The organism is Bradyrhizobium campsiandrae (assembly GCF_014529705.1).
Lineage (GTDB): Bacteria > Pseudomonadota > Alphaproteobacteria > Rhizobiales > Xanthobacteraceae > Bradyrhizobium > Bradyrhizobium campsiandrae.
Window position 1 is genome coordinate 113572 of record NZ_JAANIH010000003.1, and the last position, 111586, is coordinate 225157.

The following is a 111586-nucleotide window of genomic DNA, read 5'->3' on the forward strand; positions in this document are numbered from 1 at the left end:
AAACGTGCCGCTTGCACCCGACGCAGCCCCGTTATTGTAGACTGCAACGGTATAAGTGCCCGCGGGAGCGTTCACGCCAATCTGGGCAGTGACTGTTTTTGCGGATGCAGAACCCCACAGGAGATCGGCGCAGCGGTAGCCCTCGATACGCTGAGCGACGATCAAATAGCTCGACGCAATGGAGGCCTGAGCTGCGGTGACCGTGACGCGCAGCCGATTCGGCGAGCCGCCTGGGGTCGCCTTTGCCACCTGGGCTATCGAAGCTGTGCCAGTGAGCGCGCTGGCGTAAAAGAACCACTGATCGAGCACATAAGTGGTGGCTGTGCCGGTGGCCGAGATGGCCGTCGACCCATTCTCCTGCGACACCATCATGCCCCCATTGATGATGTAGTTCTTCTTGGTCACGCCGAGATTGGCGCGCGCTTGCGCCATCTGCGCAGCCGTGAAGGCGCTCGGCTCCTCGATCGAAATCAGGTCTTCCTTGACGGCGACGATCGCCACGTTCGGTGCCGCCGCAAAGTTGATCCTGGTGCCGGCGCCGCTCTGGCCTGAGGACACGCCTGAGCCCGACGAATTGTAGAGCACGATGGCGCGGATGAATGTGCCGCTCGCGGCAGTATAAGTGCCCTCGGCGATCTCCCATTGGGTGAGATCGCTGCTGATTGCGATGAATTTATACTTGCGACCGTCGATCGCACCGGCCAGCGTCGGAGACTGGCAGCCGCCGACGGCCGACGCATAGACCCAATCCGTCGTTCCGCCGGCCGAGGGAACGAACCGGCAGTTGTTGAGAAATGCTGCCATGTCAGGTGATCGTCAGGATGCCGTTGGTCTGGTCGAGGTCGATGGTGAACGTATTGCCGTTCGTCAGCGTGATGGCCGTGCCATAATCCCACCAGCCGATCAGCGGCTTGGTCGGCGATGTCGCGTTGTAGAGCACCGCATATTGAAACGGCCCGATCGAGCCGCCCGAGGCGGTCCAGGCCGGATCGGTGCCGCCGACGAACTTGAACGTGCCTGATGTCTGCGCGCCCGTGATGGTGCCGACACTGTTGCCCCCCGAGGCATAGCCGTTACCGGCCGCGAGGTCCGCGGGCGTGTTGTATACCGTGTTGGTCGCCACCGGCGCCGTATTGGTGAGATAGATCTTGTAGACCTGCACTGCCTGTCTTCATGTCGTGAAGCGCGTTGGCGACGTCCTGCACGAAGCAATAGAACTTGTTGAAGCTTGCCATTGTCGTCTCCTAGATGACCTGTCCGGAAACGCGCACCGTCATCGGCCCCGCGTTGAAGGTCGATGTCAGTCCGAGATTGTTCAAATCCGTGAGCGCCGACGTGAAACCGAGACCCCAGGTCTGGATGCGCGCGTCTTCCTTGATGTACGGCGCGGATTCGAGCAGAGCGCCGTATAGATAGAGATCGGGCGCCATTGCGAGCAGCCAATTGACGGCATTCGAGGCGAGTGCCGGCACGTTCTGCCGGTACACCATCTCGATCGTGTAGGCGGCGTCCGGGGTCGGCGCGAGCTCAAGCTCACTGCCGAACACCGTGAAGTAACGCGGCTGCGCGGCGATATCCGACGTCGCGAAGCGATATTCGTCCATCTGCGTCCCCGACTTGAACTCGAGGCACGGCTTGCCCGTCACGCTCGACAGCCGAACCCTGCGCATGGACTGGAAATCGGACGGCAGCGAGATGAACTCGGGCTCGTTCGAGCCGAGGTTGACGAGCGCCGTCGCCCGCTGCTCCATCTGGCGCACAAACAGCTGGCGGTTGAACTTGGCCTCCGCGAGCTGGACGAAGGTTGGAATCCGCGCGATCAGCGTCGTGTCCTGATCGCGCGCGAGATATTCGGTCACTGCTGATTGCAGCGAGATGTAATCGGTGATCTGGGTCACGAGAGCTCCGCTGACCAGCCTGCTTGCAATTTCGGCCTGTCGGTTCGCAAATACGCCCATTCGGGATCATCGAGCTTTCTCTGCACGATCGCGTCGAATTCGGGCGTGAACAGGCGCAACGAGGCATTGCCCCTGGCATGCTCCTCGTTGAGCCATTTGACATAGATGACGTTGGGAATGCGGGCGACGTGTCGCCCCCATTCGCTGCGCTGCTCGTCGACGCGTGCCTGCCTGTTCCATTCCAGGATTGGCGCCACGTCCTGAACATGCTCGATCGCAAGGTCTTGGCCGTTGCTGTCGAGATGAGGCCGGATCAGGACACCCTCCATCACGACATCTCCGTGATCCACAGCGTGCCCGCCGTCGCCGTAACAAGGCCGTTGGTGGCGGCCTTCAACGCGGCGATGCGCTGGCCTGGGCTGACGGTGACAAATTCGACCACGTTGGCGGGAAGATACGGATCCGCGGTGGTCGCGGTCTGCGCGCCGTCGCCGATGCGGTAGCTGCAGCCGGAATTGGCGACCAGGCGAACCTGGTAGGTCTCGCTCCCGAACGCGTTGGTGGCGCCGACACTGCCGTCATAGGCAATCGTCTGGGTCGTGCCGATGCGCGAGGAGTTTTGCTTGGAGAAGAATGGCATATCAGGCGGTCCTCACAGCGATGGAGAAATGCATTGGAATGGCAGCGCCTGACGCTCCCGAGGGCGTCAGCACGATCACGTCGTCCTCGTTGAGATAGGTCGGCGACGGCGGCACGACCGAGAACAACTGGCCGGCAGCCGAGCCCGCCTGCGGAACGGCAAACGTCGCAAGCGTCACCGAATTGGCCGACACGGTGATCGTGCCGTCGGTGGTGGTGAGAGCGCCGCCGAGAATGCCCGTGACTTTCACGACGCGGCAACGGAAGGGAGCGCGGACATAGGCGGCGACCGGGCTGGCGCCGCAGGAGGGTGTATAGGCCGTGAGATCGGCGGTATTGAGCGGACGATTGCCGGGAAGCGGCATCTTGGATCTCCAAAAAATGAGGGGCGACCCGAAGGCCGCCCCGAGGTAAAATGAACGATCCTGATCGCTCAGGACGTGGTGTTGTCGAACACGCCGCCTGATGCTTTCTCGTTGCGGGCAACCAGCGCATATTCCGCCAGGATCTGGCGGCGATCGGAGTCGCCGGTCTTGGCCAGCGGGATCGAGATCATGTTGCGGCCGTTGAGATAGGCCACCGCCCATTTGTCGAGCTCGAGCACCAGTACGTCGCGTGGCCGCTGGAAGCGGTTGGCCACCACCTTGAGCTTGCCGAAATCGGACTCATAGGCGTCGACCGATGCGACGATCTTCTTCGACTTCGACTCCTCGATCGCAGTGGAGCGACCGGTGAAGGTCGAGAACACCTGCTTGTTGAAGGCGCCGGTCATGATGGTGCCGGGCTTGCCGCCATTGCCCCAGATCGCGGACAGCACGGTCTTCAGGCGCACCTCGGTGAAGGCGATCTGGCTCGACGCATCGGTACGGCTTCCCGTACCGTCAGCCGCCGCAGGATTGGCGGGAGATCCGGCGGTTCCCATGGACGTATTCGAAAAGATCCAGGAGAGGACGGATGCAGTCTTGCGCGGCGTCGTCGTGTTTCCCGCAACCTTGGCCTGGTTGGTGCCGCACAGGATGGTCTCGAGATCGCGCTTGAGCTCGAGACCTTTCAGCATCTCCTGATAGGCGAGCTCGTTATCGCGGCCGGCGTGATCGACCGCCTGCTGCGTGCCCGAGACCCGCGCGACCTTGTAGGAGATCTGGCAGAGATTGCCGAGCCGGACTGTCGGCGTGGTCGTGTTGGTGTTGGGATCGTCGCCCTCGAGCTGGGCGTTGGTTGCGTCGGCCGGCGCGAGCGCCTGCGTCTGCCATTCGTGGTTGACGGCAGACGCCTTCTCCTTGTCGACGCCGCTCATGAACGGCGTGTCGACGGGATCGATGCGATAGATCATGTCGCTGAGATCTTCGCGGTTGCCGACCGCGGAGTAGGTCACGAAAGTTGAAGTCGGTAGAGTCATTTGGTTTTCCCGATAAAGGCCCATGGCTTGGCGTGACACGCAGGCGTGGCACGGCCGCGCGAGGGCACAAGTGTTTCTGGTTGCAACGCTGCAATCTCGCTGGCTCGATGGCGCGGAAGCGAATTCCGGTTCGGCGGGGCAAGACTCGTTCGCCGGGAGCCTGCGTTATCGACGCAGGGGCGGCATCGACGCGTGGAAGCGTCCCGCAATCTATCTGGAACTGGCAGTCAATATGGCGCGCGGTACGAACTCAAGTAACGTATCGGCGCGTCCGTCTTCGGCGGCCAGGCGGCCGGCGACGGCTCGTCCGGATTCACGCCCGCCAATGAGGCTGGGAACGACAGAACGCCCTTGCCGTCACCGCCTGTGTTTGCCGGGTCTTGTGAGGGTGTGGGATATCCGTAATCATTGTAAGCTGTCGGGCTTCGTCTCGCGGCAGCACCAGCGGCATAGCCCTGAGCAATGTTGGCCTCGTTGCTCTTGGTCAGGAAATATTTGCCGCTGACGTCGATCTTTCTATTGTTCAGCCAGCTGTACAGGTTGTGAATCCCGCCGCCGGCCTCGGCAAGCTCGCGCGGCAAGCCTGCCGCACCCAATACATATCCAAACTGATCCGATGCCGGGCCTACGTATGCCTTGACAAACGAGTCAGGCGGAATTCCCCAGCGCGGGTGGCGTTGCAGATCTTCCGGGCCATCAGGCTCGAACGAATGCGCGATCGGCGCCAAAGCCGGCAATGCGCCGACTTTCTGCACGCCAGCGATCGTGTCCGCAACGCGCCTGGCGCTCGCCTCGTCGTGGAGCCTTGGAACGACGAGGTAGTTGTTGGGATTGGCGATTGCACCGGGTGTACGGTTGCTTCCGGATGCATCAGAATAGAGATCCTCGGTCTGCGCCTCGCCGGAGATCGGGGCAACGACATACGAGCCGTTGCGCATGAGGAAGGTCGAGGGGACATAACCGGTGATTGTCCCTGGTACCACGCTTGGTCGAGGCAACGTAGAAAGTCGGGTCGTTCACTGGGTCTTCTCCAAATGACTTGTGGCCGGCTCACCGGCATTTTCAAGGGCGGCCGGGCTGATCGAGGCATGAGCCCTCAAGGCGCGGAACAACGCCATGATGTCTAGTCAGACTAGTTCTTGCGGTCCCATCTCAGTTGGCTCGTCGATGGATACCGAGTCCAATCGACCGGACGCCATGGGCATGCAGCCTTAGTTGGCGAACAAGACCAGATAGAAATCACCGAAGCGGCGGCGGACCTCTGGGGGCCCCCATGCCCCGCTGTACTCTTTGAACCGATCAAGCGCTTGTTTCCATTCGGGCGATCGTTGAGCCTCGGGCTTAAGAAATCCTCCCGTGGGATCATAGATGATCGAGAGCGAGGCCGGCGTAGAAGGAAATCCCATCTCGAACACCGTGGTCTCACAGAAGCCAATGGCGTGTTTTTCGCCGTTATCGACAAAATCGAACATGTGGCATTTCGCAATGTATTGCTCGATCGGGGAGGCGTGAATGCGGAATCCAACTCCGATGAGACCTCCATCCAACTGTGCATCGATCATTCGAACGGTCTGAATGATGACCAGAGTTGCAAGCAGCAGCGGTGCGCTGCGAGGCTTTGGCAAGAAAGCACAAACGACTAACCAGGGCATCGCGATGATCGCACCGATCCAACCGATCAGCCCCAGCCAGTTGGCAGCTTCCGGTAAAGGATACGTCAGGAGGTCTCCACCGATCCATCCCACCACGGTAACTGCCGCAAAGATGCAGGTGAACCGGGGCAAACGCTTGATTGTCGAACCTCGTTCGCTCGCCGGAGCGATTTTCTCGCCATCAGAACTCAACGGAAGACCTCTCGCAAAACCTTCCGTGCACTCCCTGTTGTCAGAGCTCGAAGTGCACCATGAGACATTTCGCAATCTGCGTGGTGGGATGACAAAGGTGAGCGACGGATCGATATCGGCCATCCATTGAACAAATCAAGAACTATGTCAACTCTCGCTGTAGTTGTGCAGAAATCGTGCAGATCAGATGATGCCAAACCGCTTCCGCCGCTCCGCCGTTTCCGCGAGCTCCTTCAGCTCGGCCCGCGCCAGCTTGCCGTTGGCGACGACGCCGGCGAGATGATCCCGCACCTTGCCGACGATGTTGATGGCGAGAAACAGCTTCTCCCTCCCCGTCGCATCGTCGACTGTGGTCGCGCGCCAGGCCGCGATGTAGCTCTTCTCGAGCGTGTCGAAGGACTCGCTCAAGAGCTCGTCATCAAGCAACGCCTCGGCGCGGACCGCTCGCGCGGCCGCCCTCTCCAGTGCGCTCTCGTCAGACATTTGTTTCCTCTTCGTTGTTCGGCCGTCGCGTCTTGATGTCGTGGCGCGGCGGATGCGGCGAGATCGAGCGCCGGGCGGTAGCAACCACCCCGTACTGCTTGTGCTTGTCGGCGTGCGCGTGCTGGAGCTTCTGCTTCCACCGGATCGCGTTCAAATGCGCCTCGAACAGCGTGATCGTCTTATCGAGCGTGGCGTCGTTTCGCAGCCTCGATCCGCGCCTGCATCTTCACTCAGCGCGAAGTCGTTCACGCTTCCTCCGCCTGCACCGTCGGGCAGACATCAGCTTAGCGGAGCGGCGAACAGCATTCCCGATCACATTTTCGTCTTTCCTCAAGCGCCTCGCCTGAAAGAATTCGGCTTTCCGTGTACTTTTTCTCAGAGAGGAATCGTAAGCAAAGCGCGGGATTTTCCACGCTTGCGTCCGCAATCTTCTCGAAGCCCTCCATGCCGATATAGCCGTCCGCTGATACTGGCGAAATCGCCTGGTAACTTCGTTCGAAGGCAATCACATTGTCTGCATACGCAATCTTGCCGGCAGATCCGTAGATCTGCTTAGCTTCGCTGCCACTACAACCCTTCGGGCAGGTCGGTGAGAGAATTGATAAATTCTTTCAATGTCGGGGCGAGAAACACAACGTATCGATCAGGGTCTTCATAATCTTCATGTGAAATGAACATGATATTCCCGAAAGACTCCGGCCTCACACTATAAAGAAACATGTCGCCCCCAGAATCTTCCGCGAACGGTATATACCCTCGAGGAAATTCCGGCGTCTGATCCACCATCATGGTATAGGTTCGTTCGAAGCTCTCCCCCTTCGCGCCGGTATTCATGGAATAGAAGCAGTAAACATCATATGCGTCTCCATCCTTGGGGAAAAATTGTGGATGAGGCGTTCCGCCGTTGTGCAGAAGGTAATGTTCCTTCAGATCCTGCGGCAAACGAAGACCGAGGCGGTTCTCCACGCGCTTGATGTCCAACTCGGAAAGCGGTGGGGCAGTGTCTTCGAATACAACCACTACTCGTCTCCTGATCAGCGCTTATACTTCACACCGTGATGCTTCTCGTACTGTGCAACCGAACCGGCGTGAGGCAATGCTGCACGATGTGCCTCTCTGGGTATAAGCTCGAGGGTGGCCTCTCCACTCGTCGGATCGAAGTCGTCAACGTGGTGCCACATATATCCCTTCGGTATTCCGGGGAACTTACCGTCCTCGTTCGCTAGATTGAAGTCATCTCTTCGGCTGCCAGTAGGCTTTATTTTCACAACGTCTCGTTGCCCTTGTGCCACAAGACAGAGATGCCCGGTTTCTACAAGACTCGGCCCGCCATTCACGGTGGTTCCGACACCGGCGTATCCTTTCTTAGACGCCTAGGACGCCGGAGAGAGCCGAACCTTGCTTGTTAGCGCTCGTAATTCAGCGGTAGCGACGCGCCCGGCGCCCTTCGCGCCTGGTATCAGTCCGATCGCGGCCTCAATGCCTGCGCGGAGATCATCGCGGCGTTTCGCATCGATGAGATCGGCTCATTCTGTGCTTGTTGGCCCGGCGCCTGCTGCGTGACGCCGTCGGCACTGAACGGATCGTGGTCGACTGGGACAAGAGAGACATTCTCGAAGTCCGGCTGGTGCTCGACCGGCACCAGAGAATAATCAACCATGAGGAACGACCAGCAGATATTTGCCGGGCCGGTTGTCATCAGGCAGATAGTGGTGTCCGTCTTTCGCCTGCCGCGCGCCAGGCGGATACGAACGCTGCGCCTTCCCTACATCGATCGCCGCCTTCAGATGCGTCTCCAGTACCGACATCTTGGCCTCGAGCGCGGCTTTGATCTTGGCAAGCTCGATCTCTCCTTGCGTCTTGACCTGGAGATGGATCGCGTCGTTCTGAGCCTTTTGTTGCTGGAGCTGGGCTTGATGTGCGGCGAGCGCGGCGTCGACCTAGGCTCGCGCCTGCACGGCCAGTAGCTTCGGGTCGGGCGGCGGCTGCAGTGGCAGAGAGCTGCTTCAGCAAACGTCCGGTCCGCGTGCCTTCAGCCTAGATGCATCCGCCACACAATCACGATCTTGGCTTCGATTGGGCCATGCAAGCCGGCGCAGAATCGGCCAGCAGATCCATGGACAGCTGGGCTCTGCTGTCACTCCATCCCGACAGGTAATTCGGTTAGAGAATCGATAAATTCTCTCAAGCTTGACGCAAGAAAGAAAGTAAATCGATCTTCGTCGCCGTAAGCTGCTTGTGAATTGAACATTATATTCCCGAAGGACTTGGGCGTGACGCTATACAGAAAATAATCACCTGCTGAGTCGTACGCGAACGGTATATATCCCCGAGGAAACTCGGGTGTCTGATCCACCAGCACTACGTAAGATCTTTCGAAGGTTAATCCTTCGCGGCGTGTGTTCATAGGCAAGAATTCCCTTACGTCATATGCCTCTCCATCTTTGATGAAGAATTGAGGCCGAGGTGTTCCGCCGTTATGCTGGAGGTAATGCTCCTTGAGATCTTGCGGCAAACGTGTGCCCAAGAAGTGCTCGACGCGCTTAATATCCAGCTCAGAAAGCGGCAAGGCCGTGTCTTCGAAAACAACCATCACACGTCTCCTGATTAACGTCTATATTCGACACCGTGGTGGTTCTCATACTGTGCAACCGAACCAGTGTGAGGGTAAGCCGATTCATGCGCTTCCAGTTTAACTAGCTCGAGAGAGGCCTCTCCGCTCTTCGGATCGAAGTCGTCGACATGGTGCCACGAATATCCCTTCGGCGTCTCGGTAAACTTACCTTCCTTGTTCGCAAGACGAAAGTCGCCTCTTCGGCTACCGGTAAGTCTTATTTTCACAATGTTTCGCTGCCCCTGTGCGGCAGGATAGAGGTGCTCAGTCCCTACAAAAGTAGGCCCGCCGTTCGCGGTCGTTCCGACACCGGCGTATCCTTTTTTAGCGGCCCAGGCTGCCGGAGAGAGCCGAACCTTGCTTGTTAGCGCCCGCAATTCAGTGCTAGCGACGCGCCCGGCGCCCTTCGCGCCTGGTATCAGTCCGATCGCTGCCTCAATGCCTGCGGGGAGATCATCGCGGCGTTTTGCATCGATGAGATTGAGGAACGATCCGGCAACTCCGAGCGGGGTCAAGCTCAACAAGTTGCCGATGCGCGTCGCCAGCTCCTGGGCATTGTGCAGTGGCACGCCGAGATCAGTCAGGGCGTTGATCGCGCGATTCCCGATCTGCTGTGTCGGCGTGAAGGTCGCCGGCTTCAGCTCGCCAAGCGGGATAAAGTGCGACAAATCAGGAGGGGGCTTGTTCTGGGGAGGTATCGTTGCAGCCGGCCGAGCCGCTGCAGACGTATCGTTAACTTCGCTTTCCGGATCCCAGGATTCGCCCTCCTCTGGCGTCTGCGTGATCTTCGCTGCCGGACCGACATAGAGTCGCTGAACCCCCAGCGCTGGCTGGGGCGGCGGAGGCTGCGTTGGTTGACTCAGTGCTTGTTGGCCCGGCGCCTGCTGCGTGACGCCGTCGGCACTGAATGGATCGTGGTCGACTGGGACAAGAGAGACATTCTCGAAGTCCGGCTGGTGCTCGACCGGCACCAGAGAATAATCAGCCATGAGGAACGACCAGCAGATATTTGCCGGGCCGGTTGTCATCAGGCAGATAATGGTGTCCGTCTTTCGCCTGCCGCGCGCCAGGCGGATAGGAACGCTGCGCTTTCCCTGCTTCGATCGCCGCCTTCAGATGCGTCTCCAGCACCGACATCTTGGCCTCGAGCGCGGCCTTGATCTTGGCAAGCTCGATCTCTCCTTGCGTCTTGACCTGGAGATGGATCGCGTCGTTCTGAGCCTTTTGTTGCTGGAGCTGGGCCTGATGTGCGGCGAGCGCGGCGTCGACCTGCGCCCGTGCCTGCACGGCCAGCAGCTTCGGGTCGGGCGGCGGCTGCGGCGGCGCCGGCGGCGGATGCAGAAGCTGCCCGGTCTGCGGATTGACGGCCGTGGGATCGTTGAAGAACTGATCGGGATTCCTGTGCCCCATGATCCGGGTCAGCTCTGCGGCGGTGTTGTAGAGCTGCTGGTCGCCGACGAGGTTGATCTTGCCGCCGGCGAGCAGCTCCTTCTGGACGTTGGCGATCGCCATGGTCTGCGCGAACTGCTGCACCTTGCCGCCCGAGCCGAGGCCGACATTGATGGTCATGTCGTCGCGCGTCTTCCAGTTGCGCGGATTGACGTCGACCCAGGCGTTGCGGAGCCGCACGACCTCCTGGCGCTGACCGTGCTTGTGGATCGTTCCGTGCAGCAGGGCAAAGATGTCGCGGACGCCTTCGGCCATGATGCGCGCGATCAGCTTGATCCGCATCTGCGAGGCCGAGAACACCTGCGCAACCGCGGTGGCCGACTGGTTCTGCAAAGCGTTGGCGTCGATGCCCTGCGCCTGCTTGCCGAGACCGGTGCGGCTCTCGACCTCGGCATCGACATATTGCAGCATCGGATAGATCGACGTGGTGATATCAGGCACCACCTGCCAATTGAGCCCGCCCGCCGTCTTGGTGCGGACCACGCCGCCCGGCCGCGACACCAGGAGATCATCCAGCGTGTTCGGCCCGGCGTTCTGCTCGGCGACCTCTACGCGCGGATTGTTGTGCAAATAGAGATTGTCGAGCGCGCCGCGCTTCAGCGCAGTCTTCTCCCGCTGCAACGGCATCACGAGGTCGGCGATCGAGCGGCCGAAGAAGCGATGCGTCACCGGCACCGGCGTCGTGGCGGCGAACGGCATCTGGTCGAACGGCGTGATGCACTCCTTGCCGTCCTTGCGCAGGATCTCGGCCTGGTCGCCGCCGGTGATGACTTGATAGAGGCAGGGGCGGTCCGAGCCCTCGTAGTCCATCCGCACGTAATGCTCAGTGATGCGCACCAGCCGCGCCGCCGCATTGGCGCTGCCGCCTCCGGCAGTTGCGGACAGATGCTCTTCCACGGTGTCGCGCGCCAGCGTCTCGATCTCGGTCGTGCCGGTCTGCGGCCGCAACGCCCTGATCTGGCCCGCGTCAAATCCTTCCGCGATGAGCTCCGCCTCGGTCTTGGTGACGACCTCGTGGAAGCAATAATTGCAATCGCGGATGCTGCGCGCACCGCGTTCGATGCCGAATTCTTCCGGCGGCACCCCCATGACCCGCGCCTGCGCAAGCTTACGCGTGGTGACGATGGTGACGTCATGCGTGACAAGAGAGCCCATCGGCGCAGGCGGCGCCGGGACAAGCAAAGGAATAGGCATGTGTGATTGAACTCTTGGTTCTGCGCAAGGGCCCGCCGCGCGATGCGGCGGGTCGGGTTAGTAACCGTTATTGCGCATGTAATCCTGAATCAGGCCGAGCAGTCCGCCGGTGGACTCTGGCGCCGTCGTACCCGGATCGTTGGCCGCATTTTGCCGCGAGAGAGGTGCTGTGCTGCTGCGCGAAGATGAAGCCCATTCGGTCAATCCGCGGCTGCGATCAGCCGCAAGCAGCGCCTCGAGCGGAAACCGCACGGGCGGCAACGCAGCGCTGCCGCCACCGCTCGCGCCTGAACTCACCGGACCAGATGCGCCGCCGAGAGAACTCCACTTGCCGAAGCGATCGGCGGCATCCCGCTGTCTTGCCCCGAAGGAAAGGGTTGGCCTGAATGGCGTCGTCGTTGAGGATCGATTCCACCGGCGCATTCGGATCCGCCTTCATCAATCTGACGCCGCCGCCCGGGCCGGCAAAGTGCATGAGATAGGTCGAGGCCGGTGTGACGGGGACGCCGGCCTGACCAAGCCTCGTTTCGTTTTCGGCTGCGTATCTGGCCGTCATCTCCTTCGAAAGGTCGGGGTTTTTCCGAAGCTCGAGAATCTCCGCGTCGGATTTGCCGTCTGCCAGATCGTGCCGGTAGCGCCTGATCACGTCGAGCCGGGTCGCGTTGATGAACTGCCCGAGCCCGAGTGCGCTCGCCGTCTTGTTCGGCTCGTTCGCCTTTTTCACATTGCCGCTGCTCTCGGCAGAAATGATCTTGTCGAGAATATTCATTTGGCCTCCGCAAAAGAGAACGGCGGCCACGAGGACCGCCGTTCAACTCCAAAATCAACGTTTGATCAACGCGCCATCGATGCGCTACTTGCCATCAGCGCGTCCCCACTTGCGCTCACTGGGATCGAGCGCCTCTCTCATCGCCGCGGCCTGCGCATCGTTTGGTGCACCGAGGTAGGACATCACCCCCTCATGGACCACCACACCCCACGCCTTTGCGCCCTCAGGCGCAAACAGGACGGCCAGGTGGGTGTCGGCGCAACTGAATTCAACGGCACAGACGGTGAATACCTCGTATGTGACTCCCTGGATGTCCACCGGCTCGGCGTCGGTCGTCGTGTAAGCTACCTTATTCCGGGCGAGAACATCCCGCGCCCAGTCCGGCAGCTGGCCGGCCTGCTCGATCAGATTCTTCGAGGCTTGCGCGTAGGCCGGCTTCTTGAGCGCGTCGAACAGATATGACGTCGTCATCTTCGGCACAGGCTCGGGAACATAGAGCGCCCGCTTCAGCACCGCCTGCTGCGCCTCGCTTGGAGCTCCGACGTAGGACACAACCCCTTTCTCGCGCAGTCCGGCCCAGGCCTGCGTGCCATCAGGCGCAAACATCAGGACGATCGAAGTATCGATGCATTTTGTCACCCGCACGCAAATGTCGAACAGCTCGTATTTGGTCCCGTCGATCTCGTGAGTGAAGCGCGGGCTGCTCACATAAGCGCCGTTCCTCTTGAGGACTTCACGGGTCCAGCTCGGCGCCTTGTCGAGCAGCACAGTCAAGGCCTGAACGTAGGCCGGCTTTTGCAGGACACCGGAGAGATAACCGATCGCCACCGCGGACGGGCTCGCGGCCAACATGGCCACCAAGCCCGCTGCCATCATCATCCAACGAAACTGCCGTCGCATGCCTGCTCCCTCGATCGCCTTCACTCGAGGTTCCTCACTACCACAGGTGGCGACCGCTGTTCCAGACCATTGGCCTTCGATGATGAGGCGATCCGCGATTCATCCGGCTGACCCATCCCATCATGCACCGTGTGCGCGACGATCTTCATCGCCCCGTTCGATTCCGCGACATCCTGGGCAAGCAGCGCGAACTGGTCGTCGGTGAGATCGTAATAGGTCTCGCGGCTCTCTTCTTCCCGCTCCTCCCACCAGACCTTGACGATGCCGACCTTCGAGAGCAGCGCGTCCTTGATGAAGCCGTAGAGCACCATGAAGCCCGGGTTCTGCTGCATGAAGACGTGATTGACGTAGTCCGTCTCCTGCTGCGCGGCGAGGACGTCGTCCGGGCCGACCGGCTCGAACCGCACCACCTCGTCGGCGCCAGCAAAGATGTCCATCAACTGCGGCATCAGGCCTTCGATGGCGTCGGCGACGTCGGTCGACACGGCGCGGGAGCGGCCGTCCTGCGCCGGCATGTCCTTGCGCATGTCGCCGAGATAATAGTCCATCGCATCGGCCCGCTCTTCGGCGAGCCGCGCGGCCGACATCGCGGCAAGCGCGTTGGCTTTTTCGCTGGCGAGCATCGCCTTCACTTCGGAGATCGACATTTTGGGCATTGCTGACCTTTTGGTTGGCAGCGCGGCGGACATCACGCCGCAAAGCATAACGGGACATCATCGGCCGCAGGCGTCATCGCGCGCGGCGCATCTCTCACACCCACCCCTGCTCCGCATAGCGGATCGGCCGGTTGAACGCGGCCACCCGGCCCGGCTGCTCATAGCAGATCGCCATCAGCCCGAGCGCATCCGCCGCGTGGCTCGACCAGTCGTGCTCGGGTCCGAGCCCGATGTTGCGCGTCTCGTCCTTGCGCTCGTGATAGAAGCCGAGCGCCTCGCGCCCCGGCTCGGTCGTCTCCGCGTTGAACCAGAGCTGCGGCGCGAGCCGCCGCAGCGCCTCGATCCGCATCATCGCCGCGCCCGGCCCCTGGTTCTTCACCGGCGGCTCGACCGCAAAGCCGGCCTCGCGCAAATGATCCTCATAGCGCTTGCCGGTGATGGCGTTCGTGGCGACGCCGTCATGCGGCAGATAGAGGATCGCCTTGTCGTAGCCGCGCGCGCGCAGCCAGCCGACGTGAAACGCCAGCACCTGGCCGACGCTCTCGTAGTAATCCAGCACGCGGATTTCGTGACCCACCCATTGCACGATCCAGATCGTGAACGCATCCGCCGCAGCCCCGGCACCGCCGATATCGATGAAGGCACGCAGCGGCAGCAGCGGATCGGCGGCAACCTTTCCGATCCGCCCCTCAGCTCGCGCCTGCGACAGCAGCGCGGCAAAATACGCGCCCTCGAAGGCGCGCGCATAGTCGCCTTCCCAGATGTGATCGTAGCGCTCCGGATAGAGTTTTTGGTCGAGCAGCCGCTCCTCCTCCAGCACATCGGGAAACCAGGGATTGTCGCGCCAATTGGCCTTCACCACCAGCGCGCCGTCGGGCTGACGGGTACGCAGAAAATCGTCGATCGCATCGCTCTTGCGGCACGGATTCCAGCTCGCCCACAACTCGGAATCCTTGGCGCGGATGGTCGGCCGCAGCAGCGCGAGGCTGCGCGCGCTCAAGCCTTGCGCCTCGTCGATCCAGGCGATGCGGAATCCCTCCAGGGACTTGATCGTATCCGCCGTGTGGTCTTGAAGCCCGCGGAAGATGATCAGCCCGTCGCCCGGCGTCTCGATCTTGTCGCTGAAGACTTTAAAGCCGTGCCCGAGCCCGAGGCTCGCGATCTTGCCCTCGATCAACCGCTTGGACGATTGCGCCAGCGAATGCTGCGCCTCGCGGATGCAGACCGCCAGCGTGCCGCGCTCGGCCTGGCAGGTCTCGACCAGCAGCTCGCCGAAGAAATGCGACTTGCCCGAGCCGCGCCCGCCGTAAACGCCCTTGTAGCGCGCCGGCTTCAGCAGCGGCGCGAAGATTTTTGCGGTTGGAATTTTCAGGGTCGACAATGGATGTGCTCGCTCGACTTACGGCAGGCCGATGCGCGGATTCTGTCCTATTGCAGCGATCGGGTGCAGCGGGTTTTTACTGCGCAGCGCAAGACCAGCAAGCAGACAAGGAACCAGCTGCTTGAAATGTCTGGAAGCTCTTCGAATTGAAAACCCGCGACCGATTGTCCGGCGCGGGTTGAGCTACATATTTCGATGATTCCACTCTGCCAGTGTTTTGCCCGACGTGTCAAACGATCAGTCGCGCAGAGTTCAATTTCAGATTTCTGACGCCTCAAACGTCGGCGCCGCTCTCACTCACGCCGGACTTTTCCGGATGCACGATGATGCGCTCGATCCGGTGGACCAATTCCAGCAGGCCGTCTTCGCCATTCTCGATCGGTTGCGCCACCTTGCCCCAGCCTCGATCGAGGATCGCGTTGGCGGCCGACACGCGGGCCGCGGGCGTCGCATCGTTGCTGCGCATGATGCCGACGAGCACGTTGATCGCAGTCCTGGTGTGGCTGCGCGCCAGCGAGCGAATCTCGGTCAGCGTTCGCGCCTTCGCCGTTCTCCTCGCCACGGGCCGGTAGACATCCGCGACCTTGGGTTCGTATTCAAGATCGTCGCTCATGCAAAACTCTCCCACGCGACAATCGCGACCAGACCCGCAAGCGCGAGCGATATCAGATAGACCGTCATCGTTCCTCCAACAAAAACAACATTGCGGCAGATCGCGGCACGATGCGCGATCGTTTCGGCGCGAACCTTATCCCCGTCTCGCGGAGACCGCGGCGGCGCAAGCAAAGGCTCGCGCCGCGGGCCGGCACTTTCGCGCGTGCACGGCCAATAGATGGTTCGGACGGCGGCGCGCTGATCGGCGCTCCATGAACGCGTTTCAACGAGGGCGAGGCCGCGATGCGCGGGACGCCGTCCGATTTCTGAAATCGAAACGAAAAAGCCCGCAGCGGATGCTTCCGCGCGGGCCACACAAACTCATTTCGATGATGCCACTATGCCAGTGTTTTGCCCGACGTGTCAAACGCGCCGAGACGCGCTGGGAAATCCGTAGCAGACCTTCAATCCTGGCGGAGCAGCGGTTGTATCCAACGGGAGAACCATTCTTCTGCATCGTTACCTGGGCTGGGTGAGGCTCCCAATCCCCAGATCGGCGGTGGAATAACAAAGCTCGGCCCATCAGCGAATGTGCCAACCGGGCTGCTGACCTGCTGTGGCCGCTTTCCTTGCTCTTGCCAATTGCCAAATCGATTGTCGAATTCGGGAGAGGCCAGATACGGCACCGGCGCGCTGCCTGATTCAAACACGCTGCCGGCATTCGAGGCGTTTACGCGGGTGAGACGGCGGACCTCGTCGGGCGCGGTTGCTCCGGCAGGAGCAGCTAGGGCTTGCGGATTGCTAGACGGCTGAGATGATGCAGCGACAGCTGGAATGCCTGGCCAATTGCCGAAGCGATCATTGAATGTGCCAGGGCGCGCCGGATCTTGATCGGCAGCGTTGTCCGTCAGCGACCGCGCACTCGATTGAGCTCCGAGTATCCCCCCACCCTTGCTGTTAGCGTTCGATGAAACAGCAGTGCCGAACGGATCGTAGGGAGGCGCACCGGTGGCAAATACCCCGCCGCTGGCGTCATTGCCCGGCCGTGCTTTAGCAGGCGAGGTCGCAGCTATACCTGCTCCACCCAGAAGGCCCAAGCCCCACGCCCACGCCGGTAACGTGGGTAACGCGGGTATAACGAACGGCGCTGCCAGGCCGAGTGCTGCTCCGCCGAACAACCAGGGAAGCGCATCCTGCGCGACAGATGACTTGCTGTCGGAGTCACGCATCAGAGGATTCTCATGATATGGAAGTGGCGCCCCGGTCATCGGATCGAATTCGAGGACAAGCGGATCTGACGGCGTTGCGGCACTTGGCGGCAGCTGTCCGAATCGTTGCCAATCTGAACTGGCCGCGGGGAAGCCAGACAATCCATAGGTCCAACGCGGGTCACTCCGGGCGAAGCCTTCCGGAGTGAACTGTGGAGGAACGGATGGAATGAAGCCCGGCAACTGCGGAACATGGTTCGGATTGATGGCCTCTGAGCCAGGCAAACGAAAATCGTCATCAGCAACCACGAACTTCTTTCGCCACGGCGTTCCAACCAAATCCTTGTTTCTCGGAGTGATGTTAAGTCCGGGATTATCCTTGATTGCTTTGCTTAGCAGCTTTTCCCTCGTGGCATTTCCCAGGATTGCTGCAAATTTCCCCAGATGGTCGTATCCTGCCTCCGCATTCGTCTGATCAGATTTCCCGAGCGCATCAACTTGCTTCCGGTTGTTCTTCCGATATTCTCCATTGCGTTCGACAACCTTCTTAGCTCCTCGAGCCACTTCTTTACCGGTCCCTCCATTTGGCACATTTGTGTAGAGATCGCCGTTGACAAGACCGACGCGCATTGCATCGATCAAGTTGCGTATCTGCTTTTTACGTAGTCTTGGATTCTTTTCTTTTGCGATCTGTTCAAGAGTCCGTCGAACCGCCTCGTAATAAAGAGGATCATGCCCGCCGGGGTGCGGCGATACGCCCATCTTTCTGGCCAACCCATAATTTGCTGGCAGATAAATCAGGTTGCGCAGAGCCTCCACGCCAAACTCCCGCTTATCCAAGCCTCGAAACGCCGGGTGACCTTTAAATTTTCTCGGTATGATATGATGTTCCCACAGAATTGCCATGGCGTCCCCAATGGCGCAGACTTTGCGCGTGTTGAATGTCGTCGGCTGTTCGGCGGGCTTTGCCAGGCGGCGAAAAAGTGCATCGCGCAACACCGCGCCTATGCATCGCCGGCTGCGCGTTCTCGGCGCACGCCAGTCGGTCCAAGAAACCTGATGATTTCAGTGGCGGTCGCTGAGAAGCTTGATCACGCAGTCTCGCGTTTTGGTTCTGAGAACCGACGAGCCCGCGCAAGTGCCACCGTCGGGCCGAGATGCGACGGCAGCCGACAGAAACGAAGAGATGGATCTATGATGAACTAGAGATCGGTCGCCGCATCGGAGATGCCGGATCGAAAATTTTCGGCGTATTGCCCTGGAAAAGACTGCTGTGAGGCAGCGCTGAAGACGGCTTTGTCTCACCGGTCATTCAGAACATCAGTAAAGTATATCTTCAAGCCTGCCGACTTGCAGGCATTCTTCAGATCGTCGTCGCAAATTTCGCAGGAATCGTCATGGGCCATACGAAAGATATGAGCATCGCCGATCAAGTCTTCCCGAAACACCAGTTCACGTCGCCCGAAAAACTCATGGTACTTTCGACCGAAGGTCAGCTTACGTCGATCGTCGTCGATACCAATGTTCGAACGTGACCGGCCCTCATCCAGCGCGTCGAGAACACGAACGACCTGACAGAGCCAATATGGCGGCCCATCCCAGGTTCCCTTCCGGACCCGCACCGTGCATGGCGCAAACACAAACCCGTTCGGGTCGACAGACTCGAACACAGCCTTTGTCCGATCGGAAATCAGCCATGCATACCAAAGAGGTGCAAGATCCCGCGGGCGACGTGCAGCGGACGGGCTAAAAAGGATGCGTGGGGTTTCTGCCAGGCCAGAGATGCGTTCTAAACCGGACGGGAGTTCCTTCTCATTCTCCAGTTCGAAGCTGAATCCGTCGCCGCCCGATCGATAGGGGTCGACTCGATAAAACTTTCTTTTGCGCGCGACTGCCTCCGGGCGCCGCGGACGCTTTTTGCCTGGGGACACAGTCATGATTGCGTCTTCTCAGGGTGTCTCATTCTCGGCTTTTCACGCGAGATCCCGCCAAGCATTGCCAGTTTGCTTCTCGTGCTCAACTATGACGAGCCGTCAGTACAGAAGAACACAGGCATGCCGAATTGATCGGAATTCTTGTAACGAACGGCGATGCGCTCGTTCGCGTCGCCGCCAAAGGTATCGCCGTCTTTGAGCACGCGCCCGTGCTCGATGAGATAGACGACGAGTCCTTCCACCCTTTCGAGCAGCGCGTCGAGCGGCAGCCTCGACGTCTCGAACTGGATCTCGCGGTCGACAAAAGCAGTCAACCCCATGGTTACAGCCCCGATGCCTGTTCGCGTGCGGAAAGGCAGGACATCGACCCAGAGCGGGAAAGGATAGTCTGGAAACGGGGCGAAGGATTGCCTGGACAGGTCCAGCCAAAGATCTGCTGGACGCGCGACCTTGGTGTCCCACACGACAGCCCGGCATTCCGCCACGGTCGCGATCAAAGCGCCGATAACAGCTGTCATCAGACGAGCCTCGGACAATAGTGTCTGGTTTTGCCCGACCACAGAGACGAGCAAATGACCGCGGTGTCGCGCTGCGACGGTGTTCGCCTCGGGCCAGGCCGTAGTCGCGCGCGACCATAACCCTGGATCCTGCGGAATGGGCGCCGGCATTGACATGACCACGATCAGTTGATCACCGCAGCGAAGAACCGACCCACCGTCAGACCCCTGGCCGACGTCCGAAGCGCCGACATCTATCTCCGTTGCCAATTCCGGGTGCCGCCTGCGAACCGCCTCGGCAAGCGCGACCATGTCAGGGGTAACTGGTCTCTCCAGCAAGACAAGCGCAAGAAACGACGTACTCATCACCGCCTCAATTTGGATCGAACGTAACGTATGGTCATGATCGTTTCGACCAGAGGTTGGTTTGGAACATAAAGGGAACAAAGTCAATTCTTTTTTACGGCAGGATCGCGACCGGATGCCGGACGAGAGCAGCGCGCTACGCCAGTCAGGACGGTGGCATCGAAAAGCCCGCGGCGAATGTTTTCCGCCGCGGGCTGAACCAAATTCTTCGATGATGCCATTCTGCCAGTGTTTTGCCCGACGGGTCAAGGCTAATTTTGATAAACCGAAATGGCTCCAAGCCCTGGGCGAGGGCTCCTTGCGGCGAGGTGGCATTCCGAACACGACCAATCGATCCGCCAGCGCCGACCTCTTCCACGTGGTCCCTGGCGCAACCTTGTCGGCCGCCCCGCCCGCACCAGCGTCTCATCCGGATCGGACAGCTCAAACTGGTACATCCCCCACGGCTTGTCCTCGGGTGTTTGCTGAAACTCTCGCGCCGCGGCGTTCGGAGATGGGAGCGCGAGGTCCGCACGGCAACGCCGTCCCGAGCGCGACGGCCGCGCTGTCAGCCGGCGCCGCCGATCAGTCTGTCGAAACCGACCAGGGCGCCGAACACGGCGCCGGTGACGATGATGAAGGCGGCAACATACCAGATGCTTTTCATGCCGGGTTAATTCGCAGCGGCCCGGATGGTTCTGCGCGCGGCGATCTCGCCTCATCTGACGCGAGGCCCGCGACGACGCGGCGGATGCTCCGCCTTGCGGGCCGCACGCGATTTTCGATGATGCCAGTGTGCCAGTGTTTTGCCCGACGGGTCAAGCGATTTTATGATAAACCGAAACGGCTCCGGCGCGCGACGGGGCTTCTGCGCCGGAGCCGCCATTCCAGCCGGCCAATCGGCGGTTATGCCGGCGCGAAACAAAAGCCGCTGGGAACCGAAGGTTCCTAAGGTGGCGCGCGAGCGCCCTCACGCCTCGTTCAGTCCGGCGCCGCGATCGACCACGGCCGCTTCGCCCTTGGGCGTGAGCTCGTAGGTGTCGCCGTCCTTCTGCACATAGCCGTCGGCGATGAGCCGGAACAGCGCCTCGTGCCGGTCATCGCTGAAGGCGATGGACTGGCCGATGTCGCAGAGCATGGCGATGTCGGCGTCTGTGAGCATGAGCTTCCTCCGGACTTACAATCATCCGGAGCCGCTGCCGGTTCCTGCGCGACAGAAGGCGCGATGCCGCCGCGGCATCAAGGCAGCAAAAAGCCCGCTGCGGATCGTCTCCGCGCGGGCCGAGCGTCGCTTCTGCAATGATGGGATGATGCCAGTGTTTTGCCCGACATGTCAAAGCTCAAAACGCGGGACGAGATGCGTCGGTCCTCCCAGCTCAATATGTGGTGCGCAAGGGGCTTGCTTCAAGCCTCTCACCTCGGTGTAGACCCCCCGCCTCATCACCAAGCCGAGGGGCCGCCACATGCCGATGATGCATCCAACGCCACGCGCGCACGCCAGCACCGCGCAACCGCGCGGCCTGGCGCCGGACCATCACATCGTGATCGCCGGCGGCGGGCCGACCGGATTGATGCTGGCGGCGGAGCTGGCGCTCGCCGGTTGCGACGTTGCCATCCTCGAGCGGCGCGACAGCCAGAATCTCATGGGCATGCGGGCCGGCGGCCTGCACGCGCGCAGCATCGAGATGCTCGATCAGCGCGGCGTCGCCGAGCGCTTCCTGCGCGAGGGGACGATCACCCAGCTCGCGGGCTTTGCCTGGACGCGGCTCGACATCGGCGACCTGCCGACCCGCCATGCTTACGGCCTCGCGCTGCGGCAGAGCCACATCGAGCGCATCCTGGCCGATTGGGTCACCGAGCTCGGCGTGCCGATCTATCGCGGCTGCGAGGTGAGCGATGTGGTGCAGGACGAGGCTCATGTCGAGGTGACGCTCGCCGGCGGGAAACGCCTGCGCGCGGATTACCTGGTCGGCTGCGACGGCGGCCGCAGCCTGGTGCGCAAGCAAGCCGGCATCGAATTCGCCGGGACGGATGCGACGCTCAGCAACCTCATGGCCGAGGTCGCCATGCGGCAGGCGCCCGCGTGGGGCCTGCGTCACGACGCGCTCGGCTTTCACGGTCTCAGCCGGACCGAGAACGGCCGCGTGCTGGTGGTGATGACGGAGGCGATGATCGATCGCCGCGGCGAGCCCACTTTAAGCGATCTCAGCGCGGCGCTCATCGCCGTCTACGGCACCGATTTCGGCGTCCACAGCCCGTCCTGGATCTCGCGTTTCACCGATGCGGCACGGCAGGCCGTCGCGTATCGACGCGGACGCGTGCTGCTGGCCGGCGATGCCGCTCATATCCATCACTCGGTCGGCGGACAGGGCCTCAACACCGGCCTGCAGGACGCCTTCAATCTCGGCTGGAAGCTGGCGCTGGTGGCGAAGGGCCTGGCGCCTGACAGCCTGCTCGACAGCTACCATGCCGAGCGCCATCCCGTGGCCGCGCGCGTGCTGCGCAACACCAGGGCGCAGATCGCCCTGCTCCGCCGCGATGACGACGGCCGCAGGGCCGCGCGCGAGATCGTTGCCGAATTGCTCGCGATGGACGAGCCGCGCCAGCGCTTCGGCGCGATGATGAGCGGGCTCGATATCCGCTATGATCTCGGCGACGGGCATCCCCTGCTCGGCCGTCGCGTGCCCGATCTGGCGTTGACGGCCGAGGGCCGCTCGGTGCGGCTGTTCACGCTGCTGCACGATGCCCGCGGCGCGTTGCTGAATTTCGGCGGGCTTGATCCGCGCGACATCTCGCCCGACATTTCGCTTTGGGCCGCTCGCGTCATGCGCATCAACGCCTCGTGCGATGACGCATGGGAGCTTCCCTGCATCGGAGCGATCACAGCGCCCAAGGCCGTGCTGGTGCGACCCGACGGGCACGTGGCCTGGGTCGGCGATGATGGCACAAGTGGACTCGTGGAGACGCTGACGAGCTGGTTCGGCGCCGCGTGACATCGGCGGAGACGCCACACAGGAGCAAGCTCTTCAAGGCTTGCTCCTGTGTTCAAAAGTGTACTTTGGAAGCCGTTCGCGCAAAATGAGTAAGTGGCTCAAAAGGCTGAAATGACACGTCAAAAACAGCGCGCAGATTTCTTGGACGAGCTATCAAATGATGAAGACTCTGATCGAAACGAGGCGTAGAGTTAATCATCACCGCAAGGTCCTCCGGCAGATATCGGTGATGAGAACGCCCGATCGCGCTCCCGCCTTTCTCGAACATGGGAGCAATGCCATGTTGAAGCGGCGTCGTTTCAAGCAGACCAGGACACTCCACGAGCGGCTCACAGACGAAGCCGCGCAGCTTCGCGAGCAGGCGCGCGCGCTGAGCCCCGGACATCGCCGCGAGCTGCTGCTGCGCCGTGCGCGGCAGGACGAGATGGCGATCCAGATCGAGGCCTGGCTGCATTCGCCCGGCCTGAGGGCGCCGACATGAACCAGCAGCAATATCGCGCCTACCTGGTCGGCGAGGACGGCGTCTTCCGCTCCGCGGAGGCTTTCGAGGCGACGTCCGACAGCTCCGCTCTCGCGCACGCGCGGCAATTCGCCCGTCGCGGCAATGTCGAGGTCTGGCAGCTCGGTCGGAAGATCGGCCTGCTGAAAGGCGCCTGGCCGCCCGAGGCCTGACCAGGGCCTCCACGCTCCGCGGCGAGATCGCGGCAACGCCCGCCAGTCCCTGCGCAACGATGATCGTCACGCGACACGCCTCCTGCGATCGAAGGAGGCTGTGTGCGCGTCATCACGGAGGCACGCGTCACCATCGTCTATCAGTCATTCCACGACGACATTCTGCTTCAAACCAAACAGAACAGGTGGACCATGACGAAGACGGCGATGATCACGAAGATGGCGGCCGCGATTGCTTTGGCGGGCGTGGCGGCAGCTCTTGCAAACAACCCGGCGCAGGCCGGCTGGGGTCCGAACGGACAATATGGCAACGCCCAGGTCCAGCCCGGCCCCGGCGGCTATGGCGGCAACGGCGGCAATCACCCCGTCGTGGTCGTGCCCGGCCCGCGCCCGCTTCCGCCGCAGGTGGTGGTCTATCCGCGGCCGGTGCCGCCCCCGGTCATCGTGCGGCCGGTCCCGGTGCCTGTCGTCGTCAACAGGCCGGTCTATGTCCCCTCGCCGCCGGTGGTGGAGAAGACGGTGGTCGTGCAGCGGCCCGTGGTGGCGGCTGCGCCCGCGCCGGTCGTGGCGCCGGCTCCCGTCGTCAACAACAATTGCAACTGCCTCGTGAAGGAATATCCGCAGGCCGGCGTCGTCGTGTTCAGGGATATCTGCACCAAGGAGAGCGCGACCTACAGCAATCTGCCGCAGCAGACCACGCAGGCCGTGCTGCCCCCGACGCAGTAATCGCGCAGGACCCGAAACGAGATATGAACGCGGCAGGATCTCCCGCCGCGTTCATGTCTTTCCGGTGCGCGGTTAGGCCGCTTGCCGCAGCTCCGCGGCAGGGGCGAGGCGCGTTTCCAAAAGCGCAATCGAGGTGCGCAAATTGTCCCGGCGCGCGCGCAGCGCGTGGGCCAGCATCGAATAGGTGGCGCTGCCGGGGTCGGCATTGCCGGAATTGCGCTCCTCCTCGGCAATGTCTCTCTCCAGCATCTCGACCCGCCAGTGCAGGTCGGAGATCAGCGCGTGGAGCTGCAAGGACGCGGTCGCTTCGAAACGGGACGTTGACTGCATGTGATCGCCTCAATGTGGGACGGCCCGACTGGCCGGGCCGTCATTGAGACGACATTCAGCAAGAGCGATGCCAGCCCTGCCGGGACACCGGAGCCAGGCGCACCTCACTCCTCCGCCAGCTTCCGTTCGATATAGGCATCCACCGTCTCGGCGAACGAGCGCTGCACGCCAACCGAGCTGACATGCAGCTCGAGCGCATCCTGCTGGAGCTCGCGCAGCCCGCGCCTGCGGGCGCTGACCGGCGCCATCGCCAGATAGTCGTCAATGGCGCTGATCGCCAGCGGGATGCCTTTCGGATCTCCCCGCGCAATCAGCAAACGCAGGAAACTCAGGCAATCGGCCAAACCCGGCATGGGTTAATATCTCAGCCTTGCTGCGACTTGGGCTTTGACTCGGGCCTGGGCTTCCTGACGGGCTCGGCATGGGTCCCGAACAACGCCAGCAGCAACGCGACTTCTTCCTTAGAACCAACCTGGATCATGGCTTTCTCCTTTTCGCTCCGTTGGTCGGTTCCACCAGCGAGGGAGTTCAGGACGATCTGGTTTCAGGACTGTTTCAAGGCTGTTTCGTCGCAACGGCCGGCCGGATCGCGCGCGACCGACGTCGGAAGGCCGATCCATCAGCCAGCGGGAGCGCATTAAGGGCGCGGCGACACGCGGCGCAGAACCCGGACCGGAGCGGGATCCCTGCGGACCGGCGCCTCGGCTCCCGCGATCTTCTTTGCGCCCTCCGGTTCGGCTCGATAGGCCAGCGCTTCCGCCATCCAGCGGGCCCAGCCCGGCGAGCGCGGCATTGGCTCTGACTGCGAGGACACAGGCACGGAGAGAACGCCTGGCATTTTCCGGCTCATCGCAGCTTCTCCTCGCCACTCGTATCAAGGTGAGGCATCTCCGCTGTGCCCGATGTCTCGATCCGGTTGGCGGCAGGCGACGGATTATCCGGATGCACGATCACGCGTTCGATCCGCGTCAGCAGCTCCAACGGGCCTTGACTGTTCGCCAATGGTTGGGCCGGCTTGCCCCAGCCGCGATCGAGCAGCTCCTTTGCGGCCGCCACACGCGCGAACGCGTTTGCGGTCTCTCTCACCATGATGGAGGACAGCACGTGAACGGCCGTCTCGGTCCTGCTCCTCGCCAAGGCCTGAATGTCGGCCAAGGTGGGGGCCATGTAGTCTTCGCTCGTCATTGGCTGCGCGACATGCTGGTAGACGGGTATCCGTCTCCTGATCCTGGTCATTTCAAATCTCCTCAAATGGGCAATTGCGTCTCCGGCAACAAAAAGCCCGCGGCGGATGTTTCCGGCGCGGGTGAACCAAACTCGTTTCGATGATGGCATTCTGCCAGTGTTTTTGCCCGACGTGTCAAACGAAGGGATTGGTCGACGCCTGAAGTCAGCCTCGAGGCCGGTGTCAGACGGGCGTTGCCCCATCACCGGCTTGACCGCTATGGGCCAAGTTCGGAAATTCAAACGAGCCAATGAAAAAGCCGCCCTTAGGCGGCTCCATGTTTTTGATACGGTTGATAAAGATCAGGCGGTTGCCAATGCAGGCCTTGCCTTTCGACGCACCGAGAGCCAACCAAGACCGCAGAAGCCGAGCAACATCATGGCCCAGGTGGAGGGTTCGGGGACGGCAGAGGCGATAGGTTGATTTCCGCTCATCGGCAAGAACGGATCAGGTGCTCCCGCAACTAGGATAGTAATTCCAGCGCCTCCTGCTCCGCACAAGCCAGCCGACGCGGTTTGAAAACACAAAGTGTCTCCAGCGCCAGTGTAAAATTTGAGAGCGTCGGCTTCCGGGCTGGAAAAATCGAAGAAAACCTGAGTGTTCGTGACCGAGATCGTATGTCCCGAAGGGTTGCCTACAGCCACATATGCATTGTTGCCCGTCGAGGAGCCGATCAACGTCGCGCTATACGCTCCCTCGGTAAGCACGAAGCGAAATGGAGCGCCGACGTCGCTGTTGTAATTCGAATTGGTGAAAGCGCTAAAGAAGCCGGTCGCTGTCGCGCCCGGAATCTTAATATCAACGTAGAAAGGAATGTATTCAGACAAGGCCACGCTTGCTGATGCGCCTGCAGTGAAAGATGTCAGCGCAATGAACGTCGAGGCGATTGCAGTTACTATTTTCATTTGAAACTCCCCCAATTAAATATGCTGAATTCTGTCCTATATTGGAACTCATGGGCAAGGGGAAATTGCCTCGTTTTGTCACTTTTTCCCGAACCGCCTCTTGATGAGCCAAAACTTAGATTAGTCGTTCTTACTCGCGCAACTATAGGTTACCCGCGGCTAAGAAGGCTGTTAACGAGCAAACAAAAGCCCGCTTCGGGCTGCTCCGCGCGGGCTACCCGAACTTTTCGATGATGCCATTCTGCCGGTGTTTTGCCCGACGTGTCAAACGAAGGGATGGATCAACGTATGAAGTCAGCATGCATCGGCAAATGCCGGACATAGGTTAAAGACGATCAATGCGACGGCGTCGCCAACTTCGCCTTGGGCAGGAGGGCCGCTCATGAGAAAGCCGACGCAAGTTTTGTTCGGGAAGCGCAAGCTCAAATCGATCGACGACATCGAGCACAGGCTCGCAGCGGTCAATGAGATGCAACGGTTGCTGGAGCTCGAATCCTCGCCTCCCTTGGCAAACTCCGCCTATCGAAAGCCACCGGCAAAGAGGGCCAGCGCGAGATCCAACGAAGCTAGAGGCGATTAAACATTTGTTGTATTCGGCGCGCGTGGCTTTGCATCGTTCCACGGTAGGAACAACGCCGACCCTGACGAATTGTTGCGCAGGAGGGCGCAATGAAGCTTTTGGTGGAGTATTTGGAGCGAGCTGTTCAGCTCGAACGATTGGCAGCGAGCGAGGCCGACGCTGCCTTCAAACAACAATTGCAGACACAAGCGCAAGCCTATCGAAAGCTCGCTGCCAAACGAGCGAAAGATTACGGGTTGCCTGCGCCGAGCCCGTCTGAAGCGGCGCGTCTATCTTCAACCACCTGACCGAGTCGAAATTCGCAGCGCCGACCAATCCATTGCATCGTCAGAGTCGTTCAATACACCTGAGACAGCCATTTATTTTTCAACGTTGTTCAGATGAGCGAGCATCAGAAATCGAATTCCGGGCGGAGTGCCGGCGCCGACTCTCAAAAATGCACCGCCTGCGGAAATGCGGTCAAAGTGTTGACGATGCTGGACTCTCGCTCCGGCCGTGCCGTGCATGTTTTTAGGTGTGACTGCGGGAAAAGCAGTTGGCGGGATTGAACGGGAGATCTTGAGGCTCGCGTCAAATCCATGATGTCAATATGCAGGTGTTTTACCCGACGGTTCGACCTCATTCTAATGAAAAACCGAATCGGCTGTGTACGATGCCGTCGCTGAGACGGCTCTCCACGAGGCCCCGCGGTCTGCATTTCCGCCAAGGCACGCTCCAGCTCGCCGGCTCAGCTCGCATCTGTTCCCAACACCAGATGCCCCGAGAAGGCCCTGGTCGCCCCAACACGACCGGGGCCTTTTTGCGCATTGCCAATGGGGACGGCGACCCAACAAATGTTAAGCGACCGCGGCACTCGCGACAGGCACCTTGACGCTATGTGGCGCCGGTTCCAAAGTACCGATCTTCCCGACATCGGAGCCGGAGAACGTTGATGACCCTGTCGGATCGCGTGCGATCGAATATGGACGTGGTGCTGGAGGAAATCTGCCGAGGCTTGCCCAACGGCGGGGACCATGGAAGCCGCAAGCTTATCGCCGAGCAGCTCCTGGAAGCTGCCGAAGCCGGCCAGATCAGCTTGGCTGATCTTCGGATCGTTGCGCTTCACGCATTCAAAGCGATCATCAAACCTCACTAACTCTCGAGGGCTGGGAGGGGGGCCATGGCATTGGTGCTTTTGGTGGAAGACGAAGTGCTTATCCGAATGATGGTCGCGGATATGCTGGAGGACCTTGGTCACACCGTTGCAGGGGAAGCTGGCGATCTGGCTTCCGCACTAAGTCTTGCAACCAGCGGTACGTTTGATGTCGCAATCCTTGACGTGAGTCTTGGCAGCCACAACAGCAAGCCTGTTGCTGATGCTCTGCAGGCCCGCGGCATTCCATTCGCCTTTGCGAGTGGCTACGCAAGCGACGGTGTGCCTGAAGAATATCGCGGGCGACCTCTGCTTAAAAAGCCATTTCAGCCGAATGAGCTTGAAAGCTGCCTTGGCCAATTGCTGGCCTAGATCAAGACCGGACAAGCACGAACCTGACGTGTCCTATTTCCCCTTCCGCCCGAGCTTGCGCTCCACATCGTTCGTTCTCAACGTCCTACCGACGGAAGCGAAAGCCCGCCACGGAGTGCACCGTGCGGGCTCACGCAAACTTTTCGATGATGCCATTCTGCCAGTGTTTTGCCCGACGGGTCAACCTCTTTCTGATGAAAAACCGAAGTTATTTCGGGCATCTGCATGGTGAGCCGATGGAAGAGCCGGCGCACATCGAGGCTTCACGGAATGTCATTCTTGCTCCGGCTAGGCCCGATGCTGTGCGGCTTGTTGAGGAAGAACTCCCGATTGCCAAAAGCCGCTTCCGCGTATTGATCAATCGAGACCTGGATGGCCTCGATGTGCGCGCGGCACCAACCTTCTCGCGTTGAAAGGCGCCGGGCTTGGTCGAGTGCCTTGAGAAACTCCGGCGGGCTCTCCATGTCGGAGAAATACTTTGGCCGCTCAGCTACCACTTCCGTCCTCCCAGCACTCTCTTCTTAGCCCCTTGCGGTTCTGCCTTCTTCATCTCGTCTCTGAGGGAAACGAGGTCGTCCACCTTCGCCTGCATGCGGGACAGGAGGGCTTCAGCCGACGCTGTCCCTATCCCCGCCCGTTGCAGTTGGAGGATTTCTTTGCGCTGACGACTTATCTGCGTGCGCATGTGCTCGATCTCCGAGCGGATGTATTCGAGTGTAGGCATTGACCAAATCTGCGATTTGGCTAAAAAGAACAAATAGAGAACACAGAGTCAAGAGCCGGCTTGGGTATTGGGAGTGTTCAAAAAAACGGCCCCGACGCACGCGAGTAGACGCCGGGGCCGGACGGCCGCTAGCGGTGTTGCATCGGGTCGCGGCCGTCAGGGTAAAATACGAGCACGAATAGGAATAGTTTCACTGTCCTAATCTGTCCTGATTAGGACAGTACCCGGCTTGGCCTCCGATCCATGCCGCCTCGTAACCGTTGTCCCCCTGGTTAAAACGCGTCGTCAGCAGAAGGTCAGGCGAACTGATGTGCAATCTCTATTCGATCACCACGAACCAAGCCGCCATCGCCGATCTCTTCCGCGTCGTCAGGCGCTACGAAGGCAACCTCGCGCCGATGCCCGGCGTGTTTCCGGATTATCCGGCGCCGGTCATCCGCGATCCCGGCAATTGCGAACGCGAGATGGTGATGATGCGTTGGGGCATGCCGCCGCCACCGCGCACTGGCGGCCCGCCCGTCACGAACATTCGCAACACCTCCTCGCCGCACTGGCGCGCCTGGCTCAAGCCGGAGCACCGCTGCCTCGTGCCCGCCAACAGCTTCGCCGAATACGCGCCGGAGCCGAACCCGGAGACGAAGAAGAAAGACGTCGTGTGGTTCGCGCTCGCGGAGGCGCGACCACTGTTTGCGTTCGCCGGCATCTGGACCACCTTCAACGGCGATCGCGGAACGAAGTCAAAGCCCGTGCCGGGGCCGCATCAGGTTTATGGATTTCTCACGACGGCGCCCAATGCGGTGGTCGAGCCGATTCATCCAAAGGCGATGCCGGTGATCCTGACGACGGCCGAAGAGTGGGACATTTGGATGCGGGCGTCGTGGGATGAGGCCAAAGCGCTGCAGCGCCCTCTTCCAGAGGAGAAGCTCAAGGTTGTCGCGCGAGGAAGTGAAAAGGAAGACGTGATGTCTGCATCAGCTCCGTCGACCTAGCCACCCCCGACGCGACTGTTATCTTGAACCTGAACAAGGATGCCGAAAATATAGGCTACCCTAGCGAATGATAGGAAAGCCCAAACAAACAATGAGAACCAAACGACTATCATTAGGTAGAGGTATTTGTCGTCTGGTGCTATCGCAAATTTCCAAACGAGCAGCGGCATAGAAGAAACCGTGAGCAGAAACCCGCTCACGATGGCCCGCATAATGTAAGTGTTAAATCTTCTCATTGAACGTGTTCGTCGGACCTCTCCAATGAAGCCATCATTCTTTCCCGCCACAAATCCATAGATCGCAAACACACAACCGGTTTGAATAGACGCCCATCCAAAAACCGCTGAAAATAGATTACCTATCGAGATTTTGTCCGCCGCGATTAGCGGGATGATTGACCATCGGAACAACCAAAGCAAAGCAAGCACTGCAGAGGCGCAACAGATCGGTCCGAAGGCCTCTAATAACCACCCAACAGATTTGTTAGAGCCACGCATGCATTTGGTCTCTGAGGGCACTCAATTTCACTCGATAGTTTGCCTCTGGATCATTGACGCTAAGCTCGAGCCTGTCCCTTACAGAAAGAATATCTTCCAACAAATCCAGGTCTTCTGTCCCCTCGCCCTCTTGCCGAACTCTCGCTTTCATACTCGAAATTTCGACTTGATCTTGTACTGCTTGAGCCCTGAAGTGGCGGACCATGGCCTTGATCCTTTCAGAGAGTCCGCCGGACTGGTGTCCCATCGAAAGATCAATCGTTATAGTAGGCGCCTCATATGCTTCGCCCATATCGCGAAATGACCTGACAATTGATTGTGCGCCACCGCGGTCCATCGCGGTAAGATTCGTCGGACCTGCCACGCTGATCGATATCTTTCGAACGATTCCTTGATTGAATTTCTCCCACATGTCTTGGCGCACGATGGGCTGAAACTCGAACCGGGCTCCGTCAACCATTTCTCGCAGATACTCTGCAATCCGTCCTGGCGAAATGACGCGCGGATCATATTGCAGACCAAGATGGTCCGTAGTCGGCAGATATCGAAAGACTATACCGTGCCCTAGCGGATTCCTGATCCGTAAGGGTCGACGACCTGTTTCACTTACCTCAGATGGATAATTGGTTTTCTGTATGCGCGTGAACTCCCCGTGAATTGAACCACGAGCACTCTCCACGACCTCAGCTCTCACGTAATAATCTTCACCTAGTTGTTGCTCACGATCAGCTGGCCGAGCGATAGCGCCAATTTGTATAACAGCGTCGCTAAAATTGAGCCGGCCGCCCGGCGCTCTGACCACGCGATAAAATCTAAAAGTAATACGTCTATCCACTTAATCCCCCCTGGCCTACGTGTTGTGTCACCAGAATGACACAACTATCGCGACGTATCCAAGAGGCGCTCAAGTGGAGGGCTGCCTGTGAATATGCTTATTAGAACAAAACGGGAACATTGTCAAACGCCCAGCGAGGCTAGTTGGGCATAGTTGCCGTACCCATTCCGGGCCGAGTAGCATGACGTGCCCGGACCTGATCAGGGCGGTAGAACTTTTATTAGAACGTGGCCCCCGGAGGCCCGATTGGGCGCGCTCATCTCGGCCAATTTCGATGATAGCCGATCTGGCGACGACGTTTGGGTAGTCGCAGGCTATGCCGGATATGCGAACCAGTGGGATTATTTCGAAGAGCTTTGGGATGTGGCCCTTAAGAAGCACGACGTCCCGTATTTCCACATGCGAGAAATGGCCGACGAAACCGGCCCATTTGCAAAATGGCTGCCGGCGAAAGACCATCAGAAAGAGGTAATAGCTTTCTATACGGACTTGGCGCAGGCGACACGCAAGAGCCATCTTCGCATGGTGGCCTCTGGAGTATGGATGCCGGACCTAGAGAAATTCAACGCCATGCATGGATTGAGCCTAGAGGCCTATCCGCTGGCTGCGTATGCCTGTCTGGTGCAGATATCGCAGGAATATCATGACGCCCCCGCAACAGCCGTCTTTGATCGGGTGGAAAAGGTGGACGACAAGCTGAGCAAGGCTAGGGTGTACGCAAAGTCCGATCCTCGCTTCTATCCCGCTGGACCGTGTGATTCAGTCGCCAGCAGACCAATCCCGAAAGGGATCACGTTCCGCAACGTTCCCGCACTTCAGGCAGCAGACTTTATCTGTTGGGAAGTCAGGAAAGCATTATTCGGAATGAAAGATTGGCAGCTATTGCCAGATAAGCCTCAAGGAGACCGCGCGCTTCAATGGCAGCACTACCTGGAACATAAACGCAACGTCACTGGCAAAAGCGAAGTAATACGCAGGTCGCTTGGCGCCCTAATCCGGGACATGCCTGTTCATTCTGTCGTTTGGGATTGGGATCAACTGGACAGTATGCATGCTTCTAGGCGTGGGGTTTGGACTTTGGAGGAGGCGGCTTCTGCCGTGCAACGCGGTTAAATGCCTCCTCGAATCTTTCCCCGCGCTTATCAACACCAAGCTCACGAGCGGTTTCTATGAACCGCTCGGATTGCTCTATGTCACTCAATCTCGATTTTGGCTTTTGCTTCTTTGGAGGACCGTCGGCTGTTGCCATACGGTGCGGCTCCAGCATGTCCTCGGGTATTTGGCCAAATTCCCTCGCCGCGGAGTCGGCCTTATCGAGGTCGAGACAGAACCCCAACGGATTTCGGCCCGGAACAGCCATCGCCCTGCTGCATAAGAAAAAGGCCCCGCAGCGCGGGGCCTTCGTCTTATCGGGTCTGATCAAAGCCTATCGCCGCGTCCCTGCGCCGTAGATCTCGCGCTCGCGGCCGATGTCCTCCGGAGACAGAGGCGGGCTCGCCGCGTCGAAGTCGTTCCAGCCTGACTTCTGCCAGGCGGAGCTGCGCTCCTGAAGATTGACGGAGCGATCATGCAGCAGCGCATCGAGCCGGGCGCGATCGTTGTCGGGCACGCGCGCGGTGACGAGCGTGCCGCCGCGGCGAACGCCTTCCGCATAGCGCGAGGCGTCTTCCTTCGACACGCCGGCTTCGGTGAGCGCGCCAACGATGCCGCCGGTGGCCGCACCGGCCGCCGCGCCGACGGCGGTCGAGGCGAGCCATCCGGCTGCCACGACCGGGCCGAGACCGGGAATGGCGAGCAGGCCGAGGCCGGCGAGCAGGCCTGCCGCGCCGCCGACGCCGGCGCCGATGCCGGCACCCGTGCCGGCGCCTTCGGCGCGATCGTCGACGCCGTCGCGGTCACGGTCGACCTTGCCGCCGCGCGAGCCGAACCAATTGTCGGAATTGTTGGCGACGATGCTGATGTCGGAGTGCGGCACGCCGGCGCTCTCGAGCCGGCTCACGGCCTGCTCGGCATCGGCATAGCTGTCGTAGAGGCGGGAGATGGTGGTCGTCATGCTATCTGCTCCTTATTTCGCGGGATTGACGTTGCCCTGGAAGTCGACGCTGACGTCGGTCTTGGTGCCGGCCTTGTCGGCCTTGCCGCGCCAGACGCCGTTGTCGTCCTTCTGCAGGCCGGAGACGTTGGAATATCCCGCCCCCTCGATGCGCGATTTCGCCTGGCCCTCGGTAAAGCTGTTGCGGCCAGAGACCGGCGCGTTCGAGTTGTTCTGGTCGGAGCTGTTGACGGCGTTGTTGCCCGGCCCGCTCTGCGCGGGCTGAGACTGGGCGCCCGCGGGCGCAGATGCGAGCAGCAACAAGGTTGCCGCCAGCAAGGTTAGACGTGACATTTTTTTGTCTCCTGCAAGTGATTGTGCCGGCGACAACAAGCGAGATTCCAATTGGTTGCTATGGCGCGACGATGCGAAGCGCTGAAGCACGCTGTCGCTCTTGATCGGAAATACCCACCGCACTTCGGACAGATAAATGCCCGCGACGGATTTCTCCGCGCGGGCTGAACCGAACTTTTTCGATCATGCCACTATGCCAGTGTTTTGCCCGACGGATCAAATGTGAATCGAATGCGCCGAATCGGATTCGGCGGAATGAAATCTCTCCGCTCCATGCTGGCACAGGTCCATTCTCATGCGAGGGAGCCATGTACTACGTTGCCGCCGCATTGCTCGGCCTGTCGGGATTGTTCTATTCGGCGGGCCGCCATGAGCTCGGCTCGTTCGGTGCCGATGTGTGCAGCTACGGGGGAGCCTTCTGCGACAGCCCGGTCATCGTCTTCACCGGTGCGGCGCTTGCCGCCGCCTGGGGCATGTTCGTCAGCATCAGATAGACGACGCCCGGCGCTCACGGAGAGGGCCGGGCCGGTTGCCTGCACACGCGGCCTACTGACGCGCCGAGCCGGGCGCGCCCGGATTATTGCCGCCATATTTCGACGATCCGGTGCCGCTGAGCGTGGTCGGCCCGCTCGCGGTCCCGTTCGGATCCGTTCGCGCCGCGGTGCGGCCGGGGCCATGCATCATGTTCATTGAACCGAACCAGCCATGATGGCGGACGTGCCGGCTGCCATGCGCCGAGGCATAGCCGGCAGGGACCGCCAAGAGAATGACCAAAGTCAGAGCTGCTGTTTTCATCGGGCTTTCCTCCTCTGGGGAAAACCGCGCGCTGCCTTGCCCGTTCCCGCCGACGACGCCGGCACGCCGAAATAATACGAACCGCCCGCCGGCGAAGGACCGAAGCTCACACCGACAGCTCCTTGCGAACCGCGGCGGCCGAATTGCCGACCTTGTCGACGGCCTGTTGCAGCTTTTCCCTGGAGACGCCGAGCGCATGGGTCCAGTGCTTGACCTCCCAGGCTTCGTGCATGTTGATCTTGCTGCGGTCCGGCTGTTCGCGTTTCGTCAAGCGGTCCATTGCGACGTCCTCCTCGCGACAGAAGAACGCCACCACACCCCCGCCGTTCCGAAGTCGACGCGGTGCGGGCTCTTGCGGGTGAAAGCGCCTCTGGTGGTGAAAGCCGGCACCGGCATCGAGATGGATTCGCATTCGATGCAGAAGCAGCTCTCGACGCGAAAGACGCCGAATCCAGGCTTTCACCACATGTGCTTTCCTAACATTTGTTGTATTCCAGCATTTCGCTAACCCATCGTCCACAATGTTGAGACGCCGCGGCGGGCTCGCTTAACCTTTGTTGTCAACAGCACGCCGGGGTCTGTGCTTTTTGGCCGTCACACGCTCAGGCGTGTGGGGGACGAGTGAACGTGACAAGCGAACTGATCTGGGCGCCGCTGTTTCAGCGCTTGAAGACGACGACCGGCGCCGATGACCTTGACCTGCAAGCGCTCGCGGCGCTGCCGTTCACACTCCGCAACTTTCGCGAAAACCAGACCGTGCTGCGCGACGGCGAGCAGCCGAGCGAATGCTGCCTGATCGCCGACGGCTTCTGCGTCCGCTCCAAGACCATCGCGGACGGCAGGCGCCAGATCCTGTCGATCCACATTCCCGGCGACCTGCCCAATCTGCAGAACCTGCACTTTGCGACCGTCGATCATGACCTGATCGCGCTGTCAGATTGCACGCTGGCCTTCATCGCCCGCAAGGCGCTGAACGAGCTCATTCGCGAACGCCCTGGTGTCGGCGACATGTTCTGGCGCGACACGCTGGTGGACGCCGCCGTGTCCCGCGAATGGATCGTCAATGTCGGCCAGCGCTCGACCTACAACCGCCTGGCGCATCTGATCGTCGAACTGCGCGAGCGGCTGCGCCTGATCGGACGGGTTATCGACGACACCTTCGCCATCCCGCTGACTCAGGAGCAGTTCGGCGAAGCCATGGGCGTGACGAGCGTCCATACCAACCGCATCCTGCGCGAGCTGCGCGTCGACGGCGTATTGGAGCTTCAGCGCGGCACCGTGAGGATTCTCAACGAGCACAAGCTGCAGGAGCTGGCCCAGTTCGACGGCCGCTACCTGCATCTGTCGCCCACAACCTAGGCGAGCTTCCCTTTCACGTGGACGAGGACCGTGCGCAAACCACGGGTCGCACCCTTGTTGTGAAGCGAGGCTAGACCCGCGCAACAGGGGCTTTGCACGCGATGATGGCGCCGGCCACGGCCCATCACTGGCCAGCCGTGGAACTTTCCGGCTATGGTCGCGCTTAAGCCTTGAATTCGCAATTTCCGGAAGGTGAGCCCTGTCGAACCGATCCAAACATCAAGCCCGTCCTGACAAGGTCGTTGCGCCGGCCAAGCCGGCACGAACGTTGCTGCAACGGCTCGGGCCGGGCCTGATCACGGGAGCGGCTGACGATGATCCTTCGGGCATCGCCACCTATTCCCAGGCGGGAGCGCAGTTCGGTTATGGGCTGCTCTGGACGGTGTTCCTGACAACGCCGTTCATGATCGCGATTCAGCTCGTGAGTGCGCAGATCGGCCGGGTCACCGGCAAGGGGTTGGCTGCCAACGTGATGGAGCTCGCACCGCGCTGGCTGGTGCTGGGGTTGGTCGCGCTGCTGGTGATCGCCAACACCTTCAACATCGCCGCCGACATTGCCGCGATGGCGGAGGCCCTGTCGCTCGTCATCGGCGGGCTCAACCACGAACACGCGCTGATCTTCGCCGCCGGCTCGACCCTGCTCCAGGTTTTCCTGCCCTATCGGCGCTACGCGCCGGTGCTGAAATTCCTGACATTGACGCTGTTCGCCTATGTCGCAACCGCCTTCACCGTGAAGATCCCGTGGAGCACTGCGCTACTCGCCGCGGTGTGGCCGAAGGCTGACATCAGCGCCGACTATTTCATGATGGTGGTCGCGGTGCTCGGCACCACGATCAGCCCTTATCTGTTCTTCTGGCAGGCCTCCCAGGAGGTCGAGGAAATGAACCTCGGCAAGCGCGACCGGCCGCTGCGGGAGGAGACGCATCAGGTCGGCCATCCCGAACTCACGCGCATCAAGCTCGACACGACCTTCGGCATGCTGCTCTCCAACGGCATCGCCTTCTTCATCATCCTGACCACGGCCTCGGTGCTGAACGCCAACGGCGTCACCAACATCAATTCGGCGACGCAAGCCGCCGAAGCGCTGCGGCCGCTCGCGGGCGACTTTACGTTCGCACTCTTCGCACTCGGCATCATCGGCACGGGCCTTCTGGCAATCCCGGTGCTGGCGGGCTCGGCGGCCTATGGCGTCGCCGAGATCTTTGGCTGGCGGGCGACACTGGAGGCGAGGCCCGAGAAGGCGGTCGGCTTCTACACCATCATCGCTGCCGCAACCATCATCGGCTTCGGACTTGGCTTCACCGGGATCGGCGCGATCCACATGCTGGTGTGGAGCGCCGTGCTCAACGGCATCGTCGCCGTCCCCATCATGGCGATGATGATGATGATCGTCTCGAACCGGACGATCATGGGCCGCTTCAGGGCCCGATCGCAGCTGATCGCGCTGGGATGGCTCGGCACCGCGCTGATGGCGCTCGCCGTCCTCGCGCTTCTCGGCTCGTCGTTGATGGGCTAGAGCATGATCCTGAAAAGTGCGAAGCGTTTTCAGAGAAGATCATGCTCAAACAATAACCTAAAGCGCGACTATTCATCCTAATCTCATCGCGCTTTAGAGCGGTGACAGCGCCGCCGAGATCTGCGAGGCGATGATGAAGGCCGCGAACACGGCCGGCACGCTGATGAACCGCAAGAACTGATCGATCGAAAGCATTGTTGTCTCCCCAAAGACAAAGCGCCCTCGCCTGCCGCGCTACTCCACCCCTTGCGCGACGTGCTGATCGGCTGTGAGCAACCGGTCGGAAATGGCGGCCCCGCTCATCGTGAGGAGCGCCAGAACCGAGATCATGGCCAGAAACTGCATGCCTCCGTGATCGACCCCGATTGTGGCCAAATCGGTCAGGGTTTGAGACGATCCCAAGAAACATCAAGACCCCCCGGATTCTACGGGCTTTCCGCCAGCGCCGCCAAAAATCGATGGCTGGGCAAGCGTTTGCGAGCTTCACGGCACTGGGTCGTTAGCCTAACAATTGTGGCTGGGCCGGAGCTTGCGACCGGGACCATAAAACCAATAACGCCCGGCCGGGCGACAGGGAGCGATATGCCAAACTCATCAAAAGCAACGAGTCTCGAGATCCTTGCCTGCGATGCCGGCTGGAGAAACTATCACTTTGTCAAGGTGACGACGGAAGACGGCGTCGTCGGCTGGAGCGAGTTCGACGAGGGCTTTGGCTCGCCAGGCGTCGGTGCCACGATCCAGCGGCTGTCCACCCGCGTGATCGGCCAGAACGTCTTCCAGCACGAGCGCATCCATGCCGAGTTGTTCGCCGCCACGCGCCCCGCCGCCGGCGGCGTGGTCGCGCAGGCGCTCGGCGCGATCGAGAACGCGTTGCTGGACGCCAAGGCAAAATGCCTCGGCGTGCCTTGCTACGAGCTTCTTGGCGGCAAGATCCGCGACCGTGTCAGGGTCTATTGGTCCCACTGCGCGACGTGGCGAATCAATCATCCCACCTGGTACAAGCCGCCGATCGAAAATCTCGACGGCGTCAAGGCCATGGGCCGTGAGGTCCGCGAGAAGAAATTCACCGCGCTCAAGACCAACATCTTTTCCTACGATGACGGCAAGCCCACCGGCTGGCGGCCCGGCTTCGGCTCGCCCTTCGCGCCCGAGATCAACGTCGACCGCAAGATCCTGCGCGACCTGCACATGCATCTCGAAGCGATCCGCGACGGCGCGGGCCCTGATGTCGACATCCTGCTCGACTGCAATTTCAACGCCAAGACCGAAGGCTATTTGAAGATCCTTCGCATGATCACCGACCTCGACATGTTCTGGATCGAGATCGACAGCTTCAATCCGCAGGCTCTTGGCTATATCCGCAGGCAGAGTCCGCATCCGATCTCGTCCTGCGAGACACTGCTCGGCCTGCGCGAATTCCTGCCCTATTTTCAGGAGCAGGCCATGGACGTCGCGATCATCGACACGCCCTGGAACGGTGTGTGGCAGTCGATGAAGATCGCTTCAGCGGCGGAAGCCTTCGAGGTCAACGTTGCGCCGCATAATTTCTACGGTCATCTCTGCTCGATGATGAACGCGCATTTCTGCGCGGCCGTCCCGAATCTGCGCATCATGGAGATCGACATCGATCGCCTCGCCTGGGACAAGGAGCTGTTCACGCACGAGCCCGACATCCAGAACGGCCACCTGATCATTCCAGACCGTCCCGGCTGGGGCACCGAGCCAAACGAGGAAGCCCTTCGCGCGCACCCGCCAAAGACGACCGGCGGACTCCTCAACTACGGCCGCAAAGGCTGAGCAAGGCTGAACTAGGGCGAAGCTCAAGGCGTCACCGGATTGACGGTCGGGGAGGTCTTGGGCCCCAGCCGTTCCGGCTCGATCGGCGATTTTGGCTCGGTCGGAAGCACCTTGGCGCCGGCCGCGTGTGCGGCTTCGCCCGTGGTCGCGTACATCGCGACATGAGCCGGCTGGGTCTTGGCGCGGCTCCACGGCCCGTGGTCGACGATCAGCATCGCGGCAATCGTCACGGCGGCCACGATCATCGCGATCACGCCGGGGTGGCGCAGCGCGATAGAGACTGAGTTTGCGAAACGACCTGTTGCCATCGAAGCATCCGCACCATTGTCCTCTCGCGGGTTAACGCAATCACGGCCCCGCGAGTTCCGGCGCTGACTTAAGCAAGTTCCGAGCCAATACCCTGGAACCAAGGCCTTTCTCTTCGTTCACTTGACGTCTGGCCGTGCGTCACCGACGAACTTGTCACGGTTCGGCATCTTGATCGCTGCAAGCGATGTGGCATCGAGCGTCGCATCCGCTCCGATTAACCCGTTCAGGTTCAAGATATAGGCAGACACCGCGTAGACGTCGTCATCGCTCAGTGACTGCGGCGCATTCTGTGGCATGGCACGACGGATATAGTCGAACAGGGTTGGCGCATAGGGCCAGTAGCTTCCGACCGTGCGGACTGGCTTGGCGGTTCCGATCGTCCCCTGCCCGCCGACAAGGCGATCGCCGACGCCGCCCTCGCCATTGTCGCCGTGGCATGACGCACATTGCTGCGCGAATACTTCGCGACCATGGCTGACCGAGCCGCTTCCCTTCGGCAGATTGCTGCCATCGCGCCCAACATCGATATTCCAGCCTGCAATCTCGGCGGCTGTCGCCGGCCGGCCGATGCCATAAGGACTTTGCGCCCGCGCTTCGCTGACCCCGACGCTGCAAGAAATCGCCAGGGCAAAACCGCAGATCTCATGCCAGCGCATTGGTCACCTCCCCGTCGGCTGCGACACGCCAGGGCCAGATCGCATTGTTATGGTAGAAATAATTCTCACCGCGTACCTTGAGCAGTTCGGCGAGCGTCGGCTGCACATAGCCGGTCTCGTCGATGGCGCGGCTCTGGATCACCGCAGGCTTGCCGTCCCATTGCCAGGGAAAGCGAAACCGTGTCAGCGCACGTGTCAGTACCGGCTCCTGCAGTCGCGCCTCCTGCCAGCTCTTGCCGTCATCGACGGATACCTCGACCCGTTTGACCTTGCCATGGCCGCTCCAGGCGATGCCGGTGATTTCGTGAAAGCCAGGTGCGCCGAGACGTTGGCCGCCCGAGGGGCGCGTGATGATCGATTTCGCTTCCATGTAAAAGGAGAACTCACGCGCCGTGCCATCAGGCAGAAGATCGGTGTATTTCGAGGTCTCCTCACGCGAATAGGCAGGCCCCGCCGTCACGTGCAATCGCCGCAGCCACTTCACGTTCATATTGCCTTCGAAGCCCGGCAAAAGCAGCCGCAACGGATAGCCCTGCTGTGGGCGAAGCCGCTCGCCATTCTGGCTGTAGACGAGCATGGCATCCTCGAGGCATTTCTCGATCGGGACGCTGCGGGTCAGCGCCGCTGCGTCGGCGCCCTCTGCTATAACCCATTTGGCCTCGGGCTTCAGTCCCGCCTCCTGGAGCACCAGTTTCAGGCTGACGCCGGTCCACTCGGCGCAGCTCAGAAGACCGACGAGGTCCGATGCCGTCTTGCCATAAGGCTTGCTGTAACCGGGATTGCCGGAGCATTCGAGGAAGTGGATGCGCGATTCCGACGGAAAGCGCCTGAGATCGTCGACGGTGAAGATCAGCGGCCGCTCGACGAGGCCGTGGAGCATCAACCGGTGCTGCGCCGGGTCGATGGTCGGAACGCCGCCGTGATGGCGCTCATAGAACAGGCCGTTCGGCGTGATGATGCCGTCGAGTTCCTGCAATGGCGTTCGGCCGGACGCGGAAATGTATTGCTTGAGGTTGTTCGAGATGTTCTTGATGACGCCTTTTTCGAATGGCGACGGCGCGCCGTAGGGCTGGCTTCCCATGGGATCGCCGGGTGACTTCATCCAGTCGGGGACGTTGGGCGGAAGGTTCTCCGTCTCCGCAGCGGCGGATGCACCGGCTCCGAGGACGGCCGCACCCGCCACCGCACTGCCACCTTGCAGGAAGCGGCGGCGTGTGCTCCTCGCGAATTTTCCGCTTGTATCGATCGTGTTGCTCATGGCGGACCTCGGCTGAACGTCGGCCCGCATAAAAGCTTTCGCGACGCATCTTTGCAATTCGCGCGCATTTCAAAAGCAGGCGATTTCGATCAGGACTGATCTAAATCCACCCGCGCCGACAGCAGTTCCATTCTTTGCGGCGCACAAATGACCCAGCGTCACTCTCCTGGCGCGATCGCGTTGCTTGGCGTCGGTCGATCGGTGATCTGCTGGCCGAACAGGCTGCCAATCAGCTCGACTGCGGTGCGCGCGGTGCGGCCACGCTCATCCAGGAACGGATTGAGCTCGACGATGTCGACCGATCCCACCACGCCGGAATCGTGCAGCAATTCCATGATCAGATGCGCCTCGCGATAGGTCGCGCCGCCTGGCACCGTGGTCCCCACGCCCGGTGCGACACAAGGATCGAGAAAATCGACATCGAAGCTGACATGGAGCACGCCGTTGTTCGCCTTGACGCGCTCGATGACGCGCCGGATCAGCACCGCGACGCCGAACTCGTCGATCTGGCGCATGTCGACCACCCTGATCCGCCGTGCGCGCATCAGCTCTCGCTCGAGCTTGTCGATCGAGCGCGCGCCGAACAGGTCGAGCCTGTCAGGATCGATCGGGGCGCGCGGATCATCACCGAGGAGGCCATCGAGGCCCGCTTCACCGCACAGGAAGGCTGCGGACATGCCGTGCATGTTGGCTGTGATCGTCGTCGCCGGCGTGTTGTAGTCGGCATGCGCGTCGAGCCAGAGCACGAACAGATCACGTCCGCGCCCCCGCCAATGGCGCGCCATCGCATTGACCGAGCCCATCGACAGGGTGTGATCGCCCCCGAGGAAGATCGGCAAGGCACCAGTTTGCGCGATCTCGTAGCCGCGGGCGCTGAGAATTCGCGTCCAGCGCTGAATTTCGCGGTAGTGATTGGCGTTCTCGGGCGGCCTGTCGGCAAGGTCCCTGATCTCGGCCACGGAGAGATCGCCGTAATCGACGACTTCGAAATCCAGGCTTTCGAGCAGCATTGCAAGGCCGGCGGTGCGCAGCGCCGCAGGGCCCATCAAGGTGCCGCGCTGCGAGGCGCCCATGTCGATCGGTGCGCCCAATAGCGCGATGCGCCGGGCTCGATCCAAGGTGGTTCGATCGGTCACGGCAATCTCCTGAGGTCAGTGAGGCTGCACCAGCGTAACAGAGATTCGCACCCGTCGTTTCACGGGGAAGCCGGAACCATTTCCCGTGCGCCGCATTTTCCCAGCAAGGCCGGCACCCGCCGTTCAAGACGGCGCCTGTCGCGGATAGCCAAAGGTCACTTGACCCGCTGTTCACAACGAGCGCACGCGCGGATAGCCAAAGGTGCCGGCCTCAGTTGCGTCGTCTGGTCTGGAGATGGCAAGCTTGAGCATGGACATACCGCAGCCCAATTCCCAGCCCGGCATGGCCGAGCGCGCCATCGACGCGGCGACCGACGTGTCCCATACCATCGGCGAGGTTGCGGGAGGGTTGCGGGCCGCAGTCGATCGCCTCACCTATGCGATCGATGAAGCGCGAAAACCCGGACGCCCGCTCGCGACAGTGGCGGCGATCACGCGCGAGGCCCCCCTCACCAGCCTGTTCGTGGCTTTTCTCTTTGGCATTGCGATCGCGCGTCGGCGTTAGGATACTCGAACGATCAGTGGAAAGCCCTGACTCTTGTTGAAGCGAGTTGCCCGCGGAAGAAACGCGTGCAGCTGGCTCGTTGTCAGACATCGCCCGATTCTCGTGCCATCCGATCGAGGAAGGCCGCACCATCCGGAGCGAGGCCGATGATCTGGAGCGATAAGCTCACCAGTAACTGAAGTTCCGCTCCGGCTGCGGCGGCTTCAGTCATTTCCCTACAGCCGCAATCCGCTGTCTCCCGAAGCAAAGGCAACTCCCGCCATTGCCGAATCTTCCCGAATCGGAACCGCGCAGCGCGGCGAGGGTTGATCGGTATCTGCATTAAGGAGGTTTCAAATGAACAAGCGTCTATTCCTGGCTACTTCAGCCGCTGTGGCGATCGCGACTTCGGCGCTCGCGCAGACTTCTCCGAGCACATCGAGCTCCAACCCGCCGGCTGCACAGCGTCAACAGGACTCCACATCGACGACGGCGCCGTCATCTTCGACGTCCACCCCGTCATCCAGCTCGTCTTCGGGGTCTGCGCAGACGAATTCTTCGACGAATTCGGCTCAGACGCAGTCTTCGCCATCTACTGGTCAGACCGCTGCTGGACAGACGTCAAACTCAAATTCGGGCACCAACACGACGCAGGCCCCGACTTCCGGCACTTCGAACAACCAGGCACAAACCAGCCAGCCCTCCAATCAGAGCACGACGCCTTCGAGCCAGGCGCAGACCAATCCCCCCTCTCCTTCGACCACCCAGAGCGCCAACCCGCCGGCATCGGGCGCCACCCAGGCACAGTCGCCGACCGCGAGCGGCTCGACCAATACGGCCCAGCAGCCGAACAATCAGCAAAACACAACCGACCGTTCGTCGAATACCAATGTGAATGCGTCGGTCAACATCGACGATCAGCAGCGGACCCGCATCAGTTCGTCGATTTCGCACTTGAACGTGCAACCGCTGACCAACGTGAACTTCGCGCTGTCCGTCGGTACGGTCGTGCCCCGCGATGTCCGTCTGCAGCCGCTGCCGGCCGACGTCGTCCAGATCGTGCCGCAATATCGTGGCTACAACTTCGTCCTGGTGAAGGACGAGATCGTGATCGTAGAGCCGTCCAGCGAGAAGATCGTGGCGGTGCTGCCCTACTCCGGCCGCTCGACCGCATCAGCCCCGGCACCCGTGGAAAAGCGCAAGACGACGTTTAGCGAAAGCGACCGAGAGGTGATCCGCAAGCACGCGAAGGCACGCCCGGTCGAGCGCGAGCGCCGAACGACCGGCAGCACGGTTCGCACCGAGATCCGGACTGGCGAGCGCGTGCCTGATAGTGTGGAGATCGAGGCGTTTCCGGAAGACGTGTATCGGGATGCTCCGACCCTTCGCGAGTACCGGTACATCAACCGGGACAGCCGCACCTACATCGTCGAGCCGCATGAACGCCGCGTGATCGAAGAGATCGATTGATCCCTTCTGAAGAAACTGAGCGACAGATCAAGAAGGGCCACTTGTAGCGGCCCTTCACCTGTCACATCGGCATATCCAAAGGCGGCACCGGTTCAGGCTGCACTGACAGTTTCGAGTTCGATAGCCCAAAACTGCCTCTCGAACGCGTCGGCGGGCATCGGACGGCCGAAGAAATAACCCTGCCCTTCGGCGCACCCCATGCTGACCAGGAAGTCGGCCGTAGCGCGATTCTCAATGCCTTCGGCAACGACTGTCAGGCCAAGCTGCTTGCTCAGCCCGATGGTCGAGCCGACGATCGCGGCGTCGTCGGAATCGGTGAGCAGATCGAGCACGAACGAGCGGTCGATCTTGAGCCCGTCGAGCGGAAACTTCTTCAAATAGCTCAGACTCGCATAACCCGTGCCGAAATCGTCGAACAGGATGCGGACGCCGAGCTGCTGAATGCGCTTGAACATGTCGAGCACGCGGACCTCGTCGTGCAGCAGGATGTCCTCGGTGACCTCGATTTCAAGCAGCGAAGGGGTCAAACCCGTGCTCTTCAACAGGTCCGAGACCGAATGGGCGAGATCGCCGGAGTGGAGTTGCGACGGCGACAGGTTGATCGCAACCCGCACGGCATTGCCGGACAATTCCCATGCACGCGCCTGCCGAGCAGCGGTCTCCATCACCCAGCCCGCGATCCGATCGGACAGCGCCGAAGTGTTGACAACAGGCATGAACTCTCCAGGCGAGACGTAACCGCGAACCGGGTGCCGCCAGCGGATCAGCGCCTCGGCTCCGACCAGACTGCCGTCAAGCAGACGAACCTGGGGCTGGTAGAACAGCTCGAACTCGCCGCGATCGGCGGCGAGCGCCAGTTCGCTCTCCAGGGTCAGTCGATTCTCCAACTCCTGCCGGATCGCGCTCTCGAAAATCACATGGCTGCCGCGCCGCGTCAGCTTCGCCTTTGTCAGCGCAAGATGGCCGTTGCCCAAGAGATCGTCCGCGTTCTGGCCACCGTCGGGATAGACGGCAACACCCATGCTGATCCGAACCCGGTGCTGGCGTGTCCCCGTAGCAAGCGGCGCCTCGAACGCGCGCGCGATCCGCTCGGCGAACGCGGGGATCGGCTCGTCGAGGCCTGTGCAATCCAGCGCGATCGCAAACTCGTCTCCGCTGAGCCGGGCGATGACCGCCTTGCCGTCGGCCTCGGTCCGCAGGCGCTCGGCGACAGCCCGCAGCACCAGGTCGCCGGCCGCATGTCCCAGCATATCGTTGATCTGCTGAAAGCCATCGAGCCCCAGCACGAGCAGCGCGACCTCGGAAGAGCCTCGCTCCGAGGCAGCGATCAGATCGGCGAGCCTGGCATGCAGGGTGTTGCGATTGGCAAGTCCCGTCAGCGCATCGTATTCGGCGAGATACCTCACCCGTTCCGCCTCGCGCTTGCGCACGGAAATGTCGCGCAGGATCGCGCCATATTGGAAGCCGTCCGTTCCCTGCCAACCCGAGAAGCTCGCCTCGACTGCAAAAGTTTCGCCATTCTTGCGCCGCCCCTCGAACTCGACGACGACGGCACCCCCGGGCACCAGCAGCGCCTGGCGCGCGGCGTCGCGAATGGCGAAGGTCCTCGTGCCGGCGTCCGCCGGAATGGCACAAAGCATGTCGAACGGACGACCGATCACCTCTGTCGGCATGTAGCCGAAGATCGCGCTCGCGCCGGGATTCCAGACCGTGATGCGGTGATCTTCGTCGGTGCAGACCAGACCATCGCCGAGCGACATCGCGATACGGTGAAAACGACTTTCGGCGATGCGTCCCAGCAGGCTGCGGAAATCGATCTCGTCCAGCGCAATCGCCGTCAGATAGGCGACGATCGCGATGTGGAACAGCGACGTATCGATCACGAACGGCCATCGCTGCTGCACGAAGACCGCGGTCAGCTCGATTGCGGCCCCCGCTGCAATCAGGATCGCGACGCGGACGCCCGGCGCGACACGGCGCCATGAAGACATCATCAGCAGGCAGATCAGGCCGAGGCCTGCGATCATGCCGACATCGGACGTCCAGCGCAGCATGCGGTTCTGCAGGACCGATTCCGTCGCCAGGGCCTGGAGGAGGGGTCCGGCAACGATGCGGCCATTCGGGACACTGAACCGGTCGCCCAGCTCGAGCGCCGTGGCCCCGACGATGACCTTCTTGTCCCTCAGCCTGTCCAGCGCCGCGGCATCACCCCGCAGCACATCGACATAGGAAATGACGGGAATCGATGTGGCCCGGATGCTGAAGTCGATCAGGAAGGGCGGCCGCCAATTGGCGTCCTGCCCGGCCAGCACGACGGCCATCGAGGGCATCTGGTCATCGCCGAGCCTCTCGCCGACCGGGTAGCGGCGAACCAGCCCATCGGACTCGATCGCGACATTGACGAGGGCTGGCCACGACTGGTTGCCGAAAGGCTTCAGCGGACGATTGATGTGAGCCGCGCCACCCTTGGGCGTCGGTTGCCTGAAGGACGGCAGAATGGTCGAGCCGCCAACCTCCCGGAGCGCGGTGAGGAAGGCCTCGTCGGAGGCCGCATCCGACGGCGTGCTGAAATCGATATCGAAGGCCACGTCCTGCGCACCGGCCGCCTCGAGCCTGCGCAGGAGGTCGGCGTGCAAGCGGCGCGGCCAGGGCCATACGCCGATCTGATCGATCGAGGGGGCATCGATCGCCACCACGACGACGTTGCCGGTGGGGGAACGCGAATCCCAGGCGAAGCGGAGGTCCGTCAACGCATTGCGAAGCGCGCTGTGCCACCCCGTGGACAGCACGACCGCCAGCGCGATCACGACAAGGATATGTGGCCGATAGCGTTTCACCTTGCTCCCCGCACCGACGGCGCTCACCGTCCAGTGCTCCCCCTCATGACGTCAGCGCGATCCTAATGATGCTTGTACCAACCGTAATGATTGCCGTTGTTGCCGCCATTACCGTTGTTGCCGCCGTTACCGTTGTTTCCGTTTCCGTTGTTTCCGTTGCCGCTACCGGTGGCGCCGCTGTTGCCGTCGCCGTTATTGCCATTCCCGTTGTTGCCGTTATTGCCGTTGTTGCCACTGCCACTGCCACTGTTATTGTTGTTTGCGGCGGGCGCGTCCCTGGTCGAGCCGGCGGCGACCGCAGCTGCGGTCGTCGGGCTCGATGACGTACTGCCGCTCACCGTGGCAGCCGTGACGGTCGAGCTATTGGCCGCACTGGTGGTCGCGCTTGACTTGCTATCGCTCCACACCGTGTTGCTGTTGGCATTCGCGTTGCGCACCTGCCCCGGGACGACGGCGTTGTGGGCGAGCCCGTGCGTGACCTTGTGGAAGTTCAGCTTGACCTCGCCGAGCGAGCTGGAGATGCGCACGACGCCGGCCCTGGGCGCGTGAGCGCCGGTGAGCTGACGCGAGGGCGTCGGTGCGCCCGCCAGCTTCGTGCCCTTGTCGATCGGGCCCAGCGCGTGGATCGCATGGCCGCCTGCCGCATCGCGCGGCGCCGACAGGCCCGACTTGGGCACGGGGACGCGCTCGATGGTCGAGGCGCGCGGCTTGCCCTGTTCGATCGGATTGAGGGTGCCGGAGCCGCTGAGGTTGAGACCGGCCTTGCCGTGTTCGAAGGCGGTGGCCACTTGTCCCGGCATCACCTGGGCGATCTGGCCGGTCCTGAAATCGGAGACCTCGACCTGGCCGCGCAGCACGCCAACCTTGGTGCTTCCGTCGCCCACCGTGACGCTGAAATGCGTCCCCTTGACCACGGCGGCGAGATACGGCGTCTCGACCTCGAAATGCTTGACGTTGCGCTTCTCGACCTCGAGCAGGATCGAGCCCGCCTGCTGGATGATGGTGGTCGAAAGCCCCTCCTTCTTCTCGGCCGGCACGCCGACCACCGAATTGGGAGAGATCAGGATCGTCTCCTCGCCGCGAACGAGCAGCACGCGCCCATTGCGTCCGGTGCGGATGGTATCGCCCGCCTTCAACGTCTCCTGCTGGTTCAACGACACCGGCTGAGCGCCGCTCGTGGCGAGCCAGACCTCGCCCGACGACTTGCTGACCGACCAGACGCCGTCATCCGCAGCGGATGCACCTGATACCGTTCCCAGGATCAGCGCCGCCATCAAGGCGCACCGCATTCCAATTCGAACCAGCATGATGAACCCCTCAGCGCGAGTGACTGTGAGGCTGATGCGTATCCGAAATCACTCAAGATTGACTTAGCAGGAGCCCGGCAGTTCAGCGGGCGCATTAACCGATCATTGACCATAAAAAACTATGAAAAATCATGCGCCTACCTGCCGCTCTTCATCATGTCGGGAATTCTCCGTTAAACTACGGGGAACGATCTGTGCGTGGCGCGGTCGGACGGTATTTTGCCGCCTTGCTCCTGTCACTCGGGCCGACGTTTGCGGGAATTCCGCTGGCGCTCGCGCAACAGGCGAACCAGCCGGGGTTCGATCCTCGCCAGCCAGAGAAATATTTTGAAAACCAAACCGAGCAGGAATCTCTAAGCCGGCCGCCTGTGAAGCTGCCCTCGGTCGGCCAACCCAACATGGGCGCGGATGCCAGGCCGCAGTTCATCCTGCGTGGCATCAACGTCAACGGCGCACGCGCTATCCCGCGTGATCGCATCGCCATGATTTACCAGCCGTATCTCGGCAAGAAGGTTTCTCAGGCCGACCTCGCCACGATCGCCGGTGCGATCAGCGATCTCTACCGCATACGGGGCTTCCATCTGAGCCGGGCGATCGTGCCTCCACAGGACATCGCTGACGGCCGTGTCCGCATCCAGGTGATTGAAGGCGCCATCGTCGAGACCGATCTGAAAGGCGATGGTGCCGAGCAGTTCGGCGTGAGGCCAATGCTCGGGCCGGTCCTGGCCGAGCAGCCGTCGCGCCTGCCGACCCTCGAACGCCAGCTCTTCCTCATCAACGGCAGACCGGGTGTTCGGATCATCGACACCGCGCTGGAGGAAATCGGCACTGCGACCGGTCGTTTCCGTCTGACCGTCTATCTCAAGACGTGGCACGTCTTCACCTCGTTCGGCCTGGACAATCTCGGCTCATCGTCGGTCGGTCCGTGGCAAACTTACGCGACGGGGGCCTTCAACTCCTACCTCACGCCCGGCGACACGCTCGCGGTCAATCTGTCGACAATTGCCAACGACCCGCGCGAACTCGGCTTCGGGCGGCTGTCCTATGATGCGCCGGTCGGCGTCGACGGCGTACGCCTCGGTGCATCCGTCCTCTACAGTGCGGTACGGCCCGGCGATGTCCGCAGGTTCGCCAGCGACATTACTACGACCGAAGCATTTGAGCTGCGTGCCAGCATCGTTCCTCTTCAGTCGCAATCTTCCTCACTCATCCTGACTGCAGCGACGAACTTCAGCAACGTGTCGGAGCACGATCGTTACGGTCCCTGGTACAACGACCACATCCGGACTGCGAGCCTCACCGCCGATTACCGCCTTCAGGATCCCTTCGGCGGCACCAACTACGCGACAATGACCTTGCGCCAGGGCCTGGACGTGTTCGGCGCCTCGCAGTTCAACGACGATCTGTTGTCGCGCGACGGCGCATCCCCGAATTTCTCGGTGCTGAACTTCTGGTTCACGCGATACCAGACTCTCAACGATGCGTGGTCGCTCAAGCTGTCTGCGGCGAGCCAGACCGCGTCGCGACCACTGTTCACCTCGCAGCAGTTCTATCTCGGCGGCGCAGCCTTCGGCCGCGGCTACGGTGCGGCCGAGATCAGCGGCGACAACGGTCTTGCCGGCTCGCTCGAACTGCGTTTCGACCAGAAGCTCAATTTCCGCTACTGGAGCGGCTACCAGCTCTACGCCTTCGGCGACGCCGGCGCAGTCTGGAACGATGGCTACCGGCTGAGCGATGGCCTTTCGCTGACGTCAGCCGGCGCCGGCGTGCGGTTCTTCCTGCCGGAGGATCTTCAGGCGGATTTCGGCGTGGCCGTCCCCCTGAGCTACCGGGCACCGGACAATGAGCGCCGCAGCCCGCGCTTCCTCTTCACACTGTCGAGCGCATTCAGGCTCTGCCCCGAGCGCGGCCGGGGCGGCTGCCTCTAGTTGCACGGCGTTCGCCCTGGGACGGCCCCTTTGCGGCCGTCCTCACAGACTTGCCTAAATTTAATCCCGTAACGTGCTCACGATCGCTCGATCCCCGGGTTTTCTATAGCCATGTTCAGCCAAAAGTGATTGAGACGGAACCATGAAGAGGGTGTTTGCAATTCTGGCTTTTTTCTGGGTCCTCGCAGCGGGCCAGTACATCATCGTCAGCAAGTTCGCGATTCATCACGAGATGCTGTCCTTGTTCGACGCGTCGCGTCAGCGGCCGATCTCGGTCGAGATCGCCGTGCGGCGCGATTACGAGACCAAGGCCAATCTCGGCCTATGGAGGCTTCCAGTCGCCATCATCAGCAACGGCAACACCGTCAAGGCCACCGAGTATTCCTTCCTCGCCAACGTGCTTGCAGCGCGGGGCTATCTCGTCGCCAGCATCCAGCAGGATCTGCCGAGCGATCCGCCTCTGATGACCCATGTCGGCCAGCAATATGTCGGCCGGCGTGACGTCTATATGCGATGCGAGGCCAACATCCTCTTCGTGCTGAGCACGTTGAAGGGACGGCAGGAAAATGCCGATTACGACCACATCACGCTGGTCGGCCATTCCAACGGCGGCGATGTCTCCATGTATGTCGCCAGGCAGCATCCCGAGCTCGTATCGAAGGTGATTACGCTGGACAATCTCAGAGTGCCGTTCGTACTCAACGACCACATGAAGATCCTGTCGTTCCGCTCGAAGGACCCGCATTTCGTAACCGACCCTGGCGTGCTCCCCACGCCGGAAGAGGCCAAGGCGCGCGGCATCGACATCATCCATACCGGCGCGCAGCACACCGAGATGAGCGACCGCGGTCCCGACGCGGTCAAGGAGAAGATCCAGGCGACCCTCGACCGCTTCCTGCGGGACAGCGCCAGCAGCGCGCTGGCGCCGGCCGATACGACCACCCCGATGATCATGAACCCGGGCGACTACTAGTCTGGGCGCTTTGCGTCAGATCAACGCAGCCGCCCGCCGGCCACGGTAGAAGGTCTGCAGCACAAGCGTCGGAGAGGCAGGTGTCGCACCATTCTCAAAGGCTGGATACCGAGAGCCTTGGCCTGCCCCCGGCGAGAGTGCCGGGATTCGCCAGGCATCTTTATCGCTCAGTCCGCAGGCTGCTGCGGTCGATCATTGCCCGCATCGACCTCTCGCAGTTTCCGGGATCATGTTGCGGCTGAGCATCCGGCCCACAATCGAATCCAGTCAGAGGATCAGATGCGCAGACACGTAAGACGAATTTGGCTTCTGCTTGCGACAGTCTCGGGCCTCACTGCGTCGCCTGTTTTCGCGGCCGATCCTGATCACGGCGCCGATCTCGCCCGGCGTTGGTGCGCGAGCTGCCACGTCGTGACGAGCGGCCAGACCCAAGCCAGCGCCGACGTGCCCTCCTTCGCATCGGTCGCACGCAGGCCTGATTTCAGCGCAGAGAGACTTGCCTTCTTCCTGCTCGATCCGCACCCGAAAATGCCGAACTTTCCATTGAGCCGGATCGAAGCCGCCGACCTTGCCGCCTATATCGGATCGCTGCGCCAATAGGCGGCGCCAAGCCCTCAAGCCAAGCCCTCAAGCCGAGTCCTCAAAATGCAAATCCCTGCCGGGGGAACCGACAGGGATCAGCAGAAAGGATGATGGACGGCGGATGACGCACATCCGGTGGCCCATCATGGACCTGCAGCGGAATTGAAATACGTATCGTGCCGCTCCGCAAGATCAATTTGTGAGCAGGCGGCGGCGCGCCGGATCAGGACCAACCTTGTCAGGATTTGCCCTTTCCCGACTGCATGAAGTTGCCGGTCATCTGGCGCATGTGATCGCCGGCATTGGTGAACTGACTGCGCAGGAATTCGGACTGGATACGCATCGCTTCCTGGAGATCGGTTGCGTGAACCAGCTTGCGGGCGTGTTCAAACGCGGCCTTCATGTTCTGCTCGGTGAAGGCGAGCGCCTGCTTGGACACGTCCGCGCCCGCTCCGGGAACGGATGACATGGATTTGGTGGCGGCATCGAAAAACATGCCGAATGCCTTCTCCGCCTGGTCGATCGTCTTCTCGGCCAGGTCGCGCAGTTCCGCCGGCACTTCGAGCTTCGGTTCGATCATGGTCGCGCTCCTCCCCTTTTTCCTGACTGATTATCACATTTGCCGCACCGCCTTCCAGCGGCCAAGCCGTAGCGGCGGCCGCCATCTGGCGGTCGAGGTCAGGCCAAAAGATGGACAAAAGTGTAACGTCGGCGCGGTCAGGTTCAAGACAAGGGATGTTCGGGGATGGTTTCTTCGGTGACGAGGTCCTCGACCAGCTTGATGACCTCGAAGCGCTGGCGGGGAGCGAGCTTGAGAAAGGCACGCAGCAGGCGAAGGCTCTCGACAGTACTGTTCGCAGGTGCGCCAAGCTTAAGGTGCAGTTCAGCCGCGAAATTGAGGTTCTTCATCTCCCACCTATGACAGGATTCGGCCCTTTCGGGGGCGGACGTCGGAGGCCCGATCGAGGACCGGATACCGTAACCGAAGGCAATGGCGACGACGAACTCTTGGTCGGGGCACCCCACCGTCTGGCACCTTGGAGCTAGACATCCGCACGGACTCGGCCCGACCCGAGAGGTTGCAAGTATGGCAAGGAACAACCCTTCGGGCAAGCCAAACTGTAAGCCCTAGCGATGCTTCGTCGGCATCGTGCCACGGCAATTCCGGATAACAGGAATAAGCGCCGCCGTCACTCACCTGCGTCAAGAAGCAGCATCAGTCACCACACGGCCCCGATTGTTGTCAATTCGACCAATGTTTCGCGTTGTTTCCGAGGCAATCGGAATTCGGCAACCACGGACTAACGTTTCTTCAGCGTATACACGTAATTGTTGAGTCCAATCTCAGCGGTTGCATCATCAACGAAATGGACGCCGATCTCGCAGCCGGTCTCCAGCGTCCTGATGCGAGCACCGTTGAAGCCGAGCGAAGCGGCAAGCGCCTGCGGATCGGCCTTCTTGTCGGCGCGCTGCATCTCCTCGAACGCCCCCTGGAAGATCATGTCGGGACCGTAGTCCGTCATCTTGTATTGCGGGCTCGCGCAGGCAAATGGACGCGGACCGGAGATTTCCCGGGTCTTCAGCACCAGCATCTTGCCAATCAGCCGCGTGCGCTCGGCATCATCGGGCTTGCGGTGCCGATCAGCCCACGGCGCCACCACCGCCCCGGTCAAGGTCCAACTTCCGATATAGAAGGGCTCAGCCGCCGTCGCGGAGCCAACCGCACCGAGTGACGCGAGCAGACAAGCGATGGCGGTGAACTTCATTCGACGAGTCCCTTTTATCTCTCCGTTTGGACTCACCGTTCCGCACCACGGTTCATCATCGCCCAATATTTCTGGTGGATGAACCGTCGTTCAGGAGGCCGCGACCAAGCGGTTGCGAAACAGCCACGCAGATCGCGGGCGCCAAGGCTGATGGACTGTTCTATGCGGGCGCGCGTCAGCACCAAAGGACCATTGCATGCTTTCTCGCTGCGATCTCATCAAGGGCGCTGCGGTTGCGCTTCTCACACTCTCGACACAGGGCGCATGGGCGCAGGAGACCAAAATGAACCTGTTCAAGATCGTCACCATCAAGGATGAGATCATCATCGGACTGTCGCCCGAAGAGCTCCAGGCGCTCGGCGGTAACGACGCAAGCGCGGTCGCGCACGCACTGGCGCAGAAAGGCGACCTCACGGTCTGGCAGTACAATGTGCACCGCGGACAGAACGGCGAAATGCAGCAGGCGCCGACTGCCAAGATCGGGCTGCTGGCCAACGCCTCGCTCCGCGTCGAGCCCTACACCACGCCCTACCAGATCGTGCCGCATCCATGAGATGCGAAGGAGGTGTGCCGGCGGCGCAAGCCGCCGGCCCCTCGGTCAGCCACGCCGCGCTGACGCATCCGTCGCAAAGCCGTAGACCAGCGCCAGCCGATCGAGGCATTCGCGAAAGCGCCGGGCGAAATAATCGTTCCAGCGCTGGGTACGGACGGCGCGGCGCTGTCCAATCTGGTCCATGGTCAAACCAAGCACCAGCACGTCATGCACCAGCGCGGCACCGTCGGTGCCGAGTTCACGTTCGACCCGGTTGAGGCGCAACACAGCCTGGCGCTGGCTCTCGGTCACCGGTTCACGGAAGCCGGTGCCGTCGACATATTCGCGGGTCGGATCCACGGCCTGAGGGCCCCGCTCTGCCCTTTCCCAGTCGTTCTGGTAGGCGCGTCCACCCCGATATTGCGCCTCGTCGATCTGACGGTGCGAGTGCAGCCGGCCGAGCGGATCGCTACGGATCGACCGCATGGCCGTGATCTTCTCGCCGGAATCGAGCGCGAGAGGGTTGTCGATGTCGACCTCCGTGACCTCGGCATTGAACGGCAGGTCGCGCGAGCGCCGGTCGTGAAGTTCGGTCAATCTGTAGGACTTGTTGCGTCTGGCACGAGCCACTCGGAAGCTCCTTGCGAATTGACTTGAAAAGGGACAGTCAGGCGGCGGAGACCAGCCTCAGCACGACAGCAGCAGCCGCACGGGCCGCGCCCGGACCGCGCGTGAGGCGCGCATGCGGCGCGCAATAGCTTGAGCCTGGTTGGCGAGGGTGGCCGCAGAAGCTGATCTCCTCCCCCTCCTCGTCGCCGCCATAGGGGTAGCGGCAATCGTCTCGTTCGAGTTCGTCCAGCGTGACCAGGCGCGGTTGAAGGCCGACGCAGCGCAGTTTGACCGGATTGGCCGGTTTCAGGGCCGATGGCGGCGGCAGGTTCAGGCCGAGTGGCGCGGCACGAGGCGGTTTGAGTGGAGCAGACTCGCCCGGCAAGGACGGCACGATCGACGGACTTATCATTCGTTCCGGCGTACTGAACCCAAGCCCGAGCCGCTTGGCGCGACCGACCACCGCATTGCGCGTGTAAGCCGTTCCAAACCTTGCGTTAATCTGTCTTCCAATCTCCGCATATGACAGTCCTTTGAAGAAATAGTCGCGAAGCGCGTCGGATTGCTCCGACGACCAATGGCCCGGTTCCATGCTGCTGTCCTGTGATGCGCCCCCAATCCGATGGTCCGGAGGCGAAACACACATTCCGTTATTCCGAATATGAAGTCAAGCCATAATTCTGATATTCATAATTGCATGAATTCCGAATTTCGGATTATAAGGGACTGAGCCATGGGCAATCGAGGGAATCACCATGTTGGACGTCGCGATGATCGAGCGGGGCCTGGAGAAGACAGGCAAGAGTAAGGGCGGCTTGGCCGCGGCGATGGGCGTGCGTCCAGGCGCGGTATCGGAAATCCTCGGTGGCGAGCGTCTGGTGAAGGCCTCGGAAATCATTCCAATCATGGAATATCTCGAGCTCAATCTCGCACCGATCATGGGCCGCGTCGGGGCCGGCGCCGTGATCGAGCCCGACGTCGAGCAGGTTCCGCCGGAGGGGCTTGGCGACATCGCGCTGCCCTTCCCGATCATGGAGGAGACCGTCGCGTTCGAGATCGTCGGCGATTCGATGCTGCCCAAATATGAAAGCGGCGACGTGATCGTGGTCTACAAGGACCAGCGTCATCCGCTGTCCAGCTTCTATGGCGAAGAGGCCGTGGTGCGACTCAAGACCGGCGAGCGTTACTTGAAGACCATCGAACGGGGCAAATCCCCCTCGGTCGTCAACCTCACCAGCTTCAACGCCAAGCCGATCATCGGGGTCAAGCTCGACTGGGTCGGCGAGATCTGCCTCTCGATGCCCAAGGGCCAACTCGAGCGGCTGCGCGCCAAGTCGGCTCGCCCGCGCAAGAAAGGCCGGTAAGGTGCGGATTTCCGTTTTTCGGAAATCCAACTTGACAAAATTCTTTTTTTCGTAAATAATCCGCCGCGCACCGATACTCGGGGCGCGGCAGGATCGCTTGATGCAGTATTTCGTCGTGATGATCGATTACGGGCGACGTGGTCGCGAGGCGATCGTCGACCCTGAAATCACCAGGCGCGAAGTCATCTCCCGCATCAGCTCCGGCGAATACCAGAACATCTCGTTCATCCACGAAATCGCGGGGAATTCCGTCGAAGACGTCACCGAGGCCATTTTGACCGAGGCCGCCCTCCCCGAAATTCCACCCGAAGATGTCGATCTCCAGGCGATCCGCCTCGATCACATCAGAGACCTGCGCAAGCACGAGCAGACGTGACGCAGGCTTGACAAGCGGCCTGCGCCAACCTCCGGCAAATGATCACACCGTGAGGACGGTCGATCCGGTGGTCTTGCGCGCGGCGAGATCGGCATGCGCCTTCGCGGCGTCCTTCAGCGCGTAGGTCTGGTGCACCTCGATCTTGACCGCGCCGGATTTGACGACGTCGAACAGCTCGTTCGCCATGGCGACCAGGTTTTCGCGTTTCGCGGCGTAAGTGAACAGCGTCGGCCGGGTGACGTAGAGCGAGCCCTTCTGCGCGAGCAGACCGAGATTGAGCGGCTCGACCGCACCGGAGGACGCGCCGAACAGCGCAGCGACGCCGAGCGGCGCAAGGCAGTCCAACGATTTCAGGAACGTGTCCTTGCCGACGGAATCATAGACCACCGGCACCTTCTTGCCGCCGGTAATCTCGTCGACGCGCTTCACGAAATCCTCGCGCGTGTAGATGATGACGTGGTCGCAGCCGTGGGCCTTGGCGAGTTTCGCCTTTTCATCGCTGCTGACAGTGCCGATCACGGTTGCCCCGAGATGCTTGGCCCATTGGCTCAGGATCAGACCGACGCCGCCGGCCGCCGCGTGCAGCAGAATGGTGTCACCGGCCTTCACGCGGTAGGTTTGCCGGATCAGATATTGCGTGGTCAGCCCCTTTAGCATCATCGCGGCCGCGGTCCTGTCATCCACGCCGTCGGGCAGCTTCAGCAGCCGGTCGGCCGGGATCAGCCGCGCTTCCGAATAGGCGCCGAGCGGTGATGCGCCGTAGGCGACGCGATCGCCTGGCTTCAGGTCGCTGACAGCAGGACCAACCTCTTCGACGATGCCCGCAGCCTCGCTGCCGAGCCCGCTCGGCAATTGTACCGGATACACGCCGGAGCGGTTGTAGATGTCGACGAAGTTGAGACCAACGGCCGTATGGCGGATACGCGCCTCGCCCGGCCCCGGCTTGCCGACACTGACCTCCTCCCAAACCAGGACTTCCGGACCGCCGGTCTTGTGAAAACGAATGGCATGGGTCATGGGCGTCGCTCCCTTATCGTTGCGTTGATGGTCCGAGAAAATGGCGGATCGGTCGGAGAAATAGGCATTTGGTCCGCCCGTTACAGTATAGAAGACGTAACAAGAATGTCACAGCGAACGACAAACCCCTGCCGTTCCACCTCTGTTCGAAAGAGTTGATGACGGCATCTGCGGCGTCCGGCAGTAGCCTTTTCGCGGGGTTTGGTGGTCGCCTGCGAAGGAGAGCCGAGATGCCAGCTTATGTACAGCATCATCAGGACATCGAAATCGCGCCTGTGATTTGCCCGACATGCATGGGGTTCCTGCCGATGTATGTGCGCGAGGTCGAGCCCCACTGGAGCCTTGCCAAGATCGACTTCGTCTATGAATGCGCCGATTGCGGTGCCGAGCTCCGGCAGACCATCCGCAAGGGCCAGCTGCTGCGGCACTGATCGCGCGATCAGCCACGCTTTCAGTATTTGCGCTGAACGGAAAAAGCGCCCTATTGCGCGGATCAGGCCCGTCCCAGACGAGGCTTGTTCTTTGCAGGGAACGCGGGCAGAACAAGCCTCAAGCAAGACCTTGGGAGCGCCCTTTCGTGGCTGAACAGAAGGCCTCGACCTTGATCGAGGCAGTGGAGAGCGGCCTCGCCGCGCAGGGCTATATCGCGAGCCGGCAGATCGCAACTGCGGTCTATTTGTCGCAACAGATCGAAAAGCCGATCCTGGTCGAGGGACCTGCGGGCGTCGGCAAGACCGAGCTTGCCAAGGCGATCGCCGCCTGGCGCGGCAAGAAGATGATCCGCCTGCAATGCTACGAAGGCCTCGACGAGGCCAAGGCGCTGTATGAGTGGAAATACGCCAAGCAGCTGCTCTACACCCAGATCCTCAAGGACAAGCTCGGCGAGGTCCTCGGCGGCGCGCAAACGCTGCACGCAGCCCTCGATCAGCTCCACGATTTCGGCGATGTCTTCTTCTCCAAGGAGTTCGTCGAGCCGCGACCGCTGCTCCAGGCCCTGGAACAACCGGGCGGCTGCGTGCTGCTGATCGACGAGATCGACAAGTCGGACGCCGAATTCGAATCGCTGCTGCTGGAGATCCTCTCCGACTTCCAGGTCACGATTCCCGAGCTCGGCACCGTCTCGGCGATCACGCCACCGACCGTGATCCTCACCTCCAACAGCGAGCGCGATCTTGGCGACGCCCTGAAACGGCGCTGCCTGCATCTGCATATCGGCTTCCCCGAGCAGCGGCTCGAGGAGCGCATCGTCGAGAGCCGCGTGCCCGGCATCTCGCAGACGCTGCGCCGGCAGATGGTCGGCTTCATCCACGAGATCCGATCGCTCGATTTGAAGAAGCTTCCCTCGGTCAGCGAGACCATCGACTGGGCGCGCGTGCTGGTGCTGCTCCAGGCCACGGAGCTCAACACCGAAATGGTCAAGGACACGCTCAACGTGCTCCTGAAATATGAGGCTGACATCGAGGCAGCGTCGCCGCAAGTGACGACCTTCATCGCCAAGGCGGCACGGTCCAACGTCTTCGGTTGACGCCGATGCGCGAGAACCTCCATCGTTTCTTTCGGGCTGCGCGGGGCGCCGGCGTTCATGTCTCGCCCGCCGAAAGCATCGATGCGATGCGTGCGGTGGCGCAAGTCGGCCTCACCGACCGTGCCATCCTGCGCGACGCCCTCCTCCTGACCCTCGCCAAGTCGCAGGACGAAAAGCTCGCGCTCGGCGACTGCTTTGATCTGTTCTTCAGCCAGCCCGAGCCGCCGCAGCAGCAGTCCGAGGCCAACGACAACGATGGCCCGTCGCCGAACTCCGATCAATCGCCCTCGTCAGGCTCGGCCAGCGAAGCGGACGGAAGTCAGCCTCAGGACGGATTGGGCCCGCTCGCACAGATGCTGCTGTCACAGGATCGCAACGCGATCCAGGCCGCCATCGCCAGCGCTTCCGGTGCAGCCTCGCTCTCGGACATCCGCTATTCGACCCAGCGCGGCATCTTCTCCAGCCGCATCCTCGACGCCATGGGTCTGCAGCGCCTGCGCGACGATCTCGACGAGCTGACCGCGACGAACCCGGCATTGGCCGAGCGCCTGCGCGCCGCACTCGATGGCTTGCGCGAAGCAGTGCGCGATACCGTCTCGCAGGGACTTGCGCTCTATGCCCGCGAAGAAGCCGAAAACCTCCGCAACGAGATCCTGCGCAATGCGCCGCTGGCGCGTATCGACCGGCGTCAGGTGGCGGAAATGCGGGCTCTCATCCGGCAGATCGCGCGCCGCCTGCGCGAGCGCTATTCGAAGCCGCGCAAGCGCCAACGCCGCGGCCATCTCGACGTCCGCCGCACGCTTCGCCGCAACGCGGCCTGGGGCGGCGTGCCGTTCCTCACCGCATGGAAGCGCAAGCACCGCGACCGGCCGAAGATCGTGGCACTGTGCGACGTCTCCGGCTCGGTCGCTCAGGTCTCGGACTTCTTCCTGCTGCTGATCCACTCGCTCCATGAGGTCGTCGACGACGTCCGCTCATTCGCATTCTCGTCACATCTGATCGAGGTCAGCGAGATCCTGGAGAAGAAATCGCCCGAGGAGGCGATGGCCGAGATCATGTCCAAGGTCGGTTTCGGCTCGTCCGATTACGGTTCCTCTCTGGTCGACTTCGAAAAGGATTTCATGAGCGCGCTGACGCCCCAGACCACGGTGATCGTGCTCGGCGATGCCCGCAGCAACAATCTCGATCCGCGCGCCGACATCCTGCGCCGCGTTTCCGAACGCTCGAAGCGGCTGGTCTGGCTCAATCCCGAGGGACGCCTTGCCTGGGGCTTTGGCGATTCCGAGATGCCACGCTACGCGACCTTCTGCAGCGTGGTGCGACAGTGCGCCACCGCGCAGCAGCTCGAGCGCGCGGTTTCCGATATCGTTGCGACCTACCAGTAAGTCTCGGGCTCGCGGCCGAATTCAGTTTCGCGCAAGCTCTACATGCGCGACATTGCACTCGCGAAAGTGATAGGCGATTTCATCGAGCGCACGCTGCTCCCATTCCTGGGCTTGCGCCAGCCAGAAAACCCGACGCTCAAGATCAAGCGCGGCGCGCTCACGGCAGAGGGATTCCTGACTGCGAATTTCGACCAGCCTGTTCATGCACTCACACTCCTTGTCGTGTGAAGCCATTCCCCGCAAATCAGCCTAACAGAATGACCGGGCCAGCGTCTCACCCTTTCTGTGCGTATCGCGACGCAGAATGAGACAGTAGCGCTTCCCGTGCGCTGCGGTCGTCGCAGCGCAACATCAAATAGAGATCATCAATTAGTGATCGGTGATCGGGACGATGAGTGTATCCGCACGATCTTAACTATTGTGGCGCAACAGACTGCGGCAATTCGTGAAGAGAGATTCTAAACAGCTCACCGAATTCCCGACTCATTGTCGTCGCACGGTCTTCATGCAGCGCCGCTAACAGGGGCGCGCGAACCTGACTATCGCTTGAGGCAACATGAGCAACGACGTCGACTTCGATCTCACACCGGACCAGTGGGAGGCGCTGCGCGCGCTTCGCAACCCGGTGCCGCACGGTCGTCTCTCGAAGGCCTATCTCCTTGAAGGCCTCGTCAAGCTTGGGCTCGTCGTTGTCCATGACGGCGTACCCGCGATGACCGCAACCGGCCGCAAGGTGCTGGTGCGGGGATCGTGCCGCCTGCTTGATCTCGTCGCATGATATCAGCCGGGAAAAGAATACAGCGACCTGAAGCAGGTCGCTTCCGGCGTGGACATCGATGATCGGCAAGCTGTGATCGCGACGACGCGATCGGCCCGCACCGCGACATTCTGGCACGGTTGTTGCTCCTTTTTGACCTCCAAGACGCGTCAAACGGGGGAATCCAGCATGTCGACCGTCACCGCGGCGCCCGCCGCCGAGCCAAAGCCGCTTTATGCCTCGCTGTTCGTTCAAGTCCTGGCCGCGCTGGTCCTGGGGATTGTCCTCGGCGTGGCCGTTCCGGACTTTGCCGTCGGTCTCAAGATCCTCAGCGACGCCTTCCTCAAGCTGATCTCGATGATCGTGGCGCCGATCGTGTTCTGCGTCGTCGTGCACGGCATCGCCGGCGCCGGCGATCTCAAGAAGGTGGGCCGGGTCGGCGTCAAGGCACTGCTTTACTTCGAAGTCATGACGACGGTTGCGCTCGTCGTCGGGCTGCTGCTCGCCTACATCTTCGGTCCCGGCCACGGCATGAACATCGATCCCTCGACGCTCGACGCCAAGGCTCTCAACACTTATGCCGACAATGCCCACAAATTGTCCGGCGGCGGCATCGGCGCCTTCCTGATGAACGTGATCCCGACCACCTCGTTCGATGCACTGTCGCGCAACGACGTGCTCCAGGTGCTGTTCTTTGCCGTGCTGTTCGGCGTTGGCCTTGCGCTCGTCGGCGGCGAGAAGGGCGCGCTTGTCACCTCCGTCATCGATGCAGCTTCCACCGTGCTGTTCCGCGTGATGGGCCTGATCGTTCGGGTCGCTCCGCTGGGCGTACTCGGCGCGGTCGCCTACACCGTGGGAAAGTATGGAGTGGGCTCGCTGAAGCAGCTCGTCTCGCTGGTCATGCTGTTCTATGTTTCGGTCGGAATCTTCGTGCTCGGCGTGCTCGGCACCGTGATGGCTCTCGCCGGAATCAACATCCTCAAATTCCTCGCCTATCTGCGCGAAGAATTGACCATCGTGCTCGCAACCGCCTCCTCCGACGCAGTGCTGCCCCAGATCATGAAGAAGCTGGAGCGCATGGGCGTGAAGGATTCCGTGGTCGGCCTGGTCATTCCGACCGGCTATTCCTTCAATCTCGACGCCTTCTCGATCTACCTCACGCTCGCCGTCGTCTTCATCGCGCAGGCCACCAACACGCCGCTATCATTCGGCGATCTCCTGCTGGTGCTTGGCGTATCCCTGATCACCTCGAAGGGCGCGCACGGCGTGCCGGGCTCGGCCATCGTGATCCTGGCCGCGACGCTGAACGCGGTGCCGAGCATTCCGGCAATCGGCCTCGTGCTGGTGCTGTCGGTCGACTGGTTCATCGGGATGGCTCGTGCAGCCGGCAACCTCATCGGCAACTGCGTGGCCACCGTGGTGGTCGCCGCCTGGGAAGGCGATCTCGACCGCGCCAAGGCGGCCAAAGTGCTCGAAGGCGGCGAGATGGTGGATGTGACCGCGGGGTAGCTGGCGGATCAGTCGTTCCACTGGAGGAGCGGCGTTCCATACGCCCTCCTCCAGACCGACAGGAAGCGCGGGAACCAGGAATGGGCGACGGCGCCCTTGTACGCCCAAGTGCGATATTTCAGCCCCTGCTCGGAGATCAATTCCTGATACCCGCCATGGACCTCGGTCGCGGTGCGGATGTCCTTCAAGATCGCTTGCGCACAGGCCCGGTAGGTTTCTCTCCCCGCAAACTCGTCGAAGTCCAGCATGCGATCGGCGAACTCGACGTTGAACGTCGGCCAGGAGGAGCGCCCCTGGTAGGCCGGCGCCGCGATCTTGTGGATCATCTTGTTGCGCGGATTGTCCGCCGAGACGAAGAAGTGAAATGTGCTCGGGATGCGGAAGCGCGGCTCGGCGACGATCATATCCGTCGTGGCCGCAAACAGTGCACGCTCGCCCACATCGTTCAGATCCCAGAAGCCGCGATGCACGCTGACGAAATCCAGCGCGACCTGGGATGCCGGCGTGCCCGCCGGGCTCTCCAGCGAATGCCTGATATAGCCGTCCTTGCCGAACAGGCGGAAAAGGTCCCTTTTGTACTGCGCAAGGTCTCGCCCAAGCAATCGCTTCAATTCGCTCGCCTCGACGATGCCAAGCTCCACGCCCCACACGAACGTCGTGTAGACGCAGGCATTGGTGACGAAACGCCGGCGCTCGGCGCGGGTGTCCGTCGCTGCGGAACGAGGCCTGCTGGCGTCGCAGAGCAAATATCTGGTGCCGTCGGCCTCGAACGGCTCGAGCTCGCTTGCGAGCTTCACGATCGCCCGCTTCAGATCTCCACCATATTCGGCCAGCAACAAACGACCGGCATGGGCGCATTGCGACATCGCCAGATGGGGCGACTTTCGCTCCTCGGCGGAGAGCATCTGCTGCAGACCGGCCAAAACGCCGAGCAGCGTATCCGATGGCCGCGAGAAATAATTCACGCCGAGATACCGGCCGCGCCCCGCCGGGACGATGGTCGTGGTGACGACGTCGGCGCTGACTGCCTCCAGTAACAGACGCACACTCTTTTCGAGCAGGCGCACGCGGCGTACCGCGTCCTGCGCATCCATGATGGTCTCGGGATCGAGGACGTCAGGATAGAACCAGGCGAAGTCGCGTGGATAATAGGCGGAAGCGTGCGGCGCGCCCGTCACGAGGAAAGCCTCGGTCACCGAGAAGGCGCTGTCCATCGAGTGCCGGTACAGGTCCTCGATGGCCGACAACGAATGGGGCGACTGTCTCAGGAATCGATCACCGAGAAAATTGACCGCCTGAAGAGCATTCGCGACAAAGGTCGCAGCCATGCCCTGGTAGAACCGGTTCTCCCGATGCGCTGGAAATGAGATATCGCTGTTCATCTGCGTCGGTCGGCCGGCCTCTGGTGATCGCGGTAGTGGCAGTCTCTATTCTAGCCCTGCCTGATTCGCATCTCTACCCGGTGACTTGCGGGCCTATCCCACGCGCGGCCTGAAATTCTCGATCACCCGCAAGAGCACCCGCGCGCCGGCGTCGGCGTCCGCCAGCTCCACATGCTCGTCCGGGTGATGGCTGATGCCACCGCGGCAGCGGACGAAGATCATGCCGACATCGGCGATGTCGATCATCGCCATGCCGTCGTGCCCCGCTCCGCTCGGCAGCTCGAAGACGGAAAAGCCTTCCGCTGCGATCGCCTGCGCGATCTGGTCCCGCAACCAGGCCGCGCAAGGCGCGGTGCGGTTTTCATGGGTGACGTCGAGCTGAAGCGCCAGGTGCCGCCGCTTTGCGATCGCCTCGATCTGCCTGACGACGTCGGCCACCGAGCGCTTGCGATGCATGTCGGTCGGCGCGCGCATGTCGATAGTGAACGAGACCTCGCCCGGAATGACATTGGTCGCGCCGGGTCTTGCCTGGATGTAGCCGACGGTCCCGACCAGACCGCTCTCGTCGGTGCGGCAGAATTGTTCGATCGCGCCGATGCATTCGGCCGCCCCCGCGAGCGCATCGCGGCGCAGCGCCATCGGCACGGTGCCGGCGTGGCCGGCCATGCCGGTCAGCCGCGCCGCCAACCGCGTCGCGCCCGCAATCGCTGTGACGACGCCGACAGGCAGGTTCTGGGCTTCCAGCACCGGTCCCTGCTCGATGTGCAATTCGAGATAGGCCAGCAGCTCGCGCCGTGCCCGCGCCGCCGCGCCGATATGCTCGGGATCGAGGCCAAACGTGACGAGCGCATCGCGCATCGAGACGCCATCGCGGTCGCGCGCGTTGAAGACACTCTCGTCGAACGTGCCGGCCACCGCACGGCTGCCGAGCAGGGTCGAGGCAAAGCGCACGCCCTCCTCATCGGCAAAGCCGACAATCTCGATCGCAAATGGCAGCCGCTTGCCGCGGCGGTGGAGATCGGCAACGCAGGCAATCGCCGTGATCACGCCGAGCGGTCCATCCCATTTGCCGGCGTCGCGCACCGTGTCGTAATGGGAGCCAAGCATCAGGCAAGGCGCGCCCGGCCGCTCGCCTTCGTAGCGGCCGCAGACATTGCCGACGGCATCGAGATGCGCGTTCATGCCGGCCTCGCGCATCCAGCCGAGGATGAGGTCCGCGGCCGCCTTCAACTCCCTGGTGAGATAGATGCGGGTGAGCTTGCCGGCTTCTTCCGAGATCGCCGCAAGCTCATCGATGCGACGCACGATCTGTTCACCGAGCGATGCGGGTTGAAAGGCCTTGTCTGCAGCCATGTCGGTCGAGCTTTCCATCTGCAGAACCGCACAGCGGCCGCAACGACAATTGATACAAGTTCGGTGCCAGCGAATCAGCCAGCCGTCGCAGTCCAAGCCGGACGCGCGGGTTAACGGGACTGCAGCCGGAGCGCAGAACGCCAGCGTTATCATGGACCCCATCGGAACTCGACTGCCCAACTCAATTGCATACAATCGATAAGTAATGATTATAAATTGATCAGAATGCGTCGTGACTAAATTCTCATCGTCGTATAAATACTATATATATCAATAAGATATGAGAAAATGATCGCTTTATAGCCTATGGCACAAAGCTTGCGACATCCCATCCCGGCTCCGCCAGACCGGCGCAGCCGCGAGATTAAGGCGGTCGATTCCGCCCAGGGGAGCAAGCAATGGATTTTGGCAGGATTTCACGACGTCATTTGTTGCAGGGCGGCGCTGCCCTGACCCTCGGCGCGGCGGCCGGCGCCCGCCCGGGCTTCGCGGCCGAGACGACCATCGGCTTCATCTATGTCGGCTCACGCGACGACTACGGTTATAACCAGGCTCACGCGCAGGGCGCCGCGGCGCTGAAGAAGATTCCCGGCCTCAAAGTGGTCGAGGAAGAGAAGGTGCCGGAGACTGACGCGGTCGAGAAGACGATCGAGTCCATGATCAACCTCGACGGCGCGACCCTGCTCTTCCCGACCTCGTTCGGCTACTACAATCCGCACATGATCAAGATGGCCACCAAGTACCCGAAGCTGCGCTTCGAGCACTGCGGCGGCCTCTGGACCGACAAGGACCCGAAGAACGCCGGCAGCTATTTCGGTTATATCGACGAAGCTCAATACATCTCGGGCATCGTCGCCGGCCTGACGTCGAAGAGCAGCAAGCTCGGCTTTGTCGCCGCCAAGCCGATTCCCCAGGTGCTGCGCAACATCAACGCCTTTGCGCTGGGCGCCAAGTCCGTCAATCCGAAGGCCACAACGCAGGTGATATTCACCGGCGACTGGTCGATGCCGGTCAAGGAGGCCGAAGCCACCAACAGCCTGATCGACCAGGGTGTGGACGTGCTGACCTGTCACGTCGATGGCCCCAAGACCATGGTCGAGAACGCCGCGCGGCGCGGCGCCTTCGTCTGCGGCTATCACACCAACCAGTCGGCGCTGGCGCCCAAGGCCTATCTCACCGGCGCGGAGTGGAACTGGGAAGCGCTCTATCCGAAGTTCGTCAAGATGATCGCCGCCGGCGAAGGCATCCCGAATTTCTACCGCGGCGGCTTGAAGGAAGAGATCGTCAAGGTCTCGGCCTATGGCGAAGCCGTCTCGGCCGAGGCGCGCAAGGCCGCCGACGAGGCCAAGGCCAAATTCCTGTCCGCCGACGGGTTTGCCATCTTCAAGGGCGGCTTGGTCGACAACAAGGGCAAGACGGTGATCGCGGCCGGCACCGATCGTGGCCAGAAGGATCCTGAGCTCGAGAAGATGGACTATCTCGTCGAAGGCGTGATCGGGGCGACTTCGTGACATCGGAAGCAGCGGATTCCGCCGAGGCGGTCGGGACGGTGGCCCCGGCCGCCGACCCTGGCTTTCTTCAGCGCCACGGCGGCACGATCGAATATGTCCTGATCCCGGGCGCGGCGCTGGCCGCCGCGCTCGCGGTGTTCGGCATCTTCGTCATGCTGTTCGGCAAGAATCCGCTCGACCTGTATTTCTACATGTACTACGGCGCCTTCGGCACCTGGTTCTCCTGGCAGAACACGCTGACGCGCGCAGCGCCCCTCATCCTCACTGCTCTCTGCACCGCGCTCCCGGCGCAGCTCGGCATGGTCATCATCGGCGGCGAAGGCGCGCTGCTGATCGGCGCGCTGTCGGCGACGGGCGCGGCGCTCGCACTTCAGGGCATGCCGCCGCCGGTCGTGCAGATCGCCATGGTGGTCGCCGGCGTGATCGGCGGCGGCTTATGGATCATGCTCGCTGGCGCGTTGCGGCAATATCGCGGCGTCAACGAGACGATTTCGAGCTTGCTACTCGTCTACATCGCACTCGCAATCCTCAATCATCTCGTCGAAGGCATGATGCGCGATCCCGCCAGCCTCAACAAGCCGTCGACCCGCGAGATCGGCGCCGCCAACATGATCGGCACGATTCCCGGCACCGACGTGCATTGGGGTCTGGTCTTCGGGCTGATCGCCGCGGTCGCCGCCTACATCCTGATCTATCACACCGTGTTCGGTTTCGCCGCGCGCGTTGCCGGCGGCAACATCCGTGCCGCCAAGATCGTCGGCCTCGGCGTCAGCAAGCTGATCCTGACCGTTTGCTTCCTCGCCGGCGGTGCCGCGGGCCTTGCCGGCATGGTCGAGGTCGCCGCCGTGCAAGGCCGCACCAATGCCAATCTCGCTGCCGGTTACGGCTTCACCGGCATCCTCGTCGCCTTCCTGGCGCGACAAAATCCGCTGGCCATTGTCCCCGTCGCTGTCCTGCTCGGCGGCATCAGCGCCAGCGGCGGCCTGTTGCAGCGTCGGCTCGGATTGCCTGATGCATCGGTGCTGGTGCTCCAAGGCATCATCTTCGTCTTCGTGCTAGCCAGCGATGCGCTCTACGGCCGCATCGGGTTCCTGAAAGGCAAGTCCTGATGGCAGACGGATCGATCGGACTTTGGACCGTCCCGCTCGCCGTGCTCGGCGGTGCCATCCGCGTCTCCACGCCTTTCCTGTTCGTGAGTCTGGGCGAATGTATCACCGAGCGTTCGGGCCGCATCAATCTCGGCCTCGAGGGCACGCTGGTAATGGGCGCGATGAGCGCGTACGGCATCTCCTACCTCACCGGATCGCCCTGGCTCGGTGTGCTCGCTGCCGGCATCACCGGTGCATTGCTGGGCGCACTCCATGCCGGCATCTGCTCGCTGCCGCGCGTCAACGACGTCGCGGTCGGCATCGCCTTGATGCTGTTCGGCACCGGCCTGGCTTTCTATCTCGGCAAGCCGCTGATCGAGCCGACCGCGCCACGCCTGCCCGCGATCGATTTCGGCTGGTGGAGCGACATCCCGCAGCTGCGCGCCGCGCTGCGTGTCAACGTCCTGTTCCTGATCGGCGTTGCACTCGCGCCGATCCTCTACTGGGCCTTCCGCACCACGCGTTGGGGCCTCCTCATCCGCACCGCCGGCGAGAGCTCGGATGCGGCGCGCGCCATGGGTCACTCCGTGCTGCTGATCCGCCTGCGCGCCACAATGGTCGGCGGTTTCCTGGCCGGCATCGGCGGCTCCTTCCTGTCACTGTTCTATCCCGGAAGCTGGAACGAGGGTCTCTCGTCGGGCCAAGGCATCACGGCAGTTGCGCTCGTGATCTTTGCCCGCTGGGATCCCTTGCTATGCCTGTGGGCCTCACTCGCCTTCGGTGGCGCTGCGGCGCTCGGGCCGGCACTGCAATCGGTCGGCGTCACGTCCGGCTATCACCTCTTCAACGCAGCACCCTACATCCTGACGCTGGCGATCATGATCATCACCTGCTCGCCGAAACGCACACTGACCGGAGCCCCGGCCGAATTGTCGATCACCCGCTAGAGAGCGAAATCATGCCCGAGCGCTACATCAAATCCGAGCCTTACGCCTGGCCTTACAACGGCGATCTCCGCCCTGAAAACACCGCGCTCATCATCATCGACATGCAGACCGATTTCTGCGGCGTCGGTGGCTATGTCGACAAGATGGGCTACGACCTGTCCCTGACGCGGGCGCCGATCGAGCCGATCAAGAGGCTGCTTGCCGCCATGCGCAAGCAGGGCTTCCACATCATCCATACCCGCGAGGGTCATCGCCCCGACCTCTCGGACCTTCCCGCCAACAAACGCTGGCGCTCGCGTCAGATCGGGGCCGGCATCGGCGATCCCGGCCCGTGCGGCCGCATCCTGGTGCGCGGCGAACCTGGCTGGGACATCATCGAGGAGCTTAGCCCCCTGCCGGGCGAGCCGATCATCGACAAGCCCGGCAAGGGCTCGTTCTGCGCCACCGACCTCGAGCTGATCCTGCGCCTGCGCGGTATCGAGAACATCGTATTGACCGGCATCACCACCGACGTCTGCGTCCACACCACCATGCGCGAAGCCAATGATCGCGGCTTCGAATGCGTGCTGCTGCACGATTGCTGTGGCGCGACCGACAAGAGTAATCACGACCACGCACTGAAGATGATCAAGATGCAGGGCGGCGTATTCGGCGCGGTCTCGACCTCGGACGCCTTCATCGGAGCGATTTCGTGATCATCGGCGAGCCGCCTCCGCTTGTCGGCGCTTTCGGCGTCGATGCCATAGCCATGACCATGCGCTTCGGCGACTTCCTGGCGCTTAACAATGTCGAGCTGAAGGTACGACCGGGCTCGTTCCATGCACTTCTGGGCGAGAACGGCGCCGGAAAATCCACCCTCGTCAAATGCATCATGGGCTACTATCACGCTACCGAAGGCGACATCCTCATCGGCGGCCGCGAGCAGGCGATCGCCAACCCGAAAGATGCGCATGCGCTCGGCCTCGGCATGGTCTACCAGCACTTCACGCTGGTGCCGGCCATGACGGTCGCCGAAAACCTCGTGCTGGCGCGCGACGATGTACCGGCCGTTGTGAACTGGCCGAAGGAGATGAAGGAGCTCGAGGCGTTTCTTGCCCGCATGCCCTTCAAGGTGCCGCTCTCCGCCAAGGTCTCCGACATCTCGGCTGGCGAGCGCCAGAAATGCGAGATCCTCAAGCAGCTTTATCTCAAGCGCCGCTTTCTGATCCTGGATGAACCGACCTCGGTGCTGACGCCGGCCGAAGCCGACGAGGTGCTGGGCATGCTCCGTGACATGGTCGTCAAGGGCGAGCTGACCATCCTGATGATCACGCACAAGTTCCGCGAAGTCATGGCCTTCGCCGACGAGGTCACCATCCTCCGCCGTGGCAAGCTCGCCGGTGCCGGCAAGGTTTCCGAGCTCACGCCGGATGCGATGGCGCGCACCATGATCGGCGCCGAGGAACTGACGGTGCAACCGCCACGCACCGGAGAAGCCGGTAAGGCGCGCCTGGAGCTGGAAAAGCTCCGCGCGCTCGACGATGCCGGCGCCATGGCGGTGCATGACGTCTCCCTCACCGTACGTGCCGGCGAGATCGTCGGCATTGCCGGCGTCTCCGGCAACGGCCAGCGCCAGCTGGTCGAGGTCCTGGCTGGCCAGCGCGAGGCGGAGAGCGGCGAGATCCGCGTCGCCGGCGATGCCTATCACGCCAGCCGTGAGGAGATGCGGCGGCACAAGATGTCGCTTCTGCCTGAGGAGCCGCTTAAGAACGCCTGCGTCGGCGGCATGAGCGTCGCCGACAACATCGCCTTCCGCGAGTTTGACCGCGCTCCCTTTGCCAGTGGCGGCTGGTGGCTCAACCGCAGCGCCTTCCGCGACGACGCGAACAGGAAGATCGGGCAATACAAGATCAAGACCCGCAGCCCGGAAACACCGATCTCGGCGCTGTCAGGCGGCAACGTCCAGCGCGCCGTGCTTGCTCGCGAGCTCGCGGGCGACGTCGAAGTGCTGATCGCGGCGAACCCCTGCTTCGGCCTCGACTTCGCGGCGGTGGCGCAAATCCACGCCGAGATCATGGCGGCGCGCAACCGCGGCGCCGCAGTGCTGCTGGTCAGTGAGGACCTCGACGAACTGCTCGAACTCTCCGATCGGCTGGTGGTGATGTTCCACGGCGAATTCGTGTATGAAGCACGGACCAGCGCGGCCGACCTCACCGAGATCGGCCGGCACATGGCGGGGCACTAATCGGGAGTTGCCATGAGCAGCGCAACTGAGCGCGACGAGCACTTCCTGCGTTTGGCCTTCGCGGTCGCCCGCCGCTCCCTCACCCACGGCAACCACCCCTTCGGCTGCATCGTCGTCGATGCCGACGGCCGCGTGCTGATCGAGACCGAGAACGGCTACATGCCCGATCGCGACGGCACCGCGCACGCCGAGCGCCTGGCGGCGGCGCAAGCCTGCCGCACGCTGAGCCGCGAAATACTGGCGCGGTCGACGCTCTATTCCTCCGCCGAGCCCTGCGCGATGTGTTCAGGCGCGATCTACTGGGCCGGCATCGGCCGCGTCGTCTACGGCCTCAGCGAGCATCGCCTGCGCGGTGTCACAGGCAACCACCCGGAGAACCCGACACTCGATCTTCCCTGCCGCAACGTCTTTGCAAGCGGCCAGCGGCCGACCGAAGTGGTGGGGCCGTTGCTGGAAGATGATGCCGCAGCGCTGCACGATGGCGCATGGACGAAGTAGATGTCCAACAAGCGCCATCGAAGGCTGGACCTCCACATCCTAAAAGCAGAACGGCGCCGCGCAGTCCTGCGCGACGCCATCCTAACCCTAAAATCTCAGGCGATCAGAACTTCACAGTGACACCACCGTAGACCGTGGACTCCGTGCAGCTGTTGGTGCTCTGGCCGGTTGCGGCGATGGTGCAGACGCCGGGCATGGCATTGTGGTCGAGACCGAACTTGTTCTGCCAATAGCGGTAGGCAACCCAGAGATCGACGAAGTGCGAGTACTTGTCACCCCACACCGCCTTCGAAGCGTCGAAGGTCAGGCGGATCGGCTCGCTGTTGAGCTCGGTCTTGGAGGCGGTGGACAACCGGCCGATACCGGAGAGTGCGGGCAGGCCGTTCGAGTCACCCTTCGGACCGTACCAGCCGGCGCGGCCGCTGATCGACCAGAACTGCATGTTCGGGGGCAGGAAGCCGAGGTCCATGTAGTAGTTGATTTCGACGGCCCAGGTCGGCCTGTAGCTGACATTGCCGTCCGAGTTGCAGCTGAAGCCCGGCACGGCACCGGCAAATCCGCCACCGCATTGCGTGAAAGCGTTGTGATTCAGGAACTCCCAGTACATCAACGGCGCAACGTTGATGTAGCCTTTGTAGGGAAGGTCGAAGGCAAACTGGAGACCGGCAACCAAGTCGCGCTTGGCCGGCGCGAGATAGTTGTTTTCCGTGTTGGCGTCCATACCGACTTCGAACGAGATGTTGTGCAGCGGGCCGGCAGTGAACGCCTTGGTGTTGAACAACTCATTCCAGCCGAATGTCGAACGGAACAGCCCGTAGATTTCCGTCGCGCCGGAGCAATTCGCAGCCGTTGCAACGCCCGTGCCCGGGTTGAACACGACGCCGGCGTTCGTGCACGGATTGGTCGGATCGTTCTGACCCGACTTGAACATCGAGATCGTGAAGAAGTTGGTGCCGTAGGCCCAGAGGTCGAAGTGGGTGAACGAGTAAACCTGCTTGGCCGTCTTGCCGTTGATGCTGCCATCGGGACGGACGCTCCAGATGCCGGGGTCGGTGCCCTTCGGCATCCAGGAGAACGACACGCGGTCATCGATCACCAGGAAGAATGGGAGGTCAGGTGCCTTCTTTGCTGCCTTGACCGGCAGATCCGCAGCCTGCGCCAGTCCACCCGTGGCGAGCGTAGCAAGTGACAGCGCCGCGGCTGCAATTGCCTTGAAACGAAACGACATCCTGAATACCCCCAAGTTTGGACACGTAAAAATGAACGTCCCTTGGGTGCGACACTTGCGCCGAAGTCCCGAGGTGAGAAGCCTCAACTTTTTTCAAGGCATGCCGCTTATTTCAGCAGCAATCGGCACGGCACAGCCGAATTTTGCGAGGTTTTGCGCGACAGCTGTCTCGACGCCCAACGATGCCGGGAACGCCATTGCCGAACTATCCTGTTTGATTCTGCTTACTTTTTGTGTTGAGAGATCGACCCGATCGCAACCGTCAAGGACGACCGCTGTTGCCGTAGTCCATTGCATACGAGCGCTGCCGCGGCTTTGCTCAACTTCACGTCAAGCCTGCATAGTCAGTTCCGATTTGGTTTGAACCGTTACAAATTTACAACAACCCGTGCATGGACGGCGCAGCCCGCGACGGCGCTGTGAGGCACGGATTGGGGAGATCCCGCCTGCGAGACGGCCGCGACTCGCGAGGCCTCCCCCTGCCGAAGCGTTGAGCAAGGGATGACGCTTTTTCACACCTTACGCGGCGGTTCAAACTAGCCCACTATTGAGGCAAATCATCCCATACCAGCGTATCAGCGAATGTTAGATCCGACGCCTAACGGCCTGCATTCCGGCGAGGCCCCGTTGCTTCAAACGGTCGGCCTCACCAAGCGCTATGGGGATTTCCTCGCCAACGATTGCATCGACATCGACGTCTGGCCAAAGGAGATCCACGCGCTGCTCGGCGAGAATGGCGCTGGCAAGTCGACGCTGGTGAAGGCGATCTACGGCCTGATCCAGCCGAGCGCCGGCGAGATCCGCTGGCAGGGCGCGCCGATCGTGCTGTCCGGTCCTTCGGAGGCACGCAGTCGCGGCATCGGCATGGTGTTCCAGCACTTCTCGCTGTTCGACAATCTCACCGTCGCCGAGAATGTCGCGCTCGGTCTCGACGGCAAGGAATCCTTCAAGGACATGTCGGCGCGGCTGGAGCAGGTGTCGAAGACCTACGGCCTGCCGCTCGATCCCAGACGCGAGGTCTGGCAGCTTTCGGTCGGCGAACGCCAGCGCATCGAGATCGTCCGGGCGCTGATGCAGGACCCGAAATTCCTGATCCTGGACGAGCCGACTGCGGTGCTGACGCCGCAGGAGGCCGACCAGCTCTTCGTCGTGCTGGAACGCCTCAAGGCCGAAGGCCGCGCCATCCTCTACATCAGCCACAAGCTGGAGGAGGTGAAGCGGCTCTGCGACACGGCGACGATCCTGCGGGGCGGCAAGAAGATCCAGACCTGCAATCCCCGGCTCGAGACCGCAGCCTCGCTTGCACGCATGATGGTTGGCGGCGAGATCAAGGAGGTGAAGTCGGCTCCCGGCCGCCAGACCACGATACCGCGGCTGGTCGTCAACGATCTCTCGCTCGCACCCGACGAGGCGCACGGCGTGCGGCTCGAGCATATCTCGTTCGAACTGAAAGGCGGCGAGATCCTCGGTATCGCCGGCGTCGCCGGCAATGGCCAGGATGAGTTGTTCGCGGCCTTGTCCGGTGAGCGGCTGTCGAAGGATCCCGGTACGGTCGTGATCGAAGGCATCGCCGCCGGCCACCTTTCGATCACCAGGCGCCGCAAGCTCGGCGCTGCCTTCGTCCCCGAAGAGCGGCTGGGCCACGGCACCGCGCCGCGCATGAAGCTGTCGGAGAACGCGCTGCTCACCGGACACGCCGCCAGCGGCATGGTCAATCACGGCTTCATCGACACGGCGGCCACGCTGAAGACCGTAGACAAGGCGACCGAGACCTTCGATGTCCGCAAGGCCAAGCGTGATCCGGAAGCTGCGAGCCTTTCCGGGGGCAACTTGCAGAAATTCATCGTCGGCCGCGAAATTCTGCGCAATCCGGCCGTGCTGGTGGTGAGCCAGCCGACCTGGGGCGTCGACGCCGGTGCCGCCGCCGTCATTCGCCAGGCGTTGCTTGATCTTGCGACCGCAGGCGCTGCCGTGCTCGTCACGAGCCAGGATCTCGACGAACTCACGGAAATCGCCGACCGCATCGCCGTGATGTTCCACGGCCGGCTCTCGGAACCGCTCGCGACGCGCGATGCCACGCGCGAAAGGCTCGGTCTTCTCATGGGCGGCAGCAGCCTCGAGCCAAAGGAGGCCGCACATGCAGTTGGTGCTTGAGAAGCGCGCTGAGCGCTCCAACACGATCGCGCTGGTCTCGCCGCTGATCGCCATCGGCCTGACAATCGTGACCATGACCATCCTGTTCGCGATCCTCGGCAAAAATCCGCTGCTTGCGCTGCACGCCTATTTCATTGCGCCCCTGACCGACGGCTATTCGCTGCAGGAGATCGCGGTGAAGGCGACGCCGCTGGTGATGATCGCGATCGGGCTGTCGCTCTGCTATCTCGCCAACGCCTGGAACATCGGCGCCGAGGGGCAATTCCTGATCGGCGCGGTCGCCGGAAGCTGGATCGCGGTGAAGACGCAAGGCACCGACGCCGGCGCCTGGGTGCTGCCAGCGATGCTCCTGGTTGCTGCCGCCGCGGGCGCGGTCTATGCGCTGATTCCGGCGATCTGCAAGGTGAAGTTCGGCGCCAGCGAGATCCTGACCAGCCTGATGCTGGTCTACGTCGCCGACCTGCTGCTGGACTATCTCGTCCGCGGACCCTGGCGCGATCCGAACGGCTTCAACTTCCCGACCACGGCGGAGTTCGATCCCGTGGCGACGGTGCCACTGCTGATCGAGGGCGGCCGGCTGCATCTCGGCTCGATCATCGCGTTGCTGGTCGTTGCGGCGGCTGCAATCCTGCTCGGGCGCACTATCAAGGGCTTCGAGATCCGCGTCGTGGGTGCAGCTCCCCGAGCGGCGCGGTTCGGCGGTTTCAACGCCAACCAGCTGGTCATCCTGACCTTCGCGGTGTCAGGCGCGCTCGCGGGCCTTGCCGGCATCATCGAGGTCGCAGGCCCCGTCGGGCACCTCCAGCCCGGCATCTCGCCCGGCTATGGTTTCACCGCGATCATCGTCGCCTTCCTCGGCCGCCTGAATCCGCTTGGAATATTAATTGCAGGCCTTTTTCTGGCGCTGACCTTCATCGGCGGCGAGCAGGCGCAGATCGCAATGAAGATCCCGTTGGATGTCACCAAGGTCTTCCAGGGCATTTTGCTCTTCTACGTGCTCGCCTGCGATTCCCTCATTCTGTATCGCTTCAAGCTGGTCTTCCCGAACCGTCAGGTGGCCCGTGGAGCTGGTTGAAGCCATCATCCTGTCGGTGCTCGCCGCCTCGACACCGCTGCTGATCGCGGCGACCGGCGAGCTCGTCACCGAGCGCTCCGGCGTACTCAACCTCGGCGTCGAAGGCATGATGATCGTTGGCGCGGCTTGCGGCTTTGGCGGCGCATGGCTGACCGGGTCGATCTTCATCGGCGCACTGTTCGGCATTGTCGCTGGGACGCTGATGTCGCTGATCTTCGCGCTGATGGCGCTCGGCCTTGCTGTCAATCAGGTCGCGACTGGGCTGGCGTTGACCATTCTCGGCATCGGTCTCTCCGGCCTGATCGGCGCAGGCTTCGTCGGCGAACGACTGACGCCGGCCGCGCATCTGTCGATTCCCGGCCTCACCGACATTCCATTGGTGGGCCGCGTGCTGTTCGGCGAGGACGCCTTCGTCTACTTCTCCATCGCGCTCATCATCGCCGTATGGTGGTTCCTGTACCGCACGCGCGCGGGTTTGATCCTGCGCGCCTGCGGCGACAACCACGTCTCCGCGCACGCGCTCGGCTATCCCGTGCTACGCATCCGCACTCTCGCCGTGATGTTCGGCGGCGCCTGCGCCGGGCTTGCAGGCGCCTATCTGCCGCTCGCCTACACGCCGTTCTTCATTCCCGGCATGACCGCGGGCCGCGGCTGGATCGCGCTGGCGCTGGTCGTGTTCGCGTCGTGGCGGCCGGGCCGGCTCGTGGTCGGCGCGTATCTGTTTGGCGCAGTGACGATCCTTCAGCTACATGCTCAAGGCTGGGGCGTCGGCGTTCCCTCGCAATTCATGTCGGCGCTGCCTTATCTTGCCACTGTCATCGTGCTGGTCCTGCTCTCCCGCGCGCGCACCGGCGGTTCGACCGCGCCGGCCGCGCTCGGCACCGTGTTCGTGCCTGATCGCTAGCGTTTTCATTTCCGCGGCGTGCGCGATGGGGCGCGCATGTTGCGGATCGTGGCTTTCCCCTGATGTTTGGAGATTGATGATGAGGAAATCACTTCTTGCGCTGGCTGCCGGCATTCTGCTCGCCGGGAGCGTCAGTGCAGCCTCCGCCGCCGACAAGCTCAAGGTCGGCTTCATTTACCTCGGTCCGATCGGCGATCTCGGCTGGACCTATCAGCATGAGCTCGCCCGCCAGGCGCTGGTGAAGGAGTTTGGCGACAAGATCGAGACCACCTATCTCGAGAACGTCCCTGAAGGTCCCGACGCCGAGCGCGCCATCGAGCAGCTCGTCCGCGCCGGCAACAAGCTGATCTTCACGACGTCGTTCGGCTACATGGATCCGACGCTGAAGGTCGCGAAGAAATATCCGAACGTGCACTTCGAGCACGCCACCGGCTACAAGCGCGACAAAAACATGTCGACCTACTCGTCGAAATGGTACCAGGGCCGCTACATTCAAGGCCTGATCGCGGCCAAGATGTCGAAGTCAGGCGTGCTCGGCTATATCGGCTCGTTCCCGATTCCCGAGGTCGTCTCCGGCATCAACGCGACCATGATCGCGGCGCAGAGCATCAACCCGAACATCAAGGTCAAGATCATCTGGGCCAACACCTGGTTCGATCCGGGCAAGGAGGCCGACGCCGCCAAGGCGCTGATCGACCAGGGCGCCGACGTGATCATGCAGCATACGGATTCGCCGGCCGCGATGCAGATTGCCAGCGAACGCGGCAAGCTCGCCTTCGGCCAGGACTCCGAGATGATCAAGTTCGGTCCGAAGACCCAGCTGACCTCGATCCTCGACACCTGGGCGCCCTACTACATCGCCCGGGTCAAGGCCGAGCTCGACGGAACCTGGAAATCCGAGGACACCTGGGGCGGCCTCGACAGCCACATGTTCGCGATGGCGCCCTATACCAACATGCCCGACGACGTGAAGAAGATCGCCGAGGATGCCCAGGCGGCCATCACCGCCGGCAAGCTGCACCCGTTCAAGTGCCCGGTCATTGGGCAGGACGGCAAGGAGATCGAGTGCAAGGGCGGCGCCAATCTCGCCGACGGCCAGATCCTCGGCATGAATTTCTACGTGAAGGGCATCGACGACAAGCTGCCGGGCAAGTAGCACGCTTCTTGCATTGCCTAAATCACCTGCTCCTCCCGGAGGAGGTTCGGAGGGGGTGGCCAGAAGCACCCGGCACTTGTGGTCGCCCCCTCCATCTATTTCCTATCCTGCCTGCATCGCCCGCGCCGCGGCGGTGTGCCGGTTGAGCAGGTCCGGAACGTCCAGTCCCGGGATCGAGCCATCAACCACGGCCCAGTTCCCCGCCACCATCACCCTGTCAGCCCGATGCGCCCCACACAGCACCAGCGCGGCCAGGGGATCGCCATGGCCGGAGAAGCGCAACTCGTCGAGCTTGAACAGCGCAAGGTCGGCGGCCTTGCCGAGCGCGATCTCACCGAGTTCCGGACGGCCGACGCAGGCCGCCGAGCCTTTAGTAGCCCAGCGCAGCGCGTCCTTGTGGCTGACCTTGGTCACGCCATAGCGAGCCCGCTGGAGCAGGAACGCCGCCCGCACCTCCTGCATCAAATTCGACCCGTCATTGGAGGCCGAACCGTCGACGCCGATGCCGATGCCGACGCCGGCCTCTTCCATGTCACATACCGGGCAGCAGCCGGAAGCCAGCAGTTGATTGCTACACGCACAATGGCTGATCGTCGTCTTCGCCTTGCCGAGGCGCTTCATCTCGTCGGCATTGAAAAAGATGCCGTGAGCAAGCCAGGTCCGCGCGTTCAGCCAGCCGCACTGATCGAGATAATCGAGCGGCCTACAGCCATACATCTGCTGGCAGAATTTGTTCTCGTCCTCGGTCTCGGCGAGATGGGTGTGCAGGCGCACGTCGAGCTTGCCCGCGAGATCGGCGGTGGCGCGCATCAGCGACGTCGTCACCGAGAACGGCGAGCACGGCGCGAGCGCAATCTGCACCATCGCATCCGCACCGCGCTGGTGATATTTCCCGACCACGCGCGCGCTATCGGCGAGGATGGTGTCCTCGTCCTGCACGACGCTGTCGGGCGGCAGGCCGCCATCGCGCTGCGACAGGTTCATCGAGCCGCGCGTCAGCAGCACGCGCACGCCGAGCCGCTTTGCGACAGCGACCTCGATATCGACGGATTCTTCCAGCCCCGCCGGGAAGACATAGTGATGGTCGGTCGTCGTGGTGCAGCCCGACAGCAAGAGCTCGGACATCGCCACGGTGACGCCGAGCTGCAGCGCCTCGGGCGTCATCCTCGCCCACACCGGATAGAGCGCCTGGAGCCAGGGAAACAGCTCGCGGTCCATCGCCGCCGGCAGAGCTCGCGTCAGCGTCTGATAGAAGTGATGATGGGTGTTGATAAGGCCGGGCAGCACAACGTGCTCACGCGCATCGAACTCCGCAGCATCGGCAGTCGCCGGCGTGCCGCCGGACGGTACGAGCTCGATGATCCGGCCCTCCTTCACCACGATCCCGCGCGCCGCACCGTCGGCGAGAATGGCCAAGGGATCCCTGATCCAGATCGGCTTTGCGTCACTCATGACTCAGTTTCTCCTCACCCTCGTTAATGAATAGCCTGCAAGGCGGAGGCCATCCCGAGAGCGTTATCGCTGTGACTTGTTGTTGCTACTTGGCGCTGGTCTTGCAAGACTTTCGCTGAAGTCAAATCCCCCGGTGCAGGCATTCTCGCAGCCATGGACTTGAATACCATCACAGCGGTCGCTCATCCGCAAACGCGCTCCGAATTGCCCGTTTGGACGCCAGGCGATGCTTGGCTCGCGGGCGGTACGTGGCTGTTCTCGGAGCCGCAGATCCATCTCACACGGCTGATCGATCTCACCGATCTGAAATGGCCTGCGCTGACGATCACCGACAGCCACCTCAGCATCGCCGCCACCTGCACCATCGCGCAACTCGATGCGTTTACTTGCCCGCCTGACTGGCTGGCAGCACCGCTGATCAGCCAGAGCTGCCGCGCCTTCCTCGCCTCCTTCAAGATTTGGAAGACGGCGACGGTGGGCGGCAATCTCTGCATGTCGCTGCCGGCGGGACCGATGATCTCGCTCACATCGGCGCTCGACGGCGTCTGCACCATCTGGAAGGCCGGCGGCGGCGAGCAAAGGATTCCCGCCGCCGATTTCGTCACCGGCAATCAACGCAACCGCCTGTCGCAAGGCGACCTGCTGCGACAGATAGACATTCCGCTTGCCGCGCTCAGGCGCCGCTCGGCATTTCGGCAGATTTCTCTCGCACCGGTTGGCCGCTCGGCGGCGCTTCTGATCGGAAGCCTCGATGGCGATGGAGCGCTGAAGCTGACGGTGACCGCATCGACCGTGCGCCCGATCCAGCTGTCGTTGCCCGATCCGACCGACGCAAGCGCGCTGCACGCCGCCATTGCGGAGGAGATCACCGACGATCTCTATCACACCGACATTCATGGCAAGCCGCTCTGGCGCAAGCACATGACGTTGCGGCTCGCCGAGGAGATCCGCTCCGAGCTGCTGGGTGCAATATCGCCATGAGTTTTGAGGTCAATGGCACGACGTTTTCGCGAGCGCCGCGCGCCGGCCAGTGCCTGCGCACGTTCCTGCGCGAGCTCGGTCATTTTGGGGTGAAAAAAGGTTGCGATGCCGGCGATTGCGGCGCCTGTACCGTATTGCTCGACGGCGAACCCGTGCACAGCTGCCTGATCCCGGCGTTTCGTGCCGAGGGACGCAGCCTCACCACGATCGAAGGGCTCGGCGGCGAGGACGGTGCGCATCCGATGCAGCAAGCCTTCCTCGACGCGCAAGGATTCCAGTGCGGCTTCTGCACCGCCGGCATGATCCTCACCTGCGCCTCGCTGAACCAGGCCCAGCGCACCGATCTCGGTGCTGCGCTGAAGGGCAACATCTGCCGCTGCACCGGCTATCGCGCGATCGAGGACGCCATCCACGGCAAGAGCAATGTCGAGGAGCGCGTCGAGGCTGGCGGCGCGTTCGGCCGCAGCCTGCCGGCGCCCGCGGGGCCGGACGTCGTGCGCGGCAAGGCGCGTTACACATTCGACACCCAGATTGACGGCCTGCTGCACATCAAGCTGCTGCGCTCGCCGCATGCGCATGCCAGGATCATTGCGATCGACAAATCGGCGGCGCTGGCGGTTCCCGGCGTGCATGCGGTGCTGACGCATGAGGATGCGCCAATGGTGCTGACATCGACCGCGCGGCACGAGAAGGATTGGATGGATCCCGAGGATACCCGCATCCTCGACGAGGTCGTCCGCTTCGTCGGCCAAAAGGTCGCGGCCGTGGTGGCCGAGAGCGAAGGCGCGGCCGAGGAGGCCTGCCGCCGGCTGAAAGTCACATACGAGATCTTGCCCGCGCTGATCGATCCGGAGCAGGCGATGCTGCCGGGCGCACCGCTGGTTCATCCTGATCGGACCACCGCCAACCGCGTTGCCGACGCGCAGCGCAATCTGGTCGCGGAGATTCACGGCGAGTTCGGCGATGTCGCCTCCGCGCTCGCCACATCCGCCGTCACATACGAGGCCACCTTCCACAGCCATCGTGTGCAGCATGCGGCGCTGGAGACCCATGGCGGCCTTGCCTGGCTCGACGATGCCAGTGTTCTCAACGTCCGCACCTCGACGCAGGTGCCGTTCCTGACCCGGCGAGCGCTCTCGAACATCTTCCAACTGCCGATGGACAAGGTCCGCGTGTTCTGCGAACGCGTTGGCGGCGGTTTTGGCGGCAAACAGGAGATGTTCGTCGAGGATATCCTGGCGTTGGCCGCGTTCAAGACCGGACGTCCCGTCAAGCTCGAGCTCACCCGTGAGGAGCAGTTCATCGCGACCTCGACGCGGCATCCGATGCGTGTCCACATCAAGGCCGGGGCCGATGCCCGGGGCAAGCTCACTGCGCTCCAGCTCGACGTGCTCTCCAACACCGGCGCCTACGGCAATCACGGCCCCTCCGTGATGTTTCACGCCGTGAACGAGTCGATCGCCGTCTATAACTGTCCGAACAAGCGCGTCGATGGTCGCGTCGTCTACACCAATACGGTGCCAGCAGGCGCGTTTCGCGGCTATGGCCTGCCGCAGACCGCGATCGCGGTGGAGGCTGCGATCGACGAGCTGGCGAAGCAGCTTGGCATCAGCCCTTACGACATGCGCCGCCGCAATATCGTCAGGCCCGGCGATCCCATGCTGTCGCCGCCTGAATCCGAATATCATGACGTGCTCTACGGCTCCTACGGGCTCGACCAGTGCATCGATCTCGTCGAGCGCGCGATGCAGGCGGATCGGCCACAAGGCGAGCTGTCACCGGACTGGTTGACCGGCGAGGGCATCGCGCTGACCATGATCGACACCGTGCCGCCCGCCGGCCATATCGCCGAGGCCATGATCGCGCTCAACGACGACGGCGGCTTCGATCTCACCGTGGGCACCGCCGAGTTCGGCAATGGCACCAGCACCGTGCACCGGCAGATCGCAGCGACTGTCCTCGCAACCACGGTCGACAGGATCCGCCTGCGCCAGTCCGACACCGCCCATGGCGGCCACGACACCGGCGCCTATGGCAGCACCGGCACGTTCGTCGCGGGCAAGGCGACGGAGGCCGCCGCAATGCAGCTTGCGACCGAGCTGAAGGCAGCGGCCGCCAACGCGTGGCTCTGCGATGCAGGGACTTGCACGCTCGACGGCGAGTTCGTCGTCAGCGGTGTGCGGCGCATGTCCTTTGTCGAGCTGGCGAAGCTTGCGCGCGCGGCGGGTCGTCCGCTCGCGGCGCAGGGCAATTCGGAGGGAACGCCGCGCTCGGTCGGCTTCAACGTGCAGGGCTTCCGCGTCGCCGTGAACAAGGGCACCGGCGAGGTCAGGATTCTCAGGAGCGTGCAGGCGGCCGATGCCGGCGTCGTCGTCAATCCCATGCAGTGCCGCGGCCAAGTCGAGGGCGGCGTCGCGCAGGCGCTTGGTGCTGCACTCTACGAGGAGATGGTGATCGACGCAGAGGGCCGCGTCACCAATCCGAAATTCCGCGACTATCATCTGCCGTCCTTCGCTGACGTGCCGCGCACGGAAGTGCTGTTCGCCGAGACGTCCGACACGATCGGACCCTTGGGCGCCAAGTCGATGAGCGAGAGCCCGTACAATCCGGTCGCCGCCGCGCTCGGCAACGCCATCGCGGACGCCACTGGCATCCGCTTCACGGCACCGCCCTTCAAGCCGGACCGGCTCTTTCCGGCGCTGCACGACAAGTTCGGCAATTCCGACGAGGTGCGGTAGCAGCGGCCACGGCGACACTTTGCTCCCTCTCCCCGCAAGCGGGGCGAGGTGAAGATCGCGCCGCATTCAGCTGCCGCGATAGGTCGAATAGCTCCAGGGCGTGACCAGCAGCGGCACGTGGTAGTGCGCCTCCGGCTCGCTGATCGCAAAGCGCAGCGGGATCTCGTCGAGGAACGGCGGATCGGAAAGCGGCACGTTGCGCGCGGCGTAGTAGTTAGCGACCCTGAAGCGGAGCTCGTAGCGGCCGATCGGCAGCGGCCGGCCGCCGATCAGCGGCTGGTCGGTGCGGCCGTCCGCATTGGTGAGGGTGCGCGCGATGATGCGGCTTTCGCCGAGCGCAGCGAGCTCGACCAGTTCAACCGGAATGCCCGGTGCGGGCTTGCCGGCGTGGCTATCCAGCACATGGGTCGAGAGCCGGCCGTGCACTTTCAGCTTGTCATCCGCACTGACAAGCTGATCGAGCCGCAGCGCCGAGATGCGGCCGATCTCCTCGATCGCGCGACGCGTCTCGGTCTTGGCGATATTGCGCAACCGCGTCTCGAAGTCGCGCAGCACGGAATCCTTGGTGTGCCGCCGCACGCAGACGATATAGGGGAAGCCGAACTTTTCGCGATAGGCGTTGTTGACGCGCTCGAAGGCGGCATATTCGGCCTCCGACAGCCGATCGAGACCGGCGCTGTTCTGCTCGGCGGTCGATTCCACCGTCAAGCCGGCCGCGCGCTGGGTCTTGTTGGCGAGATCCGGATGCGCGCGGATCAACGCCATCTGCGCATCGGGCTCGGCTGCCTGGATCGCCGCCATCAGCGCGGCGTGCAATTGATTGATGCCGGCGAACGGTCGCTGCGCCGCGATCTGTTCGGCGATCCACGGCGAATATTCGACGACATTGGCGAGCGCGGCGACGAAGTCGGCCTTGCTTGCGGCGTTGAGGTCGGCGAGCGAGATTTGCGCCATCACGCTCCCTACCCGATCTCGAACGCATCAGCGGCGAGATGCGCATGCTTGGCGTGCCAATGCTGCGCGATCTGCAGCCGCGTCGGCACCCAGACGTGCTCGTGCTTGCCGATGTAATCGAGGAAGCGCATCAGGCCGGCGGCGCGGCCGGGCCGTCCGGCGAGACGGCAGTGCAGCCCCACCGACATCATCTTCGGCGCGGTCTGCCCTTCCGCATAGAGCACGTCGAAGGCATCTTTCAGATAGGTGTAGAACTGCTCGCCTTCGGCAAAGCCTTGCGGGTTGATGAAGCGCATGTCGTTGGCATCGAGCGTGTAGGGAATGATGAGCTGCTTGCCGTTCGCGCCCTTGACCCAATAGGGCAGATCGTCGGCATAGGAGTCGCAGAGGTAGAGGAAGCCGCCCTCCTCCACCAGCAGACGGTTGGTGTTGATCGAGGAGCGCCCGGTGTACCAGCCGAGCGGCCGCGATCCGACCGCCTCGGTGTGGACGCGGATCGCTTGCGCAATCTCGGCGCGCTCCTGCGCCTCGGTCATGTCCTTGTGCTCGATCCATTTCAGGCTGTGGCTGGCGATGTCCCAGCCGGACTCCTTCATGGCAGCCACAATTTCCGGATTGCGCTTCAGCGCGGTGGCGACACCGAACACGGTGGTCGGCCATTTGCGCTCATTGAACATCCGCCACAGCCGCCAGAAGCCGGCGCGCGAGCCGTATTCGAACATGGATTCGATATTGGCGTGGCGCTGGCCCGGCCAGGGCTGCGCGCCGAGCACGTCGGACAGGAACGCTTCCGAGGCAGGGTCGCCATGCAGGATGTTGTTCTCGCCGCCTTCCTCGAAATTGACGACGAATTGCACCGCGACCCGGGCATTGCCGGGCCACTCCGGATGCGGCGGGTTGCGACCGTAACCGCGGAGATCGCGCGGGTAGCTGTTGTCGGTCACTCAGACTTCCTCGAAACGAATCGGCAGCGCGCCCTTCCACAGTACGCTCTTGCCCAGCGTCGCCAGGTTCTCCAGCCCCGAGGTCACGGTGATGAAGTGATTGCCGGCGAGCTGGCCCATCTTGCTGGCGAAGTGCACGCCGCCATAGGCGAGCAGGATCTCGGTTTCGCTGATGCCACCGGGATAGAGGATGATCTGGCCGGGCGCCGGATAGCTGGTGTGGTTCTCATAGCCGACGCCGAAATCGAGATCGCCCAGCGGCATCCAGACGCCCTCGCCGCTCCAGCGCACATGGATGATGTGGCTCTCGAACGGCAGCGCCTTGCGGAACGCCGCGACGGTCTTGGGCGCCGCCTGCTCTTCGAAGCGGGCATCGAAGGTGAAATCACCGGCGCGGATAACGAGTTTGCTCATCTCATCTCTCTGGATCGGGGCGACCGCCCCACGGGAATTTGCAAGCAAAGAGCATTCCAGCGGGTTCCGCGCAAGTGGCGCCAGGCCCATTACCTGCGATCGTAAGACCAGCCGAAAATGCCGCTCCGTCGCACCTCCGGCTCGGGCTCCGCAGTGGCGGCCGCCGCTGGTGGCACCTCCTTCAGTTCCGCCTGCGGTGGGGGCGACGCGGGCGCCGGCAGGGTCTCGCATTTCATGGAATAGACCAGCTTGCCATCTGCGGTGCGCCCGATAGGCGCGCAGGGGTCGACATGTGCCGCCGAGCTTTTTGCAGCGGGTTTGACCTGCGCTGCGGCCGGCGAGGCGATCAAAAGCAGGACCAGCAGATATTTCGACATCGTTGTCGTACCTAAAACCTAAATTACTCCCATTGAACCGGATTGCGCCGGTCAAGTCCATCGGGCCGGCAGGGCGATTGCCGAATATTTAGCCGGGACCAAAAAAGTTGCTCGCCCCATCGTGAAGCGGCGTTGCCGATCGTGAAGCCGGGCGCCGTTGATATTCGGCCGGGCGGATCGCCATGTCAGCCATGACGACGCACAGAAGGGATATTCCTCTCGCCGTGGGCGCGTCGTCACGGGAGAAACAACCATGCGAAAGACTCTTGCCATTCTTGGCGCCACGCTGATCACCGTCGTTACCGTCCAGACCGCCGCAGCGGGCGACCGCCATCACGTCCGCAAGGCGCGGCCCGCCCCCATCACTCAGTCGGTGCGCGACTCCAACGCGGCGATGTGGCCATCGCAGCCGTCCGAACCCGACTATTGGCGCTACGCCAACGGCGCATTGTCGGCCCCTGCGGGACGGTGATGTCGGGGGTCTAGGCACAGCTCTCTCCACGTCGTCATTGGTTAGCACCGGTCGAAGGTCGACCCGGGCTTGATCATGTGCTTCTCGAAATAACCCTGTCATTCCCCGCGAAGGCGGGGAATTCAGTACGCTGCGGCCATCGATTCAGTCACAGCCGTCTCGGAGTACTGGATCGCCCGGTCAAGCCGGGCGATGACAGCGAGTGCGTAGATGCAGACACATCTTCTCGCTCTCGCGACGCAATCCGCCCGAGCTTTGCCTGATCTCTCCACCCTCTCGATCAAGAGGGCGCAGGGAAGACCGGGTGCCAGCGGCACCCGCGGTCCGCTGCGCGAGATGTAGCGCAGAGAGAACCGCACAGCAGCATACAGGTGAAGCCCAACACACGGCCTTCCCTGCGCGATGGGTTGACGGCTTATGCCGCGCTCTCCCGGGAGCCGAATTCCTTCTGGCCTCCCTCGCCCCGCGAATTGCCGATGCGGTTGATCCGGTTGGACGCTCCACATCTCCGCGAAGGCTTGACCGTAGCGACGACGGCCGGGACCACACGGTTTTGCCGTACGCGCGTCCGCCAGCGCCGCAGGGGTCAATGGCATCGTGCACGTCGCCATCGACATGTTGGCGCGACGAACTGAACAGCGCCGTTCGTCTGCACGCGATTTCGGGCTCACAGGGACTACCCGCCCTGCCCATATCCCTCGTGCGACGCTGCCGCGTCCACCGCAAGCCCGGCTCGCGACACGTGACGACGTACGATCGCCCCTCAAGACCAAGCCGGGATGGGCGAAACATACGCTATTTCCGAATTTCGGTAAAGCGGAATATTTTCGCGTGAGCGGATTGACAGCCACCGGGGTGTTTTGCCCGTCGGGCGACGTCAGTACGGATTGTAGTAGTAGCGCGGGCCGCCATAGTAGCCGTAGCCCGGCCCATAATAGCGTGGGCCGCCATAATAATAGTTGTCGTAATATTCCTGGCGCCGGCTTTCGGCGATCGCGCCGCCGATGAGACCGGCCGCGACGCCCATGAAGGCAAGGCCCGCCGCGTTCGGCCCGCGGCGGTAATAGCGGTGACGCCGCACGGAGCTGAAATCGGTCGCGCTGGATGAGCCCTGCGCCGCCACGGCCGTCGCAGGCGCCGCCTTTGCGGACGGCGAGGACGCGGCAGCTGAAGGCGAGATCGAAGTGACCACCAGAGCCAGACCAGCGAATGCGGCCAGCGCCGTGCTGCGGCCAACTCTCGAATTTACGGACCTGTCACTCATCTCAACGTCCTCTGCCTTCGCCAAAAAGAAGATGTGGAAACACCAGATAATGCGCAAGGTACTGAAATAGTTTCCCGATCGCGGCAATCTGCCACGCCCAGAACGATCGTCAACCGAACCGGCAAATCCAGCTTGATCCATTCAACCTGAGCGGATCATGAACAGGCGCGCCGTTTTCCGAGCAACATTCAGGCCCGATACCTCCAGTACTTCCGGAGCGCATCGCCCGCAGCCTGGAGGTCGAAGCGCTGGTCGGGGCCGAGCTGCTGGGCGATCAGATTGAACATGTCGTTCAGGATCGAGCGCTTCTCACCGAAATAGGAATGATGCAGGCCGACAAGGCTGGTATCGACCAGCGAGGCATCGATGGTGTCGATACCGTCGACGACCGTCAGTGCCTCGCCAGCCTCGCCCGCCCGGGGATAGCCGTGCACGAATTTCGAGGCCAGCAGCGCGACATCGCGCGAGGACGCGTAGAGCGTGACGCACGCGGCGCAGCCTTTGAACTTGGCGGCGAGCTGGACGAAGCGATCGCGATCGATGTCGGGCGCGGCAAAGATGATCTGGCCGAGCTTCGCCGCGCCTGATGGCAGCTGCCAGGACGTGACGCGTTCGAGCGTGTTGATGACCGCGCGGTTGCCCATGCTGTGGGCGATGACGTGGACCTTGCCGGCGCCGACTTCGCCGAGCGCGAGCTGGAGAAACGCCTCGAAATGATCGCGTGACCAGTCGATCGTGCTCTCATCCACCGTGTACTTCTTGGTGTCCGCCGCCGAGGCCCAACTGTAAAGCAGCGTCCTGCCTGCAAATTTCAGATCCACCGCAAGCTGCGCGGCGCGCCGCGACGCATCCTCGAACGTCACGTTGTAACCGTGCACGAAGATCAGGACGTCGTGCAAATCCGCCGCAGCAAGCGAGTCTTTCAGGCGCGTGACGAACGCGTCGCGGTCGAGCGCCCCGACGCTTTTGAGGATCACGTGCTTTTCCGGATTGGGCGAGAATTCGAGGCGCCACCAACTGGGACCGGTGAGCTCACCGATGTCGCGGCCGCGCGTGGGGACGCTGACCTCCGCCACGCCGAAAGACAAATTGCCGCGCTCGCCGATAAAGTAACGCGCCGGCGTGTCGTCGCCCCGGGCGCGATCCGTGCCGTAGAAGACGGGGATGGTGACGATTCCAGTCGCCTCATCGGTGGCCGGCCGGACGGTATCGGGAACAACAGGCGGTGACACCCGCCCGCGACGGGTCACGGTCTCCCCGATGGCAACCGGCGCTGCCGTGTCCGCCATCACGCGTTGGACCAATTCCATGGCCGGCGGCTCGGCGAGCAGCCGCACGACCAGCAGGTCCAGCGATTGGCGAAGCCTATCCGGATCCTCGCCCTGGTCGGCGCGCCCGGCGAGCGCCTGCAATTCGTCGGCGTAAGGCGGCCATCTGTCGCCCAGCAGATCCTTCAACCGGGGCCCGAGTTCGAGCAAGGCAAGCAACAGGCGAAGCGTGTCCGACATCGCAACCCCCTCGTCGCTGGATGCGGCCAGGCGCCAGCCCTGCCGTCCGTTCCTAGCCTAGAGGTTGTGAACGATCTGGCAAGTCCGCATCGCGTGCCGGCGTCGACCTGCCCGGGCTTAAGACAGCGCCCCCAGCACGCCGCGCGTGGCCTTGTCGATCTCCTCGACATAGCGGCGGCGGGCGGTGCTCTCGGTCAGGAAGCCGACCACCTTGCGGCTGTCGGTGGAATCGACCACCGCCAGCATTTCGGCCTCCGCCTCATCGAACACCGCCATGGCCGACTTCACGTTCATTTCCGGGATCAGCACGATCTCGGTCAGCCGCGCGAGCTCGATGATCTGGATATCGTCGGCGATGGTGTCGAGGTCGCTGGAGAACAAATCGGGCAACAGGACCAGACCGACATATTCGTCGGAATTGTTGACGATGACGACGCCCGGGCGCGATCCCAGCGGAAATTCGCTGCGGGTCGCGGCGATCGTCGTGGTCGACGGCACCTTACCGACATCGGAGCGCATCAGCCGCTCGACGGTGAGGTTGCGCAGCCAGCCGACATCATTGGCACTGCGGATGGTCTCGCCGCGCAGATGCAGGCGCCAGGTCGAGAAGGAGTGGCCGAACATGAAGCGGACGCAGATCGAGGTGACGATGCAGCCGGCCAGCACCACGGCGGTGACGTCGACATTGCGGGTCATCTCGAGCACGAGGAACGACATCGTCAGCGGACCGCCGACGATGGCGACGCCGAGGGTCGCCATGCCGGTCAGCATCGCCACCAGCGGGTCGATCGCGAAGTTCGGGCTGATCAGCAGCAGCACCTCGGCAAAGAACTTCCCGATCAGGCTGCCGACGAACAGCGAGGCAAAGAACAGTCCGCCGCGGAAACCTGATGCCAGCGAGATCAGGCAGGCCGTCACTTTCAACGCAATGATGATTGCGACCAGGCCGATCGTCATGTCGTGAAAGAGGTCGAGCACCATGGCGCCGTGGCCGGCCGCGAGCACTTGCGGTGTGACGAGGGCGAAGCCACCGACGATGAGGCCGCCGAGCACCGGACGCAGCCAGACCGGCAGCCAGGCGAACAGCCGTTCGAACGCCGGCGAGGACCTCATCACGGCGATGCCGACGCCGCTGGTGATGAGCGCGAGCCCGATCAGCGCCAGATATTGCTCGACGCCGACGGCGCTGACCTTTGGTATTTCGATGGAGTACGGCGCGCCGCCGAGCCATTGCGCGGTCAGCGCGCCGGCGAGCGAGGCCGCCAAAATCGGCGCCGCGCTGCCGACCGAATAGACGCCGACGATCAGCTCGCAGGCGTAGAACGCGCCGGTGATCGGCGCGCCGAAGGCGGCCGCGATCGCCGCCGCCGCGCCGCAGCCGACGATCAGGCGCAAATCGTTGCGGCGGAGGTTGAAGAACTTTCCGAACAACGAGGCGATGCCCGAGCCGATCTGGGTGTAGCCGGCCTCGAGCCCGACCGAGGCGCCGCAGCCGTTCGAGATCAGGGTCTGGCTCGACACCACCACGCTGTCGCGCAGCGACAGATTGCCGCCGCGCAGCGCGTTGGCCTCGATCGGGTCGACCGCGCTCGAGATCTTCAGCCGTCGCCGCCACCATTCCATGATGCCGAGCGAGAGGCCCCCGAGCGCCGGCGCGATCATCGCCGCCCAGGGACTGATATAGGTGTTGGCCGAGAGGCGCACGTCGATCGGGATGCCGTAAATCACGACATGGGCGATTTGCGCGATCTCGGCCATCAGCGTCACGATCGCCCCGGCCAGCGTGCCGATCACGAGCGCCAGCGGGATCAAATAGAACTCGTTGCTGCGCAACAGCGCGCGCAGCCGCACCATGGTGCGGTTGGTCCCCTTGCCGTCGACGAAATATCTGATCCGCGCGAACACTGCTTGCGAGCCCTATCCTTCCGACAGGCCGTAGCCGGCCATGCGCTGACGGACCCGCTCGATCTCGTCGCTGGAGAGCAGCGGCGGTTTGCCGATCTGGAGGCAGCCGTGATATTGCCGCGCCAGCGTCTCGACCTCGACGGCGAGCCACATCGCCTTGTCGAGGGTCTTTCCGATCGCGATCATGCCGTGATGGTCGAGCAGGCAGGCGAGCCGGCCATCCAGCGCGCGGACCGCATGCTCGGACAGTTCCGCTGTCCCGAAGGTGGCATAGGGCGCGCAGCGGATGCTGTCGCCGCCGGCGGCGGCGATCATGTAATGGACGGGCGGGATCTCCATGCCCATGATCGCCAGGATGGTGCAATAGGTCGGGTGGGCATGGACGACGGCGTTGACATCGTTGCGCGCCTTCAGGATGTCCAGATGGAAGCGCCACTCGCTGGAGGGCTTCTGGCTCGGGGCGTGCGAGCCGTCCATCGCCATGAAGACGATCTGGTCCGGCGTCATGGCATCGTAAGGTGTACTGGTCGGCGTCATCAGCAGCCCTTCGCCGTGCCGCACGCTGATATTGCCCGAGGTGCCCTGGTTGATGCCGAGCGCGTTCATGCGGCGGCAGGCGTCGATGATGGCCTGTCTCTTGGCGAGCTCGTCCGCTGTCACCGACATCTCAAGTTCATCTCCACCTTCTTGGTGATGGGCGCTTGTTAGAGCCGAAGTACGTCAAAGCAATGTGGCAGTGCAAGCGAAAGCGGCCCGGTTCGGGCGCCGTCTTGCCGCCGCTCCTCATGCGGAACGAAATCGATCGTAAAATCAATAGATTAACAGAGTGTCGCAGAGCTATGGCAGCCTCGCCCGAACGGCCGCAATCCGGTTGATCACGAATTGCACCGACTAGGCCGGGAGCAGCATGCCGAGAGGCAGCAGCAGGACCGCCGCGACGGGCGTCGGCTCGGCATTTTCGCCGATGCCATGATTGCGCGCGGCGAACAGCTCGCTGCGTGAGCGCGGCGGCCTCGTGCCGGCGCTGTGTGAGGATGCGCGCGATCGCCTGCGGCAACGCTGGGCAAAGGTGAGCCCTTGCACCTGATCTCGCGCGCTGGTTTCGGTTTGGAACTTTCGCTCTCCAAAAGGCTTTGTCGCTCGAGGATTGAGGAGGGGGATGTCTTCCCTTCCAACTCGACAGGAGGACTTATGGCCAAGAAAGCAAAGAAGCGGGCGACCAAGACATCGTCGTCGCGAGGCGCACGGTCGCGCCAGCCCCAGAAGACGCTGAACGACCTTTTCGTTGAGACGCTGAAGGACATCTATTTCGCCGAGAACAAGATCATCAAGACCTTGCCCAAGATGGCGAAGGCCGCGCAATCCAAGGATCTCGCCGCAGCCTTCAACAAGCATCTGCGCGAGACCCAGGGGCAGGTGAAGCGGCTCGACCAGATCTTCAAGATGCTGGGCAAGCCGGCGCGCGGCAAGCCTTGCGAAGCCATCAACGGCATCACCGATGAAGGCGCCGAGATCATGAAGGAGTTCAAGGGAGCGCCCGCGCTCGACGCCGGCCTGCTCGCCGCCGCCCAGGCCGTCGAGCATTACGAAATCTCGCGCTACGGCACGTTGCGGACCTGGGCCGAGGAGCTCGGCATGCAGGACGCGGCCCGGCTGCTTCAGGCCACCCTCGACGAGGAGGAAGCAACCGATCACACGCTCACGGAGCTCGCCACATCCGTCATCAACGTCGAAGCAGAGCAAGAGCAGCTGGAAGCGGCCTGAGCCGCATCCCGCCCGACAATGCAGCGCCGCGGCCTCGCGCCGCGGCGTTCGCATTTTTGCAGATCGCACGCCGGCGCATGCCAAGTCGGCGTCTCCGCACTGGATTTTCCGGGAACCGGCCCCATATGCTGGCTTTCCCACCACCGAGACCGCATCATGCAACCCAAAAATCCCTTCGACTGGATGCTGTCCGAAGCTCTGGACCAACTGACCCGCGGCGAACGCATGCGCCAGCAGTTCGGCCGCCAGGACACTTGCTGGGAGCCGCCGATCGACGTGCTCGAGACCGAGCATGAGCTCCTCATCCTGGTCGCGCTTCCCGGCGTCAATCCGGACAATGTCGAGACGGTCATCCATGACGGCGTGCTGGTGATTTCCGGCCAGCGCACGCTGCCGCCGGAGCTTCGCAACGCCCGCATCCACCGGCTCGAGCTGCCGCAGGGGCGCTTCGAGCGCCGCATTGCCTTGCCCCTTGGCCGCTACGCCATCAGCCGCTTCGTGATGGACGGCTGCGTCGCGCTGCGCCTCGCCAAATCCTGAGGTCGATCATGGCCACCGAACAGATGAACAACTCACAGACGAATTCCCAGAGCAGCTCAGACGTGAAGATCCCCGAAGACGCACTGATCATCATTCCCGTGCGCGAGATGGTGCTGTTCCCCGGCGCCATTGCGCCAATCGCGATCGCGCGGCCGAAGTCCGTCGCCGCCGCGCAGCAGGCGCTGCGCGAGCAGCGGCCGATCGGCATCGTCCTGCAGCGCAGCCCCGAGATCGACGAGCCGGGTCCGGACGATCTCTACCGGGTCGCGACCATCGCCAACATCGTGCGCTACCTCACCGCACCCGACGGCACCCATCACATCGTCTGCCAGGGCGTGCAGCGCGCGCGCATCCTCGACTTCCTGCCGGGGACGCCGTTCCCGGCTGCACGGATCCAGCAAATTCCGGAGCCGACCACGAATTCGCCCGAGATCGAGGCGCGTGCGCTGAATTTGCAGCGCCAGGCGATCGAGGCGATCGAGCTGCTGCCGCAGGCGCCGCCCGAGCTGGTGGCGATGTTCCAGAGCACGACCGCGCCCGGCGCGCTGGCGGACCTGGCGACCTCGTTCATGGACATCAAGCCGTCCGACAAGCAGGAGGTGCTGGAGACCATCGACCTCGCCCTGCGCGTCGAGAAGGTGTCCAAGCACCTGGCCGAGCGGCTGGAGGTGCTGCGCATCTCCAACGAGATCGGCCAGAAGACCAAGGCCTCTTTCGACGAGCGGCAGCGCGAGGCGATCCTGCGCGAGCAGATGGCGACGATTCAGCGTCAGCTGGGCGAAGGCGACGGCAAGGCCGCGGAGGTCGCCGAGCTGACGGCTGCGATCGCCAAGGCCAACATGCCGCCGGAAGCGGAGGCGCATGCCAAGAAGGAGCTGCGCCGCTACGAGCGCATGCCGGAGGCTGCCGGTGAATCCGGCATGGTGCGCACCTACCTCGACTGGCTGATCGAGCTGCCCTGGGCGCTGCCCGCGGAGAAGCCGATCGACATCAAGGAGGCGCGGCGCATCCTGGACGCCGATCATTTCGGGCTGGAGAAGATCAAGAGCCGGATCATCGAATATCTGGCGGTGCGCAAGCTGGCGCCGCAGGGCAAGGCCCCGATCCTGTGCTTCGTCGGCCCGCCCGGCGTCGGCAAGACTTCGCTCGGTCAATCCATCGCGCGCGCGATGGATCGCCCCTTCGTGCGCGTCAGCTTGGGCGGCGTGCATGACGAGGCCGAGATCCGCGGGCACCGGCGCACCTATATCGGGGCGCTGCCCGGCAACATCATCCAGGGCATCAAGAAGGCAGGCAGCCGCAACTGCGTCATGATGCTGGACGAGATCGACAAGATGGGCCGTGGCGTGCAGGGCGATCCTTCCGCCGCGATGCTGGAGGTGCTCGACCCCGAGCAGAACGGGACGTTCCGAGACAATTACCTGGGCGTGCCCTTCGACCTGTCGCGCGTGGTGTTCATCGCGACCGCCAACATGCTGGACCAGATCCCCGGTCCGCTGCTGGACCGCATGGAGCTGATCAGCCTCGCCGGTTACACCGAGGATGAGAAGCTGGAGATCGCGCGGCGCTACCTGGTGCGGCGGCAGCTGGAGGCCAATGGCCTGACGGCCGAGCAGGCCGAGATCGAGCCGGAGGCGCTGAAGCTGGTGGTCAAGGGTTACACCCGCGAGGCCGGCGTGCGTAACCTCGAGCGCGAAATCGGCAAGGTGTTCCGCCATGCCGCGGTGCAGGTCGCCGAGGGCTCCGCTGCCAAGGTCGTGGTGACGACCAAGGACATCGCCACCATCCTGGGCCAGCCGCGTTTCGAAGGCGAGATCGCGCAGCGCACCAGCATTCCGGGCGTGGCCACCGGCCTTGCCTGGACTCCCGTTGGCGGCGACATCCTGTTCATCGAGGCCTCGCGCGTGCCCGGCAAGGGCGGCATGATCCTGACCGGCCAACTCGGCGACGTCATGCGCGAGAGCGTCCAGGCGGCGCTGACGCTGGTGAAGAGCAGAGCGGCCCAGCTCGGCATCGATCCGACGGTGTTCGAGAAGAGCGACATCCACGTTCACGTCCCGGCGGGCGCAACCCCGAAGGACGGACCGAGCGCGGGTGTGGCGATGTTCACGGCGCTGACGTCACTGCTCACCAATCGCACCGTGAGGAGCGACACGGCGATGACCGGCGAGATCTCGCTGCGCGGGCTGGTGCTGCCGGTCGGCGGCATCAAGGAGAAGGTGGTGGCCGCGGCCGCCGCCGGACTGAAGCGGGTGATGCTGCCGGCGCGCAACAAGCGGGACTATGACGACATCCCGAAGAGCGCGCGGGACAACCTCGAATTCATCTGGCTGGAGCGCGTCGACGAGGCCATCGCCGCCGTGCTCGAGCCGGCCGAGGCTCAAGCGAAGGTCGAAGCGGCGGAGTGATACGATGAAGAAACTGCTGGAAGAGGCGAAGCGATTGCGGAAAACACAGCGGCTGCGCCAGCTGCTCGGTCGTGCCGTCGACCGGGTGCGCGATGCGCTCGCAGGACCGGAGCCGCGGCTTCAGCCGGTCCCGGTCCGGGTGAAGCGCCGCAAGGGCTGATCCCCTCCGTATCGACCCCTGCGTCACTCAAGACAAAGGCCCCCTCTCGTCGAGGGGGCCTTTGCGTTATCAGGCCACGGCGTCCTTGGCGGCCTTGACCGGGCGGGCGCGGACGATCTTCCGGGCCGGCTTGGCCTTGAACATCATCTCTTCGCCCGTGAACGGGTTGGTGCCCTTGCGCGCCTTGGTCGCGGGCTTCTTGATGACCACGAACTTGGCGAAGCCCGGCACCAGGAACAGGCCGTTCTTCTTCAGCTCCTTGTGGCCGACGTCGGTCAGCGTCTCGATCACGCTCTTGACGTCGCGCTTGGAAAGCTCGGTGCTGGTCGCGATCTTTTCGATCAGCTGCGATTTGGAAAGTTGGGCTGGCATCGTGTCTCCTCTGATTCGTTGCCGGTTGCATACTAGACCAACCGGCGAAGGCCTCTAGCCTTCTGCACAGTTTTGTCGCGGTTTTACGGGCTTTTTTGGCCCCCTGTGACAAAAACCCCTGCATTTTAGCCGCTTCCGGAGCGGAAGGCGCCTCGCGCAACGGTTTTTGCCTTGTTTCAAAGGCCCGCAAGCAACCTTGCTAAAGCTGATTCGCAGCTTTCGACAAGCGAGGACCGGCCTCTTTGTGAGAGGAGACGCGCGATTCACCCTGAAAAATAAGGCTGTATCGTCACTCCGCGACGTTTCGCCCTGCTTTTTACGGGGCCACGGCGGCCTAAACGCGCTCGATGATGATGGCCGGAGCCATGCCGCCGGCGGCGCACATGGTGACGAGACCGCGCTTGAGGTCGCGCCGTTCGAGTTCGTCGAGCACCGTGCCGATCAGGATCGAGCCAGTGGCTCCGATGGGATGACCGAGCGCGATCGAGCCGCCATTGACGTTGACCTTGGTGCGGTCGAGCTTGAGGTCGCGGATATATTTTTCCGCAACCACCGCAAAGGCTTCGTTGATCTCGAACAGGTCGATGTCGTCGACGGTGAGCCCCGCCTTCGCCAACACCTTGCGCGTCGCCGGCACCGGCGCGTTCAGCATCAGGGTCGGGGAATCCCCCATATTCGCCATGGCGACCACGCGGGCGCGGGCTTTAAGGCCATGCGCCTTTGCGTAGGCGGGCGAGGCCAAAAGGATCGCAGCGGCGCCGTCGACGACGCCCGACGAATTGCCGGCGTGGTGGACGAAGTCGATGTCGAGATCGGGATATTTCTGCAGGATCAGGCCGCGATAGGTCGTGCCCTTGTCGTCCAGCGCATAGTCGGCGATCGCGGGAAATGCGGGCTTCAGGCTGCTGAGACCTTCCATCGTGGTCTGCGGCCGCGGATATTCTTCGTGGTCGAGCGCGAGGCTGCCGTCCTGGCGATAGACGGGCACGAGGCTCTTCTTGAAATGACCGCCGGCAATCGCCTGCGCGGCGCGCTTCTGGCTTTCCAGCCCGAGTGCATCGACGTCCCGACGCGTGATGCCTTCCATGGTCGCGATCGCGTCGGCGCAGACGCCCTGATGCGATTGCGGATGCCGGGCGCGAAGCCGCAGATTGCCTGAATCCATCATCATCGGACCGCCGCCGCGGCGCCCTTCCATCGACATCATCTCGCAGCCGCCGGCGATGACGAGATCTTCCGCGCCCGCCATGATCGAAGATGCCGCCATGTTGACGCTGGTGATGCCGGAACCGCAAAAGCGATCCAGCGTCACGGCGCTGGCGCGTACGTCATAGCCGGCATCGAGCGCCGACATGCGGCCGAGGTCGCCGCTCTGCGTCGCGACCTGCGCGCTGCAGCCCCAGACGATATCATCGACATCGGCGGTGTTGATGCCGGTGCGATCGGCCAGCGCGCGCAGCACGGTGGCACCTAACTGCTGCGGATGAATGCCTGAGAGGGCCCCCTTGCCGGCCTTGCCGACACCGCGCGGGGTGCGGCAGGCATCGATGATCAGCGCGTCGGTCATGGGCGTCGTCCTCTTGTTATGTAGGTTGAGGATGGTTTTGAATCAGGGGGAGAGTGGAGTCAATGCGCGGCGATTGCGCCTCTCGCCCGCATTTTCCACGCCACGAAAGCACCCGCCACGTCACGGCCGGGCTTGAGGTCCTGTCACGCCCCTGCCGCGTTCTTCGCGATGACGTTGCGATAGAAGCTCGCGCTGAGCTTAGCGGTGCGCACCTGCGTGTCGAAATTGACGTGGTAGAGCCCGAAGCGCTTGTTGAGCCCGAACACCCATTCGAAATTGTCCATCAGGCTCCAGAGGAAATAGCCGCGCACCGGAACGCTTTCTGCGGTGGCACGCTCGAGCTGGGCCAGATAGTTGCGCAGGTACATGATGCGATCGGTGTCGTAGATCTTGCCGTCCTGCGTCACCTGGTCTTCGCCGGACGTGCCGTTCTCGCTGATATAGATCGCATTCGTCTTCCAGATCCTGGCCGCCAGCTTCGGCACCCAGTAGATCGTCTCGGGGCCGACGCGCAACCAGTCCGAATTCATGTGCGGAAACGATTTCGGGATCGGCAATGGCATGAAGCCCGCGCCCTGGTCGGACGCGACGATGTAGTGCTGCGGTGCGTAGATGTTCAGGCCGAGGAAATCGACCGGCGAGCCGATGATCTTCAATTCCGCGTCGGTGTATTTCGGCGCGTCGGGGCCGGCATATTTCAGGAATGCGTCGGTGTAGCGGCCCGTCATGATGACGTTGAGATAGCCGGCATTCAATTCCCGCAATGCGATCTCGGCGGCGCGAACGTTCTCGGGCGTATCGATCGCGGGAATGCAGGCATCGATGTTCTCGGCAGGTCCGACGCGCGTGCCAGGACGGCCGTGGGCGCGCACGGCCTGCACCGCGAGTCCGTGCGCGAGTGCGCTGTTGTGCCTGATCTGGTTGACCTCGGCCTGCGGCAAGGTCAGGCCCGGCGCATCGATGCCGATGCCGTAGCCGAAATAGACGAAACGACCGCTCTCGTTCAGCGTGAAGACGTTCTTGACGCGATCGGTCAGGTGCTCGGCGACATAGGCCGAATAGTCGCCGAAGATCTTGCAGGTCTCGGTCGAGCGCCAGCCGCCAAAGCGGTCCTGCAGCGATTGCGGCAGGTCCCAATGGTAGAGCGTCAGCCATGGCTCGATGCCGTTCTTCAGGAGCTCGTCGACCAGGCGATTGTAGAAGTCGAGCCCCTTCGGGTTCGGCTTGCCGTCCCCTTCGGGAAACACCCGCGGCCATGCCACCGAGAAGCGATAGGCCTTGCAGCCGAGCTCCTTGATCAGCGCGATGTCTTCCTTGTAGCGATGATAGTGTTCATTGGCGCGATCGCCGGTGCTGCCATCCTCGATCTTGCCGGGGATGCGCACGAACTTGTCCCAGATCGAGGCCCCTCGCCCGTCCTCGTTGACCGAACCCTCGACCTGATAGGACGACGTTGCCGTGCCCCAGACAAAGCCCGCCGGAAAGCCGGCGGCGCGCGGCGCCGCCGCGGGCCTGGCCTCGGCAGCCTCAAGGGGGCCCGTCATTCCGGCTGCGGAAACCCCCGCGATTTTCGCGAACTGGCGACGCGAGAGCTTGTCCGGCATAGATGCTGCCCCGAGATTGATGACGCGGCGGCACAATGACGGGACGCAGGCCGTTTGAAAAGCGCCGGCACTGACGGTCAAGGATACGGAATTGCGCGGCTCGGGGTGCGACATGTCGATGCAGGCGATGCGGCGGCCGTCAGGCCCCAGCGATCACCGCGAGCGTTTCGGCAGCTTTGGAAGCTTGCCGGGATCGAACGCCGGGATCGGTTCGCTTCGTTCGGCTGCAGCCGCCGGCTGTTCCGTCAGAATGAGCGTTCCCTCCAGGACGACGCCGCGTGCCTGCCCCGATGTCGCCGTGTAGGTCGCGATCTTGCCGCGGCACGTCCCCTCGATGTCAAGCGTGAGCTCATCATAGACTCCGAAGACCGTGACACGTCCATCGGTATGACGCTTCGTCGACACCGTCGCCGTAAAGCGGTCACCATCGACCTTGCAGGAGCCGTGATACGTCATCAGGCTGTCGCGGCCCCAGATCTGGCCGTCAGCGACATGGACGATGCCGGTGCCTTGCTCGAGCGGCGTCTTGTACCACGCCGCGTAGGTACCGTCCTTCAGCATGGGAGCAGTCTCCCCTGGTCTTCCCGCGCCAATCATCCACACGATCAGGGCTAAGGAATCGTTAATCGCACGATCCGGGTCATTCCGGTGCCCCTCGGCTGCTCCAGGTGCTGCAGAACCGGGGTGGAGTGAGCAAAACCAACAACAACCCCATGCACAGTAGCCGGGGACAGCGAGATCAGGGACTTGAGGCGCAGCGTGGCCCGAACCAGCCGTCCCCGCCCGCGAACGCGCCAGCCGGCGCCATTTTCTGAAAAACCGCAAATCGCTTGACCCGTCGGGCAAAACAGGTGCATGATGACATCATAGGGACTGTTGGGCCGGTCCCTCCTCCGTCGCTCCGTCTCGATATCCCAAAGCTTCGCACTGCCTCCCACGCGTGGGGCTACGAAGCTAAGCTCGGGCGTGTCCTCATCGACGTCGTCTCATTAACGCACCGCGGAAGTCTGCCATCTTCCGCGTGATCGACGGCTTGTGACCCGTGGCGGACCTGTGGGCGGCCAGTGGAGTTGTGCTCAACAAAGTGTCCCGGCATTCAGATGGAGCATAAGGATGTTTGGCAAGTCTGACGGTGTTTGGTTAAACGAGCCGAGAAAGTGGTCCGAAAAGAACAACTATCTCGGGCTGGAAACAGACCAGGCGACCGATTTTTGGCGCGAAACTCATTACGGCCTTATCCGTGATAGCGGACATTTCCTCGCTTTTCAGGCCGGAGATGCGTTCACTGCCGAACTTCGCGTCCGAGGGAATTTCAAGGCGCTCTACGATCAAGCGGGCCTGATGGTGCGCATCGATGAACGTCGCTGGCTAAAGGCCGGGATTGAGTTTTCGGACGGGCGCGCCATGCTGTCGAGCGTGCTGACGACCGGGCAATCGGACTGGGCGACGGCTCCCTATGAGCACGATCCCAGTGACTTCCGATTGCGCGTCACGGTTGCGCATGGCGTCCTTCGTTTGCAGGCATCGAACGACGGAAAAATATGGCCTCTGATGCGACTTGCGCCCTTCGCCAAGAGCACCTGCTATCTCGTTGGACCTATGGCCTGCACGCCGGAGCGGTCCGGGCTGGAGGTCGCCTTTTCCGACTTCCGGCTGGCGCCGCCGCTTGGCAAGGAGCTTCATGATCTTGGATGAGGAGCACGGGCGAAAGAGGCTGACGTCCGCTTCTGGCCCCCTAGCCGACGTGCAAGACGATGACCGGCAAGGACCGCTTTTGACCCGTAGCGGACATTTCGGTCCGCTGTTATTCTTTCCGAATGGTAGGCGGCTGGGAAAAAGCTCGACGGATGGATTTGCGGCGCTCCACAGGCACGCGCGCCGATCCGCGTCCGCCTAAAGTTGTGCGCGGACCTGACTACCTCATAGCTCATGCCTGCTTCGAATGTCGGAAGTCGTGGAAGATGCAGGCGGACACGGACGCCGCTTGTCCGCACTGCGGCTCCTGTCTCCATCATATGGGACGGTCGTTCAAAGCTCCTAAGCGTTCCGACACCGAGCAATGGCAAAAGGTGGAAGCCCTCTGGGCAGCGGGCTTCCGCTTCCAGAGCTACCGAAGCCATCCTGACGCTGAACCATTGCCAGAACGATTGCGCGACGTTGATGATTTCATACGCCGCAACCCAAAGCACCCGATGCGTATCGCGCGCTAATGTCCCCTGTTGGCCCATCGCTGCCGTTAGAGTGCATCACGGCGAGGTGTCCGGAGTTGAGCGTAAAGCGGAAGCGTCCGACCGCTGGTCAGAACGGCACTTTTGACCCATAGCGGAAATGTCAGTTACGACTACCGAACCCCAGCCTCAGGAATGGACATGCGGCGACGTGAGTTTATCGGGCTATTGGGGGGTGCGGCTGGGTGGCCGCTAGTGGCCTGGGCGCAGCGTCATGTCCCTGTTATAGGCATTCTTCTGACCGGCGCAGCCGAGGCCTCTTCGAGCAAAACGCAAATAGAGCTTTTGCGTGCAGGTATGCAAGTAGTCGGTCTTGCGGAGAGCAGAGACTACATCTTCGAAATCCGTGCAGCCGATAATGACCCGCGCCAATTTCCGGCACTTGCTACGGAGTTACTGGCACTTCATCCGGCGGTCATGGTCGCCTTTACCAATCTTGCGATTACTTCAATTCAGAAGATTTCCGGCACCACGCCTATCGTTGGCGCGAGCATGAACTCACCGGTCGCGGTCGGCCTCGTCTCGAGCCTCTCGCATCCGGGCGGTAACGTCACCGGTGTCTCTACAATGGCCGATGAGCTGGTCTTAAAATCGGCCGAGATCATGCGCGAGATTTTGCCGACCGCGGGCAAGGTCGTTGTCATTCTCAATCCGACCAATGCGTCGAATGCAATCATGTTCGAAACGCTTCTTCGGCAATTTAGAAGCGACGGACTTGTCTTTTCTTCGGTCGGGATCGGCTCGTCGGCCGATCTGGACGTGGCGTTCGAGGAAATAGCACGCCAGCATCCGGATGCCCTCCTCGTCGTGACCGACAACAACCTTTTGGCACTGAGCAGCGTGATTGCCGCAAAGGCGATGATGCAGCGATTGCCGATCTTTGCGAACCAGAGCTTCGCATCTTCGCAAGCTGGAACCCTGGTTAACTATGCTCGGGCCCCCGACGAGGCGTTTCAGGCTGTGGCTCGCTTGCTGAAGAGAATCCTCAAGGGTGCAAGCCCCGCCGATCTTCCTATAGAACAGCCGACCAAGTTTCAGTTGACGATCAACCTCAAGACGGCAAAGGCGCTGGGGCTCAACATTCCACCGACGGTGCTTGCCCGCGCCGATGCGGTAATCGAATGATGTCGGCTTGTGGCCCCGGAGCGGATTGTGATCGTCGCTTCGTCTTAAGTTGCTTTTGCAGATACCAGATGAGGCCTTTACCGAAACTCGCCCGCTGATAGACTGGGCGTCCTTCAACTTGAGGCTGAGGAATATGAAAAAGCTTCTTTTTGCTATAGTTATCCTTTTGACGACAACGGCCGCGCACGCACAGCTCACCTCCGAACCGGCACCGGGAACGCTACCATCGGGTCAAAGCGTTCTGGTGGACGACGGCACCTGCGGCCCGGGAAAGATCAAAAAGGTGACTGGCGGAAGCGATGTGAACATGGCCACAGGCGAGCGGCAAAAGGGTTCAGGTCGGAAGAGAACCTGTATCAAAAAACCCTAAGCAAAATGAGGTCGCCCTCAATTGGCGGCCTCTTTCAATCATCCCGCGTTGACTTCCCCTTCTGATCCGTAGCGGACCTTTGGCTGTTCTCATTCCCTGCGGGATATTGTCCGCTTTAAGTTTCAGCATTCCAAGTTTGACTTGAACGAGAATCTGAAAATCGAAATCGAGCAACGCTGTGGGGCGCTCCCGCCAAGACGATGATCATTCCCGCCAGTTGAACCGACACTGGATACGGCCACACTAAGAGCCGGGTGCGATGTCCGCGTCTGGGCCTTGACCCTGCCGATCGGCGCACGACGGCACCGGCCACCGATGGCTGCCGAACGGACGTTCTATGCACTTTTTCCTTAACGAGATCGCTGCGCGCCTGTTCGGCCTCTATCTGGCCGTCGATTGCTTCCGCACGCTGCGGGCCGGCTATGCCGACAGGAAGATCAGGAGCTTCTATCACAGTTCGAGCATTCTGGACTGGGTGATCGACGTGTGGCTGCCGAGGCCCGTCTACGAACGGGATACATCGCCGGTCCGGTACTGGATGGAGATGAGCGGGCAGGCGTTCGTCTTTCTTTGCTGCGTGGTGATGGTGATCTTCGGCTGGGTCAGCGCTAGCACCTAAGCGTTCGCCAATGGCAGCGGCGCGTCGTTCTGACGTGCGATCCTAGCGCACGCTGTCGAGGTGACGGCACCGTCATTGAGGTTCGCCTTGTCGGGCGGAGCGGACTGGATCTGCTTGCGCTGAGCTTTTCGCATTCTGGCCCATCGCTTCCGTTCGCCGCTGGCGGCAAATTGACCGAACTTAAGGGTAAACCGGAAGGTGCCCGAGCGCCGGTCGAATCGGCGCTTGTGATCCATAGCGGAAGCCGAGCGGCCGATTTTCGCCGATGAACCATTTGAGCCGCGACCCGACCAAGGGTCGGAGAAGAGCTTTTACGGAGGCGCGTGCACACACGCGAGGCGGATTGGGATCGTCACCGGATCTGGTCAACTTGCTCTACCTCGTTGTCGTCGAGCCGCTGTTGCCGCTGCTGGTCGGGGCCGGCCTGTTCATGCTGACCCGCTCCCACCTTATCGCCGTCGGCCTTTCCGCTCTCGGCTTCGGCGCGTGGGGAGCCTTGTACTTCTCTCGCTTGTCGCTCGATGGCCCTTTGTCGGGCGCGCTCTACGGATTGGGATCCGAAGGCTTCACCAGCGGGCTCGCGGCCTTCGCCGGCAGCGGCTACGTGCGTCTCATCGCAGCGGAGGCGCGACGCCTCGGTACGGAGCGGGCGGCGATCGTGCACGCCGTCGGCATCGCCTTCGCGGCAACAGCATTTGTCCTGCTTCTCGTGACGAACGGTTCAGACAAGGTCGGGCTCGGACTCTATCTCGTTCTGCTTGCGTGGTCGCTCGGAGCCGCGGTTGCAACCGGCAGCTTCGGCGGCGTCGTCGCAATGGCGGCGTTCGCGCTGGTCGCCATGGTGCATGGCATCTGGGGCGCGGCACTCGCCACTGGTAGCCGTGATGCCGGCCAAGCCTATATCGCGATGTTCTATGTGCCGCCGCTGCTGGTGCCTGTTCTCGCGACCGCCGCCTTTGGCAGGTGGCTCGGCAGCAGCCTCCGCGCGCGCAGAAGCCACGAGCGACCAGGGTAGGCCGGCGTCGACCTTTGTCACGGCTGTGCATCTGTGACGGAGGTCCGCTGATCGCGGCAGAGCGGGAATTGCGGTGGCAGTGCTGGACTGCACTTCTGAGGTGCACTCAATTCACGACCAGGGCGGCCCTACGCGAATGATGCGTCGAGTTTCGTGCACTGTCACCGTAACGCTGCCGTAACGCTGTGACCCGCAGCAGACTCCGACCTCCACCCGAATAGCCAGGTCGACGAGCTCCCTTGGGCCCATCCCGAATTTAGGTTAGCCTGGAAGAGCCACATGCGACCCGTTTGGACACGAGACAAAGGAAACTCCGCCAGAACTGCAAGCTCTTCGCGATAGCATCGACAATCTGGATGCAGCTTTGGTTCACATCCTCGCAGAACGATTTAAGTGCACTCAACGGGTAGGGGAATTGAAGGCTCGCCTTCGGCTGCCGTCCTCTGACACAGCCCGCGAGAAACAACAGGTAGAGAGACTTCGCTCACTGGCACAGGACGCCAACCTTGATCCGGACTTTGCCGAAAAGGTCTTGGCCTTCATCATCAAGGAAGTGATCCGCCACCACGAGACTACGCTTGTCAGAACTGGGTCCAGCAGCTGAGCTCGTTCAACGGAGATATGCGGCACGTTTTTGGGCCGAGCACGATCAAAATTTGACAAACTGCCTGAGCCTGCTTCGTGGCCCGAAGCTGCCCTCCTGCAGGATCCGGGACGCGGCTGCTCTTTGGGGTGGACAGACGCGTTACGGGAGCCGGGCGCGATGGCCGGCTTTGACCTCAATTCGCAAGCGGTGAACAGCTTTCGTGGTGGCGCGGGCCGACCGCTCCGCTCGCTGAGCCCGACGGTTGGGCACGCACGATGGCAAGAGATGTCATCGAACTGTCGCGCAAATGTCATGCGCCGCAATGTATGTCCGGCCATTCACATTTTTGGGGTGGCGTTTATGTTTGGTAAAAAATCAATGCGGCGGGTTGTCGCGCATTCGGCCGGTGCGCTGGCTCTGCTCACCGTCAGCGGCACGGCTCGTGCGGCGGTCTTCATTCCGGATGATCTCGTCATCAGCACGGTTTCCGGAAGTACGCTCGATAGCGCCTCCGCGATCACCTTGCGACAGTTCGGTCTCTCCAACGGCGGCACCACGGCAACGGCTGCCGGCACGCTGGTGCTTCCGCAGACGACGACCGGCGCCAATTCCGCGATCTCCGGCGAGTACGGCTCGGCGTCCGAGGGAATCCTGCAACGCTCCGCGAACGGTCAATATCTGACCATGATGGGCTATGGCGTGAACGCAGCAGCCTTCAACGCCGCTCCGGTCGGCACTTACGGCACCAAGGCGCTTGGACAGACGACCAGCCTGACAGCAGCCAACCAAACCGGAACGCCGGTCACGACCGTATCGCGGGTGGTCGCATTGATCGGCGCGAGCGGCTCGGTCGACACCTCCACGAAATTGACCGGCGTGTTCAATCAGAACAATCCGCGAAGCGTCGCGACCGTCGACGGCAGTTCGTTCTATGTCTCGGGCCAGGCTTCCTCCAAGACCGATCCCACGCAGGGCGTGTTCTACGCCACGCGCGGCGCGTCGACGGCGACCGTTATCGACAACAGCACCGACACCCGAGTCGTATCCATCGCGAATCTCGGATCGGGCAATACGCTGTTCGCATCGCGCGACTTCAATCCGCCAAATGGTGGGACGCAGAATTTCACGAATATCAGCAGCCTGACGAACAGCACCGGCGGCCTACCCACCGGCGCCAGTGGCCTGAAGACGACCCATCTGACACCGCCGGCATCGCCGCTGTCCTCCGGCGGCAACAACGGATCGATCACCCTGACCGCCGCGCTCGCCAACGGCGTCAACAATGCCCGCATCGGTTCATTCGTGTATCTGAGCCCCGAGCAATATTTCTTTGCCAACGCCACGACACTCTATGTCGCCGACAGCGGTCAGCCGAAGAACGGCAATGCCAACAAGGCAGCCTTGGGCGAAGGCGGACTGCAGAAGTGGAGCCTCGTGAACGGCTCCTGGGTGCTCAACTACGATCTCGTCAACGGGCTGCACCTCGTCAACAATGCCAGCGCCAATTCGAACACGCCGACCGCCCCGGGCGTCACCGGACTGCTGGGACTGACCGGAAAGGTCGTCGGGGGTAAAGTCGAGTTGTTCGCGACGAGCTACGGTCTCAACGAACTGTCGCCGAGCTTCCTCTACGAGATCACGGACGATCTCGCCTTCACCACCGCGACGCAGTCCAAGGATGAACAGTTTTCGGTGCTGTATTCCGCCGACAACGGCACCTCGATCCGCGGGGTTTCTTTCGCGCCGGTCGCGGCCGTCCCCGAACCCTCCACATGGGCCATGCTGATCATCGGGTTTTGCGGTCTCGGCTTTCTCGCCCACCGCCGCAAAAACCGGCTCGCTCCCTCCGCGGCCTGATCGCTACCGGCAACAGATCTCGACAAAGCCGCTCCTCGGAGCGGCTTTTTCCTGGGCGCGCGCAGGACGATGCTACGCAGCGACGGGCATCGCTCGATTGCGCCGGCGATAAGTCATGACGCCCATAGCCGCAAAACCCAGAACCACCATGGCCCAGGTCGAGGCTTCCGGGACGGACGATGCGAGCTGCGTGACCACGACGACATAGGCGCCGCTGTTGTCGCTGAAGACATCGTCATGCACACCGAAATAGAGATGGGTCGGACTCGACGACCCGGTGTTCAGCTCGAATGTATAAATCCCCGTCGGATTGAAAGCCGGCACGTTGCCGACGAGATAGTTCTCGGCCTCGAGCAAGCCCGCGCCAGAGGTGCTGAACCCCAGATTCCAGAAATGATTGTCGGACGGTGCCAATGGCGGCGTATTCAGCGTATAGAATGCATCGCTATAGAGATTGGCGAACGCCTGTCCCAAGCCCGCGACCGTGATGGACACCGTACCGCTGTACTTGCCGACGCTGGCGACGCCATTCGGCAAGTCAAACGGTGCGTAGACGATTTCGCTGGCAAGAGCCGGCGATGCAATTGAGCCAATCATCGCCAGCCCCACGGCTGCGCTGCGCAAGCTGGAATTCATCTCGATCCCTCCGCATTCAAGAAGCCGGCCGACGCCGAGCATCGAGTGCCGCGACCGAAAGCGCATCTGACGTCCGTCGTAGGACCGAGCAAAAATCCGTTACGAGGGAAGTTCCGGGACCATGGTTGCCTTGTCGTTTCGAGCGTATCGCTTGCCTTGCAGAAGGAGCTGCGAAGCACGGGCTAAGTGCTTCATCGGGCAGGCCAACTGCCGAGGTCACCTCTTCGAGCAGCCTCAGAACGTCACGCGCGCGCCTGCGTAGAACGCGCGTGGCCTTGCCGGGCTCAGCGAACGCGGATCGGTGAAAGGATTTCCACCATTGGCGAAGTTGGGGACGGCATTGGTGTCGAAGAAGGTGCCATAGGTCGCGTAGCGGTTGTCGAAGACGTTGTCGACCCTGCCATAGAGCTGGACGTTCCTGGCAACCTGATAGGAGGTGTGGAGGTTGAACACCGCATAGGACGGCAGCTTCGAGGCCTGGTTGGATTCGTCGCCGACCAGATACTGGCTCGACACCCACAATGCATCGCCGCCGATTTTCCAGGAATCGGTCACGGCGTATTCGATCCCGGCCTTGACGCGATGGCGCGGCACCGCGGGGATCTGGTTCCCGGGCACGACCTGAATGGTCCCGGTGGCCGGATCGGCGAAAGGGCTGTTGGAAGACAGTTCGAGCGCGTCGAGGAAGCGTGCGTCCACGAAGGCATAGCTGGCGTGGAACTGAAGCGTATCCGATTTGAGGTTGACCTCGGCCTCGAGGCCCTGCCGGCGCGTCGCGCCGACGTTCTGGAAGAAGCCGAAGCCCTGACGTCCGGCCACGGGCAGGCCCATGATGTCGTCATAATTGGTGGCGCGGAAGCCGCCGATCTTCCAGCCGAGCGTGCCGATGGTCAGATCCCTGGTGCCGCGCAGGCCCGCTTCGATCGACTTGGACACCACCTGCTTCAGCGGCGGGTCCGAGACCAGGAACGAGGCGATCAGGCACGGATTGTTCGGGTCCGCGCAACCGAGCTCGAGCGGGGTCGGCACGCGGTTGGCCTCGGAATAGCCGGCATAGGCCGTGAGCTCCGGCGTGATCTTGTAGGTGCCGCCGATGACAGGATTGAAACGGTCGTAGGCATGGTCGCCGTTGAGCGCGGTGCCGAGCTGGTCCTCCAGCGTGATGCGGGCATGGTTGAAGCGGCCGCCGCCGGTGACGGCGAAGGCCTCGGTCAGGTTGAAGGTGTCGAGCGCATAGAGGCCGGTATACTGATTGACCGTGCGCAGCGACACCGGCCCCATCTCGCCGGTCGCCGGCGTGCCGGATTGGCCCAGGAAGACGCCGCTGCCACTGACGACATAATCGGTGCCGATGGTCCCGAGTTCGGCCGACGCGTTGAAGCGCGTCACGCTGGCATCGAAACTGGCGCCCACGACGAAACGGTTGTCATGATCGAACAGTTTGTCGGTGTTGGTCGCCTGGCCGGAGACGCCTGATGTGGTCGATCGCGTCATGGTCCGATCGAGCTCGCCGAGCAGGCTTCCTGACGGGAAAGGATTGGCGAGCTGGGCACCGTCGAGGCCGTTCGCCGGCGTCGTGGTGTCGCCAAAGCAGAGCAGACCGGCCGCCGCGCATTCCTGCACGCTGGTGGGATTGCCGTCGACCACGCGCTGCTCGAACACGCGGGCATGCGCGGTCGCCTCGAAGGTCCAGGTCGGCGTCGCCTCGGCCTTGCCGGTCAGGTTGACGTAGCCGACACGGTTGCTGGTGGTTTGCGGCGTGGTGTAGGTCGCGCCCCAATATTGCTGCAGCAGCTCGGCCGGAACGGTCGCCGATGCGCCGAAATTGTTGTTGGCGAGGCCCATGTTGACGTGGAATTCGCTGTCCCCGCCCCTATAGCCGACATCGCCATAGAAGCGCCGTACGTCCGACTGCGAGAAGTTGCGGAAGCCGTTGTCGTGCAGACCTTCGAGCGCGGCATAGACCGCATAGTTGGGATCGACCTGTTTGCCCCATTGCGCCGAGCCCTGGATGCGGCCGAACGAGCCGCCCATCGTGTCGATCTCGGCGCCCTGATAGGTAAAGCCGTCCTTCATTTGCAGATTGACGGCACCGCCAAGCGCATTGAGGCCGAAGGCCGGATTGTTGGTGACCACCGTGGCCGACCGGATCGCCGCGGTGGGGATCAGGTCCCAATTGACGCTGTCGGCAAATGCCTCGTTGATGCGGACGCCATTCTGGTAGACGGCAAGCCCTTGCGGCGTGCCAACGATGGGCGACGCGACGAAGCCGCGAAACTCGACATTGGGCTGGAACGGATTGCCGCTGACCTCGGTGATGTTGACGCCGGCGACATTGTCACGCAGCGCATCGGTGACGTTGAGCGAACCGGTGCGCTTGATCTGGCTGGCATCGACCGCATTGATGCTGGAGGGGACCTTGTCGACGTCGAGGCCCTTCGCATTGCCGGGCGCCGTCGGATAGACGTAGATGCGATTCCCAGGCTTGCCGGAACTGACCACGCGCGCCGCGGTTCGCGGCGCGCTCCGCCGCGCGGCCGGCTGCGGCGCCACCACCTCGATCGCGGGCAGGTTCTGGACGTTGGTCTCTTCGTCCTGCGCAGCCATGCCTGCGTCGGTCCAAAGCACCAGCCCCGTCGACATCGAAGCGATCAAGAACGTTCGCGCAGCCATCCCCAGCCGTCCATCCCCAAGCGTCGGCTGTTTTGAACACGCCGATTGCATGGAGAAGTGTAATCGGCCCGCGCGGATCCACTAGCCACAAAAGGTCGGGCAATATCCGCACCCGT

At 62.4% G+C, this 111586-nt stretch carries 121 protein-coding genes and 1 pseudogene (1 of these 122 cut by a window edge); 51 read left to right on the forward strand and 71 right to left on the reverse strand.

What is annotated here, in order from left to right; genetic code table 11:
* The 14 genes from G8O24_RS03110 to G8O24_RS03175 form a co-directional block, all read right to left on the reverse strand.
* Window positions 1-804: the 5' portion of a hypothetical protein gene (locus G8O24_RS03110; protein ID WP_188096366.1), read on the reverse strand. The gene continues 579 nt to the left of window position 1, outside the view; the window shows 804 of its 1383 coding nt (coding positions 1-804); its start codon is at window positions 802-804; its stop codon lies beyond the left edge, outside the window.
* A gap of 1 nt (window position 805) precedes the next feature.
* Window positions 806-1162 (reverse strand): hypothetical protein, encoded by a 357-nt coding sequence (locus tag G8O24_RS03115; protein WP_244645709.1) that lies wholly within the window; start codon window positions 1160-1162, stop codon window positions 806-808.
* A gap of 82 nt (window positions 1163-1244) precedes the next feature.
* Window positions 1245-1898, reverse strand: coding sequence for a phage adaptor protein (locus G8O24_RS03120; RefSeq protein ID WP_188096368.1), 654 nt, complete (start codon window positions 1896-1898; stop codon window positions 1245-1247).
* Window positions 1895-2227: a hypothetical protein gene (locus G8O24_RS03125; RefSeq protein ID WP_188096618.1), complete on the reverse strand. Its 333-nt coding sequence runs from the start codon at window positions 2225-2227 to the stop codon at window positions 1895-1897. Before G8O24_RS03125 ends, G8O24_RS03120 begins: the two co-directional genes overlap by 4 nt.
* Window positions 2227-2538 (reverse strand): hypothetical protein, encoded by a 312-nt coding sequence (locus G8O24_RS03130; RefSeq protein ID WP_188096370.1) that lies wholly within the window; start codon window positions 2536-2538, stop codon window positions 2227-2229. Before G8O24_RS03130 ends, G8O24_RS03125 begins: the two co-directional genes overlap by 1 nt.
* 1 nt (window position 2539) lies before the next feature.
* Complete coding sequence (locus G8O24_RS03135; RefSeq protein WP_188096372.1) at window positions 2540-2902, reverse strand: hypothetical protein; 363 nt, start codon at window positions 2900-2902, stop codon at window positions 2540-2542.
* Window positions 2903-2970: 68 nt separating this feature from the next.
* A complete protein-coding gene (locus G8O24_RS03140; protein ID WP_188096374.1) occupies window positions 2971-3936 on the reverse strand; it encodes a DUF5309 domain-containing protein in 966 nt (321 codons plus the stop codon).
* 227 nt (window positions 3937-4163) lie between these two features.
* Window positions 4164-4874, reverse strand: coding sequence for a hypothetical protein (locus G8O24_RS03145; protein WP_188096376.1), 711 nt, complete (start codon window positions 4872-4874; stop codon window positions 4164-4166).
* Window positions 4875-5147: 273 nt separating this feature from the next.
* Window positions 5148-5780, reverse strand: a complete 633-nt coding sequence (locus G8O24_RS03150; RefSeq protein WP_188096377.1) for a hypothetical protein — start codon at window positions 5778-5780, stop codon at window positions 5148-5150.
* Window positions 5781-5963: 183 nt separating this feature from the next.
* Window positions 5964-6263, reverse strand: a complete 300-nt coding sequence (locus G8O24_RS03155) for a hypothetical protein (protein ID WP_188096379.1) — start codon at window positions 6261-6263, stop codon at window positions 5964-5966.
* Entirely contained in the window at window positions 6256-6417 is a 162-nt protein-coding gene (locus G8O24_RS03160; RefSeq protein WP_188096381.1) for a hypothetical protein, read from the reverse strand. The genes G8O24_RS03155 and G8O24_RS03160 overlap by 8 nt, the downstream gene beginning before the upstream one ends.
* Before the next feature lie 413 nt (window positions 6418-6830).
* A complete protein-coding gene (locus tag G8O24_RS03165) occupies window positions 6831-7283 on the reverse strand; it encodes an SMI1/KNR4 family protein (RefSeq protein ID WP_188096383.1) in 453 nt (150 codons plus the stop codon).
* A gap of 14 nt (window positions 7284-7297) precedes the next feature.
* Window positions 7298-7600 carry an HNH endonuclease signature motif containing protein gene (locus G8O24_RS45555; protein ID WP_368736594.1) on the reverse strand — a complete coding sequence of 101 codons (303 nt, stop codon included), beginning with the start codon at window positions 7598-7600 and terminating at the stop codon, window positions 7298-7300.
* A gap of 122 nt (window positions 7601-7722) precedes the next feature.
* Window positions 7723-7962: a hypothetical protein gene (locus G8O24_RS03175; protein WP_188096387.1), complete on the reverse strand. Its 240-nt coding sequence runs from the start codon at window positions 7960-7962 to the stop codon at window positions 7723-7725.
* Between the two features lie 13 nt (window positions 7963-7975).
* Here G8O24_RS03175 and G8O24_RS03180 point away from each other — a divergent pair, with 13 nt between their 5' ends.
* Window positions 7976-8230 (forward strand): hypothetical protein, encoded by a 255-nt coding sequence (locus G8O24_RS03180; RefSeq protein WP_188096388.1) that lies wholly within the window; start codon window positions 7976-7978, stop codon window positions 8228-8230.
* Window positions 8231-8400: 170 nt separating this feature from the next.
* Here G8O24_RS03180 and G8O24_RS03185 read toward each other — a convergent pair whose 3' ends face one another.
* From G8O24_RS03185 to G8O24_RS03245, 13 genes are all read right to left on the reverse strand, one after another.
* A complete protein-coding gene (locus tag G8O24_RS03185) occupies window positions 8401-8856 on the reverse strand; it encodes an SMI1/KNR4 family protein (RefSeq protein ID WP_188096390.1) in 456 nt (151 codons plus the stop codon).
* 14 nt (window positions 8857-8870) lie between these two features.
* On the reverse strand, window positions 8871-9866 hold the full coding sequence (locus G8O24_RS03190; protein WP_188096392.1) for an HNH endonuclease signature motif containing protein: 996 nt from the start codon (window positions 9864-9866) through the stop codon (window positions 8871-8873).
* A complete protein-coding gene (locus tag G8O24_RS03195) occupies window positions 9859-11520 on the reverse strand; it encodes a portal protein (protein WP_244645710.1) in 1662 nt (553 codons plus the stop codon). Before G8O24_RS03195 ends, G8O24_RS03190 begins: the two co-directional genes overlap by 8 nt.
* Before the next feature lie 217 nt (window positions 11521-11737).
* Window positions 11738-12319 carry a hypothetical protein gene (locus G8O24_RS03200; protein ID WP_188096393.1) on the reverse strand — a complete coding sequence of 194 codons (582 nt, stop codon included), beginning with the start codon at window positions 12317-12319 and terminating at the stop codon, window positions 11738-11740.
* 54 nt (window positions 12320-12373) lie between these two features.
* Window positions 12374-13213 carry an Ivy family c-type lysozyme inhibitor gene (locus G8O24_RS45390; protein ID WP_188096395.1) on the reverse strand — a complete coding sequence of 280 codons (840 nt, stop codon included), beginning with the start codon at window positions 13211-13213 and terminating at the stop codon, window positions 12374-12376.
* Complete coding sequence (locus G8O24_RS03210) at window positions 13210-13845, reverse strand: portal protein (RefSeq protein WP_244645711.1); 636 nt, start codon at window positions 13843-13845, stop codon at window positions 13210-13212. Before G8O24_RS03210 ends, G8O24_RS45390 begins: the two co-directional genes overlap by 4 nt.
* 94 nt (window positions 13846-13939) lie before the next feature.
* Window positions 13940-15226, reverse strand: coding sequence for a PBSX family phage terminase large subunit (locus tag G8O24_RS03215; protein WP_188096397.1), 1287 nt, complete (start codon window positions 15224-15226; stop codon window positions 13940-13942).
* 274 nt (window positions 15227-15500) lie between these two features.
* On the reverse strand, window positions 15501-15839 hold the full coding sequence (locus G8O24_RS03220; RefSeq protein ID WP_188096399.1) for a hypothetical protein: 339 nt from the start codon (window positions 15837-15839) through the stop codon (window positions 15501-15503).
* Window positions 15836-16195 (reverse strand): hypothetical protein, encoded by a 360-nt coding sequence (locus G8O24_RS03225; protein ID WP_188096401.1) that lies wholly within the window; start codon window positions 16193-16195, stop codon window positions 15836-15838. The genes G8O24_RS03220 and G8O24_RS03225 overlap by 4 nt, the downstream gene beginning before the upstream one ends.
* Before the next feature lie 89 nt (window positions 16196-16284).
* Entirely contained in the window at window positions 16285-18024 is a 1740-nt protein-coding gene (locus tag G8O24_RS03230; protein WP_188096403.1) for an AHH domain-containing protein, read from the reverse strand.
* 305 nt (window positions 18025-18329) lie between these two features.
* Window positions 18330-18965, reverse strand: coding sequence for an imm11 family protein (locus tag G8O24_RS03235; protein WP_188096404.1), 636 nt, complete (start codon window positions 18963-18965; stop codon window positions 18330-18332).
* An 83-nt stretch (window positions 18966-19048) separates the two neighbouring features.
* Window positions 19049-20149 carry a DUF4261 domain-containing protein gene (locus G8O24_RS03240; protein WP_311972287.1) on the reverse strand — a complete coding sequence of 367 codons (1101 nt, stop codon included), beginning with the start codon at window positions 20147-20149 and terminating at the stop codon, window positions 19049-19051.
* A gap of 625 nt (window positions 20150-20774) precedes the next feature.
* Window positions 20775-20966 (reverse strand): hypothetical protein, encoded by a 192-nt coding sequence (locus G8O24_RS03245; protein WP_188096406.1) that lies wholly within the window; start codon window positions 20964-20966, stop codon window positions 20775-20777.
* Between the two features lie 301 nt (window positions 20967-21267).
* On the opposite strand from G8O24_RS03245, the gene G8O24_RS03250 reads away from it, so the two are divergent.
* The 4 genes from G8O24_RS03250 to G8O24_RS03265 all read left to right on the forward strand — a co-directional run bounded on the left by G8O24_RS03250 (window position 21268) and on the right by G8O24_RS03265 (window position 24195).
* Window positions 21268-22797, forward strand: coding sequence for an FAD-dependent monooxygenase (locus tag G8O24_RS03250; protein WP_188096408.1), 1530 nt, complete (start codon window positions 21268-21270; stop codon window positions 22795-22797).
* Between the two features lie 280 nt (window positions 22798-23077).
* Entirely contained in the window at window positions 23078-23278 is a 201-nt protein-coding gene (locus G8O24_RS03255; protein ID WP_188096410.1) for a hypothetical protein, read from the forward strand.
* Window positions 23275-23469: a hypothetical protein gene (locus G8O24_RS03260; protein ID WP_188096412.1), complete on the forward strand. Its 195-nt coding sequence runs from the start codon at window positions 23275-23277 to the stop codon at window positions 23467-23469. Before G8O24_RS03255 ends, G8O24_RS03260 begins: the two co-directional genes overlap by 4 nt.
* Window positions 23470-23571: 102 nt before the next feature.
* The gene (locus G8O24_RS03265) at window positions 23572-24195 is read left to right on the forward strand and encodes a hypothetical protein (protein ID WP_188096413.1); all 624 of its coding nucleotides are present in this window, start codon (window positions 23572-23574) and stop codon (window positions 24193-24195) included.
* 72 nt (window positions 24196-24267) lie between these two features.
* On the opposite strand, the gene G8O24_RS03270 is transcribed toward G8O24_RS03265, so the two are convergent.
* The 5 genes from G8O24_RS03270 to G8O24_RS03290 all read right to left on the reverse strand — a co-directional run bounded on the left by G8O24_RS03270 (window position 24268) and on the right by G8O24_RS03290 (window position 26655).
* On the reverse strand, window positions 24268-24525 hold the full coding sequence (locus tag G8O24_RS03270; protein ID WP_188096415.1) for a hypothetical protein: 258 nt from the start codon (window positions 24523-24525) through the stop codon (window positions 24268-24270).
* A 104-nt stretch (window positions 24526-24629) separates the two neighbouring features.
* Window positions 24630-24878: a hypothetical protein gene (locus G8O24_RS03275; protein ID WP_188096417.1), complete on the reverse strand. Its 249-nt coding sequence runs from the start codon at window positions 24876-24878 to the stop codon at window positions 24630-24632.
* A gap of 284 nt (window positions 24879-25162) precedes the next feature.
* Entirely contained in the window at window positions 25163-25375 is a 213-nt protein-coding gene (locus G8O24_RS03280) for a hypothetical protein (RefSeq protein ID WP_188096419.1), read from the reverse strand.
* Window positions 25372-25761, reverse strand: coding sequence for a hypothetical protein (locus tag G8O24_RS03285; protein WP_188096420.1), 390 nt, complete (start codon window positions 25759-25761; stop codon window positions 25372-25374). Before G8O24_RS03285 ends, G8O24_RS03280 begins: the two co-directional genes overlap by 4 nt.
* A 291-nt stretch (window positions 25762-26052) precedes the next feature.
* Window positions 26053-26655 carry a PEP-CTERM sorting domain-containing protein gene (locus tag G8O24_RS03290; protein ID WP_188096422.1) on the reverse strand — a complete coding sequence of 201 codons (603 nt, stop codon included), beginning with the start codon at window positions 26653-26655 and terminating at the stop codon, window positions 26053-26055.
* A 669-nt stretch (window positions 26656-27324) separates the two neighbouring features.
* Between G8O24_RS03290 and G8O24_RS03295 the strand changes: the two genes are divergently transcribed.
* The 3 genes from G8O24_RS03295 (at window position 27325) to G8O24_RS03305 (ending at window position 28739) form a co-directional block, all read left to right on the forward strand.
* Window positions 27325-27522: a hypothetical protein gene (locus tag G8O24_RS03295; RefSeq protein ID WP_188096424.1), complete on the forward strand. Its 198-nt coding sequence runs from the start codon at window positions 27325-27327 to the stop codon at window positions 27520-27522.
* A gap of 644 nt (window positions 27523-28166) precedes the next feature.
* Entirely contained in the window at window positions 28167-28370 is a 204-nt protein-coding gene (locus tag G8O24_RS03300) for a hypothetical protein (protein ID WP_188096426.1), read from the forward strand.
* A gap of 24 nt (window positions 28371-28394) precedes the next feature.
* Entirely contained in the window at window positions 28395-28739 is a 345-nt protein-coding gene (locus G8O24_RS03305; protein ID WP_188096428.1) for a response regulator, read from the forward strand.
* Window positions 28740-29002: 263 nt separating this feature from the next.
* On the opposite strand, the gene G8O24_RS44235 is transcribed toward G8O24_RS03305, so the two are convergent.
* Window positions 29003-29236 (reverse strand): hypothetical protein, encoded by a 234-nt coding sequence (locus G8O24_RS44235; RefSeq protein WP_311972285.1) that lies wholly within the window; start codon window positions 29234-29236, stop codon window positions 29003-29005.
* Window positions 29230-29463, reverse strand: a complete 234-nt coding sequence (locus G8O24_RS03315) for a hypothetical protein (RefSeq protein ID WP_188096431.1) — start codon at window positions 29461-29463, stop codon at window positions 29230-29232. Before G8O24_RS03315 ends, G8O24_RS44235 begins: the two co-directional genes overlap by 7 nt.
* Window positions 29464-29771: 308 nt before the next feature.
* Between G8O24_RS03315 and G8O24_RS03320 the strand changes: the two genes are divergently transcribed.
* The gene (locus G8O24_RS03320; protein WP_188096433.1) at window positions 29772-30452 is read left to right on the forward strand and encodes an SOS response-associated peptidase; all 681 of its coding nucleotides are present in this window, start codon (window positions 29772-29774) and stop codon (window positions 30450-30452) included.
* 483 nt (window positions 30453-30935) lie between these two features.
* On the opposite strand, the gene G8O24_RS03325 is transcribed toward G8O24_RS03320, so the two are convergent.
* Window positions 30936-31784 (reverse strand): DUF6731 family protein, encoded by an 849-nt coding sequence (locus G8O24_RS03325; protein WP_188096435.1) that lies wholly within the window; start codon window positions 31782-31784, stop codon window positions 30936-30938.
* 246 nt (window positions 31785-32030) lie between these two features.
* Between G8O24_RS03325 and G8O24_RS03330 the strand changes: the two genes are divergently transcribed.
* Window positions 32031-32897 carry a hypothetical protein gene (locus G8O24_RS03330; protein WP_188096436.1) on the forward strand — a complete coding sequence of 289 codons (867 nt, stop codon included), beginning with the start codon at window positions 32031-32033 and terminating at the stop codon, window positions 32895-32897.
* Window positions 32898-33210: 313 nt separating this feature from the next.
* Here the strand turns inward: G8O24_RS03330 and G8O24_RS03335 are convergent, their stop codons facing one another.
* Complete coding sequence (locus tag G8O24_RS03335; protein ID WP_188096438.1) at window positions 33211-33837, reverse strand: general stress protein; 627 nt, start codon at window positions 33835-33837, stop codon at window positions 33211-33213.
* A gap of 12 nt (window positions 33838-33849) precedes the next feature.
* Entirely contained in the window at window positions 33850-34170 is a 321-nt protein-coding gene (locus G8O24_RS03340; protein WP_188096440.1) for a hypothetical protein, read from the reverse strand.
* Window positions 34171-34478: 308 nt separating this feature from the next.
* Here G8O24_RS03340 and G8O24_RS03345 point away from each other — a divergent pair, with 308 nt between their 5' ends.
* Entirely contained in the window at window positions 34479-34664 is a 186-nt protein-coding gene (locus G8O24_RS03345; protein WP_188096442.1) for a hypothetical protein, read from the forward strand.
* Window positions 34665-34716: 52 nt separating this feature from the next.
* On the opposite strand, the gene G8O24_RS03350 is transcribed toward G8O24_RS03345, so the two are convergent.
* Together G8O24_RS03350 and G8O24_RS03355 are read right to left on the reverse strand one after the other, a co-directional pair.
* Window positions 34717-34965 (reverse strand): hypothetical protein, encoded by a 249-nt coding sequence (locus tag G8O24_RS03350; protein WP_188096444.1) that lies wholly within the window; start codon window positions 34963-34965, stop codon window positions 34717-34719.
* A 106-nt stretch (window positions 34966-35071) separates the two neighbouring features.
* The gene (locus G8O24_RS03355; protein ID WP_188096446.1) at window positions 35072-35245 is read right to left on the reverse strand and encodes a DUF3606 domain-containing protein; all 174 of its coding nucleotides are present in this window, start codon (window positions 35243-35245) and stop codon (window positions 35072-35074) included.
* Window positions 35246-35592: 347 nt separating this feature from the next.
* Between G8O24_RS03355 and G8O24_RS03360 the strand changes: the two genes are divergently transcribed.
* The 3 genes from G8O24_RS03360 (at window position 35593) to G8O24_RS03370 (ending at window position 39637) form a co-directional block, all read left to right on the forward strand.
* Window positions 35593-36324 carry a Crp/Fnr family transcriptional regulator gene (locus G8O24_RS03360; RefSeq protein ID WP_188096448.1) on the forward strand — a complete coding sequence of 244 codons (732 nt, stop codon included), beginning with the start codon at window positions 35593-35595 and terminating at the stop codon, window positions 36322-36324.
* Window positions 36325-36592: 268 nt separating this feature from the next.
* Window positions 36593-37840, forward strand: coding sequence for an NRAMP family divalent metal transporter (locus G8O24_RS03365; protein ID WP_188096450.1), 1248 nt, complete (start codon window positions 36593-36595; stop codon window positions 37838-37840).
* 582 nt (window positions 37841-38422) lie between these two features.
* On the forward strand, window positions 38423-39637 hold the full coding sequence (locus G8O24_RS03370) for a mandelate racemase/muconate lactonizing enzyme family protein (RefSeq protein WP_188096452.1): 1215 nt from the start codon (window positions 38423-38425) through the stop codon (window positions 39635-39637).
* A gap of 23 nt (window positions 39638-39660) precedes the next feature.
* Here the strand turns inward: G8O24_RS03370 and G8O24_RS03375 are convergent, their stop codons facing one another.
* The 4 genes from G8O24_RS03375 to rocF all read right to left on the reverse strand — a co-directional run bounded on the left by G8O24_RS03375 (window position 39661) and on the right by rocF (window position 42996).
* Window positions 39661-39945, reverse strand: a complete 285-nt coding sequence (locus tag G8O24_RS03375) for a hypothetical protein (protein WP_188096453.1) — start codon at window positions 39943-39945, stop codon at window positions 39661-39663.
* A gap of 117 nt (window positions 39946-40062) precedes the next feature.
* Window positions 40063-40602 carry a c-type cytochrome gene (locus G8O24_RS03380; RefSeq protein ID WP_188096455.1) on the reverse strand — a complete coding sequence of 180 codons (540 nt, stop codon included), beginning with the start codon at window positions 40600-40602 and terminating at the stop codon, window positions 40063-40065.
* Window positions 40589-41860, reverse strand: a complete 1272-nt coding sequence (gene soxC / locus G8O24_RS03385; RefSeq protein ID WP_188096457.1) for a sulfite dehydrogenase — start codon at window positions 41858-41860, stop codon at window positions 40589-40591. The genes G8O24_RS03380 and soxC overlap by 14 nt, the downstream gene beginning before the upstream one ends.
* Window positions 41861-42018: 158 nt before the next feature.
* Window positions 42019-42996: an arginase gene (gene rocF, locus G8O24_RS03390; protein ID WP_188096459.1), complete on the reverse strand. Its 978-nt coding sequence runs from the start codon at window positions 42994-42996 to the stop codon at window positions 42019-42021.
* 235 nt (window positions 42997-43231) lie between these two features.
* Between rocF and G8O24_RS03395 the strand changes: the two genes are divergently transcribed.
* Complete coding sequence (locus G8O24_RS03395) at window positions 43232-43501, forward strand: hypothetical protein (protein WP_188096461.1); 270 nt, start codon at window positions 43232-43234, stop codon at window positions 43499-43501.
* Between the two features lie 82 nt (window positions 43502-43583).
* Here G8O24_RS03395 and G8O24_RS45105 read toward each other — a convergent pair whose 3' ends face one another.
* A complete protein-coding gene (locus G8O24_RS45105; protein ID WP_283815491.1) occupies window positions 43584-43712 on the reverse strand; it encodes a hypothetical protein in 129 nt (42 codons plus the stop codon).
* A gap of 125 nt (window positions 43713-43837) precedes the next feature.
* Here G8O24_RS45105 and G8O24_RS03400 point away from each other — a divergent pair, with 125 nt between their 5' ends.
* A complete protein-coding gene (locus G8O24_RS03400) occupies window positions 43838-44950 on the forward strand; it encodes a DUF1236 domain-containing protein (RefSeq protein WP_188096463.1) in 1113 nt (370 codons plus the stop codon).
* Between the two features lie 92 nt (window positions 44951-45042).
* Here G8O24_RS03400 and G8O24_RS03405 read toward each other — a convergent pair whose 3' ends face one another.
* A complete protein-coding gene (locus G8O24_RS03405) occupies window positions 45043-47787 on the reverse strand; it encodes an EAL domain-containing protein (protein ID WP_188096621.1) in 2745 nt (914 codons plus the stop codon).
* 62 nt (window positions 47788-47849) lie between these two features.
* Window positions 47850-49094: a FecR family protein gene (locus G8O24_RS03410; protein ID WP_188096465.1), complete on the reverse strand. Its 1245-nt coding sequence runs from the start codon at window positions 49092-49094 to the stop codon at window positions 47850-47852.
* A gap of 131 nt (window positions 49095-49225) precedes the next feature.
* On the opposite strand from G8O24_RS03410, the gene G8O24_RS03415 reads away from it, so the two are divergent.
* The 3 genes from G8O24_RS03415 to G8O24_RS03425 all read left to right on the forward strand — a co-directional run bounded on the left by G8O24_RS03415 (window position 49226) and on the right by G8O24_RS03425 (window position 52595).
* A complete protein-coding gene (locus G8O24_RS03415; protein ID WP_188096467.1) occupies window positions 49226-51022 on the forward strand; it encodes a ShlB/FhaC/HecB family hemolysin secretion/activation protein in 1797 nt (598 codons plus the stop codon).
* A 142-nt stretch (window positions 51023-51164) separates the two neighbouring features.
* Entirely contained in the window at window positions 51165-51995 is an 831-nt protein-coding gene (locus tag G8O24_RS03420; protein ID WP_188096469.1) for an alpha/beta hydrolase, read from the forward strand.
* Window positions 51996-52274: 279 nt separating this feature from the next.
* Window positions 52275-52595: a c-type cytochrome gene (locus G8O24_RS03425; protein WP_188096470.1), complete on the forward strand. Its 321-nt coding sequence runs from the start codon at window positions 52275-52277 to the stop codon at window positions 52593-52595.
* Window positions 52596-52815: 220 nt separating this feature from the next.
* On the opposite strand, the gene G8O24_RS03430 is transcribed toward G8O24_RS03425, so the two are convergent.
* The 3 genes from G8O24_RS03430 to G8O24_RS03440 form a co-directional block, all read right to left on the reverse strand.
* Entirely contained in the window at window positions 52816-53157 is a 342-nt protein-coding gene (locus tag G8O24_RS03430; protein ID WP_188096472.1) for a phasin, read from the reverse strand.
* A 143-nt stretch (window positions 53158-53300) separates the two neighbouring features.
* Complete coding sequence (locus G8O24_RS03435; protein WP_188096474.1) at window positions 53301-53486, reverse strand: hypothetical protein; 186 nt, start codon at window positions 53484-53486, stop codon at window positions 53301-53303.
* A gap of 392 nt (window positions 53487-53878) precedes the next feature.
* Window positions 53879-54343 (reverse strand): hypothetical protein, encoded by a 465-nt coding sequence (locus G8O24_RS03440; protein WP_188096476.1) that lies wholly within the window; start codon window positions 54341-54343, stop codon window positions 53879-53881.
* A gap of 196 nt (window positions 54344-54539) precedes the next feature.
* Between G8O24_RS03440 and G8O24_RS03445 the strand changes: the two genes are divergently transcribed.
* The gene (locus tag G8O24_RS03445) at window positions 54540-54896 is read left to right on the forward strand and encodes a hypothetical protein (RefSeq protein WP_188096478.1); all 357 of its coding nucleotides are present in this window, start codon (window positions 54540-54542) and stop codon (window positions 54894-54896) included.
* 45 nt (window positions 54897-54941) lie between these two features.
* Here G8O24_RS03445 and G8O24_RS03450 read toward each other — a convergent pair whose 3' ends face one another.
* Entirely contained in the window at window positions 54942-55505 is a 564-nt protein-coding gene (locus tag G8O24_RS03450) for a hypothetical protein (protein WP_188096480.1), read from the reverse strand.
* Window positions 55506-55542: 37 nt separating this feature from the next.
* Window positions 55543-56076, reverse strand: a complete 534-nt coding sequence (locus G8O24_RS03455; protein WP_188096482.1) for a GcrA family cell cycle regulator — start codon at window positions 56074-56076, stop codon at window positions 55543-55545.
* 163 nt (window positions 56077-56239) lie between these two features.
* On the opposite strand from G8O24_RS03455, the gene G8O24_RS03460 reads away from it, so the two are divergent.
* Together G8O24_RS03460 and G8O24_RS03465 are read left to right on the forward strand one after the other, a co-directional pair.
* On the forward strand, window positions 56240-56848 hold the full coding sequence (locus G8O24_RS03460; protein ID WP_188096483.1) for a S24 family peptidase: 609 nt from the start codon (window positions 56240-56242) through the stop codon (window positions 56846-56848).
* A 100-nt stretch (window positions 56849-56948) separates the two neighbouring features.
* Window positions 56949-57224 carry a hypothetical protein gene (locus G8O24_RS03465; RefSeq protein ID WP_188096485.1) on the forward strand — a complete coding sequence of 92 codons (276 nt, stop codon included), beginning with the start codon at window positions 56949-56951 and terminating at the stop codon, window positions 57222-57224.
* A gap of 42 nt (window positions 57225-57266) precedes the next feature.
* On the opposite strand, the gene G8O24_RS03470 is transcribed toward G8O24_RS03465, so the two are convergent.
* A complete protein-coding gene (locus G8O24_RS03470; RefSeq protein WP_188096487.1) occupies window positions 57267-58241 on the reverse strand; it encodes a quinone oxidoreductase family protein in 975 nt (324 codons plus the stop codon).
* A gap of 230 nt (window positions 58242-58471) precedes the next feature.
* Here G8O24_RS03470 and G8O24_RS03475 point away from each other — a divergent pair, with 230 nt between their 5' ends.
* From G8O24_RS03475 to G8O24_RS03485, 3 genes are all read left to right on the forward strand, one after another.
* Window positions 58472-58672: a hypothetical protein gene (locus G8O24_RS03475; protein ID WP_188096488.1), complete on the forward strand. Its 201-nt coding sequence runs from the start codon at window positions 58472-58474 to the stop codon at window positions 58670-58672.
* 146 nt (window positions 58673-58818) lie between these two features.
* Window positions 58819-59766 carry an AAA family ATPase gene (locus G8O24_RS03480; RefSeq protein WP_188096490.1) on the forward strand — a complete coding sequence of 316 codons (948 nt, stop codon included), beginning with the start codon at window positions 58819-58821 and terminating at the stop codon, window positions 59764-59766.
* Between the two features lie 5 nt (window positions 59767-59771).
* Window positions 59772-61151, forward strand: a complete 1380-nt coding sequence (locus G8O24_RS03485) for a vWA domain-containing protein (RefSeq protein WP_188096492.1) — start codon at window positions 59772-59774, stop codon at window positions 61149-61151.
* 21 nt (window positions 61152-61172) lie between these two features.
* On the opposite strand, the gene G8O24_RS03490 is transcribed toward G8O24_RS03485, so the two are convergent.
* Window positions 61173-61355, reverse strand: a complete 183-nt coding sequence (locus G8O24_RS03490; RefSeq protein ID WP_188096494.1) for a hypothetical protein — start codon at window positions 61353-61355, stop codon at window positions 61173-61175.
* A gap of 352 nt (window positions 61356-61707) precedes the next feature.
* Here G8O24_RS03490 and G8O24_RS03495 point away from each other — a divergent pair, with 352 nt between their 5' ends.
* Together G8O24_RS03495 and G8O24_RS03500 are read left to right on the forward strand one after the other, a co-directional pair.
* Window positions 61708-61929, forward strand: coding sequence for a hypothetical protein (locus G8O24_RS03495; RefSeq protein WP_188096496.1), 222 nt, complete (start codon window positions 61708-61710; stop codon window positions 61927-61929).
* A 168-nt stretch (window positions 61930-62097) separates the two neighbouring features.
* A complete protein-coding gene (locus G8O24_RS03500) occupies window positions 62098-63417 on the forward strand; it encodes a dicarboxylate/amino acid:cation symporter (RefSeq protein ID WP_188096498.1) in 1320 nt (439 codons plus the stop codon).
* An 8-nt stretch (window positions 63418-63425) separates the two neighbouring features.
* On the opposite strand, the gene G8O24_RS03505 is transcribed toward G8O24_RS03500, so the two are convergent.
* The gene (locus G8O24_RS03505; RefSeq protein ID WP_188096500.1) at window positions 63426-64799 is read right to left on the reverse strand and encodes a hypothetical protein; all 1374 of its coding nucleotides are present in this window, start codon (window positions 64797-64799) and stop codon (window positions 63426-63428) included.
* A 93-nt stretch (window positions 64800-64892) separates the two neighbouring features.
* Window positions 64893-66152: an allantoate amidohydrolase gene (locus tag G8O24_RS03510; RefSeq protein ID WP_188096502.1), complete on the reverse strand. Its 1260-nt coding sequence runs from the start codon at window positions 66150-66152 to the stop codon at window positions 64893-64895.
* Window positions 66153-66550: 398 nt separating this feature from the next.
* On the opposite strand from G8O24_RS03510, the gene G8O24_RS03515 reads away from it, so the two are divergent.
* From G8O24_RS03515 to G8O24_RS03540, 6 genes are read left to right on the forward strand one after another with little or no spacing between them, the layout of a single operon-like run.
* A complete protein-coding gene (locus G8O24_RS03515) occupies window positions 66551-67663 on the forward strand; it encodes a BMP family ABC transporter substrate-binding protein (RefSeq protein ID WP_188096503.1) in 1113 nt (370 codons plus the stop codon).
* Window positions 67660-68772, forward strand: a complete 1113-nt coding sequence (locus G8O24_RS03520; protein WP_188096505.1) for an ABC transporter permease — start codon at window positions 67660-67662, stop codon at window positions 68770-68772. The genes G8O24_RS03515 and G8O24_RS03520 overlap by 4 nt, the downstream gene beginning before the upstream one ends.
* Window positions 68772-69698: an ABC transporter permease gene (locus G8O24_RS03525; protein ID WP_188096507.1), complete on the forward strand. Its 927-nt coding sequence runs from the start codon at window positions 68772-68774 to the stop codon at window positions 69696-69698. Before G8O24_RS03520 ends, G8O24_RS03525 begins: the two co-directional genes overlap by 1 nt.
* Window positions 69699-69709: 11 nt before the next feature.
* On the forward strand, window positions 69710-70393 hold the full coding sequence (gene biuH, locus G8O24_RS03530) for a biuret amidohydrolase (RefSeq protein WP_188096509.1): 684 nt from the start codon (window positions 69710-69712) through the stop codon (window positions 70391-70393).
* Complete coding sequence (locus G8O24_RS03535) at window positions 70390-71922, forward strand: ABC transporter ATP-binding protein (RefSeq protein WP_188096511.1); 1533 nt, start codon at window positions 70390-70392, stop codon at window positions 71920-71922. The genes biuH and G8O24_RS03535 overlap by 4 nt, the downstream gene beginning before the upstream one ends.
* A 12-nt stretch (window positions 71923-71934) precedes the next feature.
* The gene (locus G8O24_RS03540; RefSeq protein ID WP_188096513.1) at window positions 71935-72420 is read left to right on the forward strand and encodes a nucleoside deaminase; all 486 of its coding nucleotides are present in this window, start codon (window positions 71935-71937) and stop codon (window positions 72418-72420) included.
* A 103-nt stretch (window positions 72421-72523) separates the two neighbouring features.
* On the opposite strand, the gene G8O24_RS03545 is transcribed toward G8O24_RS03540, so the two are convergent.
* Window positions 72524-73648, reverse strand: a complete 1125-nt coding sequence (locus tag G8O24_RS03545; protein WP_188096515.1) for a hypothetical protein — start codon at window positions 73646-73648, stop codon at window positions 72524-72526.
* Window positions 73649-74230: 582 nt separating this feature from the next.
* On the opposite strand from G8O24_RS03545, the gene G8O24_RS03550 reads away from it, so the two are divergent.
* The 4 genes from G8O24_RS03550 (at window position 74231) to G8O24_RS03565 (ending at window position 78937) form a co-directional block, all read left to right on the forward strand.
* Window positions 74231-75802, forward strand: coding sequence for an ABC transporter ATP-binding protein (locus G8O24_RS03550; RefSeq protein WP_188096517.1), 1572 nt, complete (start codon window positions 74231-74233; stop codon window positions 75800-75802).
* Window positions 75786-76877: an ABC transporter permease gene (locus tag G8O24_RS03555; protein ID WP_188096519.1), complete on the forward strand. Its 1092-nt coding sequence runs from the start codon at window positions 75786-75788 to the stop codon at window positions 76875-76877. The genes G8O24_RS03550 and G8O24_RS03555 overlap by 17 nt, the downstream gene beginning before the upstream one ends.
* Entirely contained in the window at window positions 76864-77781 is a 918-nt protein-coding gene (locus G8O24_RS03560) for an ABC transporter permease (RefSeq protein WP_188096520.1), read from the forward strand. The genes G8O24_RS03555 and G8O24_RS03560 overlap by 14 nt, the downstream gene beginning before the upstream one ends.
* A 79-nt stretch (window positions 77782-77860) precedes the next feature.
* Window positions 77861-78937, forward strand: a complete 1077-nt coding sequence (locus G8O24_RS03565; RefSeq protein ID WP_188096522.1) for a BMP family ABC transporter substrate-binding protein — start codon at window positions 77861-77863, stop codon at window positions 78935-78937.
* Between the two features lie 102 nt (window positions 78938-79039).
* On the opposite strand, the gene G8O24_RS03570 is transcribed toward G8O24_RS03565, so the two are convergent.
* Window positions 79040-80389 (reverse strand): 8-oxoguanine deaminase, encoded by a 1350-nt coding sequence (locus tag G8O24_RS03570; protein ID WP_188096524.1) that lies wholly within the window; start codon window positions 80387-80389, stop codon window positions 79040-79042.
* A 153-nt stretch (window positions 80390-80542) separates the two neighbouring features.
* On the opposite strand from G8O24_RS03570, the gene G8O24_RS03575 reads away from it, so the two are divergent.
* Together G8O24_RS03575 and G8O24_RS03580 are read left to right on the forward strand one after the other, a co-directional pair.
* Window positions 80543-81370 (forward strand): FAD binding domain-containing protein, encoded by an 828-nt coding sequence (locus G8O24_RS03575; protein WP_188096525.1) that lies wholly within the window; start codon window positions 80543-80545, stop codon window positions 81368-81370.
* Entirely contained in the window at window positions 81367-84108 is a 2742-nt protein-coding gene (locus G8O24_RS03580) for a molybdopterin-dependent oxidoreductase (protein ID WP_188096527.1), read from the forward strand. Before G8O24_RS03575 ends, G8O24_RS03580 begins: the two co-directional genes overlap by 4 nt.
* 66 nt (window positions 84109-84174) lie before the next feature.
* On the opposite strand, the gene uraD is transcribed toward G8O24_RS03580, so the two are convergent.
* The 4 genes from uraD to G8O24_RS03600 all read right to left on the reverse strand — a co-directional run bounded on the left by uraD (window position 84175) and on the right by G8O24_RS03600 (window position 86797).
* Window positions 84175-85062: a 2-oxo-4-hydroxy-4-carboxy-5-ureidoimidazoline decarboxylase gene (gene uraD / locus G8O24_RS03585; protein ID WP_188096529.1), complete on the reverse strand. Its 888-nt coding sequence runs from the start codon at window positions 85060-85062 to the stop codon at window positions 84175-84177.
* An 8-nt stretch (window positions 85063-85070) separates the two neighbouring features.
* Window positions 85071-86006 carry an allantoinase PuuE gene (puuE, locus tag G8O24_RS03590; protein WP_188096531.1) on the reverse strand — a complete coding sequence of 312 codons (936 nt, stop codon included), beginning with the start codon at window positions 86004-86006 and terminating at the stop codon, window positions 85071-85073.
* Window positions 86007-86420, reverse strand: coding sequence for a DUF3830 family protein (locus G8O24_RS03595; RefSeq protein WP_188096533.1), 414 nt, complete (start codon window positions 86418-86420; stop codon window positions 86007-86009).
* Between the two features lie 89 nt (window positions 86421-86509).
* Window positions 86510-86797 carry a hypothetical protein gene (locus tag G8O24_RS03600; RefSeq protein WP_188096536.1) on the reverse strand — a complete coding sequence of 96 codons (288 nt, stop codon included), beginning with the start codon at window positions 86795-86797 and terminating at the stop codon, window positions 86510-86512.
* A 253-nt stretch (window positions 86798-87050) separates the two neighbouring features.
* Between G8O24_RS03600 and G8O24_RS03605 the strand changes: the two genes are divergently transcribed.
* Window positions 87051-87269, forward strand: coding sequence for a hypothetical protein (locus G8O24_RS03605; protein WP_188096538.1), 219 nt, complete (start codon window positions 87051-87053; stop codon window positions 87267-87269).
* A gap of 877 nt (window positions 87270-88146) precedes the next feature.
* Here the strand turns inward: G8O24_RS03605 and G8O24_RS03610 are convergent.
* The 4 genes from G8O24_RS03610 to G8O24_RS03625 form a co-directional block, all read right to left on the reverse strand.
* Window positions 88147-88533, reverse strand: coding sequence for a hypothetical protein (locus G8O24_RS03610; protein ID WP_188096540.1), 387 nt, complete (start codon window positions 88531-88533; stop codon window positions 88147-88149).
* 188 nt (window positions 88534-88721) lie between these two features.
* Window positions 88722-90041, reverse strand: coding sequence for an alpha/beta hydrolase (locus G8O24_RS03615; RefSeq protein ID WP_188096542.1), 1320 nt, complete (start codon window positions 90039-90041; stop codon window positions 88722-88724).
* Window positions 90042-90158: 117 nt separating this feature from the next.
* Complete coding sequence (locus G8O24_RS03620; protein WP_188096544.1) at window positions 90159-91946, reverse strand: chloride channel protein; 1788 nt, start codon at window positions 91944-91946, stop codon at window positions 90159-90161.
* Window positions 91947-91958: 12 nt separating this feature from the next.
* Window positions 91959-92612 carry a class II aldolase/adducin family protein gene (locus tag G8O24_RS03625; RefSeq protein ID WP_188096546.1) on the reverse strand — a complete coding sequence of 218 codons (654 nt, stop codon included), beginning with the start codon at window positions 92610-92612 and terminating at the stop codon, window positions 91959-91961.
* Window positions 92613-93137: 525 nt separating this feature from the next.
* Here G8O24_RS03625 and G8O24_RS03630 point away from each other — a divergent pair.
* The 4 genes from G8O24_RS03630 (at window position 93138) to G8O24_RS03645 (ending at window position 96818) form a co-directional block, all read left to right on the forward strand.
* A complete protein-coding gene (locus tag G8O24_RS03630; RefSeq protein WP_188096548.1) occupies window positions 93138-93710 on the forward strand; it encodes a YciE/YciF ferroxidase family protein in 573 nt (190 codons plus the stop codon).
* 156 nt (window positions 93711-93866) lie between these two features.
* The gene (locus G8O24_RS03635; protein WP_188096550.1) at window positions 93867-94250 is read left to right on the forward strand and encodes an Hsp20/alpha crystallin family protein; all 384 of its coding nucleotides are present in this window, start codon (window positions 93867-93869) and stop codon (window positions 94248-94250) included.
* An 8-nt stretch (window positions 94251-94258) separates the two neighbouring features.
* A complete protein-coding gene (gene lon, locus G8O24_RS03640) occupies window positions 94259-96658 on the forward strand; it encodes an endopeptidase La (protein ID WP_188096552.1) in 2400 nt (799 codons plus the stop codon).
* A 4-nt stretch (window positions 96659-96662) separates the two neighbouring features.
* Window positions 96663-96818, forward strand: coding sequence for a hypothetical protein (locus tag G8O24_RS03645; protein WP_188096554.1), 156 nt, complete (start codon window positions 96663-96665; stop codon window positions 96816-96818).
* 69 nt (window positions 96819-96887) lie between these two features.
* Here G8O24_RS03645 and G8O24_RS03650 read toward each other — a convergent pair whose 3' ends face one another.
* From G8O24_RS03650 to G8O24_RS03665, 4 genes are all read right to left on the reverse strand, one after another.
* On the reverse strand, window positions 96888-97190 hold the full coding sequence (locus G8O24_RS03650; protein ID WP_188096556.1) for an HU family DNA-binding protein: 303 nt from the start codon (window positions 97188-97190) through the stop codon (window positions 96888-96890).
* Between the two features lie 334 nt (window positions 97191-97524).
* Window positions 97525-98757, reverse strand: coding sequence for an acetyl-CoA C-acetyltransferase (locus G8O24_RS03655; protein WP_188096558.1), 1233 nt, complete (start codon window positions 98755-98757; stop codon window positions 97525-97527).
* Between the two features lie 143 nt (window positions 98758-98900).
* On the reverse strand, window positions 98901-100361 hold the full coding sequence (locus G8O24_RS03660; protein ID WP_188096559.1) for a GH1 family beta-glucosidase: 1461 nt from the start codon (window positions 100359-100361) through the stop codon (window positions 98901-98903).
* A 153-nt stretch (window positions 100362-100514) separates the two neighbouring features.
* A complete protein-coding gene (locus G8O24_RS03665; RefSeq protein WP_188096561.1) occupies window positions 100515-100922 on the reverse strand; it encodes a hypothetical protein in 408 nt (135 codons plus the stop codon).
* Between the two features lie 552 nt (window positions 100923-101474).
* Here G8O24_RS03665 and G8O24_RS03670 point away from each other — a divergent pair.
* The 7 genes and pseudogenes from G8O24_RS03670 to G8O24_RS03695 all read left to right on the forward strand — a co-directional run bounded on the left by G8O24_RS03670 (window position 101475) and on the right by G8O24_RS03695 (window position 108161).
* Window positions 101475-102056, forward strand: a complete 582-nt coding sequence (locus tag G8O24_RS03670; protein ID WP_188096563.1) for a DUF1349 domain-containing protein — start codon at window positions 101475-101477, stop codon at window positions 102054-102056.
* 728 nt (window positions 102057-102784) lie between these two features.
* Window positions 102785-103714, forward strand: a complete 930-nt coding sequence (locus G8O24_RS03675; RefSeq protein ID WP_188096565.1) for an ABC transporter substrate-binding protein — start codon at window positions 102785-102787, stop codon at window positions 103712-103714.
* Between the two features lie 133 nt (window positions 103715-103847).
* Entirely contained in the window at window positions 103848-104084 is a 237-nt protein-coding gene (locus G8O24_RS45560; RefSeq protein WP_368736595.1) for a DUF6719 family protein, read from the forward strand.
* Window positions 104085-104421: 337 nt separating this feature from the next.
* The gene (locus G8O24_RS03680; RefSeq protein ID WP_188096566.1) at window positions 104422-104703 is read left to right on the forward strand and encodes a hypothetical protein; all 282 of its coding nucleotides are present in this window, start codon (window positions 104422-104424) and stop codon (window positions 104701-104703) included.
* Window positions 104704-105073: 370 nt separating this feature from the next.
* On the forward strand, window positions 105074-105718 hold the full coding sequence (locus G8O24_RS03685; protein WP_188096568.1) for a hypothetical protein: 645 nt from the start codon (window positions 105074-105076) through the stop codon (window positions 105716-105718).
* 298 nt (window positions 105719-106016) lie between these two features.
* Window positions 106017-106322, forward strand: a pseudogene (locus G8O24_RS03690) (chorismate mutase); the annotation flags it as partial.
* 360 nt (window positions 106323-106682) lie between these two features.
* Window positions 106683-108161, forward strand: coding sequence for a PEP-CTERM sorting domain-containing protein (locus G8O24_RS03695; protein ID WP_188096570.1), 1479 nt, complete (start codon window positions 106683-106685; stop codon window positions 108159-108161).
* A gap of 72 nt (window positions 108162-108233) precedes the next feature.
* On the opposite strand, the gene G8O24_RS03700 is transcribed toward G8O24_RS03695, so the two are convergent.
* Complete coding sequence (locus G8O24_RS03700; RefSeq protein WP_188096572.1) at window positions 108234-108839, reverse strand: PEP-CTERM sorting domain-containing protein; 606 nt, start codon at window positions 108837-108839, stop codon at window positions 108234-108236.
* Window positions 108840-109031: 192 nt separating this feature from the next.
* Complete coding sequence (locus G8O24_RS03705; protein WP_188096575.1) at window positions 109032-111470, reverse strand: TonB-dependent receptor; 2439 nt, start codon at window positions 111468-111470, stop codon at window positions 109032-109034.
* Window positions 111471-111586 lie beyond the last annotated feature (116 nt).

Coding starts and splice junctions, on each gene's coding strand:
- G8O24_RS03345 (WP_188096442.1), top strand. CDS start 34,479: ATGTACTACGTTGCCGCCGCATTGCTCGGCCTGTCGGGATTGTTCTAT.
- G8O24_RS03510 (WP_188096502.1), bottom strand. CDS start 66,152: ATGGCTGCAGACAAGGCCTTTCAACCCGCATCGCTCGGTGAACAGATC.
- G8O24_RS03565 (WP_188096522.1), top strand. CDS start 77,861: ATGAGGAAATCACTTCTTGCGCTGGCTGCCGGCATTCTGCTCGCCGGG.
- G8O24_RS03260 (WP_188096412.1), top strand. CDS start 23,275: ATGAACCAGCAGCAATATCGCGCCTACCTGGTCGGCGAGGACGGCGTC.
- G8O24_RS03605 (WP_188096538.1), top strand. CDS start 87,051: ATGCGAAAGACTCTTGCCATTCTTGGCGCCACGCTGATCACCGTCGTT.
- G8O24_RS03625 (WP_188096546.1), bottom strand. CDS start 92,612: ATGTCGGTGACAGCGGACGAGCTCGCCAAGAGACAGGCCATCATCGAC.
- G8O24_RS03435 (WP_188096474.1), bottom strand. CDS start 53,486: ATGAAGAACCTCAATTTCGCGGCTGAACTGCACCTTAAGCTTGGCGCA.
- G8O24_RS03175 (WP_188096387.1), bottom strand. CDS start 7,962: ATGACAACCGGCCCGGCAAATATCTGCTGGTCGTTCCTCATGGTTGAT.
- G8O24_RS03380 (WP_188096455.1), bottom strand. CDS start 40,602: ATGCGCTGGCATGAGATCTGCGGTTTTGCCCTGGCGATTTCTTGCAGC.
- G8O24_RS03475 (WP_188096488.1), top strand. CDS start 58,472: ATGCCAGCTTATGTACAGCATCATCAGGACATCGAAATCGCGCCTGTG.
- G8O24_RS03195 (WP_244645710.1), bottom strand. CDS start 11,520: ATGCCTATTCCTTTGCTTGTCCCGGCGCCGCCTGCGCCGATGGGCTCT.
- G8O24_RS03320 (WP_188096433.1), top strand. CDS start 29,772: ATGTGCAATCTCTATTCGATCACCACGAACCAAGCCGCCATCGCCGAT.
- G8O24_RS03235 (WP_188096404.1), bottom strand. CDS start 18,965: ATGACTGTGTCCCCAGGCAAAAAGCGTCCGCGGCGCCCGGAGGCAGTC.
- G8O24_RS03460 (WP_188096483.1), top strand. CDS start 56,240: ATGTTGGACGTCGCGATGATCGAGCGGGGCCTGGAGAAGACAGGCAAG.
- G8O24_RS03245 (WP_188096406.1), bottom strand. CDS start 20,966: ATGCTCACAGACGCCGACATCGCCATGCTCTGCGACATCGGCCAGTCC.
- G8O24_RS03415 (WP_188096467.1), top strand. CDS start 49,226: ATGCGCCTACCTGCCGCTCTTCATCATGTCGGGAATTCTCCGTTAAAC.
- G8O24_RS03275 (WP_188096417.1), bottom strand. CDS start 24,878: ATGCCGGGTTTGGCCGATTGCCTGAGTTTCCTGCGTTTGCTGATTGCG.
- G8O24_RS03615 (WP_188096542.1), bottom strand. CDS start 90,041: ATGTCGGACACGCTTCGCCTGTTGCTTGCCTTGCTCGAACTCGGGCCC.
- G8O24_RS03190 (WP_188096392.1), bottom strand. CDS start 9,866: ATGGCTGATTATTCTCTGGTGCCGGTCGAGCACCAGCCGGACTTCGAG.
- G8O24_RS03500 (WP_188096498.1), top strand. CDS start 62,098: ATGTCGACCGTCACCGCGGCGCCCGCCGCCGAGCCAAAGCCGCTTTAT.
- G8O24_RS03550 (WP_188096517.1), top strand. CDS start 74,231: ATGTTAGATCCGACGCCTAACGGCCTGCATTCCGGCGAGGCCCCGTTG.
- G8O24_RS03125 (WP_188096618.1), bottom strand. CDS start 2,227: ATGGAGGGTGTCCTGATCCGGCCTCATCTCGACAGCAACGGCCAAGAC.
- G8O24_RS03680 (WP_188096566.1), top strand. CDS start 104,422: ATGCACTTTTTCCTTAACGAGATCGCTGCGCGCCTGTTCGGCCTCTAT.
- G8O24_RS03395 (WP_188096461.1), top strand. CDS start 43,232: ATGGCAAGCTTGAGCATGGACATACCGCAGCCCAATTCCCAGCCCGGC.
- G8O24_RS03635 (WP_188096550.1), top strand. CDS start 93,867: ATGCAACCCAAAAATCCCTTCGACTGGATGCTGTCCGAAGCTCTGGAC.
- G8O24_RS03410 (WP_188096465.1), bottom strand. CDS start 49,094: ATGCTGGTTCGAATTGGAATGCGGTGCGCCTTGATGGCGGCGCTGATC.
- G8O24_RS03420 (WP_188096469.1), top strand. CDS start 51,165: ATGAAGAGGGTGTTTGCAATTCTGGCTTTTTTCTGGGTCCTCGCAGCG.
- G8O24_RS03355 (WP_188096446.1), bottom strand. CDS start 35,245: ATGGACCGCTTGACGAAACGCGAACAGCCGGACCGCAGCAAGATCAAC.
- G8O24_RS03705 (WP_188096575.1), bottom strand. CDS start 111,470: ATGGCTGCGCGAACGTTCTTGATCGCTTCGATGTCGACGGGGCTGGTG.
- G8O24_RS03135 (WP_188096372.1), bottom strand. CDS start 2,902: ATGCCGCTTCCCGGCAATCGTCCGCTCAATACCGCCGATCTCACGGCC.
- G8O24_RS03210 (WP_244645711.1), bottom strand. CDS start 13,845: ATGCCCAAAATGTCGATCTCCGAAGTGAAGGCGATGCTCGCCAGCGAA.
- G8O24_RS03515 (WP_188096503.1), top strand. CDS start 66,551: ATGGATTTTGGCAGGATTTCACGACGTCATTTGTTGCAGGGCGGCGCT.
- G8O24_RS03185 (WP_188096390.1), bottom strand. CDS start 8,856: ATGGTTGTTTTCGAAGACACGGCCTTGCCGCTTTCTGAGCTGGATATT.
- biuH (WP_188096509.1), top strand. CDS start 69,710: ATGCCCGAGCGCTACATCAAATCCGAGCCTTACGCCTGGCCTTACAAC.
- G8O24_RS03470 (WP_188096487.1), bottom strand. CDS start 58,241: ATGACCCATGCCATTCGTTTTCACAAGACCGGCGGTCCGGAAGTCCTG.
- G8O24_RS03350 (WP_188096444.1), bottom strand. CDS start 34,965: ATGAAAACAGCAGCTCTGACTTTGGTCATTCTCTTGGCGGTCCCTGCC.
- G8O24_RS03630 (WP_188096548.1), top strand. CDS start 93,138: ATGGCCAAGAAAGCAAAGAAGCGGGCGACCAAGACATCGTCGTCGCGA.
- G8O24_RS03645 (WP_188096554.1), top strand. CDS start 96,663: ATGAAGAAACTGCTGGAAGAGGCGAAGCGATTGCGGAAAACACAGCGG.
- G8O24_RS03485 (WP_188096492.1), top strand. CDS start 59,772: ATGCGCGAGAACCTCCATCGTTTCTTTCGGGCTGCGCGGGGCGCCGGC.
- G8O24_RS03650 (WP_188096556.1), bottom strand. CDS start 97,190: ATGCCAGCCCAACTTTCCAAATCGCAGCTGATCGAAAAGATCGCGACC.
- G8O24_RS03595 (WP_188096533.1), bottom strand. CDS start 86,420: ATGAGCAAACTCGTTATCCGCGCCGGTGATTTCACCTTCGATGCCCGC.
- G8O24_RS03495 (WP_188096496.1), top strand. CDS start 61,708: ATGAGCAACGACGTCGACTTCGATCTCACACCGGACCAGTGGGAGGCG.
- G8O24_RS03610 (WP_188096540.1), bottom strand. CDS start 88,533: ATGAGTGACAGGTCCGTAAATTCGAGAGTTGGCCGCAGCACGGCGCTG.
- G8O24_RS03425 (WP_188096470.1), top strand. CDS start 52,275: ATGCGCAGACACGTAAGACGAATTTGGCTTCTGCTTGCGACAGTCTCG.
- G8O24_RS03130 (WP_188096370.1), bottom strand. CDS start 2,538: ATGCCATTCTTCTCCAAGCAAAACTCCTCGCGCATCGGCACGACCCAG.
- G8O24_RS03540 (WP_188096513.1), top strand. CDS start 71,935: ATGAGCAGCGCAACTGAGCGCGACGAGCACTTCCTGCGTTTGGCCTTC.
- G8O24_RS03400 (WP_188096463.1), top strand. CDS start 43,838: ATGAACAAGCGTCTATTCCTGGCTACTTCAGCCGCTGTGGCGATCGCG.
- G8O24_RS03505 (WP_188096500.1), bottom strand. CDS start 64,799: ATGAACAGCGATATCTCATTTCCAGCGCATCGGGAGAACCGGTTCTAC.
- G8O24_RS03370 (WP_188096452.1), top strand. CDS start 38,423: ATGCCAAACTCATCAAAAGCAACGAGTCTCGAGATCCTTGCCTGCGAT.
- G8O24_RS03445 (WP_188096478.1), top strand. CDS start 54,540: ATGCTTTCTCGCTGCGATCTCATCAAGGGCGCTGCGGTTGCGCTTCTC.
- G8O24_RS03525 (WP_188096507.1), top strand. CDS start 68,772: ATGGCAGACGGATCGATCGGACTTTGGACCGTCCCGCTCGCCGTGCTC.
- G8O24_RS03375 (WP_188096453.1), bottom strand. CDS start 39,945: ATGGCAACAGGTCGTTTCGCAAACTCAGTCTCTATCGCGCTGCGCCAC.
- G8O24_RS03455 (WP_188096482.1), bottom strand. CDS start 56,076: ATGGAACCGGGCCATTGGTCGTCGGAGCAATCCGACGCGCTTCGCGAC.
- G8O24_RS45560 (WP_368736595.1), top strand. CDS start 103,848: ATGAAAAAGCTTCTTTTTGCTATAGTTATCCTTTTGACGACAACGGCC.
- G8O24_RS03430 (WP_188096472.1), bottom strand. CDS start 53,157: ATGATCGAACCGAAGCTCGAAGTGCCGGCGGAACTGCGCGACCTGGCC.
- G8O24_RS03665 (WP_188096561.1), bottom strand. CDS start 100,922: ATGCTGAAGGACGGTACCTACGCGGCGTGGTACAAGACGCCGCTCGAG.
- G8O24_RS03340 (WP_188096440.1), bottom strand. CDS start 34,170: ATGTCACGTCTAACCTTGCTGGCGGCAACCTTGTTGCTGCTCGCATCT.
- G8O24_RS03555 (WP_188096519.1), top strand. CDS start 75,786: ATGCAGTTGGTGCTTGAGAAGCGCGCTGAGCGCTCCAACACGATCGCG.
- G8O24_RS03335 (WP_188096438.1), bottom strand. CDS start 33,837: ATGACGACCACCATCTCCCGCCTCTACGACAGCTATGCCGATGCCGAG.
- G8O24_RS03700 (WP_188096572.1), bottom strand. CDS start 108,839: ATGCTCGGCGTCGGCCGGCTTCTTGAATGCGGAGGGATCGAGATGAAT.
- G8O24_RS03670 (WP_188096563.1), top strand. CDS start 101,475: ATGTTTGGCAAGTCTGACGGTGTTTGGTTAAACGAGCCGAGAAAGTGG.
- G8O24_RS03660 (WP_188096559.1), bottom strand. CDS start 100,361: ATGCCGGACAAGCTCTCGCGTCGCCAGTTCGCGAAAATCGCGGGGGTT.
- G8O24_RS03280 (WP_188096419.1), bottom strand. CDS start 25,375: ATGAGCCGGAAAATGCCAGGCGTTCTCTCCGTGCCTGTGTCCTCGCAG.
- G8O24_RS03250 (WP_188096408.1), top strand. CDS start 21,268: ATGCCGATGATGCATCCAACGCCACGCGCGCACGCCAGCACCGCGCAA.
- G8O24_RS03140 (WP_188096374.1), bottom strand. CDS start 3,936: ATGACTCTACCGACTTCAACTTTCGTGACCTACTCCGCGGTCGGCAAC.
- G8O24_RS03440 (WP_188096476.1), bottom strand. CDS start 54,343: ATGAAGTTCACCGCCATCGCTTGTCTGCTCGCGTCACTCGGTGCGGTT.
- G8O24_RS03580 (WP_188096527.1), top strand. CDS start 81,367: ATGAGTTTTGAGGTCAATGGCACGACGTTTTCGCGAGCGCCGCGCGCC.
- G8O24_RS45105 (WP_283815491.1), bottom strand. CDS start 43,712: ATGACTGAAGCCGCCGCAGCCGGAGCGGAACTTCAGTTACTGGTGAGC.
- G8O24_RS03695 (WP_188096570.1), top strand. CDS start 106,683: ATGCGGCGGGTTGTCGCGCATTCGGCCGGTGCGCTGGCTCTGCTCACC.
- G8O24_RS03575 (WP_188096525.1), top strand. CDS start 80,543: ATGGACTTGAATACCATCACAGCGGTCGCTCATCCGCAAACGCGCTCC.
- soxC (WP_188096457.1), bottom strand. CDS start 41,860: ATGAGCAACACGATCGATACAAGCGGAAAATTCGCGAGGAGCACACGC.
- G8O24_RS03255 (WP_188096410.1), top strand. CDS start 23,078: ATGTTGAAGCGGCGTCGTTTCAAGCAGACCAGGACACTCCACGAGCGG.
- G8O24_RS03145 (WP_188096376.1), bottom strand. CDS start 4,874: ATGCGCAACGGCTCGTATGTCGTTGCCCCGATCTCCGGCGAGGCGCAG.
- uraD (WP_188096529.1), bottom strand. CDS start 85,062: ATGGCGCAAATCTCGCTCGCCGACCTCAACGCCGCAAGCAAGGCCGAC.
- G8O24_RS03490 (WP_188096494.1), bottom strand. CDS start 61,355: ATGAACAGGCTGGTCGAAATTCGCAGTCAGGAATCCCTCTGCCGTGAG.
- G8O24_RS03305 (WP_188096428.1), top strand. CDS start 28,395: ATGGCATTGGTGCTTTTGGTGGAAGACGAAGTGCTTATCCGAATGATG.
- G8O24_RS03600 (WP_188096536.1), bottom strand. CDS start 86,797: ATGTCGAAATATCTGCTGGTCCTGCTTTTGATCGCCTCGCCGGCCGCA.
- G8O24_RS03285 (WP_188096420.1), bottom strand. CDS start 25,761: ATGACCAGGATCAGGAGACGGATACCCGTCTACCAGCATGTCGCGCAG.
- G8O24_RS03465 (WP_188096485.1), top strand. CDS start 56,949: ATGCAGTATTTCGTCGTGATGATCGATTACGGGCGACGTGGTCGCGAG.
- G8O24_RS03155 (WP_188096379.1), bottom strand. CDS start 6,263: ATGTCTGACGAGAGCGCACTGGAGAGGGCGGCCGCGCGAGCGGTCCGC.
- G8O24_RS03270 (WP_188096415.1), bottom strand. CDS start 24,525: ATGCAGTCAACGTCCCGTTTCGAAGCGACCGCGTCCTTGCAGCTCCAC.
- G8O24_RS03300 (WP_188096426.1), top strand. CDS start 28,167: ATGACCCTGTCGGATCGCGTGCGATCGAATATGGACGTGGTGCTGGAG.
- G8O24_RS03220 (WP_188096399.1), bottom strand. CDS start 15,839: ATGAGCGACGATCTTGAATACGAACCCAAGGTCGCGGATGTCTACCGG.
- G8O24_RS03290 (WP_188096422.1), bottom strand. CDS start 26,655: ATGAAAATAGTAACTGCAATCGCCTCGACGTTCATTGCGCTGACATCT.
- G8O24_RS03545 (WP_188096515.1), bottom strand. CDS start 73,648: ATGTCGTTTCGTTTCAAGGCAATTGCAGCCGCGGCGCTGTCACTTGCT.
- G8O24_RS03315 (WP_188096431.1), bottom strand. CDS start 29,463: ATGCCTACACTCGAATACATCCGCTCGGAGATCGAGCACATGCGCACG.
- lon (WP_188096552.1), top strand. CDS start 94,259: ATGGCCACCGAACAGATGAACAACTCACAGACGAATTCCCAGAGCAGC.
- G8O24_RS03570 (WP_188096524.1), bottom strand. CDS start 80,389: ATGAGTGACGCAAAGCCGATCTGGATCAGGGATCCCTTGGCCATTCTC.
- G8O24_RS03655 (WP_188096558.1), bottom strand. CDS start 98,757: ATGACCGACGCGCTGATCATCGATGCCTGCCGCACCCCGCGCGGTGTC.
- G8O24_RS03295 (WP_188096424.1), top strand. CDS start 27,325: ATGAAGCTTTTGGTGGAGTATTTGGAGCGAGCTGTTCAGCTCGAACGA.